Origin of the sequence: Streptomyces sp. L-9-10 (genome assembly GCF_004151105.1) — a bacterium.
Lineage (GTDB): Bacteria > Actinomycetota > Actinomycetes > Streptomycetales > Streptomycetaceae > Streptomyces.
The window spans coordinates 115,344-230,686 of the sequence record NZ_PHRF01000090.1; the positions used below are offsets into that span (position 1 = coordinate 115,344).

Consider the following 115,343-nt stretch of genomic DNA (forward strand, 5'->3'; position numbering starts at 1 on the left):
GCCGGGGCTCCGGCGGTCGTCTCCTGGTAGCCCTTGCGTTCCTTCTGCATGATCGTTTTGGCCAGGTACGCCTGGGCCGCCGTGGCGTCGGCGAACTCCTTCTCCTGCTCCTGCCCCCGTGTCCCCGTGCGCCCGTAGCGGACCGTCACCACGGTGCCCGAGGCCTCCGCTTCCCAGAACTTCGAAGAGGTCCCCTGGTCGAACTCCCAACGGCGCATGGCGCGGACCGTCCTTTCCTTCGTACGTGTGATGTCGTGCGGGCCGGTCACAGCCCCGGTGCCGTCGTTCCGGCGGAGGCGGCCCCGTGGAGCGAGGCCGCCGTGAGGAGAAAGAGATGGGCGTCCGTCCAGTACGCGACGGCCGCTTCGGGCTCGCCCCGGGTGAGCGCCTCGGCGACGGCGCCCACCCGGGCCGCGGCCTCGCCGAGACCGGTGCGCGCCAGGGCCGAGGCGACGTCCTCCAGCCGGTGCAGGTCCGGTCTGTCCAGGTGGCGCAGGCCCCGGTGGGCGGTCTCGTCAAGGGCGTCGACGGCGTCGTCCAACGCGGCGGTGACCGGGTCGGCGACGGCCGGGACGGCCGGCGGGGGACCGGCGTGGCCGTTCACCGGCGCCAGGTCGAGCACGGTCACACCGGTCAGGGTCAGGACGGCGATCGGGTCCAGCAGCAGATCGCCGGACGCGGTGCCCGTCACGAAGGCGCTCACGTGGCGGGGCCCGTCCTCCGCCGCGTCTCCGAGCGCGGCGGCCAGCGCGTCCAGCCCGCCGGGGCCGTACGGGTTGTACGGCGCCGCGAGCACGGCCCGGTGGTCGTACGCGTCACGGACCACCGCGGTCAGGCTCTGCTCGGCGGGATCGTAACCGAGGTCCTCCACGGCGTGCACCGCGAAGACGCGGACGTCGTCGGCGGCGACCCGGCGCCGGACCAGACGCGGTGGCAGGTCACGCAGTCGTCGGGCGTATGCGGCGAAATCGCGGACCAGCAGCGATTCCGGCAGCTTGGTCCAGGAGGTGCCGAGAGGGGAACACCCGGCGGCGACCTGGCGCGAGGCGCCGAGCACCAGGGTGTGTCCCGCGGTACGGACGGCGTTCTCGGTGACGACCTGGGAGAGGCAGAGCCGGCCGAGGGTGGTCCCGGCGACCCGGCGGGACGCGAGGACGGCCCCGGCCGGGCCGAGGGTCCGGCCGGTCCCCGGGGCGCTGGACTCGGACAGCTCCCAGCGGTGGCGCAGCACCAGGGCGAGGCCCGTGTCGCCGTGGCCGAAGTACACGTCGGCGGTGCGGGAGGTCCGGTCGCCGGAGATCCGGCAGCCGAGGGAGCTGAAGCGTGCCTGGCGCATCGGGGTACGTCCGGGGCCGCCGTCGCCGTGGCGGCCGGTGCGGTGCCGGGCGTGGAGTTCGGTGAGGAGCGCGGCGAGCCGTCCGCGGTGGTGGTGGGCGGCGCGCGAGGCGTAGGCGTCGAGCTGGCCGGACAGCTCGCCGAGGGCGTCGGCGGTCCAGTGCAGGCCGTGTTCCGCGAGTTCGTCCCGGAGGCTCCGCAGAGCGGTGCCGAGGGCCGGTCCGGCGTGGGCGGCGCCGTCCAGCACCAGCCGGCCGGCGAGTTCCGCGGCTGCCGCGGCGGCGTCCCCGGCGTCCCGCCGGCTCGGCGCGGCAGTACCGACGCGCACCTCGGCCGGAGGGTCTTCGGGGTCCACGGCCAGTGCTTCGCGGAACGCCCAGACGGCGAGTGACACGGCTTCGCCGCGCTGCTCGTCGCGGCTGTCGGTGAGCGCCCAGGCCAGGGCTCCCGGGACGGTGAACCGGACAGTGGTGGTGGGCAGTTCGGCGCGGGCCTCGTCGTCGGCCCCGGTGGGGTGGACGAGCCGGGCGCTGTAGCCGCGGGCCCGGGTACGGCGGGCCGCGGCGACGGCCCGCGCGCCGACGGCCGTGGTCAGCTCTTCGTCGGTGACGCTCCCGGGCGACCAGGGGGCGGCCGGAGTGTCGGGGCGGTCCCGTTCCGGGGGCGCGACGGACTCCTGGCAGGCCAGGACCAGTCCGATCAGATGGCGGCAGACCCCGGTGGCGGCGCAGGCGCAACTGCCCAGGTCCAGCCCGGCGCCCGGCGGCAGAGACGCCTCGGTGCCATCGGGGTAGCGGCCGGTGAGCGTACCGTCCGGAGCGAGGACGACAGTGGCGCCGTCGCCCGCCGCGTGTTCCTTGGCGGCCCGCTTCACCAGGCCGCGGTTGGTGAGCGCGGCCAGTGTCTCCGGGGTCAGGGCCATCAGGTCGGCGCGGATCACCGGCCGAGCCTCTCCGCGACGAACGCGGCGAGCTGACCGGGGGTCATGGCCCCCACATACGCTCCGACGTTCGCCAGGCGCTGGGCCGTCTCGCGGTCGTACGCCGGGTTCGCCTCCTCGTCCAGCGCGGCCAGGCCCAGCACGGTGGTGCCCTGTTCGACCAGGCGCCGCACGGTGCGCACCAGCCGGGCGGGGTCGCCGCCCTCGTAGAAGTCGGTGACGAGGACCACGATCGCGCGGCGCGGAGCGTCGATGAGCCCCTCGGCGTGGTCGACGGCGCGGGCGATGTCGGTTCCGCCGCCGAGCTGCACCCGCATGAGCAGTTCGACGGGGTCGGTGACATCGTCGGTGAGGTCCACCACCGAGGTGTCGAAGGCGACGAGATGCGTCCTCAGCCCGGGGAGTCCCCACAGGGCGGCCGCGGTGACGGCCGAGTGGATGACCGAGCCGGCCATGGATCCGGACTGGTCGACGAGCAGGATGAGCTGCCAGCGTTCCAGGTGGGGCCTGGTCCGGGAGGTGAACCGCGGCTTCTGGATGATGAGCCGCCGCTCCTCGGGCCGGTAGTGGGACAGGTTCGCCCGGACCGTGGCGCGCAGATCGAAGTCCCTGGCCCGCGGCAGGGCGCTGGGCCGCCGCGAACGGGTGCCGTGGAAGGACCGGCGGATCTCGGGGGTCAGCCTGGCCAGCAGGTCCCGGACGACGGTGTCGACGATGCGCCGGGCCGCCCGCAGGACGTCGGGGTTCATCAGATGCTTGGTGCGCAGCACGGCGCGCAGCAGGGTGGGGTTGGGGTCGACCCGTTCCAGGACGCGCGGGTCGGTGACGATCTCGTGGATCTCGTACCGTTCGACCGCGTCGCGTTCCAGCCGTTCGACGGTCTCCCGGGGGAAGAGGCGGTGCACGTCCTCCAGCCAGTCGACGGCCGTCACGGCGGACGGCCCGTCGCCGCCCTCCCGGGAGGAGGGGGCGTCCGCGTGGTGCGGCGCGAAGCCCCGGCGTACGCCGCGGTCCGTCTGCTCGGGGTCCCGTCCGTACAGCCAGTCCAGCGCGGCGTCCTGGGCCGCGGCAGCCTCGCCGAGTGAGCCGGTGCAGGCCTCCGCCGGGCTGCCGAGGATCAGCCGCCAGCGTTCCAGTCCGGGGTCGGGCGCGGTCATCGGACCGCCCCCAGTCCGTGCCGGTCGAGGGTGCGCAGCACGTTCTCCTCCAACTGGCGTGCGTGGGCGAGCAGCAGCGGGTCGCCGGTGGTCCGCAGCAGGGACCGGGCGGAGCCGCGCAGCCCGCGCCGTTCGAGGAGCCGCTCCGCGATCCGTCGGCGTTCCCGGGGTGGGAAATAGGCGAACGCCTGCCGCAGGGCGGGCAGTCCGACGAGGAACTCGGTCCCGCTCAGGCCGGTCACCAGCGTGTCGAGGGTGGCGAGCAGGCTCCGGGAGTCGTCGCCGGAGGCGGTCAGTTCCTCCCGGGCCAGCGCGAACAGACCGGCCAGCCAGTCGCCGAGAACGGCAGGCCCCGACAGGGACGCGACCGCCGCCGCCGGGTCGGCGCCGGTCCCCAGGGAGCGGCACAGGCCGAAGGCGGCGCCCCGCAGGTCGGCGGGGGCCTCCCGGTCGCCGCTGACGCGCGCGCAGACGGCGACGGCCGCGTCCCGGTCCAGGGTGAGCCCGTCGGCGGCGTACAGCAGGGCGTCACGGACGGCGGCCAGGGCGCGCAACCGTCCCGGATCGGCGTCGGCCGCGCCCCGCACCCCTTCGACCAGCCACAGCACCCGGTGCACGGCGGCGTCCACGAAGCCCGCGAGCAGCGGATCGCGGCCGACCCCGTACACCCGGTCGTGCCGCCACAGGCCGAGTGCGGTGTGCAGTGCCTCCCCGAGCGGTCCGGGGTCCGCCGACCGGTCGACCGCCGCGCGCAGTCCGGCGAGCAGCGGACCGAGCAGTCCGGTCACCCCGCAGACGACGGTGTCGAACAGAACGCCGGCGAGCGCGTCGGGCGCGGAGCCGCCGGCCCGTATCCGCTCGGCGAGGGCTGCGGCGGAGGCGTCCTCCAGGGTCCTGCCGTGGCTCCCCGCCTCGATGAGGGCGGCCTCCCGGCCGACGGCGGGGCCCGGCTCCCAGCGCTCGGTGTAGTCCGGGCCGGTGCCGGTGCCGGGGCCGGGGCCGTGAATACGGGTGTACCCGGGGACGGCGAGGATCCGCAGCCGGTGCAGCAGCCTGCTGCGCTCACGCCCGGAGGGTTCGGTCAGCCGCAGGGTGACCGGGCCCGAGAAGTCCAGGCCGAGCGCGGCGAGCCGGTCGGTGACGTCCCGTACCAGCGGGGGCAGCGGGGTGTCGGGGTGCAGGCGGCCTGTCCGGTCGCCGCGACCGGCGGCGACCAGTTCGGCGAGCACCGGATGGGTGCCGGAACGGAGCCGGCCATGCCGGGTCCACGGCAGTGGTTCGTCGACGGCCTCGTCGAGCAGGGCACCGGCGAGGCCGTCGAAGAGATCGAGCCGGGCGGGGCGGGTGTGGCCGCGCAGCGCGGCGAGTGCCCCGGCGGCGGCCCGCGCCCCGATCAGCGCGGCGGTGGAAACGGGCACACCGCGGGCGCGGAGTCGTCCGGTGACCGCCCGGACCAGGGCGTCACCCGCGGCGCGCGGACCTCTCTCCCACAGGTCCTGGTGGTAGCCGGGCGAGGGCATGCCGGACTGGTAGCCGGTGAACGCGTCGAGCCGGTGGAAGGAGTAGGGGACGAGATGGCTTCCGGCCTCGGCGTCAGCGGGTGGCCGGGGCACCTCCGGCAGACCCTTCCTGCCGGGTGTCCCGCCCGCGGGCCTCTCGACGAGGGCGCGCAGCGCCGGCCGGTGGAACCCGCCGGTCACCACCAGCACGGGACGCTCGCCCGCTTCGGCGAGGGAGGCGCCGACCCATGCGGCCATGTACTCCTCCCGCGCCCGGTCTCCCGTGTCGGCCTCGGCGTCGCCGCGCAGCACGTCGAAGTAGAGGGCGAGCCGTTCGGCGAGGGCGTCCTCGCCGTGCGGGTACGGCGAGTCGGCCGGGTCCGTTGAGCCGCCCGCGTCCGGCGGGTCGGCCGCTTCGAACAGCCGGTCCCAGAGGGCGTCCGCGCAGTCCACACCGAACCTGTCGCGGAGCCGGGCGGACGCCCGTACGTAACGGGCCTCCGCGTCCGCGTACCGGTTGGAGCGTCCCTCGAACGCCGGGTGCCAGGCCGGCAGGTCGATGAACCGGACCCGAGCGCCCGCCGCCCGGCCCTCGGTGAGCGCCACCCACTCCGGGGAGTACGCGCAGAACGGGGTCCACGACGTGGTGGTACGCACCGCGTCCCGGTAGTGGCTGAACACGGCGACGGGCAGCTCGTGGCCCAACAGCAGTTCGTCGAGCCGGTCGTTCATGTCGGCCGGGCCCTCGATCAGCACATGCGAGGGGCGCAGCGTGGTGATGGTCCGGGCGACGAGCCGCGCGCAGACGGGCGAGTGGTGGCGTACGCCGAGGAAGGTGGCCGGCATGTCAGCCCGCCAGCAGGTGCCGGGCCGCGTGCAGTTGCCGCCAGGCCCGGCCGGCGCGGTGGACGGCCCGCTGCTCCAGGTAGCGGCGCAGCCGGGCCAGGTCCTCCGGGCTGTCCTTGGCCGCCGTACCGGCCAGGCAGGTGACCAGGTCGGCGGCGTTGCCCGGTTCGCCGCGCAGGTACCAGCCGCGGACGCCGACCGCGTGGGCGACCGAGACGGCCTCGGCCGTGCTCATCACGGACGTCATCGCGTCGCCTCCGCCGTCCTCGCCGCCCGAGCGGAGGTCCCGGAACGTGGTGACGAGGACCTCCATGACCTCGGGGTCGGGCGTCACGGTCACACCGGAGCGGCGCAGCAGGGCGGCGGCCTCGGCCTCGACCAGCGCGCTTTCGGTGTCATGGTCGGCGATGGGCAGCACCGTCTCGAAGTTGAAGCGGCGCTTGAGAGCGGCGCTCATCTCGTTGACGCCGCGATCGCGGGTGTTGGCGGTGGCGATGACGTTGAACCCGTGACGGGCGAAGGCCATGCCTCCCGGGCCGGGCAGCTCGGGGATGGTCACGACCCGTTCGGACAGCAAGGACAGCAGGGTGTCCTGTACCTCCAGCGGGCAGCGGGTGATCTCCTCGAAGCGCACCAGCGCGCCGTCCCGCATGCCACGCAGCACCGGTGCCGGGACCAGCGAGCGGTCGGACGGCCCGTCGGAGACGAGGAGGGCGTAGTTCCAGGAGTACTTGATGTGTTCCTCGGTGGTGGCCGCGCCGCCCTGGACGACGAGGGTGGAGTCACCGCTGACGGCGGCGGCGATCAGCTCGGACAGCAGCGACTTCGCGGTGCCGGGTTCGCCGACGAGCATGAGGCCGCGGTTGGTGGCGAGCGCGACCAGGGCCCGTTCGACGAGCGCGATGTCGCCGACGAACTTGCGGCTGACACCCGCCTCGGCGTCCCCGCAGATGAACCGGCGGGCGGCGCGCAGGCTGAGCGCCCAGCCGGGCGGCCGGGGAGCGTCGTCGGCGGCCCGCAGGGCGGTGAGCTCGCCGGCGTGGCGGACCTCCGCGGGCGGACGCTGGAGGTTCTCCGGCTCCGTGTGCGCGGTGCCCGGGGAGACCGGGGACGTACCACCGCCGGGGGCGGACGCCTGCCCGCCCGGGGGTACGTGAGGGCGCGGCCCGCCGATGCCGTCGCCGCCCTCGCCGTCGTGCTCCCAACGCCGCACCGCTCCTCCGCTCCGTCGTGATCGATGTTGCGGAGGACCATAACCACGACGACTGACAACGGACCGGGACACCGGGACACGGGAAACGGGGTGTGATAAGCACCAATGATCCCGCCTTGTGGCGGTACTTGGACCCGTTGGGGGGCGAGGTGCGTCCCGATCCCCTCCTCACACGCTTCCCTATTGCTCACTTTCCTTGAGCGATTGGTGTCGGCACCTGGGGGAGTTCGTCGCGGGAACGGCCGGGAGGCAGTGCGCGTATCGCGGCGTGTGCGCGGCTGCCGCCCGGCCGGGTCGCTCAGCCGGCGGGCCGGACCGACACGTTGTCGATGTTGAGCCACGTGTCCTTCGCGCTGTCCGCCCAGATGCCGAGGTTCGCCTTCCCCGAGGTCACGGTGAAGTTCACCGTCTTCGTCGTCCATGCCTCCTGTTTCGTCGTGAGGTCGGTGCGCACCGCGGACGAACCGTGGTCCTTCACCTCGAAGTAGGCGTTGTTCTGACCGCCGCTGGTCCGGTAGTCGAAGGACAGCTTGTAGGAGCCCTTGGGCAGGGTGACCTGCTGGTCGACCCACGCGGAGTAGGCCGTGTCATCCCACAGGCTGAGCTGGCGACGGCTGTCGCCCACCGTGGACTCGTCCACACGAGCCGCCCCCGTGACCTTCCACTGGGGGATCTTGGCGCCGGTGACGTCCTGGTCGAAGCGGCCGTTGGCGACGGGGTTGCCGGTGACCGTACCCGCGGCCGCGTCGACGTCGACGTCGGTGTAGCCGTGCAGACGGGGGACTCCGCCCTCGAACGTCAGTGGGTACCAGGCGTTGCGGCCGATGCCGCCCGGTGCCGGAGCGCCGTTGCCGTGGTACTGCGAGTACCGGTCGCCGTTGTAGAGGTAGGAGGTCCCCTGTGCGCCGACCACCGGGATGATCTGCTCGAACTGCGTGCCGTACGAGTTGTCCGACGCGGGCTGCGTGGCGACGGACTTCCAGGAGTCCTGGCCCCAGGAGCTCATGTCCTTGCTCGTGCGGTACGAGGTCGGTGTGGCGTTCCACCAGTCCATGCCGGAGGCGAACAGGTAGTACGTCGCGCCGGCCTTCACGATGCCCGGGGCCTCCTTGTGGCCCGTGTTCCTCTCGGACCAGACGGCGGGCTTCACCGTGGTCCAGTCCGTGCCGAGCGGCGCCACGTTGACCGTGGAGTTGATGTCGCCGCCCTGGTCTCCCACGTAGACGAGGTAGGCGTCGGAGCCGTCGACGAAGACCGAATGGTCGCCCATCGTGGTGCCGTTGACCGGGGTGGCGCCGTCCTCCGTCGGCTTGTAGGTGCCGTCGACCGTGGGGCTCGTGGCGAAGAGCACATGGTTGCGCTTCGTCGCGGGGTCGGTGACCTCGACCACGAGGACGAACGTCCCGGTGGCCGGGTTGCGGATGAGCTGAGGGCGCCCGAGCCACAGGTTGCCGATGGCGGCCAGGGGGCCCTCGGTGCCGGACTGGCTCAGGATGGGGCCCTTGAACGTCCAGTTCTCCAGGTCGGTGGAGCTGTACAGGTTGACCTGCTTGGGCTGGCCGCTCACCAGTTTCGTGCCCACCCAGTAGTAGGTCGAGCCGACCTTGAGTACGTTGCCGCCCTGGGCCAGGATGGGGTTCCCGTCGGTGTCGGTCCAGACGGTGTCGTTGGCGATGACGGACGAGGGTCCCGCGGCGTGTGCGGGCAGTGTGAGGGCGCCACTCAGAGTCAGGGCGACGGCGGTGGCGGTCAGTGTGATGGTGAAGTGCGTGGCACGTGCTCCGACGTTCATGGGGATCCTCTGCCGGTAGGGGTTGGTGAAAAAAATTATCACGCAAGCTATCCAGATGACCCTTGCGTGAAATAAATTTGAGAAGCGGGTCGGCCGTCACCTCCCCGGGACGCCCATCGCATCAGCACATCCCAGCGGCTCTGGAGTACACATGAAGAAAAGGTCGGCCTCGACGCCGCCCAGGGCGCCGGTCGTCCGGCGGCCCCTGAAGCGGCGGTTGACCGGATGGGCCTTCGTCCTGCCCTTCGCGGTGCCGTTTCTCCTCGCTGTCGTCGCCCCGATCGTGTACACGGCGGGCCTCAGCGTCTTCCAGGAACGGCTCGTCGGCGGTGTCACGTTCGTCGGCCTCGACAACTACCGGGACCAGCTGAGCGACCCGCGGTTCTGGGACGCCGTCGCGAGGGTCGGGATCTTCCTCCTCATCCAGGTCCCGCTCATGATGGGGTTCGCGCTCGGCGCGGCCCTCGCGCTGGACAGTGCGCGGCTGTACGCTCCTTCGGTCTTCAGGCTCGGCATCTTCCTTCCCTACGCCGTGCCGGGCGTCGTGGCCTCCCTGCTCTGGGGCTACATCTACGGAGCGCAGTTCGGTCTGGTCGGAGACCTCAAGGAGATCTTCGACATCGCCCTGCCCGACCCACTGTCGAGCACACTCATCCTGCCGTCGATCGGCAACATCGGCCTGTGGCTCTACGTCGGCTACAACATGCTCGTCTTCTACGCGGCGTTGCAGGCCATCCCCTCGGAACTGTTCGAGGCCGCCAGGCTCGACGGAGCCGGCACCTGGCACATCATCACCGGCATCAAGCTGCCGGCCATCCGCCCGACCCTGGTCGTCGCCACGGTCTTCTCGGTGATCGGCGGATTCCAGCTCTTCAACGAGCCCAACATCCTGCGGTCCATGGTGCCCAACGTGATCAGCACCGACTTCACACCCAACATGTACGCCTACACACTGTCGTTCGCCGGACAGCAGTACAACAGCGCCGCCACCGTCGCCATGATCATGGGCGTCGTCACCGCGATCGTCGCCTTCGTGGTGCAGCGCCGCGGTATGGGGAGGGCCGTCTGATGCTCACCCACGAACAGCCGGCCGACGTGGACCGGCGTACCTCCCGGCGGCGCGGAGACACGGCGGAACGCGGCCCGGGGTACGGGGCCGGTACCCGTGCCAGGCCGCGACGGCAGCGCTCGGTCGTCCTGACCGTACTGATGACGCTGCCGCTGCTCTACAGCCTGATGCCGCTGGTCTGGCTCGTCATCAACGCGACCAAGTCGCGGGATCAGCTGTTCTCCACCTTCGGGCTGTGGTTCGGCGGCGACTTCTCCCTCTGGGACAACATCGTCGGGGTCCTCACCTACGACGACGGCATCTTCGGCCGCTGGTTCGCGAACACGCTGCTCTATGTCGTCGCCGGCGCGGCCGGATCGACCCTCCTGGCGGCCCTCGCCGGATACGGGCTGGCCAAATTCGATTTCCCCGGCCGCCGGGCCGTCCTCGCCGTCGTGCTGGGCGCCGTCGCCGTGCCCGGGGCCGCGCTCGCCGTGCCGACCTTCCTCCTCTTCGGTGAGCTGGGCCTGACGAACACTCCCTGGGGAGTGCTGATCCCGCTGCTCGTCACCCCCTTCGGCCTCTTCCTCCTGTTCAGCTACGCGAACGAGGCCGTACCGAACGAGATCCTCGACGCCGCGCGCGTCGACGGCGCGGGTGAGTTCCGTACGTTCTTCACCGTCGTGCTGCGGCTGCTGTCACCGGCGCTCGTCTCCGTCTTCCTCCTGGAAGTGGTGGGCGCCTGGAACAACTACTTCCTGCCACTCATCATGCTCAACGACCCCTCCTGGTTCCCCCTGACCGTGGGCCTGAACCAGTGGAACAGCCAGGGCGCCACCGCGGACGGCGAGGTCGTCACCCATCTCGTCCTCACCGGCTCGCTCCTGACGATCATCCCCCTCGTCATCGTCTTCCTCTGCCTCCAGCGCTTCTGGCGCGCGGGGCTGGCGGCGGGCAGCACCAAGGGCTGACATCCGCCCGTCAACCGCGTGGGGCCCACCACCCCACGCCGCTCAGAGAACCAACGAAAAGGAAACACAGTGAACAGATGGTCGCGTCAGCGCAGAACGACCGCACTGCTGCTCGGCACCGTACTCACCGCGGTGAGTCTGTCCGCCTGCGGCGGAGGTCCGGGCGACGGTTCCGGGACCGAGACGGTCAGTGAGGCGGAGATCCAGAAGGCACTCGACAAGCCGTCGGAACTGACCGTGTGGAGCTGGTCCGCGAGCCTGGCGGACGTCGCCAAGGCGTTCGAGAAGGAGCACCCCAAGGTCAAGATCAGTGTCAGGAACGTCGGCACAGGCCCGGCCCACTACACGAAGCTCCAGAACGCGATCAAGGCGGGCAAGGGCGGACCCGACCTCGCCACCGTGGAGTACAGCGCCATCCCGCAGTTCGCCCTGTCCAAGGCGCTCGTCGACCTCAACCGGTTCGGCTTCGACTCCCTGAAGGACGAGTTCACCTCCGCGACGTGGGAGGCCGTCAACGTCGACGGAGGGCTCTACGAGCTCCCCCTGAACTCCGGCCCGATGGCGCTGTTCTACAACAAGAAGACGTTCGACAAGTACGACATCGAGGTCCCGACCACATGGGACGAATACCTCGACGCGGCCCGCGCGCTCCAGAAGGCCGACCCCGACACGTACATCGCCGCCGACAACGGCAACCCCGGGCTCACCGAGAGCCTCATAGCCGCCGCCGGTGGCCGCCCCTTCAGCGCGGACGGTGACAAGCTCACCGTCAACCTCCAGGACGCCGGATCCAAGAGGTACGCGGCGAGCTACCAGAAGCTCCTGGACGAGAAGCTCCTGTCACCCATCGCGGGCTGGAGCAACGAGTGGTACCAGGGCCTGGCCAAGGGCAATATCGCCACCCTGCTGTCCGGGGCCTGGATGGCGGGCACCCTGAAGTCCGGCGTTCCCGACGCGGCCGGTGACTGGCGGGTCGCTCCGCTGCCCACCTACGGCGGCGAGTACGCCACCTCCGTCAACGGCGGCGGCAGCCTGGCGATGATGGAGCAGAGCGACAACCAGCTCGTCGCCGCCGCGTTCCAGCGCTACGTCAGCGCGGAGAAGGGAGCGGACCTCACCCAGGCGACCGGCTCCTTCCCGGCCCGCGCCAAGGTGCTCGCGTCGGAGAAGTTCCTCGGCGAGAAGGACCCGTACTTCGGGGGCCAGGAAGTCAACCGTGTCCTCGCGGACTCACTCGCCGCGGTGCGGGAGGGCTGGCAGTTCCTGCCCTACGACGTCTACGCCCTCAACATCTTCAACGACAAGGTGGGCAAGGCGTACACCGGCTCCACGACACTCCAGGAGGGGCTGAACCTCTGGCAGGAAGACCTGATCAAGTATGGGAAGGAGCAGGGATTCACCGTCAACTAACCCTGGACAACGGGTTGTTGGCCGCCGTCCGTACGGCGGCCGCTCCCCTGACCGTCAGTGACCGAGCGATGCGGAACCGCGACCGCGAGGAGGGTAGAGTGTCATGAAGTGTGAGACCGGCCGAGGCGATCCCTCTGGCAGACCGACCGAAGCAGCCATCCCGTCCGGCGAGCGTCGAGACCGCCGCGGCCGACCCACAGCGAGGGAGCAGTCCGTGAGCCGCGACTCGGAATCGACCCGGCGCCCCTCCGGGTCCCGGTCGTCCGATGACGGCGCACCGGTCTCCCGGGCGAACGGGAAGGGCGCTCACGGTCGCGGAGGCCGCGCCGAAGAGGCCGAGGGGAACGAGAGCCGGCGGGTCGGCGGTGTGGGTGAGGCCAGCCCACTGGAACTGCTGCGATCCGCCCTGTCCGACCTCTCCGGCGCCAGGCTCCGGGTCGCCGAGGTCATCCTGAGGATCCCCGCCGTGGTGGGCCGCAGCTCCATCACCTGGCTCGCCGAGGAGGCCCGCACCTCACCGGCGACCATCACGCGGCTGTCGACGGCCCTGGGCTTCGAGGGCTTCCCCGAACTGCGCGCGGCGCTCGCCCGGGAACACGGCCGGGGCGTCCAGGCCGGCTGGGAGAAGGACATCGGCTCCGCCATCACCCCGGACGACCCCGCCGACAAGGTCCTCAGCACTCTGGCGGCCAATCAGTTCAGCGCGGCGCGCAACGCCATGGCCTCGGTGGACCTGGACGCCATGGCCCGGGTGGCGGACCACATCGTGTCCGCCCAGCGCGTGCAGCTGTTCGGCGAGTGGGGCGACGCTCCTCCGGCGTACGAGCTCTACCTGCGGCTGTTCCGCATCGGCATCCCCGTCTGGTACAACGAGGGGGCCTACTTCGCGCAGGTGGGGGCAAGCCTGCTGACGCCGGGTGACGTGGCCCTGGTCATCTCCCGCTCGGGCGAGAGCCCCATCGCCACGAAGTTCGTCGAGGTCGCCCGTGAGCATGGTGCGATGACCGTCCTCATCACCGGCGACCCGCAGTCCTCCCTGGCCACCGAGGTCGACGTCCCCTTGCAGACCGGCACGGGGGTGGACGGCTCCTGGACGGACTACTTCGCCGGGCGTTCGAGTGACGCACTCGTCGGCGCGCTGCTGTGGGCACTCGTCGCACAGCGGGTGCCGGACCGTATCTACGACCGGATGAACCAGAGCGGCCCATCCGAGCCGCGCACCCGGAGCCAGGCCATCTTCGACAACCCCGCGCACTGACCCCGTCCGCCGCACGACGCGGCGGCATGACATCGCACCGCGGCCCGAACCATAGCCGGGCGACTTCCCTGAGGAGCGTGTCCGCACACGTCGGCCCGGCGCCGTACGCGCCATGCCGGCGTAGGCCATCCCTCCGTACGCCGTCCTCGCCGTACGCCGTTCCCTCCGCATGCCGTTCCCTCCGCATGCCGTTCCCTCCGCACGCCGGGACCGGGCCCTCGCCCGCCCGTCGCCGTGCCCTCAACAGAGATCGAGACACACCCATGCCCGAACTGAGCATCGTCGACGACGGCTTCCGCATCGGCGGCGAGCCGTTCCGGATCATCTCCGGGAGCCTGCACTACTTCAGGATCCATCCCGGCCACTGGGCCGACCGACTGCGCAAGGCCCGCCTCATGGGACTCAACACGGTCGACGTCTACGTCCCCTGGAACCTGCACCAGCCCCACGAGGGTGGCCCGCTCGTCCTGGACGGCGGGCTCGACCTGCCCCGCTTCCTCGACCTCGCCGCCGCCGAGGACCTGCGCGTACTGCTCCGCCCCGGTCCCTACATCTGCGCCGAATGGGAGGCGGGAGGGCTGCCGGCCTGGCTGCTCGGAGACCCGGACGTGCGGCTCCGGACCTCGGACCCCCGCTACCAGGAGCCGGTCGAGCGGTACTTCGGCCTGCTCCTGCCGCGTATCCGCCGCCATCTCGCGACCGCGGGCGGGCCCGTCATCGCCGTCCAGGTAGAGAACGAGTACGGCGCCTCCGGCCTGGGCGACAGCGCCCATCTCGCCCACCTCGTCACCCTGCTCCGCGAAGGAGGCGTCGACGTCCCCCTGTTCACCTCCGACCAGGCGGGCGACCTCGCCGACGGCGGCCTCCCCGGCATCCTGCGGACCGTCAACTTCCGCCGCGGCGCGGCCGAGCATCTGCGCACCCTCCGGGAGCACCAGCCCCGAGGCCCGCTGATGTGCGCCGAGTTCTGGGCGGGCTGGTTCGACCGGTGGGGGAGCGAACACAACGCGCGGCCCGCGTCCGAGGCCCGCGACACGCTGGACGAGATCCTCGCGGCGGGAGCGTCCGTCAACATCTACATGTTCCACGGCGGCACGAACTTCGGCTTCACCAACGGCGCCAACGACAAGGGCCATTACCGGCCCACGATCACCTCCTACGACTACGACGCCCCGCTCGACGAGGCCGGTGACCCCACCGACAAGTACCGCGTGTTCCGCGAGACGATCGCCACGTACGCGGCCGTACCCGGCGAACCGGTTCCGTCCCCCGGCGCCAAACTGTCCCTGCGGGACATCCGGCTCACGGAGAGCGCGTCCCTGCTCGCCCAGGCCGGCCGTCTCGGCACCGCCCGGCGGGCGGACCGTCCGCTCACCATGGAAGAGCTCGGGCAGGCGTTCGGATACGTCCTGTACGACACGACACTGCCCACGGCCGGCGACGGAGTGCTGCACATCCCTGAGACGCACGACCGTGCCCAGATCTTCGTCGACGGACAGCCGGTGGGCACCCTTGAGCGCGAGAACCGCGAGCAGGCCCTCAGCCTCAGGTCACCGGCCGAGGGCGCGCGGCTCACGATCCTCGTCGAGAACCAGGGACGCGTGAACTACGGCGCGGGGCTGCGGGACTGGAAGGGCATCGCGGGCCCCGTCACGTTCGACGGGCGCGAACTGTCCGACTGGGCCTGTACACCGCTGTCGCCGGAAAGCCTGGAGGCCCTGGAAACCCTGTCGTTCTCGTCGGCCGTGGCCGAGGCCGGCCCCGCGTTCTTCCGGGGGACGTTCGAGGTACCGGCTCCCGCGGACACCTTTCTCCACCTGCCGGGCTGGACCAAGGGCCAGGTCTGGATCAACGGGTTCGCGCTGGGCCGGTACTGGTCCCGGGGGCCGCAGCAGTCCCTGTACGTGCCCGGCCCGGTGCTGCGCCCGGGAGACAACGAGATCGTGGTCCTGGAACAGCACGGCCGCCACGACGGCGTTGTGCACCTGGCGGAGACCCCGGACCTGGGGCCGACCGAGTAGAGGATCCCCTGATCGCACACCTGTCATTGATGAAAATATTTTTCTGATGTTCGGTGTTCGATCATGAGCGATGATAATGTCTTTCGGGCGAGTGTCCCGGACATACGACACGCACAAGAAGGTGGGCTGGCATGCAGCGGCTATCGGTCGAGACCGACGTCACCGTCGTCGGGGGAGGTCTCGCGGGCGTCGCGGCGGCCATCGGTGCGGCCCGCACCGGTGCCCGGGTCGCCCTGATCAACAACCGGCCCGTGCTCGGCGGCAACGCGAGCAGTGAGGTCCGCGTCTGGGTCTGCGGAGCGACCGCGCACGGCGCGCAGAAGTACGCGCGGGAGACAGGCGTCATGGGCGAGCTGTTCCGGGAGAACCAGTACCGCAACCCGGAGGGCAACCCGTACCTCTGGGACCAGGTCGTCCTCGACGCGGTTCGCGCCGAGCCGGGGATCCGGCTCCACCTGAACACCGACGTACGCGAGGTGGAGGCCGACGGCGTCGAGGACGACCGGACGGTCCGGGCCGTGACGGGGTGGCAGATGGGGTCGGAGCGGATCATCCGCTTCACCTCCCCGGTGTTCATCGACGCCACCGGGGACGGACTGGTCGGGGCCCAGGCCGGCGCCTGGTACCGCTCCGGCCGTGAGGCCGCCCACGAGTTCGGCGAGGAATGGGCGCCCGGCCAGGCGGACTCCGAGATGCTCGGCAGCACGATGCTCTTCTACACGAAGGACACGGGGGAGCCCGTCCGCTTCGTACCGCCCTCGATCGCGAAAGACGTCGCGGCCACCTCCATCGTCCGTAACCGGCCCATCAGCACCACGGCCAACGGCTGCGACTACTGGTGGATCGAGTACGGCGGGCACCTCGACGCCGCCGCCGACAACGAGGCGATCCGCGACGAACTGTGGGCCGTGGTCTACGGCATCTGGGACCACATCAAGAACTCGGGGGAGTACGACGCGGACACCCTCACCCTGGAGTGGGTGGGCTCGGTGCCCGGCAAGAGGGAGTACCGGCGCTTTGTCGGCGACCACGTCCTCACACAGCGGGACATCATCGAGCAGACGCGGTTCCCGGACGCCGTGGGCTTCGGCGGCTGGTCCATAGACCTGCACCCCGCCGGCGGCATGTACGCCGAGGGCGACGGATCCAAGCACCTCTTCTCCGCCGGCCTTTACCACATCCCCTTCCGCAGCCTGTACTCCCGGAACGTGGGAAACCTCCTCCTGGCCGGCCGCGACATCTCGGCCAGCCATGTGGCGTTCGGCACCACACGCGTCATGGCGACCTGCGCGGTCACCGGCGAAGCGGCGGGCGTCGCGGCCGGGCTCTGCGTCCGCGACGGCCTGACCCCCCGGCAGCTGGGCAACGACCACATCGACCGGCTCCAGCAGGAACTCCTGCGGCACGACGCCTCGCTGCTCGGTGTCGAGTGGCACCACCCGGCCGACCTCGCCCCATCCGCGCACGTCACCGCGTCGAGCGAACTGCGCACCCTGCGGGCGGAGCCCCGGCCCGGTGAGCGGACGAGCCGGCAGCCCCTCGACGGCCACGACGTCGGGCTCGTCATCCCCGTCGAGCCCGCCATCGAGTCGGTGGATCTCCTCCTCGACGCGTCGGAGGCGACGCCTCTGGAGCTCGAACTGTGGTCGACCGGTGGCGGGGAGAACCACATACCGGTGGAGCTGCTCGACCGGGCCTCCGTCCGACTGGTCCCCGGCGAACAGTGGGTCCGGGCCCCGTTCGCCCACCAGGCTCCCCACGGCCGGAACGTGGTCCTGCTCCTGCGCCGCAACCCCTCCGCCGCGCTCGTGGTCCTCGACAGACCCGGCCCCTACGGCGTTCTGGGGCTGGTGAGCCGTACGCCCCGGACCTCCAGCGAGCGTCCGCAGTCCAATGCGTGGTCCGCCGAGGAACTGCGCCGCCGCTGCCCGGTGATGGTGGTGCGCGGCGACAGCGGTGCCCACAGCGCCGACCAGGTGACGGGCCCGTTGCAACGCCCCTACGACGGTCCGCGCATGTGGTCGTCGGAATCCCTCGGCAAGGACCCCGAGCCCTGGATCCGGCTCGACTGGACGGAGCCCCGCACCCTGGGATGCGTCGATGTCGTCTTCAACGACGACGTCGACCTGGATCTCATCAACCTGCACCATCACCGCACACCGTTCCCGGTTGTCCCGGAACTCGTACGGGACTACGGCATCGAGGCCCTCGTGGACGGTGAGTGGCACACCGTCGTGTCGGTGCGGGAAAACCGCGAGCGGCGCAGGTCGCACCCGCTGGAGGCGCCCGTCGCCGCCACGGCCGTGCGGCTGACCGTGGGCGCGACCAATGGATCCGAGTGGGCCACCGTCGTGGCGCTGCGGGTGTTCGAGGCGAAGGAGAACTGACGCGTGTCCAAGAACCCACTCACACCGGAACACGCCAGGCCCGTTCCGCCCGCCCTCGCCTTCGGCGGGGACTACAACCCCGAGCAGTGGCCCGAGCCCGTCTGGCGGGAAGACGTACGCCTGATGCGGGAGGCCGGCGTCAACCTGGTCACCGTGGGTGTCTTCTCCTGGGCCCTGCTGGAACCGGAGCCGGGCCGGTACGACTTCGGCTGGCTCGACCGCGTTCTCGGCCTGCTGCACGAGCACGGCGTCCGCGCCGACCTCGCCACCCCCACGGTGGTCCCGCCCGCCTGGTTCTACCGCGCCCACCCCGACGCCCTGCCCGTCACACGCGAGGGCGTCCGCTACGCCTTCGGCTCGCGCGGCGCCATCTGCCACAGCAGCCCCGCCTACCGGGAGGCCGCCGCCCGCATCACCACCGAAGTGGCCCGGCGCTACGCCGGGCACCCCGCGCTCGCGATGTGGCACGTCCACAACGAGTACGGCGCTCCGCTGAGCGCCTGCTACTGCGAGCACTGCGCCGTGCGCTTCCGCCGGTGGCTCGCCGCCCGCCACGGAACGGTCGACGGCGTCAACGAGGCCTGGGGCACTGCCTTCTGGGGCCAGCACTACACCTCGTTCGAGCAGATCGACCCGCCTCGGCTGACACCGGCGGTGTGCAATCCGGCCCAGCAACTGGACTACCGGCGGTTCGCCGACGCCACCATGCGCGAGAACTTCGTGGCGGAGCGGGACATCCTGCACCGCCTGTCGCCCGGTGTGCCGGTCACCACCAACTTCATGACCGCCCTCAGCCAGTGCGACTCCGTCGACTACTGGGCCTGGGGCCGCGAGGTCGACCTCGTCACCAACGACCACTACCTGATGACCGACGGCCGCCGTACCCATGTCAACCTCGCGATGGCGGCCGACCTCACCCGCTCGGTCGCCGGCGGCGCCCCCTGGCTGCTCCTGGAACACTCGACCTCGGGTGTCAACTGGCAGCGGCGCAACCCCGCCAAGGCTCCGGGCGAGATGGCCCGCAACTCGCTCGCCCACGTGGCCCGCGGCTCCGAGGGCGCGATGTTCTTCCAGTGGCGCCAGTCCCGGCGCGGCGCCGAGAAGTTCCACTCCGCGATGGTGCCGCACGGCGGCACCGACACCCGGGTCTGGCGCGAAGTGGTCCGGCTGGGCGCCGACATGAGAGCGCTGGCCTGCCTCCAGGGCACACGGACCGTACCGGACGTCGCCATGGTGTGGGACTGGCACTCCTGGTGGGCGCAGCGGTCGGAGGGGCAGCCGAGTGTCGACCACGATCCCCGCGAACGCGCCGACAGTTTCTACGAGGCGCTCTACGACCGGCATCTGACGGTTGACTTCGCCCACCCGGAAGCGGACCTGTCGTCCTATCCGCTCGTCGTCGTCCCCGCGCTGTACCTCGCGACGGCGGGCGCCGGAGACAACCTGCGCCGGTACGTCGAGAACGGCGGGACGCTCGTCGTGTCCTATTTCTCGGGCATCGTCGACGAGCACGACGCCGTTCACCCGGGCCCCTGCCCGGGAGCGCTGCGTGATGTGCTCGGGCTCACCGTCGAGGAGTGGTCACCGCTGCTCCCCGGCGCCACCGTCCGGGTCACGGGTCCTGACGGGACATCGGCCGACGCGGACGTGTGGTCCGAGTTCGTGGTCCCGGACGGGGCCGAGACGGTGTGGAGCTACGCCGACGGCCCGGCGGCGGGCGGCCCGGCCGTCACCCGCCACCGCCACGGCGCGGGCACCGCGTGGTACGTGTCCACGCGCCTGAGCCCCGCGGGGCTGGCCACGGTACTGCGGGCGGCGTGCGACGACGCCGGCCTCACGGACCGCGGCGCACTGCCCCGTGACATGGAGGTGGTACGGCGCTCCGGCGACAGTGGGGACTACCTGTTCCTCATCAACCACTCGGCACAGCCGGCCCGGGTCCCGGTGCCGGACTCCGGCACCGAGCTGTTGAGCGGCGAGCGCGTCGGCGGTCGGCTCACCGTTCCACCCGGCTCGGTCAGGGTCGTCCGTCAGGGCGGCTGACGGTCGCGTCGCTCATCCCGGGCGGGACTGCATCAGGTCGCGGAGCCGCCGCCTGCCCTTGATGCCGTTCCTCGTGTAGATGTTGCCCAGGTGGTACTCGACCGTCTTGACACTGAGGTACAGCCGCGCGGCGATCTCACGGTTCGTCCAGCCGCGGGCGACCAGGTCGGCGACGTCCCGTTCCCGGTCCGACAGTGTGTCGCAGAAGTACGTGCCGTCCGCCGCCCGCGCCGACGAGACATCGAGGCTGTCCAGCAGGGTGCGGCAGCGCTGCCGGGACGGCTCCGCGCCCAGCCGGGCGAACACCCGCTCGGCGGCGCTCAGGTGGTCGCGGGCCTGCTCGGGGTCACCGGCCGCCAGCAGCACGACGCCCAGGTCCTCCTCCGCGAAGGCCTTGTGCACCACGGGATCTCCGCCGTCCGGAGCCACGGCCAGTACCTCCCCGTAGGCACGGGCGGCGGCCTCCGGGTCCCCGTCGGCGGCGGCGATGGCGCCCCGGAGCCAGTGGACCACGACCGGGAGGAGCGCGCCGTGGGGCTCCGCCGCCTCCAGGCCGCGCAGGACCGAACGCGCCCGGTCGGTCGCGCCCGTGCGGGCGTACGCCACCCCGAGCAGGGGCATGTGCCGGACGGCGTAGAGACGTGAGCGGCTCTCGTTGACGGGCATGTCCACCACGGGGCCGATGAGCGCGACCACCTCCTCGTAGTCACCCGCGGCGAACTCCACCACCGCCCGGGTGGCGGCGAGATGGAAGTGCGGCCTCGCGAAGTCCGCCGAGGACTCCAGCGCCAGCGCTTCCCGCAGTGCGGCCCTGGCATCGTCGAACCGGCCGCTGAAGGCGTGCAGGACGGCGATGAAACAGTTGAGGGCGAAGAAGTCGGCCGGGCGTCCCGAGGTGTGCGCGATGTCCAGGGCGACGGAGAGGTTGCGCCGCGCCTCGTGCCACTCGCCGAGCATGAAGTGACACCAGATGCTGTGGGTCAACGCGGACACACTGCTGATTCTCGACACTCCCAGGCTGCGTCGCCGGGCCGCCGCCGTGAGATCGCCGACCGCACCGGTCAGGTCGCCCGACAGACCGCGGAACGTCCCGCGGTGGATGAGGGCGTCGGTGCGGGTGGCCGGTACGCGGGAGGGCACCAACGGCAGATGACCGACGTGCCGCAGACCCCGGGCGGGGCCGCCGATGAGCGCGTGTCCGTACGCGAGGTTGGCCTGGGCCAAGCCCCGTACCGCCTCGTCCGGGGTGTGCCACAGCGCGTACTCCGCGGTCCGCAGCGACTGCTGTCCCAGCCCCAGGAAACCTTCCGCGACACCCAGTTCGGACGCGGCACAGGCCGCGTCGGCCAGGTCTCCGCGCGCCGCGAAGGCGTCGAGGGCGCGGCGCAGGTACGAGCAGGCGCGGGAATCCTTGCCCTTCGCGAGGCTGAGCAGGCCCAGGGCCTCGTCCCGCTGCGGCCCCGCGGCGGACCGGAGCAGCGCCTCCTCATGGCGCAGCGCCGTCCGGTACTGGCCGCCGGTGACCTGGAGCCGCACGGCCGCGACCAGATCGTCCTGCCGGCGCTCGCCGTCCGGGTCGATCTCGGACGAGGCGAGCAGGTATTCGGCGGCGAGCGCCGCATGCCCGGTCTGTGCCTCGCACAGCGCCGCGTCGCGCAACTCCGCTGCCAGGGCGGCGTCGTAGGTCTCCGCCGCCGCCACCTGATGGCGCCAGCGGACCGGCGGCTCCAGCAGCGCGGCGACCCGCAGATGCATACGGTTGCGCTCCGGCCGGGCGAGGGCCACGTACAGCGCGTCCCGCTGTCCGGCGTGGACGAGCCGGAGCGTCGGTACGCCGTCCGGCACCCACACCGCGGCGTGCTGTTCCACCAGGGCCTCGGCGTCGGCACCGACGCGGTCCGAGCCGAGCAGCTGGCTGAGCAGCGGGACGCTGGCCGGAGCGTCGAGGACGGCGAGCATGTTGAGGATCGCCAGACCCGCGGGAGGGAAGGTACGGGACCACGCGCCGACCGCTTCGCTCAGCGACGCGGGCACGCGGATCGTGGCCGGGTCCTCGGGCAGGTTCCCGCCGAAGGCTCCGAGAGCGGCCTCCAGGAACAGCGGATTGCCGTGGCTCCACACGGCGAGGCTCCGCAGTCTCGCCCCGGCGTGCGGCCGTGAGGTCCGGTCCTCGACGAAGTCCCGCGTCTCGGACGGACCGAATCCCGTGAGTTCGATGTGGTCCGATTCCGACAGCAGGTCCGCCATGCCCATGTCCCGCACCGTCCTGGCGGCGTGCTGGGTGCAGATGACGGTCAGCACGCGCTCCGCGCCTTGGCGCAGCAGGGCGAAACCGATCGCCTGCAAGGATTCCGGATCGATCCTGTGGGCGTCGTCCAGTACGAAGAGCACCGGGCCGGTCTCCTGCGACGAGCCGAGCAGATCGATGACCGCTCCGCCCATGCTGAGAACCGAAGGCTGGGTACGGGAAGGGTCGTACCGACGCCGTGCCGAGGGCTCCGCGCCGCCGTCGGCGAGGAGCCCGGTGACCGTGAAGAAGGGGAGACCCGTCTTCGGTGGAGCGTCCGACGCCCGGACGACCGTGAGTTCCTCGCCGGCTTCTTCCGCGAAGCGGTCGACGAGCGCCGTCTTTCCCATGCCTGCCATCCCCGAGACGACGACGATCCGGGGACTTTCCCGTACGGCGTCCCGGGCCGCCTGCCGCAGGATCCTCAATTCATCGGCGCGTCCGATGAACCGATGACCGGGAGACTCTTTCATGCGCACCTCTCGATGCCGTCGTGGCTCACACGGCTCGGCAGTGTGCGTTCCAGTCTACTGATTCCGGTGTGTCACCCGCGGAGGCGGAACGGGTGTCCTACGCGATGACGCCCTCCACCTCCAGCGTCTGCAGACACTTCCCCGAGATCGGAATGGTCAGCGTCTTGCCGCTCAGGGTCGCCGAACGGGCGGTGTAGGCGTCACCGGCACCCGTGTTCCACCGGGGCACCAGGCCGTCCGCGCCCCCCGTCACCGTCGTGAAGCGGGAGAGGTCGAAGGTGAGGTTCTGGCGCGCGTCGGAGGTGTTGGCGACGACGATGACCAGCTTGTTCGCCTTCTCGTCCAGGGCGGCGGCCGCGTAGTTCACGCCGGTGTGGAGGATCCTCATACCCGGGCGGATGTGCCGGCTGAACTGCGCCATCAGGTAGTACTTGTTCTTGACGGCTCCCGGTGTCTTCGTGTCCGGGTCGTACGCGATCATCCCCCAGTTCGGGTTCGGATCCATTACCTGCCAGTAAATCCAGGCGGTGGGGTGGAGCGCGTGGAGGTCGCTCAGCAGGGAGAGGGCCATCGAGAAGCCCTGGCCGTCGCCGTTGCCCGTCTCGGAGTTCCACAGGCTCTTGCCGGACGTGGTGACGACGTCTTCGTGGAGCAGGTCCCGGGGGCCGCCTCCCTGCTCGTAACCGTGCACGTTCACGCGGTCCACCAGGGCCTTCGTGGACGGGGTGAAGGCGGCCCAGGTCGCACGGGCGTGGCTGACGCTCGTCTCGTCCGATGCCGCGATCTTCGTCGCCGTCAGACCGCGCCGGTCCAGTTCGCTTCTGAGGAGGGGCAGCACGTCCGCCTGCACCGCCCGGTCCATGTGGCAGCCTTCCTGAATCCCCTTGTCCCACCAGTAGCTGGTGCTCGGCTCGTTGAAGGGCTCCACGGACACGAAGTCAACGCCCCAGTTCTGCTTGGCGTACAGCGCCACGGAGGCCAGATGGGAGGCGTGCTGGCGGTAGTTCCAGGGCGTGAGGTTATTGCCCCGGTCGGCCGCTCCCGACGGGTTGTGGTTCTTGCACATCCACCACATGGGGGAGTTGGCGAACAGTTCGCTCATCGCCCCGCGTTGTGTCGCCTTGATCAGCATGGCCCGCTGGCTGGGGTCGGCCGACCAGTTCCAGGCCGAGGAGGCCGGGTCCTCGTTCCTCCAGTCCTGCCAGTAGCCCTCGATCTGCTTGAAGTCCGGGATGTTGGGGGAGGCGGCCATCCTGGTGCCGTCCACGTCGTTCCAGCCGCACGCGCCGAGGTTGTAGCGGGCGATGTTCAGGCCCAGGCCGGGGCGGGACGTGCCGTCGTAGGTGACCCACTTGGTGGTGAAGAAGAGGTCGGCCAAGTCGTCGCGGTCGCCGAAGAGCTTCGCCCACCAGGCCAGAGACGTTCCCCAGCCCTCCCAGATGCCGTAGTCCGTCGACGGGTCGACGGGGATCGTCACGTCGGCGTGTGCCGTGCCCGTCGCCAGGGCACTGCCGAGGAGGCCGGCCCCCGTGGCGGCCAGGAGAGTTCGTCGTCGCATCATGAGGTGTCTCCGCTCGATCGATCGCGGGTGGTTGAAAGGGCGTCGCTGCCGTCCGTTCCGGCGCGACCTGCCGAACCAACAACACACACTGCAACACCGAGGGCCTCGCCGTCGAGGCCCTCGGTGCGATCCGTCGGCGTGAGAGGGGCGGGGAGGCCCTCCGAACGCCTCCGGACGTTCAGCCCCTGTCCGGCCGATCCGCGAAGACCGGCCGTTCAGGATCCAGGTGTGTTGACCCGCGTCAACAACCCCGTGGGTCAATACACCTAGCGGGTGGTGAGGATGAGCTGGCTGGAGCCGTCGGGCAGGCCGGCGATGCCCACCTGGTCGCCCGCGAACGCCCCGGCCCCCTTGATGCCGCTCACGCGCTGGAACGGGGTCCAGTCGCCACTGGAGGAGCGCACGCCGTGGTGGACATTGCCGTCACGTCCGACGGCCGCCACCTGGACGGATCCGTCGGGCATCCCGGCGAGGGAGACCGCGGAGGCCTCCATCGTGCCGCCCGACACTCCGGCCGGGAGGCCCCAGTCCGACCAACTGCCGTCGGCACGGTGGGTGGTGTGCCAGACGTTGCCGTCGTTCCCGATCGCCGCGATCTGGCTGTCGCCGTTGGGCAGGGCCGCGATCGAGAGCGCCGATCCGGCGAAGTCCGGCGCGTTGACGCCCGCGACGGTCTTCCAGGAGCTCCAGGCGCCGTCGGCGGCCCGGGTGCCCAGGCGCATCCTGCCGTCGCCGCCGAAGACCAGCACCTGGGTGGAGCCGTCGGGCATGCGGGCCGCGGCGGCCCTGGTCGCCTTCAGCAGGCCCGCGTCATGGCCGGGCATGGAGGACCAGCCCTGCCAGCTGCCGTCGGCGAAGCGGATGTTGTGGTACGCGTAGCCGTCCTTGCCCACGGCCACGACCTGGGCGTCGCCGTTGGGCGCGGTTGCGATGGCGATGTCCTTGGCGGCGAAGCCCACCTTCTTGTTGTCCGCGGCCAGAAGGGCGTTCCAGCCCTGCCAGCTGCCGTCGGGGCGCCGGAGGTTGTGCCAGATGTTGCCGTCCACCCCGACGCCGAGCACCTGAACGCCACCGTCGCGCATCGCGCTCACGGCCTGCCGGTCCCCGACGTAGCGGAACGCCGTACCCGCTCCGCTCAGCGCGCTCGGCCCGGTCCACGTGCCGTCGGCCTTGCGCGTCGAGTTGTAGAACGTGTGCGAGGTGATCCGCTGCGGGAGGTTCTTGGAGATGATCTCCCGCTGGAGTTCCCCGGCGGCCACCCCGTTGCGGTTCTGGTTCACGTCGTCCGTCATGACGATGTTCATGTTGTCGGTGACGTTGGTGTTGTTCCAGGACGTGCGCAGTTTCGCCAGCAGTTGTCTGTTCAGCTCGTTCTCCATGCTGATCAGGAAGTTGTCGGCCTTCCACTCCGACACGAGCTTGAGCTTCTCCAGGATCTGGATGACCGCGGCGCTGGGTATGGAGTTGGAGGGATCGATCATGGCCTGCTGGACGAAGAACTTCTTCTCGCTCCCCGGCTCCGGCGTCCTGCCCAGCACCTCGTCGCCGCGCCTGAGTATCGCGTCGTACGTCTTCTGCTCCAGCGCCGGGTCCAGCGCCGCCTTGAGGATGTCGTCCCACTTGGCACTGACCCCGACGTAACTGCCCCGGTAGTCCTGTACGTTCGGCTGCTGCCAGGCCCACGGGTACGACGTGCTGTCCGTGTCGTCGACGACGACCACGTGCTTGCCCGCGGCCATGAACTCGTTGTACGTCGACGTGGGCTTCAGCGATCCGTCCGCGATCGCCGGGTTGTCCAGCGCGCCGCCGCCCACCAGGCCGCCCAGACTCGCGATGGCCGCGCGGCTGTCCTCCTTGAGGGTCGCCGCGGGGCCGGTGGTCTTCACCCGGAGGATGACGATCTCCTTCGGGTGCCGGTTGATCCAGTCGGCGAGCTCGCGCGCCTCGCCCGGGACGATCCCCTGGTTCCCGCCGAGCGAGTCGAAGAACTGCCGCCCCAGCGGGCCGCCGTGGTAGCTGTACCACCTGTCGCCCTGCTTGCACAGGCGCAGGTCCAGGTAACGGGATCCGGCTTCGAGCTGCTCCACGAGCGAGCCGCTCTGTGTGCGCGACATGCTGGAGGCCAGCTCGGGCCACATCCGCGCGGTGTCGACCGTGTCACCGGCATCGCACATGCCGCTGTTCTTCGTGATGCCCGCGCTGCCGGCGTCATGGCTGCCCGGTATCACGATCTGGTTCAGGGGACGGTCGCCGATGGTGCCGCCCAGCTGGGACATCCACGAGCCCAGCTGGATGTTCTCCGCCGCCGGCGCGACCCGCGCCGACCGGGCGCCGGAGTCCTGCCCGGCCGTGACGGTTCCAGCCGTGACAGTCCCCGCGGTCGCGGTACCGGTCGTCAGAACCCCGAGCACGACCGATAACGCTCCCAGCGTCGTCCCGCGCCGCACCACTCTGCCCACTGAGTCCATGGCTGTTCCCTCTTCTTCTGCGGTTTTCCCGCGGTGTAGGAAGTGGACCTCGGTCACCTCGCTCACTCCGGCACACCGACCGTCGTGGGAGCGCTCCCAAGCCCACCCGGATCATGAAGTGGATGTGTGGACCGCGTCAACTCATGTGACCGAGGAGTGAAGTTACTCGGTAGTCGTGAACGGCTGGGCTCTCCCGTGCCGGCTCCGGCGTCCGCCGTCACGACGCCGCACCCGGCGGACCGGGGGCCACCTGCCGGTACACGGCAGAGCGCGGCCGTCGGCCGCGCCGAACTGCTCACATCGCTTGAGCGTTGTGTGTTCCGCTCTCAGTGTCCGCCGCGCAGCGGAAGCCGCAGTTGCCGCTGCTGGAGTCAGGGGTGTTGGCGGTGCGGGTCGCGACCCGGTAGCGGTCGCAGTACGAGTCGTGGCACAGATAGGAGCCGCCGCGCATGACCCGGCTCCCGCCCGCGTCGGGACCGCGCGGATCGGTGCGGGGCGTTGCCGTGTGCGAGGCCGTGAAGCGGTCGGCGACCCACTCCCACACGTTGCCCGCCGTGTTGTACAGGCCGTACGCGTTGGGCCGGTACGCGCCGACCGGGGCGGTGCCCGGGTAGCCGTCGTCGACGGTGTTGACCACGGGGAACTCGCCCTGCCAGGTATTGCAGCGCCAGCGGCCGCGCGGGGTCAGTTCGTCGCCCCACGGATAGCGGGCCTGGTCGAGGCCGCCACGTGCCGCGTACTCCCACTCGGCTTCGGTCGGCAGCCGCTTGCCCGCCCACGCCGCGTACGTGTGGGCGTCGTCCCAGGTCACATGGACGACGGGGTGCTGGGACCGGTCACCGATGCCGGAACCGTGGCCCTCGGGAGTCCGCCACGCGGCTCCCTCGACGCCCCGCCACCACGGGGTGCCGGCCGCGGCCCGGCTCTCGCGCACCCGCTCCGGTGTGAGGAACCCCGCGAAGACGTAGGACCAGCCGAGCCGTTCGGCGGCCGTGACGTATCCGGTGTCCTTCACGAACGCCGCGAACCGGGCGTTGGTGACCGCGGTCTCGTCCATGAGGAACGGCGAGACGGTGACGTCGCGCACCGGCCCCTCCCCGTCTCCGGGGTTGGCGTGCGCGTCCTCGTTGCCCATCCGGAACGTACCGCCGGGCAGTGTCACCATCCCGCTGCCCGAAGCGCGCCGCGTGTGCGGCACGGCGGGCGCCACGGGCAGCGGTCCGCCCCGTCCGGCGGGCGCGCAGCACGCGGAACCGGTGCCCGTACCGTCGCCGGCCGGCGTAAAAAAGTTTTGCACGGTCAATGGACTCCTCCTAGTCGAACATGGATTATCAGAACCGAACAGATTGATCCGCAAAAACCCTCGTAATCAAAACTGCTACGGAGAAGCTATGCCCAACCGTCGTCAGTTCCTCGCGGGTTCGGCCGCGGCACTGGCCCTCGCGGGCCTGCCCGGCACGCCGGCCTCGGCCGCCGCGCCCCGCGCTTCCGGCCGGGCCCCGAACATCGTGCTCGTCCTCGCCGACGACCTCGGCTACGGCGAGCTGGGTTCCTACGGACAGAAACTCATCGCCACACCGAGACTCGACGAACTGTCCGCGCAGGGGCTGCGCTTCACCCAGGCGTACTCGGCGGCGGCGGTCTGCGCGCCGTCCCGCTGTTCACTCCTGACGGGTCTGCACACCGGACACGCGACCGTGCGGCAGAACCCGTTCAGCGGCCCGCAGGGTGCGCTCGGCGACGGCGACACGACGTTCGCCGAGGTGCTGCGCGCCCGCGGCTACCGCACGGGGTGCATCGGCAAGTGGGGCTTCGGACCGGACGAGGCCGACCAGCCCAGCCATCCCAACGCGCGGGGCTTCGAGGAGTTCTACGGCTACATCGGGCACGGCCACGCCCACCAGTACTACCCCGATTACCTGTGGCACAACGGCGAGCGGACCGGCATCCCCGAGAACGCGAACGGCGCGAAGGGCGCGTACGCGATCGATCTGATCGAACGGCGCGCGCTGGACTTCCTCGACACCCACGCCGACGAGCCGTTCCTGCTGTTCCTCACCCCCACCACTCCGCACGCGCCCTCGGACATCCCCGGCGACGGCGCGTACGCGAGCCGGCCCTGGCCCGCCGCCGACAAGGGGCACGCCGCCCAGGTCACCCGGCTGGACACGCTCGTCGGCAAGGTCGTGGACCGGCTCAAGGGGCTCGGCATCGACCGGGACACGCTGGTCCTCGCCATCAGTGACAACGGCCCGCACGAGGAAGGGGGCGTCGACCCGGACCGCTTCGACGCGAACGGCCCGCTGCGCGGCTACAAGCGCAACCTGTACGAAGGCGGAGTGCGTGTTCCGCTCATCGCCTGGCAGCCGGGAACGGTCCTCGCGGGCACCACCGGCCGGCCGACCCCGCTGATCGATCTGCTGCCCACCTTCGCCCAGTTGGGCGGCGCGTCCGCGCCGCGCGACATGGACGGGATATCCGTGGCCCCCCTGCTGACCGGTTCCACGGCACCGCGGCACCCGCGGCTGTACTGGATGCGCAACGACCCGTACGCGACCGGTCGCGCGGACGCCGTCGACAACGGCCGCAACCTCAGGCTGGCGGAGTCCGTCCGCAAGGGGGACCTGAAAGCGGTCCGTTTCGCCCCCGCGCGCGACCGGACGGTGCCGGACGACCAGTGGCAGCTGGAGCTGTACGACCTCGCGGCGGACCCGGGGGAGAAGAACGACATCGCGTCCGCGCGCCCGTCCGACGTCGCGGAGCTGACGGCCCTGCTGCGCGCGTCGTGGGTGGACACGTACGTGCGCGAACCCTACGGCGTGTCCCTGGCGGTTCCCGGGGTCGTGGCTCGGGGGAAGCCGTTCACGGCCCGCGCCACCTTCAGCAACGCCTCGGCTTCGGCCTGGGCCGGCCCCCGGCTGACACTGGACGTGCCGGACGGCTGGCAGGCCCGCGCGACCACACCGGTCACCGCGGACCAACTCGCCGCGGGCGGCGCGCTCGTCGTGGCCTGGGAGGTGACACCGCCCTCGGACGCGGCCGTGGACGCCTCGTTCCCGCTGCGCGCCGAGGCCACCGCGTCGTACGGCGGGAACACCTTGCGGTTCGGCGACGACCGCACCACCGGGACCGTCGCGTCGCTGCCCGCGCCCCCCACCTCCGACACGTATCTGAGCGACCTCGACTGGGTGTCGGCGGCCAACGGCTGGGGGCCGGTCGAGCGGGACGCCTGCAACGGAAAGCAGGCCGCGGGAGACGGCCCGCCGATCAGTCTCGGCGGCACCACGTACGCCAAGGGGCTGGGCGTGCACGCCCCGTCCGAGATCGTCTAACACCTGGGCGGACGGGCGAAGCGGCTGACCGCACGCGTCGGCATCGACGACTTCTCTGCCGGGCAGTCCGCCGCCGGCGGGGTCCGGGCCCGTGTGTCCGGGGACGGCGTGCAGCTCTTCGACAGCGGAACGCTCACGGCCGCCGGCGGACCGAAGTCCGTCGACGTGGACGTGACGGGCGTACAGATACTACGGCTGGTCGTGCAGGACGCCAATGGCAACGGCTCGTACGACCACACCTCGTGGGCGGAGGCCGTCGTGCGGGTCTGAGACCGCGAGCGGTCGCTCTGTCGTCACACGGACGGTCCGCCGTGCGGTGACCGTCGGACGGACGGCCGCCGTGCGGTGAGCACGGTGCGGTGAGTGCCGTGCATGTCATGGGGCGGGCGGCGAGACCCCCGCTCCCTCAGTGAAGGAGCCTTCCCTGGTCGAACGTGCCATCCTGCGTGTGCTGGCCGCCTGCGCGAGAGTGGTCGCACTGCTCTTCGCGGGGGTGCCCGCGCAGGCGGCTCCGGCCACCGTGACCAACGGGACCCAGTTCGAGGACACCGGCAAGTGCCCCGACGTGGCCAGTGCCTCCACCGCCGACGGTGCCCGCGTTCTCCAGTACACCTGCGGCAGCGGCACCAACCAGCAGTTCGGGCGCCCGGTGGCATGAGCACCGCCGCCGCAAGAGCGGCAGCGAGCGCTCCAGGCCAGGTCAGAGGCGTATTCGCGGTGTTCACAAGCAAGCCGCCCGTAATAAAAGGTAAGAACAGGGCATAGGGCGACGTCGCCCCTGGCATTCACAACAACTCCCGAGCGCGTCCCGGTTGTTGTTGAACCTCGTCCCACGGTCACTGCAAGATGACGAGTGTCCGGTGGGAGAGCGTGTCACCACGGGCCTGAGCATCCACGTCGCGAGCCGGGACAACCCGGTCGGGCGGTCATTTACATCTGAGGAGTCGCGGCGAATGGGCAGCAGAAAACGGCGTAACAAGCTGGCGGCGATCTCGGGCGCCGGCATTCTGGGAGTCGTCTGCGCGGTGTCCGTCACCGTGGGCTCGGCGGGCGCCGCGCCCGAAGAGAACGGGAATCACTGCACCACCAACGTCGGCAACGGGGAGGAGAAGTGCTTCAGCACCCTTGAAGAAGCCCAGCAGTACGCCAACGTGAGGATCAAGGGCAACCCCGGCGGGGCGCAGACCCGTGTCGAGAAGCCCACCGACGTGGTGATAGGCACCCTCTTCGCGGACTACCGCTACGGCGGTGACTCGATCACCCTGTGGGGCAGTCGTCCCTGCACCTCCGAGCGCGAGACCGCCTTCTACTTCAACCTCCCGGACGAGTGGAAGGGCAGGGTCTCCTCCGTCCAGGGCTGGGCCGAGTGTGAGGTCACCCTGTACACGCGGTCCTACCTGGAGGGCGTGTCCTCGCCCCGCTTCAAGGACCTGACACCGGAGCTCGACGCGCAGTGGAACGACCTCGCCGAGTCCATCGAGTTCAGGTGACGGGGAAGTCCATGTCCGAGATATCGCGTTCGAAGACCAACCGTCGCTCCGGGGGCTCACCGAGAATGTCACGCAACCGTGCCCGCTGGGCGGGCGTCCTCGCGGTGCTGGTCGCCGGGGGCAGTCTGGTGACCGTTCCCTCGGCGCAGGCCGATGACACCCGGCCGTCCGATGCCGAGCTGCTGGCGAAGTGCGACAACGGCACCAAGAAGTGTGTCTTCCACCCCAGTGGTCCACCGGTCAAGTTCGCCGGCGTGGCGCGCAAGGTGGGCGACGAGGACTACAACTGCACCTCCCTGACGCAGCGTTCGGGCATCTCATGGTCGGACACCGTGGAGGAGTCCAACAGTGTCGGCCTGTCCATGACCGTCGGTCTCGGCTGGGAAGGGGTCTTCAGCACCAGCATCACCACATCGTTCGAGACGTCCTGGAGGAAGGCGAAGACCGAGAGCGCCACCACATTCATCGATGTGCGTCCCGGTCAGGTCGGCTGGGTGACGCGTGCCCCCGACACGCAGAAGGTGAAGGGGACCTACGAGCTGATCTTCAAGGACCGGTTCCGGGGAAAGCGTTACTGGTACGTCCCCTTCGAGGCGAGCGCACCGCTGGACACCGGCAGTATGGCTCAGAGGACCAGGCCCATGACGGAAGACGAGAAAGCGAACCACTGCTGAGGGCACGTGCCATGACGGCCCGTAGAAGGAGATCCTGAACATGTCGCATACGCGAAACCGTGCCCGCTGGGCCGGTGTCCTGGCACTGCTGGTCGCCGGGGGCAGTCTGCTGACTGTCCCGTCGGCGCAGGCCGCCGACACCCGCCCGTCCGATGCCGAGCTGCTGGCGAAGTGCGACAACGGCACCAAGAAGTGTGTCTTCCACCCGTCCGGCGACGTGTCCATCGTGCCGGGGGAGGGCCACCAGGTCGGTGACCTCGCCTACAACTGCACGGAGGACCCCCAGACCTCCGCGCGGGCGTGGGAGGACACCACGGGGGAGTCCAACACCGCCGGCGTGTCCTTCCGCCAGGAGCTGGAGAACAAATTCCCCTTCGGTCCGGTCTTCAAGCTGGCCTTCGAGCAGTCCTACAAGCGCACCTGGGCCTCGTCACAGACGGAGAGCCAGTCGACGTTCATGAATGTTCCGCCGGGGTACGTCGGCTGGGTGACCCGGGCGCCGAAGCTTCAGAAGGTCAAGGGCACCTACGAGTTGATCTTCAAGGACCGGTTCGAGGGAAAGCGCTACTGGTACGTCCCCTTCGAGGCCACGGGACCGGCCACGGACGAACCCAGCGTCAAGACCCAGCGGGAGAGGCCGATGACGGCGGAGGAGCGGACCATGTACTGCTCGTAGAGCCCGCGGGCCGCGGAGTCGCGGTCCGGATCCCGCGACGGTGGACCCCCCCCGTGTGACACCGGTGGCCGGTGCCTTCACCACAGTGCCGGCACCGGTTCCTGCGGTCTCCGCCCCGGCGCACGGGACGCCCGTGGGTACTCGGCCGCCTTGGTGAGGGCCGAAAGCAGCTGGTTCAGGCAGGGCGGTGTGGCCAGCATGCTCCAGACCGCCGAGAACCGGCCCTCCGGCGCGTCCTCCAGTTCGAGCGGTACCAGGCCCCGCGGTGGGTGCGCCGTATAGGACAGGGGCTGGAGCATCACCGCTTCGGTGGTGGTGAGGCGGGCGTGCGCGATACTGAGCCAGGTCTCGGTCACGGCCGGGGACGGTCCCGTCATGGAGGCGAGCCGGTGGACCGCGCGCCAGTGCCCGGGATGGCTGGAGCGCGGCCAGCTGAGCCACTCGTAGCCGGCCAGCTCCACCGTGGCCACCCGCCCGCGAGCGGCCAGCGGATGCTCCGGCCCGACCACGGCACACCACGCTTCGCGCCCCACCTCCTGGCTGGCGATCCGGCTTCCGCCGAAGGCGAGTTCCAGCCCCACGCCCAGATGCACACGCCCCTCGGCGACGGCTGACCGGAGACCGAGTTCCGTGTGCTGTTCGCTGCGCAGTTGGAGCTCCGGGGAGATACGGTTCAGCAGGCCCGCGGCACGGGGAAGCAGCCGGTGCCCGGCCGACGCGGTGTGACCGACGACGAGGATCACCCCGTCATGGCCGGCCGCCTCGCGTGCGTCGATGACCGCTTCCTCCATGGCCTGGAGAACCGGCCGCATGCGCTCCTGGAGCAGCTTTCCGGCCCGGGTGAGGTGGACGTTTCGCGTGGTCCGCCGGAACAGCTGCACGTTCAGGCTGGTTTCGAGCGCCCGTACCTGGGACGACACCGCCTGTTGTGTGAGGTAGAGCCGCTCACCGGCCCGGGTGAAACTCAGTTCGTGTGCGACGGTCATGAAGGTCTTGAGGAGCCGAATATCGATCAGGTCGTCGTCCGGACCCGCGCCGGCCATGTGTTCCCCTTTCACCGGCTCCCGTTCAGCCGGTCCACGCCCTGCATCCCTGGTGAATCCCAGGCCGGCGGCTGTCCGACGCGGACGGGGCGAACCGAGGGCGGGAGCCCGGTTGAACAAGTCCGTCATCAGGACCAGTATGAGGTCAGCGGTTGTCCCGCAGTGTCGTCCGGCCGGAAACGCTCACTCACCATGGGTGGTTGTCCCGCCTCGGACGCGTCGCCCACCGGAGCGTCACGACGATGTGACTCCGGTGCCGTACAGCCCATCTCCGCACCTCGTCCCGAACAGGAGCCCCATGCCGCAGCCACACCAGGCCGACGGACCCGCACAGCACGCGGCAGGCAGGCAGCTGCCCGCACCACGGACCCCCTCTCCCCGCGACGCGCCCCCTCTGAACTGGGGTGTCATCGCTCCCGGCGGCATAGCCGGCTCCTTCGTCGACGCGCTGCACACGCACACCGAGCAGCGAGTGGTGGCGGTCGGGTCCCGCGACCCGGAGCGGGCGCGCGCGTTCGCCGACCGGTTCGGGATACCGGCTGCCTACGGCAGCTACGCCGAAGTACTCGACGACCAGCGGGTGGACATCGTCTACATCGCGTCACCGCACTCCGCCCACTTCGCCCACGCCCTCCAGGCGATCGAGGCCGGCCGGCACGTGCTCGTGGAGAAGGCGTTCACCCGCAACGCCCGCGAGGCGGAGCGGTTGATCGAGGCCGCCGGGGAACGCGGGGTGTTCCTGATGGAGGCGATGTGGACGCGCTTCCTGCCGCACATCGACGTCGTCCGCCAGGTGCTCGACTCCGGACTGCTCGGCGAGGTGCGCACGGTCGCCGCCGACCACGGCCAGTTCATGAACCCGGACGCGGCCCACCGGCTCTTCGCCCCCGAACTGGCGGGCGGAGCGCTGCTGGACCTCGGCGTCTACCCGGTCTCTTTCGCGTCGATGGTGCTGGGGCCGTTCGCGTCGCTCACCGCCGTGGGGGAGAAGGCCTTCACCGGCGTCGACGGACAGGCGTCGATCGTCGTCACCAACGAATCCGGCGCGCACGGCGTCCTGAACACCACCCTCTTCGCCCGCACCCCGACCACGGCGTCGATCTCGGGCACGCACGCCCGCCTGGAGATCGAGGGCGACTTCTACGCACCCGCCACGGTCCGCCTGATCAGCCGCGAGCGCGAAGTGCTCGACTCCTACGTCCCCGCACAGCGCGAGGGCGGGCTGTGCTACGAGGCCGCCGAAGCGGCCCGGTGTGTCGCCGCCGGGCGGCTGGAGTCCGACCTGATGCCGCTCGACGAGACCCTGCGGGTCATGCGCGCCCTCGACGAGATCCGCCGAGACCTGGGCGTCGCCTACCCCGGCGAATGACACGCTTTCGCCCTCCCCGGTGCCGCACGGCGCCGGACGTTCCCCCCAGCCAGACCCCGAGGAGTACGAACCTCTCATGACCCAGAGCCGTCTTGAGCGCCTGAAAGTCCTTTTCATCGGTGGCACCGGAGTGATCAGCTCGGCCTGTTCCCGGCGTGCCGCCGAGCTCGGCGCCGATCTCCACCTGCTCAACCGGAGTGTCTCCTCGGCGCGGCCGGTTCCCGACGGCGCCACCGTCATCACGGCCGACATCCGCGACACCGACCGGACGCGCACCGCGCTGAAGGGCATGGAGTTCGATGTCGTCGTCGACTTCCTGAGCTTCACGACCGATCATGTCGCCAGTGCCGTCGAGCTGTTCGGCGGACGGACCGGCCAGTACGTCTTCATCGGCTCGGCAGCCGCCTACCAGAGGCCCCCGGGGCTGCTGCCCCTGCCCGAGACCGCGCCGCTGCACAACCCCCACTCCGCTTACGCCCGCGACAAGATCGCCTGCGAGGAACTGCTCGGCAGGGTCCACGACGAGCGGCGGCTGCCGGTCACCGTCGTGCGGCCCTCGCACACCTACGACCGCACCGCCGTGCCGTTCGACGGGGGCTGGACGGCGGTGGAGCGCATGCGCCGGGGACAGGAGGTGCTGGTGCACGGCGACGGGACCTCGCTGTGGACCCTCACCCATCACACGGACTTCGCCCGTGGTTTCGTCGGGCTCCTGGGCCATCCCGAGGCCCTCGGCGAGACCTTCCACATCACCGGTGACGAAGTGCTGAGCTGGGACATGATCTACCGGACCGTCGCCGAGGCGGCCGGCGTCGAACCGCGGCTCGTGCACGTGCCCTCGGACGCCATCGCCGCGGCCGACCCGCAGTGGGGTGAGGCACTGCTCGGTGACAAGGCGCATTCCATGGTGTTCGACAACGGCAAGATCCGCCGGGTGGTGCCGGAGTTCACGGCGTCCATACCGTTCGCCGAGGGCGCGCGGGAGATCGTCGAGTGGCATGACGAGGACCCGTCCCGCCGTGTCGTCGACGCGCGGCTCGACGCCCTCATGGACCGGCTGATCGACGCCCACCGGCCGCACACGTCATAAGCCGCGGCCACCGGCCACACCACGGTACGTCGTACCCTCGGGACGCCCGTGTGACGGAGTGTCAGAACATCTCCCGTCCACGGGCGTTCCACGCCGCGGGCGTCGTCGTCGCGCCTGAACCGCCGCTCACAACCAGCCGAGGGTGCCGAACACGGCCAGGGCGAGAGCGTCGATGCCGAGGATCGTCCCCACCGTGACGGCCTTCGTGCGCACCCTGGGCATGTCGTGGACGACGAAGCAGGCCAGGAAGAACGGGACGTACCCCACGAGGAAGAGCACGAACGGGAAACCGGCCCGCCACCAGTCCCACTCCCAGGTGAGCACGCCGGCCCTGTTCAGCACCATCTCGACGCCCACCGCCGCGGCGGAGTTCACCGCGATCAGCACGGGGCGGTTCGGCAGCCCGAGGACGCGGGTGCCGCGCGGCGGAAGGAACTTCGCCGCGACGATGCCCATGACGGCGAACATGAAGCAGATCTCGATGTTCAGCCCGATGAGGATCTGGTACGCCGTGTCTCCCCGGGCGCCCCAGACCGGTGCGCGCCCGCTGAAGTGAAAGACCAGCGCGTTCCAGATCTCGTTGAACCAGTCCATGCCCCACAGGGCGAGCCCGGCGAACAGCACGTTCCAGTTCCGGCGCTCCACCTCGGCGGCGTACGCGTAGAGCACCAGCAGCAGGAGCGGGATCACGTACCACTCGAACTGACTCGCGTCACGGAGCTGTTCCAGTGCCGCTCGGGCGTCGTCGGTCATCGTCTCCCTCTCGCCGGCGACGGATCGGTTACCGGTCGGTAAGGATGGCGCCGGGGCATGTCCCCGTCAAGAGGGCGCCGTACGCCTCGGTGCCGTACGTCCCGGTGCCGTACGCCGGGGCGTACGGCACCGGAAGGACGAGAAGCCGACGTGACCGCCGGGGACGGCCGGGGCCGCCCGGCCCGCCCGGCTACGGCAGCGCGGCGCCGCGCGCGGTGATCCAGAGTGAGTACCACTCCTCGTGGGTGAGCTCGGGCTCCCGCAGGGCCGCGTCGCCGCACGCGCGGATGCGCTCGGGCCGGGCGCTGCCGACGACCGGTGCGATACGGGCCGGGTGCCTCTGCAGCCACCACAGCAGAATCGTTTCCGGTGTCGTGCCCTTCGCCTCGGCGAGCGCGGCGACGTGCTGCGCCGTCGCCTGCTCGACGGGTGTCTCCTGCCGGCCGGTGAAGCGGCCCCGCGCGAGAGCGCCCCAGGCCTGAACGCGGATCCCGTTCGCCCGGCAGTGCTCCAGCGTTCCCTGCGGGAAACCGACGGACGCCTCTTCCGCCGTGTTCACCAGCACACCGCCCTCCAGCCAGTCCCTGCGGTGCAGGCTCATCTCCAGCTGGTTGGCCACCAGGGGGAATTCGAGGTGCGACTGGAGCAGCGCGATCTGCGCGGCGCTCATGTTGGACACCCCGAACGCGCGCACCAGCTTCTGCCGGTGCAGCGAGGTCAGCGCGCGGGCCACGTCCTCGGGATCGGCCAGCGGGTCCGGCCGGTGCAGCAGCAGTACGTCGATGACGTCCGTGCGCAGGCGGCCGAGACTCTCCTCGACCCGGCTGACGATGGTCTCGCCCCGCAGGTCGTACATGCCCGGCCGGTCGCCGTCGGCCAGCCGGATTCCGCACTTGGTCTGCACCACGATGCGCTCGCGCAGCCCGGGCGTCCGGGCGAGCACCTCGCCGAACACCGCCTCCGACTTCCCGTGACGGTAGATGTCGGCGAGGTCGAACACCGTGATCCCGCTGTCGAGTGCCGCCTCGACCGCGGCCTCGGCCTCCGCGATGTCCGCCGCGCCGTACGGGGTGGTGTCCCAGCCCCCGCCGAGCCCCATGCACCCGTACAACAGCCGTTCTTCGCCCAGGTCCTGGGCCGTATTCGCATTCGTTGTCACGGGCGGTCAGCCTTCCACAGGCGTGCACCCCGGCCAAATGACTTCGCGGCCCGGCCGGGAATCGCTCGGCGGACCTGATCGGTTCACCGGAAACGGCGTGTGCCCCACGGTGGTGGGGCGGGTACGGGGCGTGTGCGACGCCGTGGTCCTCGCCGGTGTCGCCCCCGCACCGCGCGGCGTGGGCAAGGCCGGCGGCAGGCCCGGCTCGGGCCTCCTCGATCCACCCCGGTAGGCTACGGCGGAAGACAAGCCGGCAAGGCGCCGCCCGCAGCCCCCGCACCGCATGACACGCGTTTTCCGCCGGGCCCGCTCTCCCCCACACACCCCTGGAAGCTGCGACACCATGTCACCGACGGCACCCGCCACTGAACCGGGCGCGCGGCGCACGTCCGGCGCGGTGTGGGCGGCCGGGTTCGCGGCGCTGTGTGTGCTGCTCCCGCTGCTGGGGCAATCGGTCTTCGACGGACACGCACCGACGGGTTTCGCTGTGTGCGCGGCTGTCGCGTCCATGGGTATGGCAGTTGGCTTCCTCGGCCGCCGCGCCCTCTCCCCTCAGCAGTCACTGGCGGCGCTGGCCGGAGCCCAACTCGCCTTCCACGCCGCCTACACCCTGCCCGGGGCCTGCGCCGCCGCCGGATCGCGAACCGCGGCTCTCTGGCTGGAGCACACCACGGGCAGCGCGCATCCCGTGTGGGAAGTGCTGGTCGCCCACGTGGTCGTCGTCGTGCTCGCGGGACGGCTGCTCGGCGTCGCCGAAGCCTTGCGTCAGCCCCTGCGTTTCCTGATCGACGCCGCACGCGAGCGGGCGGCTCTGCTCCATGTGCGGACGGGGCCCTGGTGTCCGCTGCTGCCCCTCGTCCGGGCGGACGGGCCACGTACCACTCCGACCGGATTCCGTGCCCCGCCGAGGCGCGGGGTCAGGGCACCGCCCCACCGCCGGCAGCACCCACACGCTCCGCTTCCCACCCGGCTCGCACCGGGCGGCGGTGCCCTGCCGGCCTGATGGCCGAAGGCGGCCCGCCCCCTTGGCGCGGCCGCCAACCGCCCGACCGTACCGACTGGTCGGAGTGAAGGCACCGTCATGACCTCATCGCCGTTCACACGTGTGATCACGGCGGGGGTGCTGGCCTGCGCCGTATCCGGCGCGGCCGTCGTCCTCGCACCCCCCGCCCAGGCGCACACCGCGCTTGCCTCCAGCAATCCCTCCGACAAGTCGACGCTGTCCGCGTCTCCCGGTGAGGTCGCACTGACCTTCAACGAGACGATGGACGGTGCGTACGCCCGTATCGCCGTGACCGGCCCCGACGACCGCTCCGTCGTGAGCGGAAGCGCGACCGCCGAGGGCCGGACCGTGACGCAGCGGCTGAAGGCGGCTGCCCCGGCCGGCCGCTACACCGTCGCCTTCCGGGTGGTTTCCACCGACGGCCACCCCGTCACCGGCAGCCTCACGTACACCGTGACCACTCCACCCGCGCCCGCTGCCTCTTCCGGTGACGCCGCGGCGAGCCCGGAACACACAGCCACTCCCACCGCCGCCGCGAGCACACATGAAGGAGAAGGCGAACGAGAAGGAGAAGGGGAAGGCGTCGGCGTCTCGACAGCAGCCGCGGTGGGCGCCGTGGTGTTGATCACCGCCGCGGGCGCCACCGTGTACGGGCTGAGGCAACGGCGAGGCCGCTATGGTGCGTGAACCCGCCGTACGACGCGCGGCCCCGCGCACGCCACTACTGATCACGGCCGCCCTGGCCGCCGCCGGCGCCGCGACGGCCGGAGCCGTCCGGTTCGGCGGCGGCATCCCCGAGGCGCTGCCCGGACTGCCCCAGGCCGGACCCGTCACCTCCTGGGGCCTGCCGCTGGCCGAGACCGCCGCGAATCTGGCCGCCGTACTCACCGTCGCCATGCTGCTCCTGGTGACCGTCCTGCTCCCCTCCGGACAGCAGCGTCTGACCGTGCGTCGGCAGCACGCCCTGACCTGCGCCTGGGGAGCGGCCGGACTCTGGCTCGCGGCCACCGTGGCGACGCTGCTGCTGACCGCCTCCGACCTGCTGGCCCAGCCGGTCGGACAGATCCTCGAACCTCGCCTGCTCACGGATTTCGCCGTCTCGCTGCCCCAGGGGCGCGCCCTGGCACTCACCGCCGGTGCGGTGCTGCTGCTGGTCACGTTCGGCCCCGGAGTCACCACCGTACGGAGCGCGCGCGTGGCGCTGGTGATCGCTCTCGCCGCCCTGGTGCCTCCCGCGTTCACCGGCCACTCGGCCTCGGCCGAGAACCACGACGCGGCCGTCATCAGCCTGGCGGTTCATATCGTGGCCGCCACCCTGTGGATCGCCGGCCTCGTCGCAGTCGCGGCCACCACCGTCCGGGCCCGCGGCCACGCGGCGAAGGCCGCCGGCAGGTTCAGCGCGCTCGCCGGCTGGTGCCTGCTCGCCGTCGCGGTCTCCGGCATCGTCAACGCCCTCGTCCGCCTCGACTCGCCGGTCCGGCTCCTCACCACCCCGTACGGGCAGTTGCTTCTCGCCAAGACCGCCGCGCTGGCCGTGCTCGCGGCCTGCGGCGCCTGGCACCGGCGCCGTACGCTGGCGGAACTCAAGGCTGGGCGCGGAGCGGTGTTCGTGCGTCTGATGGTGGCCGAACTGCTGCTGATGGCGCTCACGGCGGGGCTCGCCGTCGGGCTGTCCCGCAGTCCGGCGCCCGCCGGAGAACCACCGCCCTACTCGGCGGCACGTGAACTCATCGGATACCCGATGCCGGACCCCGTCAACGCCCTCCGCCTGCTGACGGAATGGCGCTTCGATCCGCTCTTCGCCCTCGTCGTCTCTGTCGCCGCCCTCGCCTACTGGCGTGGCGTACGGCGCCTCACGGCCCGTGGCGACGCCTGGCCCCGAGGGCGGACGGTGGCCTGGATGCTGGGTCTGCTCGCCCTGGTCCTGTGCACCATGAGCGGCCTGGCCACCTATGGACGCGTCATGTTCAGCGTCCACATGGGCCAGCACATGGCGATGGCCATGGTCGTCCCGATCCTTCTCGTCCTCGGTGCGCCGATCACTCTGGCCCTGCGGGCGCTGCGGCCCGCCCCGAGAGGCGGAGTGGCCGGGACACGCGAACTGCTGCTGAAGTTCCTGCACAGCCGGGTCAACTCGGTACTCACTCATCCGGTGACCGCCATGGCACTCTTCATCGGCAGTTCGTTCATGGTCTACTTCACGCCGCTCTTCGAGATCGCCATGCGCAACCACCTCGGTCACCTGGCCATGCAGCTGCACTTCCTTGCCATGGGCCTGCTGTTCTTCTGGGTGATCATCGGTGTCGACCCCGCGCCGCGACGTATCCCGCACTTCGCGAAACTGATCGTTCTCGTGCTCGCCATGCCCTTCCATTCGTTCTTCTCCATCGCGCTGATGAGTTCCACCGACCTGATCGGCGGGGACTACTTCCAGGCGGTGGAACGCGTATGGGGCGCCACGCTGGCGGCCGACCAATACCGGGCGGGCGCCATCGCCTGGGCCACCGGTGACATTCCCATGCTGATCACCACCATCACCCTGGCCGCCCAGTGGGTCCGCTCGGACGCCCGGGAGGCCAAACGCATCGACCGGGCCATCGACCGCGGTGACGGCAAGGACCCGCTCACGGCGTACAACGCCTACCTCGCCTCGCTCCATCGACGCGACCGGCCGGCCAACCCGCCCGCCGCCCTTACCCCTGACCCGGCCCCTTCCCCGGCCCCTGACCCTGCCCTTTCCTCTTCCCGTTCACCTTCCCCGGATGATGGATCATGACGAAGAACCTGAAGATCTCCCTCGCGCTGGCCGCGACCGTACTGACCGTTGTCGCCGTGTTGCTGGCGGCCAACCGTTCCTCCGCCCCGGACACGCGTGCCGACAACGCGTCGAAGGCGCCTGAAACGGCGGCTTCGGCATCGCTGCTGGTACGGCCGGACAGCCACCGGTTGTCGACCGCCAAGGACGGCAAGGTCACCGTGGTGGAATTCCTGGACTTCGAGTGCGAGTCGTGTCGCGCCGCGTTCCCGGTGGTGGAGCGGCTGCGCAAGGAGTACGCCGGACGCGTCACCTTCGTGATGCGTTACTTCCCGATCCCCAGCCATCGGAACGCCGAGTCGGCGGCGCGTGCCGTGGAAGCCGCCGCCGCACAGGGGAAGCTGGAGGCGATGTACACGAAGATGTACGAGACCCAGGAGGAGTGGGGGGATCAGCAGGTCTCGCACGAGAAGACCTTCCGAGGTTTCGCCCGTGAACTGGGCCTGGACATGGCGGTGTTCGAGAAGGCGTGGAAGGACCCGGCCACCGCCGAGCGGGTGAGGAAGGACCGCGAGGACGGCCTGAGGCTCGGCGTGCAGGGCACCCCGACGTTCTTCGTCAACGGCAAGCGTCCGCAGATCACCTCGTACGACGACTTCACGGCGGCCATCGACGCGGAGCTGGCGAAGTGACCGTGGCCGCACGGTGGACGACCGGGCACGCTGTCGCGGGTACGGCGGATGACACAGCGGCGGATGACACAGCGGCCGAAGGCACCGCGGTCGATGGCACCGCGGTCGATGGCACCGCGGTCGCCGTGCCGCCCCGATGGCTCGCGTGGCTGCTGGTGACGGGCGGGCTGACCGGCCTGCTGGCCGCGTTCACGCTCACCATCGAGCGGTTCGCTCTGCTGGAGGATCCCTCCTACACCCCGTCGTGCAGCATCAATCCGGTGCTGTCCTGCGGCTCGGTGATGACCACTCCACAGGCGGAGGTCTTCGGTTTTCCCAACCCGCTCCTGGGGATCGCCGGGTTCGCGGCGGTGACGGTCCTCGGGACGGTGCTGCTGGCGGGTGCGGTCCTGCCGCGCTGGTTCTGGCTGGTGATACAGGCCGGGGTCACCCTGGGGGCGGTCTTCGTTCACTGGCTGATCTTCCAGAGCCTGTACCGGATCGACGCGCTGTGTCCCTATTGCATGGTCGTCTGGGCGGTGATGATCCCCGTCTTCTGGTACACCACCCTGCACACTCTCACCCACCACATCCGCACCGCGCCCACGTGGTGGCGTGGGGCGGTGCGAACGGCGGCCGGGTATCACGGCGTGGTGCTGACTGCCTGGTACCTGCTGATCGTCGTACTGATCGTGCAGCGGTTCTGGCTCTACTGGACCAGCCTGTAACGCTGCCGGCCCGGCCTGAAGCGGAGGCTACGCGCGGGTCAGTGTCCGTGCGCTGTTGTATGCCTCGGTCCGAAGGGCGGGCCGTCCGGAGTGAAGGGCGTCCGCGGGCCAGGACAGCGTCACCGTCCGGGACTCACCGGGCAGCAGCCACAGGTAGTTGTCGCTGTACAGCGTCGGCAGCACGCGCCGTCCGTTCTGCGCGTCGAGCAGCGACAGCCGCACCATCGACGCGACAGCGGCGCGCCGGTTGCGCACGGTCGCGGTCATGGTGCGTCGCGCCCCGGACCGGGAGACATGGCCCAGGTCCGCCGTGATCCTGACCGCCCTGGTCTTGTTGAGCGCCCGCATGTCGGCTGTCTCGCGGTAGCGCCAGTACGTGTTCTGGGACAGCGGCCTGCCCTTGCTGTCCTCCAGGCTCAGCCGCAGCAGATGCAGGTCAGGGAGGTCCGCTCCGAACGCGGCGGTGAACGCGATGGCCGTGGTCGACGGAGCGACGTCGAGCTTCGCACGCCGGGTGGACCCGAGCAGGCGCCCGGACAGGTCGTGGAGCCCGGCTGTGACCGTCACACCTTTCAGGTCGCGGGCGGTGTGGTTGACGGCGGTGACCTCCCACTTCTGCGGGTCGGCCCGCACATGGAACGGTTCGCAGGCCTTGCGCGCCCCGTAGTAGGTGCCGTTGACGTCGAAGTCGTAGTCGTACGTCTGCCAGACGGTGCTGGGCCAGGCCGGGTGGGACATCCAGAGCATCAGGCCGCTGGCGTCCTTCCACAGGTTGGCGTTCCACGCCTCGAACATGGCCCGGGTGCTCTCGTAGTTGACGAACTGCGCCTTGCGGGCGAAGTCGTCCAGATCCTTCGCCGTGTCGAGACGGGCCTCGATGGCGGCGCGGTAGTTCTGCGGAGCCTGATTCCCCCGGGGTGCTCCAGTCGTGGTAGTACCACGCGTCGCCGATCGGCCATTCCGGCTCGTCGCCGACGAGGTTGCGCATGCTCTCGGCCGTGGAGACCACGGGCATGCCGATCTCGGTGTGGAAGCCGAAGTGGCCGCCGCCGTAGGTGGACCGGGAGAAGTAGCGTTCCGGCTCGACCCAGCCGTACGGGCCGCCGCCGGAGATGATGCCGCCCGCGGAGTTGTTCTGGTACAGGATGCCCGGTGCCTGCGACTGGACGGCCTCGCGCATGCCGGTGTCGATGGCCGCGGGCGGGTTGCCCTCGTTGGCACCGCACCAGACGACGACACTGGGGTGGATGCGGTAGCGGAGCACGGTGTCGCGCGCCACGCTGTTGAACGCCTCCTGATCCGGCGGGTCCATGGCCCATGCGTTCGGGAAGTCGTTCCACACGAGCAGGCCGTACTCGTCGCAACTGGCGAAGAACTCCTCCCGGTTGCTGCTGCCGAGCCAGTTGCGGATCATGGTGAAGTTCATGTCCCTGTGCATCCGCACCGCCGTGTCCATCGGCTCGGCGGACATCCGGCGCAGCAGTTCGTCCCGGCCCCAGTTGCCGCCCCGGCAGAAGACCCGGACGCGGTTGACACTGATCTTCAGCGGCTCGGGGGTGTTGTCGACGGCCTTCACGCCCGTCCAGGTGTCACCGTCGTCTGACACCTGGATGACGTACGTCTTGGGGTGGGCCGGCTCCCACACGACCACGACGCGGTCGAAGGATACGGCCGCGCCGAGGTCCACCTGGATCCACTGGTCGTCCTCGTACGCGGAGGACCAGTGGGTGTCGGACCTGCCGTCGGTGGCGTTGGCCGCCTTGTTGTCGCCGTCCTCCGTGGAGGCGGTGGCGGTCTTGCGCAGTGCCGGGTCGGTGCCGGGCGCCGCGCTGTCGATCACCGACAGGCTCCACAGCGAGGAGCCCCAACTGGTCGCCCGCTCACCGCCGCTCAGCCGTACGTACCGGGCCTCGCGGGCGCCGATGTCGACGCGCTGGAGACTCGCGTCGGCGTTCTCGAAGGGCAGGGGAACCGCCGAGTTGTCGACCGACTCCGCGTCTGTCCAGGTGCCGCCGTCGTCCGAGACCTGCACCACGTACGTCTTGGCGTACGCCCGCTACGTCGCCTCCTCCGAGCAACTTGTCTCCTGAATAGGCGAGTTGGGGATACCGGCGCCTCCGGTGCGCGCCCTGCCGATCAACGACGTCGTGCCCGGGGTGACTGTCGAGGGCCCGGTGCCGGAACTGGCCGCACACGTACGCGAGCTGCACCGCAGATTCCACCGTTCCGCCGGCCCGGCGAACACGGAGGGATGAGAACGGCGGGGGCGAGCGGCTCCCGGAACATCTCCCGTGGCCGAGTCACCGGGCACTGTCGGGAGCCGGTCGGGACCGACGGACCCCGCGTCGAGGTCCGGCACATACCTCCAGGTCAATGGTGTGCGAGGCCGTCGATCATCAGGGCGAGGGTGAAGTCGAACCGGTCGTGGCCCTCGCCCGCTGTGAGCTCGGCGGCGTGGCGGGTGGTGTGGGGGAAGGTCTCGGCGGGCAGGGCGGTGAACCGGCGTCGCAGTTCGTCGCGGTCGAGGACCCAGGCGACGTCGTCATGCGCTGATCGCCGACGCGCGATCGACACTTCGAGGCAGTAGGCGGCCACGTACAGCAACAGGGCGTCGATGGCCCAGGCGGCGGCCTGCGGGGCGACGCCGCCGGCGAGCAGGATCGCCAGCATTCCTTCGGTGAGGCGCACGGTCTCGAGGTCACTGGGGGCCATGGCGAGCGCGGCACGGGAGATTCCGGGGTACTTCAGGTACTGGTCGCGTATCTGGGTGCACACACCGCGGATCTGGTCCCGCCAGGCCGCGGGGTCGGGCTCGGGCAGTACGAGCTCGGCGCACAGCCGCCCGATGAGCAGCTCGTCGAGGTCGGCCTTGTTCACCACGTGGGCGTAGAGCGAGGCGGGTCCGGTGTCGAGCGCGCCGGCGAGCCGGCGCATGGTCAGCGCCTCGTAGCCCTCTGTGACGATGACGCCCAGCGCGGTGTCGACGACCTGCTCCACGGTGATCGGGGCCTTGCGGCGCCGCGGCCTGGGGCCTGCTTCGGCCTCGGGGTTCGGTGGCTGGTGGCGCGCCGCGCGTCGTTCTCTCGGGTTCACCCCGCCATCATAACTTGACACGAACACCGTTCGTATATAGAACGCTGTTCGTGACGATATATGCGAGCCATGACGTGAACGTGAACGTGAATGTGGACGTGGACGTGACCGTGGTCGGAGCCGGGCCGGTGGGCCTCGTGCTCGCGGCGGAGCTGGCGCTCTCCGGCGCGACGGTGCGGGTACTCGAGCGGCGGGCCGAGCCGGACGAGGCGATGAAGGCGCAGTCGATCAACGTGCCGACAGCCGAGGCACTCGACCGCCGCGGTCTGCTGCCCGCGGCCGAACAGGTGCAGCGCGAGACGCTGGAGCGCGTGGGGCCGTACTCCGGGACGGCCGACGCCCGGCCGGCCGGAACCGGCGGGCGAGCGCCCCGGTCGCGATTCACCGGGCACTTCGCGGGAATGAGCCTCGACCCCGACCTCGTGGACTGGTCCGATCCCGACCTCGCGGCGCACGCCGCCGCCGACGGGGCGCGGATGGTGCCGCAGCCTCAGCTGGAGGCGCTGCTGGCCGGCCACGTCGCGCGACTCGGCGTACCGGTACGCCGCGGAGTGGAGGTCACCGCGCTCGACGACACCGGCGACGGCGTGCTCGTCGGCACCACCGCCGGCACGATGCGCACCAGTTGGCTGGTCGGGTGCGACGGCGGGCACAGCGCCGTGCGCCGTCTCGCGGGCATCGGCTTCCCCGGCACCGACCCCGAACTCACCGGCTACCAGGCGGTCGTCGACATCGCCGACCCCGGGAAGCTCGCCGACGGATGGGTGTGGTCGACCCGAGGGGCGTACCGCTACGGGCCGCAGCCCGGGCGGGTGGCCACCCTGGAGTTCGATGCCCCGCCCGCCGACCGCTCGACGCCGGTCACCCTCGAACAGGTGCAGGCCAGTCTGCGCCGGATCTCGGGCACCGATGTCACACTGACCGCGCTGCGCGCCGCCCCGACCCGCTGGACCGACAACACCCGCCAGGCCGCGACCTACCGTTCGGGGCGCGTGCTCCTGGCCGGCGACGCCGCGCACGTGCACCCGCCGTTCGGTGGTCAGGGGCTCAATCTCGGGGTCGGCGACGCGATGAACCTCGGGTGGAAGCTCGGTGCCGTGGTCGCGGGATGGGCCCCCGACGGGCTGCTCGACACCTACGACGCCGAGCGTCGTCCCCTCGGCGCCTGGGTACTGGACTGGACGCGGGCCCAGATCGGAGTGTTGCGCGGGGACCCCAAGTCGGCCGCGCTCCGGGACGTCGTCGCCGGTCTGCTGAGCACCCGGGACGGCGCGACCTACGCGGTCAAGAAGATCTCCGGCGTCACGCAGCACGTCGACCTGCCCGGCGACCATCCGCTGGTCGGCCGGTTCGTCCCCGACCTGTGGTGCCGGGACGGCTCCCGTCTGGCCGACCACGGTCACGGCGGCGGGTTCCTGCTGCTCGACCGCACTCCGGACGGCGCGTTCGCCCGCCTCGCAGCGGCCCGGTCCGGGCGAGTGACCACCGTGACCGACGACCGCGGGACGCCGGCCGGGGTGCTGGTACGCCCGGACGGCGTGGTCGCCTGGGCCTCCGACACCACCGGCGCCGCCGCCGCCACCGGCCTCGAAGCCGCCCTGCGCCGATGGACCGGCGCTCCCTCGTCCGCCCCCGAGGAAGAGCCGGTGGGCTGAACCGGCATCACGGCGAGGGGTGACACGAAGACGGCCGGGACGGGGGACGGTCCGACGGGGACGGCTTCGACGGTCTCGACGGGGACGGCTGAGACGGGCCGCCGGCGAAGTCTCCACTGACGGTGCGTCACACACTCCGTCGCCCGGCGGGAGCAGCCCGGGGGAGCGGAGTCCTTCGCGTTACAGCACCACCACCGAGCGGAGCACGTCGCCCTTGTGCATGCGTGTGAACGCCTCCTCCACGCCGTCCAGTCCGATGGTCTCGGTGACGAAGGCGTCCAGGTCCAGTCGTCCCCGCCGGTACAGGTCGATCAGCATCGGGAAGTCCCGGGACGGCAGGCAGTCGCCGTACCAGGAGGACTTCAGGGCGCCGCCGCGTCCGAACACGTCCAGGAGCGGCAGATCCACGCGCATGTCGGGCGTGGGGACTCCGACGAGGACGACGGTACCGGCCAGGTCGCGGGCGTAGAAGGCCTGTTCGTACGTCTCCGGGCGGCCGACGGCCTCGATGACGACATCGGCGCCATGGCCTCCGGTGAGCGCGCGGATCGCCTCCACGGCGTCCTGCGAGCGGGAGTTGACGGTATGAGTGGCACCGAGCCCGCGAGCCGTCTCCAGCTTGCGGTCATCGATGTCGACGGCGATGACGCACGCCGCACCGGCCAACGCGGAGCCCGCGATCGCCGCCGCCCCGACGCCGCCGCAGCCGATCACCGCCACCGAGTCGCCCCGGCCGACGCCTCCGGTATTGATCGCGGCTCCGATACCGGCCATCACCCCGCAGCCGAGGAGACCCGCCGCGGCCGGTGAGGCGGCCGGGTCGACCTTGGTGCACTGACCCGCGGCGACCAGGGTCTTCTCGGCGAAGGCACCGATACCGAGGGCGGTGGACAGCTCGGTGCCGTCCGTCAGGCTCATGCGTTGCCGCGCGTTGTGGGTGTCGAAGCAGTACCAGGGCCTGCCCCGGCGACAGGCGCGGCACCGGCCGCACACCGCACGCCAGTTGAGGACGACGAAGTCCCCCGGGGCGACCTCCGTCACCCCCTCGCCCACGGACTCCACCGTTCCGGCCGCCTCGTGGCCCAGCAGGAACGGGAAGTCGCCGCTGATCCCGCCCTCGCGGTAGTGCAGGTCGGTGTGGCACACCCCGCACGCCTGGATCTTCACCACGGCCTCACCGGGACCTGGATCCGGCACCACGATCGTCTCCAGCCGGACCGGTTCTCCTTGCGCCCGGGCCACCACGCCTCGTACCCGCTGTGCCATCTTCTCGGCCTTTCTCGTGTCTGGTCCGATATCCGCCGCCGCTCCCACGGCGGCGGCTCCCGTCCGGCGATGCCCCGGCGGCGTCAGGGCAGGTGACGTGCGATCACGATGCGCATGATGTCCGACGTGCCTTCTTCGATCTCTTCGAGCTTGGCGTCACGCATCCACTGCTCCACCGGATATTCGCGTGAGTAACCCCAGCCGCCGAGGGTCTGTACGGCGGCCCAGGTGCAGAACATGGCGGTCTCCGAGGCGGTCAGCTTGGCCATGGCCGCCAACCCGGTCACGTCCGCTCCGGCGTCCACCGCGCGCGCGGCGCGCAGGACCAGCAGCCGTGCCCCCTCGATCCGGTTGGCCATGTCTGCCAGCCGGAACGCGACGGCCTGGTGCTCGATGATGGGCCGGTCGAACTGGATGCGCGTGCGCGCGTAGTCCCGGGCGTATTCGTACGCCGCCCTGGCGGCGCCGACAGAAGCAGCGCCGAGGATGACACGGGAGATGTCGAAGGTCCGCATCAGACCGTGGAAGCCCTGGCCCTCGGCACCGAGCCGGTTCTCCTTGGGAACGAAGGCGTCCGAGAAGAACAACTCCCGGCAGACGATGGCCCGCTGGCCCATCTTCCGCATCGGCTCGCCGACGGTGAGCCCGTCGGTGTCCGCGTCCACGAGAAAGGCCGTGATCCCCCTGGACCGCTGGGTGGGGTCCGTCTTGGCGAAGACGACGTAGGACCGCGCGGCTCCGGCGTTGGAGATCCACGCCTTCTGGCCGCTCAGGACGTACCCGCCGTCGACACGCCGGGCCACGGTCTTGATCGACGCGGCGTCGGACCCCGAGCCGGGCTCGGTGGTCGCCAGCGCGGTCATCGGCGCGTCCGGGCCGACGAGCGGGCCGAGCCAGCGCTTCTTCTGGTCGTCGGTGCCCAGTTCGAGCAGGGGGTCGGCGAAGAAGCCGTTGGAACAGACGAGGTTGCCGATGCCGGGGTCGCCGAAGCAGAGTTCCTCCTGGACGAGACACTGGGTGAACACATCGGTGAATCCACCGCCGCCGACCTCGGTCGGCAGCATGAAGTCGGTGATGCCGACCTGCGCGGCCTTGCGCCAGATGTCGACCGGGGTGACGACATCGGCCTCGTCGACCTCCCGGGCACGCGGCCGGATCTCGTTCCGTGCGAAGTCGCGGCAGAGCTGGACGACCGCCCGCTGCTCGTCGGTGAGCGGCCAGGGTTCAGTGGGTGCGTTCATGGTTTCCTCCGGTGAGACGGTTTCCTCCGGTGAGGTGGTGCGGCCGTACGTCGGCGGTCCGGAAGTACGGGCGTACCTCCCCGTCCGCCGCGCGTGTCATCGGGCGGCGTCCTCGGGCAGGTGGATCAGCGTGGGGCGATCGGCGGTGAGCGCGGTCTCCAGTTCCCGGGCGAGCCGCGCGGTGCCGTCGATCCGTACGCCGTGGCAGCCCATGGCGCGGGCGATCCCGGCGAAATCGGGCCGTGGCAGGTCGACGGCGTGGACGGTGTCCCCGCGGTCGGCCATCTCGTCGCGGATCTCGCCGTAGCCGCCGTTGTCCGAGACGATGACGGGGAGCGGGAGCCCCAACTGGGCCGCCGAGGCGAGCTCCTGGATGGTGAACATGATCCCGCCGTCGCCGTGCAGCGCCACCACCGGAGCGTCGGGGCGGGCGAGTTTCGCGCCGATCGCGGCCGGCAGCCCGTAGCCGAGGGTGCCCAGGCCGGTCGGGTACAGGAAGGACCGGGGGTGGTGGGCGGGCAGATTCGACAACGCGCCGTAGTAGCAGGCCATGGCGGAGTCTCCGACGAGGAACCCCTCGCGACCGAGCGCCTGGGCCAGGGCTTCCGTGAGTCCGAGGTAGCGTGCGCCCTCGGCCCGTGCCTGGGCGGTGAACGCCGTACGGGCCTCCGCGGCACGGGCGTTGCCCAGGGCGGACGGGCCGGCGGGCGGCAGCCGGTCACGGATGGCACGGAGGGCGAGGGCCGCGTCGGCGACGACGGCGATGTCGGCGCGGGCGTTGGTCACGACGGCCTGCGCGTCGATGTCGACACGCACCAGCGGTCCGGTGATATCGAGCGGACCGTTCCACAGGTCGGCGGGCGCGAGTTCCGTGCCCACGGCGAGCACCACATCGCTGTCCGCCACGAGAGCGCGCACCGCGGCGTGGTGCGGTCCGGCACCGATGGCGAGCGGGTGCCCCTCGTCGAAGGTCCCCTTGCCGTTCGCGGTGGTGACGACCGGCGCGCCGAGCCGCTCGGCCAGCTCCCGCAGTTCGGGGGCGGCGCCGCTGCTCCCGCCTCCCGCGATGATCACGGGCCGCTCGGCGGCGGCCAAGACCCGTGCGGCGGCGGCGGCCTGTTCGGCGGACGGGACGGCCGGAGGCACCGGCACCGGCGCGGGCACATGCACCCGGTCCCGCTCGTCCAGGAGATCGAGCGGGATCTCCAGGTGCACCGGACGCGGCCGTCCGGTGGCCATCGCGGCGTACGCCTGGGCCACCGCGAGAGGGATCTCCGCCACGCTGGTGACCCGGTGGCTGTACGCCACGACGGCGTCCATCGCGGCGCGCTGGTCCTTCACCTCGTGCAGGTAGCCGTTACCGCGGCCGGGGTGGCGCAGGGGCAGGCCCGGTGACACGAGCAGCATCGGCACCGAGTCGGAGTAGGCCTGGGCCGCCGCCGTCGCGGCGTTGAGCAGGGCCGGTCCGGTCGTGGTCACACAGACGCCGGGCTGTCCGCCCGCGCGGGCCCAGCCGTCCGCGGCGAAGGCGGCGCCCTGTTCGTGCCGGGGTGAGACATGCCGGATGCCATAGCGCGCGAGCGCCATGTAGACCGGCAGGTTGTGCGTGCCGGGAATCCCGAAGACGGTGCGGACGTCGTGCTTGTGCAGCGCGGCGACGAGCGCCTCGCCGCCGGTCAGGGTGCCGTTCATGGGGTGTCCTGCTGGGTGGTGTAGATGGACTTGCCGAGCCACTGGCCGCCGTCGGCGACGAGCACGTCGCCCGTGATGTACGAGGCGCGGTCGCTGACCAGGAACGCCGCGGATTCCGCCACCTCCTCCGGGGTGGCGAACCGTGCGGCCGGGACGCTGCTGAGCACCTGCGCGCGGGCGGCCCGGGTCGGCCAGAGAGCGGCCGACGCCCCCTCGGTCTCGGTCGGACCGGGGGCGATGCAGTTGAGCCGGACACCGCGAGCCGCCCACTCCACGGCCAGCGTCCGCGTCATGGCGAGCACGCCCGCCTTGGCGGCGGCGCTGTGCACCGTGCCGGGGTGTCCATGCCACGCGTAGCCGGCGATCACGTTGAGGACCGCGCCGCGGCCCTTCGGCAGCATGTGCCGCGCGGCGGCCCGGGTGCAGTGGAACGTTCCGTTGAGGACGATGTCGATGACGGCCTTCCAGCCGTTCGGCGACAACTGTTCGCCGGGCATCACGAAGTTGCCCGCGGCGTTGTTGACCAGCACGTCGAGCCGGCCGCGCGCCGCGGCCACCCGGTCCACGGCCGTGTCCACGGCGTCGGCGTCGCGTACGTCGCACGACACGGCGTCGGCGCTGCCGCCCGCGGCCTCGATGAGCGCGACGGTTTCGCGCAGGGCCTCTTCGCGCCGGCCGAGGACCGCCACGTGACCGCCGCCCGCCGCCCAGCGTCGCGCGACGGCCCGGCCGATACCCGATCCTCCGCCGGTGACCAGTGCCACCCGTCCGTTGAATTCGTCGGGCTGTATCCGGTGGTTCATGTCGTTTCCTTGGTATCGAGGGCGGTGTCGTCCCGGTCCGTGAGCAGCAGCGCGTCGACGGCGATCACACCGTCGGGGCCCGCGCGCAGGGGGTTGATCTCAAGTTCGACGCGGTCGCCTGCGAGCCGCGCGACCAGCTCGGACACCGCGACAACAGCCCTGGCCAGTGATTCGACGTCCGCCGCGGGCCGGCCGCGCCATCCGTCGAGGAGCGGCGCGCAGCGCAGTCCGCGGACCATCGCTCTCGCCAGGTCCAGGTCGACCGGAGCGCATTCGGTGACGGTGTCCCGGTGCACCTCGGCTTCGGTACCGCCGGCGCCGACCGTGACCATCGGCCCGAGGCAGGCGTCCCGTCGTCCGCCGACGATCACTTCGGCCACGTCCGGTCGTACGTCCTGCTCCTCCAGGACGTAGGGTCCGTCACCCAGCCGCGCGCGCATGGCGGTGAACGCGCGGACCGCGCTCGGGGTGTCGTCGAGACCGATCCGCACCCCGCCGGCTTCGCTCTTGTGCTCCAGCCAGCCGGCCTTGAGCACATAGGGCGCGCGGAGTTCTTCCGTGGCCCGCGCCACTTCCCGGGCGTCGTGCACCTGGCGCGCCGCCGGGAACGCGAGGCCGGCCTCGCTCAGCAGGGCGCGTGCCGCCCAGTATCCGGTCCCTTCCGGCGCTTCGACGGCGCCGGCCGGTGCGAGGTGACGGCCGGGACGCGCCTGGAGCGCGACCGCACCGGCCAGCGCGTCGGTGGCGGTTTCGATGGTGGCGAAGACGGGCACCCCCGCCTCACGCAGGACGCGGGCCGCGTCGCTGTCGGTGCCCATGGAGTGCAGGAGGAGTGGCCGCCCGCCGGCCCGCGCCGTCTCCGCCAGTTCAGCCGCGACGCGCCGCTCCGCCGCGGCGAGCGCCGGGCTGTCGAGACCGTATCTGCCGAAGTACCCGGACAGGATGACGCTGTCGACCTCTCCGGAACGCAGCAGGGCGGCCGTGACCTCGCGATAGGTACCGAGGTCTCGTTCACCGGCGCCCGCGAGGTCGACCGGGTTGGCGCTCGCCGCGCCGTCGGGCAGCGAGCGGGCGAGCGCCGAGGCGACCGGCTCGCTCAGTTCCGGCACCGACAGTCCCCGCCGGCTCGCACGGTCGGCGGCCAGCGCGCCCTGTCCGCCGCTGTCGCTGACGATCCCGACCCTGGGCCCGGCGGGCATGCTGTCCGCGAGCAGGCATGCGGACACGTCGACCAGCGCGGACGGCGTCGGCACCCGCACCGCGCCCGCCGCCCGGCAGGCGGCGTCGACGAGTTCCATCGGTGAGGTGAGCGCGCTGGTGTGGGAGCGCGCGGCGCGGGCCCCGGCCTCACTGCCGCCGGCGGCGAGCAGCACGACGGGCTTGCCGGCGGCTCGCAGGGCTCGTATCGCGTCGAAGATCCGCCGGCCGTCCTGGAAGCCTTCGAGGTAGACGCCGACGGCACGGGTGAGGCCGTGGTCGACGAGGTCCTCCAGCAGATCCGCCGTCGTGACGTCGGCCTGGCTGCCCACGGAGACGAACCGGGATATCCCGAGGCCGGCCCGCCGCGCGAACAACGCGATCTCGCTGCCCACCTGTCCGCTCTGCGACACCACGGCCAGCGCGCCGGACGGGAAATCCCCCCACGCGATCCGCAGGGAGGAAGCGGCGTCGAACAGTCCGAGGCTGCTGGGGCCGATCATCCTGGCACCCGACGCGACGACCCTGGCGGCGAGTGCGGACTCGTCCGGCACCCCGGCGGTGATGCCCAGCAGCCCCCGGACACCCAGGGCGAGGGCCTCGTCGACCACCGCCGGCACTTCCGGGGCGGGTACGCAGAAGGCGACCAGTTCGGGCACTTCGGGGAGGTCGCTCAGCGAGGCGGCGGTGGGGGCGCCGAGGATGTCGCCACCGCCGCGTGTGACCAGGTGGACCGCGCGCCGGGCCGAGCCCGTCAGGGCGCCGCGGGCCAGCCAGTACCCCCACTTCGCCGGGTTGGCCGACGCACCGACGACGGCGACGGAGGACGGGTCACGGAAGACGGCGAGGCCGCTGTCTCGGGTTCCGCGGGCGGACGGGATCGCAGGCATCGTGCCGGCAACTCCTCTCTGCGAAGAGGCGGTTGGGGTGGGGGGCGGGGGCGATCACCCGGAGGGGCACGGTCCGTACCGGTCCGGCCTCCGGTCTTCCGGTGGTCACTACTGACTGACGGGACAGTCAAGTAGGGGAAGCATGTGGCGGCCCTCAAGCCTTGTCAATGCCTCTCGCGCGATATTTCTGACGGGAGAATCGGTCACCGGGCAGGCGTCCGGTCGTCACGGTGGGTCAGGCGCGGAATCGCGGTGACCTATCCTCGGGGCGTGACACGAAGCCGCAAGGACGCTGGTCTGCGCCGCGGTGAGATTCTCGGCGCCGCCGTCACCCAGATAGAGAAGCAGGGCATCCACCCGCTGCGGATCTCCGATGTGGCCCGCGAACTCGGGGTCAGCCCCGCCCTCGTGATCTACCACTTCGGGACCAAGGAGGCGCTGATCGGCGAAGCCTTCACCTGGGCCGTACAGCGCGATCTGGACCGTCTCGGCGGCCTGACCGCCGACTGCTCCACCGTGCCGGCACGGCTCACCACCGCGCTCGACTGGTACGCCCCGACCGGGGGAGCCAAGGGCTGGACGCTGTGGATCGAGGGCTGGGCCGCCGCGCTGCGCGAGCCGGCTCTGCGGGAGGTCGGCAGAGAACTCGACCTGCGCTGGAAGGAAGCGCTCACCGCGATCATCCAGGACGGCGTTGCCGCCGGGGAGTTCACCACGGACGACCCGCGCGGCGCCGCGTGGCGGATCACGGCCCTGCTGGACGGGGTGGCGGTGCAGACAGTGGTCCACCGCGGGGCGCACGACCGTGAACAGACCGAGGCATGGTCGCGCCAGATCGTCGCCCGCGAACTGGGCCTGCGCGCGACCGATCTGGAGCGCGGCTGATCCGGCGGCAGCGATCGCGGACCGCCGGTCGCGGGCTGTCCGCCGTCCGTAATCCGCGTATCGTCCGCGGGCCGTCCGCCGTCGGCGATGCGCGCACCGTCCGCGGGCCGCGGTCCCCGCGGCTGCGGCCCGCCCGCGCGAGAACACCGACGATCCGCTCTTGACAGGCGCGAATCCGTTACTGCATCGTCGTTCAGTATTCGCTCCCTCGCGGGGGCCGCCCTCACGCGTCGGCCCCGCCCCGGGGCGCCGTTCCGATCACCGTGAGCGGTTCCCAAGCCCTTTCCGTCGTCGCCGTTCCTCCCAGCCCGGTCCGGGGGACGCGCGACACGGGCTCCACGTCGAGAGGCCACCTATGAACGTGCACACAGGGACCGAGTCGTTCGATGTCATCGTCGTGGGTCTGGGAGGACTCGGCTCCGCCGCGGCGTGGCATCTCGCGGCTTCGGGGCGGCGTGTGCTCGGACTGGAACAGTTCGCGCTCGGCCACGAACGGGGCGCGTCGCACGACACGTCACGCATCCTCCGGCACAGCTACCACCGACCCGACTACGTGCGCCTGACCCGCCACGCGTACGACGACTGGGCCCGCCTGGAGCAGGCCGCCGGTGAGCGGTTCGTCACGCGCACGGGCGGAGTCGATCTGTGCCCGGAGAACTCCGGCCTCCCGCTCGACGACTACTGGCAGAGTCTCGCCGCCGAGCGGATCCCCTACGAACTCCTGGACGCGGACGAGGTGCGCGTCCGCTGGCCCCAGATCGCCGTCCCCGACGGCACGACGGCGATGTACCAGGAACGTACGTCCATCGTGCCCGCGGCGCGGTCCACGGCCGCGATGCAGCGGCTGGCCGTCGAGGCGGGCGCCCGGCTGCGGGACAACACACCGGTCACCGCGATACGGCACGGCGCACACGGGGTGGAGGTCATCACACCGCACGCGCGCTACTCCGCCGACAAGGTCGTGCTGTGCACGGACGCGTGGGCCAACACCCTTCTGGGGCCGCTGGGATGGGACATCCCGCTGGTGGTGCTGGAGGAACAGGTCACCTACTTCGAGCCGGCGGACCCGGCCCGGTTCGCGCCCGGGGTCTTCCCCGTCTGGATCTGGCTCGACGACCCGTGCTTCTACGGCTTCCCCGCCTACGGCGAGGCGACGGTGAAGGCCGGTCAGGACTGCGGCGGTCCGGAAGTCCGGCCCGACGACCGGTCCGGTACGACCGACCCGGACATGCTGGGCCTGCTGTCCCGCTTCATGGAGGAACGGTTCCCCGGGAGCGGCCGGCCGGTCCGGTCCAAGCGCTGTCTGTACACCCTCACACCGGACCGCGATTTCGTGCTCGGTCCGCTACCGGGCGCGGAGCGGGTGCTGGTCGGCCTCGGTGCCGCGCACGCCTTCAAGTTCGCGCCCACGCTCGGCCGGATGCTGTCCGAGCTCGCGGGGGACCCGGCGCTCGCGGCGGCCGAGCCCTACACGACGTTCCGGCTCGACCGGCCCGCGCTGACCGACCGCGACCCCCCGGTCAACTGGATGACCTGACCGCTCCGGGCGTCCCGCCTCTCCGTACGGCCGCCCCGCTTCCCGGAACGGCGCCCCGCGTCACCGGAGCGGGCGGCCGTCCCCTACGCCCCCTTGAGAACGCACCCGTCTGCGACGAGTGCCCGCACCGGACGGAAGCCATGACAGCCAGCCCACTCAGCACTCCCCGCACGACCACCACCGTCGCGGCACCGCCGCACCTTCAGATGATCTGGACCGACCCGGTCACCGGACGGCAGGGATTCGTCGTCATCGACCGGCTGGTCAGAGGCGTCGCCAGCGGAGGACTCCGCATGCGCGAGGGGTGCACACTCGACGAGGTGCGCGGCCTGGCGGCCGGAATGACCCGCAAGGAAGCGCTCCACTACGACCCGGTCAGCCGGTACATCCCCCTCGGCGGCGCGAAGGGCGGCATCGACTGCAGCCCGCATGATCCGGAGGCCCGTGCCGTCCTCGCCCGCTTCCTCGACGCCGTACGGTCCGTCCTGAAACACCACTGGACCACCGGCGAAGACCTGGGGCTGCGCCAGGACACCATCGACGACGTCCTCACCGAACTGGGCCTGGACAGTTCCATCGAGGCCATCTACCCACTGCTGGACGATGCCGCGGAGGCGCGCCGACGACTGGCGGACGCGTTCGCCGTCGACGTCGACGGCATCCCGCTCCCCGAACTCGTCGGCGGCCTCGGTGTCGCCGAATCGGCCCTCACCGCCCTCGACCACATCGGTATCGCCCGCACGTCGGCGCGGGCCGTCGTCCAGGGATTCGGGTCCATGGGGGGCGCGACCGCCCGCTACCTCGCGCGCGCGGGCGTCACGGTGGTGGGTCTGGCCGACGCCCGGGGCGTGATCGTCAACCCCGGCGGGCTCGACGTCGAGCGGCTGCTCCTCACCCGCGACGCCCTGGGCGGCATCGACCGCGCGCAGCTGAGCCCCGGGGACAGCCTGACCACCGGCGATGCGTGGCTCGACATCGACTGCGAGATTCTCGTCCCGGCGGCGGTCTCCTACTGCATCGACGCGTCCGGCCAGGCGCGGATCAAGGCCCGCGTCATCGCCGAGGCCGCCAACATGCCCACGCTCCCCGAGGCGGAAGCCGCGCTGCACGCGCGCGGCACCCTGGTCCTGCCGGACTTCGTGGCCAACTCGGCGACGAACGCGTGGTGGTGGTGGACGCTCTTCGGTGACATCGGCGCCGACCCGGCCCAGGCCCACGCCAAGGTCAGGGAAGCCATGAGCCGCCTCACCACCGACATGCTCGCGGACGCCGAGAAGCACGGTGTCACGCCGCGTGAAGCGGCGCTCGGGGTGGTCGACCGCAAGATCGCTCACATCGAGGCCAGGTTCGGCCGGCACGCCGGGCCCGCCGGTACACACCCCACCGGAGGCGGCCATGACGACCCGTGCTGAACTCATCGTGATCGGTGGCGGGTTGATGGGCGCCGCCACCGCGTGGGCGGCCTCGCGCCGCGGCCTGTCGGTGCTCCTGCTGGAGCAGTTCGATCCCGGTCACCACCAGGGCAGTTCGCACGGCAGCGCGCGTATCGTCCGGCGCGGTTACGAGGACACGCTGTACACCGAGCTGACCGGAAGGTCGTTCGAGCTCTGGCGGGAGCTGGAGTCCGACGCGGGTGTGCCGTTGCTGCGGATGCTCGGCAGTCTGGACTTCGGAACGGACCAGTACGCCGGCGCGGTCGCCGCTCGGCTCGCCGCCGCGGGTGTGGACCACGAGGTGCTGGACGCGCGGGAGGCGGAACACCGCTGGCCGGGCATGCGCTTCGAGGGCCCGGTCGTCCATCACACGCAGGGCGGGACCGTCGACGCCGCTTCGGCGGTGACCGCTTTCGTGGACTGCGCCGTCCGGAGGGGCGCGACCGTCCGGTACGGCGCCGCGGTCCGGTCGCTCGACGCGACGGCGGACGGGGTCCGCGTCCTGCTGGCCGACGGCGACGCGCTACGGGCCGAGCGGGTCGTCGTCGCCGCCGGAGCGTGGACGGCGGGGCTGCTCGGCGAGCACCTCGCCCTGCCCCCGCTGACGGTCACCCAACAGGACACCTTCCATTTCCCGCGGCTGGATCCGGCGGCCCCCGCGTGGCCCAGCGTCCTCCACGAGCGGGGGGACGGGATCTACCACCTGGCGGGCGGCCGCGACGGCGGGCCGGGCGACGACCGCAAGATCGGCGAGCACTACAGCGGCCGGAAGACGACCGCCACCGGCCGGGACGGCGTGATCACCCCGCGGTCACGGGCCCGGGTCACCGAGTACGTGAAGCGGTGGCTGCCCGGTCTCGATCCGACACCCCGCTCCGAGACCAGCTGCCTGTTCACCTTCACGCCGAGCGAGGACTTCCTGCTCGACCGGGTCGGACCGTTCGTCGTCTGCTCGCCCTGCTCGGGGCACGGGGCGAAGTTCGCGCCGCTCATCGGCGAACTCACGACGGACCTGGCGACCGGGGCCGGAGGACCGCCCGAGCGGTTCCGGCTCGCCGCCCATGTCCTCGGCGCCGCGGGTTCCCGCTGACCGGCGCCCGCCGATCATCCCCCGGGGGCCGGCCGGGCGTCCTGACACGTGAGTCAGGACGCCCGGGTAAGGTGTCCCCCGTGGCACGCAAAAAGGTTGTCCTGAGGCGTGAGGAAATCCTCGAAGCGACAGTGGAGCAGATCAAGCAGCGGGGCATCGCGACCACGCGGGTCGCCGATGTCGCCGGGGCGCTGAAGGTGAGCAGTGGGCTGGTCCACTACCACTTCGCGACCAAGGAACTGCTCGTGGAGGAGGCCTTCGCCTACGCGGCGCGGCGCGAGATGGAGGCCCTGCGGACGACGGTCGGCCGGGCCGGGTCGGTGGTGGCCCGGATGAAAGCGCTGATCCGGCTGTACGCGCCGACGGGACAGGCGCCCGGCTGGCGGCTGTGGATCGACGGCTGGTCGGCGGGCATGCGGGACAAGGGTCTCCACGACGTGATGCGCGAGATGGACGAGGAGTGGAAGTCCCGCATCACCGCGCTGGTCCAAGAGGGAATGGACAACGGTGAGTTCCACTGCTCCGACGCGCGGGTCGTGGCGTGGCGCATCACGCTCTTCCTCGACGGTCTCGCCGTGCAGCTCGTCGCCCGGCGCGGAGCCCTGGAGAAGGCGGAAGCCTCGCAGTGGGTGCGGGAGCATGTGGCCGGGCAGCTCGGGATCGATCCCGCGGTCCTCGGTCCGCGCCGTACCGCCGCGCAGCGGGCCGCCGACATCTCCTGAGACACGGCCTCAGCCGTGCGCTGCGGCCGGTGCGCACCGTCACGAGCACAGCTATTGACTGACGAATCAGTCAGTAAATACGCTGTGGTGGGCGAACGCCCGTCGTGGCTCAACCGACCGCCGCGTACCGCGAGGGGGACTCAGTGGTGTCCACGCGTCAGAAGAGAAACGTCTCCGACCGTACGGACCCGGGCCGTCGTCTCGCCTTCGTGGCGCTGACGTGTGCCACCGCGGTCTGGGGCTGGAGCTATCTGGCGACAGTCTGGCTCCTCCCGGAAATGGGCACCGCGAGCCTGGTCGCCGTCCGCTTCCTCCTCGCCGGACTGATCATGGTGGCGGTACGGCCCCGCGCCATCCTGGCGCTCGGCCGCCGGCACACGCTCGCCGGACTGGGCCTCGCCTGCTTCCTCGGATCCGGAACGCTCCTCCAGGTGCAGGGGCAGCACTACCTCCCCGCCTCCCAATCCGGCTTCCTCACCTCGCTGTTCGTGATCCTGACGCCACTGGTGGCGCGGATCCTCTTCGGGACGAAGGTGACGCGGGGCGTCTGGGGCGGTGTGATCGCGGCGATGGCGGGCCTGGGTGTCATCGCCTTCAACGGGGTCTCCTTCAGCTTCGGCACCTGGCTGACCCTGGCCGGCGCGCTGTCGTACTCGGTGCAGATGGCACTCCTGTCGGCGTACTCGTCGGCCGACAAGGTCTACGGGCTGGCGACTCTGCAGATCCTGGGCACCGGTGTGATCGCCTCGGTCTGGGCGGTACCGAGCGGGATCGACCTGCCGGACACCCCGGCCGGCTGGGGCTGGCTCGCCTACTCGACCCTGCTGGCGACACTCGGCATGTACGTGGTGCAGACCTGGGCACAGTCCCGGCTCACCGCCGCGAGCGCCGCGGTCGTCATGGCCTGCGAACCCCTGTTCGTGGCCCTCTTCAGTCTGCTCGTGGGGGCTTCGCTGTCGGACCGGACGATCGTCGGCGGACTGCTGATCCTGCTGGCGATGTACCTCGTCATCGCCGTCGACCGCCCGGTCGCGCCACCACTCGCGGATCCGCTCGCCGTCAACCCCGCGCCGTCAGATCGTTCTTGACGACCTGTCCGCCCTTCATGACGAAACGCACGTCCGTGAACGCCGAAAGATCGCCGGACGTGCCGGGGACGGCGATGAGGTCGGCGTACTTGCCCGGTGTGATCGAACCGACCCTGTCCTCCCAGCCCATGCACTCGGCGCTGGTGAGCGTGGCCGTACGCAGCGCCTGCGCCGGGGTCATGCCGTACGTGCACAGGGTCGTGAGCTGGCGGGCCTGCATGCCGTGCGGGAACCCGCCGGCGTCCGTACCGAAGCCGATCCTCACACCGGCCCGCACGGCCTTCGTGAACGCCTGGCGCTGTGCTTCGGTGGCGTGGTCGTTCTTGGCCTGTGACTCGGCGTCGAACCCCGCGGCGTCCGCGTGCTCGGCCAGCCAGTCGCTCCACCAGAGATCGGCGGAGAGATAGGTGCCATGCTCCAGCATGAGCTCGATGCCCTCGTCGTCGAGATAGCAGCCGTGCTCGATGGAACGGACGCCGGCGCGGGCCGCCATCCTGATGCCCTCGCTGCCGTGGGCGTGCACCGCGACGTACGCCCCGTAGAGAGCCGCCTCCTCCACCGCGGCGCGGATCTGCGCCTCGGTGAGTTCCGGTGCGCCGGGGACGGTGCCCGCCGCCATGACCGCGCCGGTGCCGATCAGCTTGATCAGATCCGCGCCGCCGTGCAGGATCTGCCGGACACGCTCGCGTACGTCGTCCACGCCCCGGACGGAACCGAAGCGGAACTCCCTGGGCAGTTCGATGTCGTGGGCCAGACCGGTGATCATTCCGCCCCCGGTGGAGACCGTCACATAGGCTCCGGCGACGGCCATGCGGGGCCCGATGACGATGCCGCTGTTGATCGCGTCCCGCAGGGCCGTGTCGACGAACGCGCGGAAGGCGCCCACGTCCCGGACCGTGGTGAAGCCCGCGAGCAAGGTGTCGCGCGCGTGGTTGATCGATTCGAAGGCCTGCCGCGCGGCACTCTGCTTGATCTCCTGTACCGGGTCCCCACAGGCGGCGATGCCCACCAGATGGGTGTGCAGGTCGATCAGGCCGGGGCTGAGCGTGGCCTCGCCCAGATCGATGACCTCGACACCTTCGGGCACCGGCGCCGCGCCGGGCAGCACCGCCCGGATCCGTTCCCCTTCCACCAGTACGGTCCGGTCGGTCAGTACCTCACCGGCCTCGACATCCATCAGGCGCGCGCAACGCAACGCGAGGGCCATCAGTCCTCCTCGACGAGTTGAACGCGGAGGCCGGGAGCGTCCCGGCCTCCGCGCGACGGCGGTACGAACTCAGCTCTCCAGCACGGCCATGGCCGCGTTGTGGCCGGGGATACCGCTCACACCGCCGCCGCGCACGGCGCCGGCGCCGCAGAGCAGCACGTTCTTGTGCGCGGTCTCGACTCCCCAGCGGCCGGTTCCCTTCTCCTCATCGGCGAACGGGAACGCCAGCGACCGGTGGAAGATGTTTCCCCGTGGCAACCGCAGCTCCTCCTCCAGGTCGAGGGGGGTCTTCGCCTCGACACACGGCCTGCCGTCCCCGTCCAGCGCCAGACAGTCGGCGATCGGCTCGTCCAGCACCGCGTCGAGTTCGGCGAGAGCCGTCTTGAGCAGGGCCTCCCGCTTCGTGGCGTTGTCCTGGTCGAACAGCCGCGCCGGTGCGTGGACTCCGAACATCGTCAGTGTCTGATAGCCGCGGGCGACCAGCTCGGGGGCGAGGATGGTGGGGTCGGTGAGCGAGTGGCAGTAGATCTCCGAGGGAGGCGACGACGGCAGCGAGCCTCCGGCGGCCTCCCGGTATGCCGTGGCCAGTTGTCCGTAGCCCTCCGCGATGTGGAACGTACCGGAGAACGCCTCGCGCGGGTCGACGGAGGTGTCGCGCAGCCGCGGCAGCCGGCGCAGCAGCATGTTGACCTTGAGCTGGGCGCCCTCGGCCCGCTCGGCCGGGGCCTCGTCGCCGACGAGCTGGGCGAGGGCCTCGGGGGAGGCGTTCACCAGGACCTTGCGGGCCGCGACGGTGCCCTCTCCCTCCCGGGTGCGGTAGGTGACGACGGAGTGGGGATCGTCCGGGTCGATGCGGAGCACTTCGTGGCCGGTGACGATCTCGGTCCCGGCCGCGCGGGCCGCACGGGCCAGCGCGTCGGTGAAGGCGCCCATGCCGCCGACCGGAACGTCCCAGTCTCCCGTGCCCCCGCCGATCACGTGGTACAGGAAGCAGATGTTCTGGGCCAGAGAGGCGTCGTGCGCGTCACTGAAGGTGCCGATGATGCCGTCGGTGAGAACGACGCCGCGCACCAGGTCGTCCTTGAACCGCTCCTCGATCGCGACGCCCAGCGGCTGCTCGAAGAGCATCTGCCAGGCGGTGTCGTCGCCGATCCGTGCGCGAAGCGCCTCGCGGGTGGGCAACGGCTCGGTGAGCGTGGGGAAGACGTTCCGGGCGACGCGCTCGGTCGTGGCGTAGAAGTCCTGCCACGCCTCGTACTCGGCGTCGGATCCCGTGAGAGCGCGGAAGGACGCGCGGGTGCGCTCCTCACCGCCGCCGATGAACAGCCCGGTGGCACGGCCGTCGCGCACCGTGGGCGTGTAGGAGGCCACCGTGCGCTTCCGTACGGCGAAACTCAGGCCGAGGTCGTCGACGACCTTCGACGGCAGCAGGGAGACGAGGTACGAATAGCGGGACAGGCGCGCGTCCACGCCCGCGAAGGCCCGGGTCGAGACGGCGGCGCCGCCCGTGACATCGAGACGTTCGAGGACGAGTACGGAGCGCCCTGCCCGGGCGAGATAGGCGGCGGCGACCAGCCCGTTGTGCCCGCCACCGACAATGACGACGTCGTAGACGTCCCTGGAGAATTCCGCGTGTGCAGCCATGACGGTAATATTCCGTTCCTTTCGTATCTCCTGGACTTCCAGGGTCATGCGGGCGTCTGCTCCGCGCTCTTCGGAGCGGTCGGGGAGCCGGGCGCCAGCGGCGCGCCGATGCGCCGTTCCCGGGGCGAGACGGCGGGGACCGCGCCGAGCAGCCGCCGCGTGTACTCGTGCCGGGGACGGTGGGTGACCTGGTCCGCGCCACCGCGCTCCACGACCGTGCCACGCAGCAGCACATCGACCTCGTCGCTGATCCGGCGGACCACGTCCAGATCGTGTGTGATGAACAAGTAGGCCAGTCCGCGCCGCCGTTGGAGGTCCAGAAGCAGATTGAGGATCTGTGCCTGGACGGAGACGTCGAGCGCCGACGTGGGCTCGTCACAGATGACCAGGTCGGGGTCGGTGGCCAAGGCCCGTGCGATACAGACGCGCTGTCGCTGGCCCCCGGAGAACCGGTGCGGGTAGGCATCGGGTTCGACGCCCTCCATACCGACGGCGTCGAGCAGTTCGCGGACGCGGCCCGGTTCGTCGTGCCGGTGCAGCCGGTGGGCGCGCAGCGGCTCCGCGACGGCCTCGCCGATCGTCAGCCGTGGATCGATCGACTCGTAGGGGTCCTGGAAGACCATGCCGACACTGCGGTGGAACGCCCGCCTGGCGCGACGGCCGCGGACGGTCTCGCCGCGGAAGCGCACGGTGCCGCTGTCGGCGCGCTCCAGACCCACGAGGACACGCGCGAGGGTGGACTTGCCCGAGCCGGACTCGCCCACGATGCTCACCGTGCGGCCCGCCTCGATACGCAGGTCCACCGCGTCGAGCGCGGTGTAACGGCCGTAGCGCTTGGTGATGCCGGTCGCCTCCAGCAGCGGCGCCGCTTCGCCGGTGGCGTGCCCGGCGTGCCCGGCCTCGTTCACCGGACGTTCTGCCCTGTTCATCGGACGTCCTCCAGACGGTGGCAGGCCGCGATGTGGTCCGCCGACAGCCGCAGGGGCTCGGGGAGATCGGTGCCGCAGCGGACATCGGCGTGCGGGCACCTGGTGTGGAAGGGGCAGCCCGAGGGGGGACCACCGATGGGCGGGCTCCCGGAGATCGTGGTGAAGGGCTCCTTGGGCCCGGCGCCGCGACCGCTCCGGAAGCACTTGAGGAGGGCCTGGGTGTACGGGTGCTCGGCGCCCTCGAAGAGGGTGAGCACATCGGTGTGCTCGACCAGCCGGCCGCCGTAGAGCACCGCGACATGGTCGGCGATCTCCGCGACGACCGACATGTCATGGGTGATCCAGACGACGGTGAGTCCGTACTCCTGCTGGAGCCGGCTGATCAGTCCGAGGATCTCGGCCTGCACGGTCACGTCCAGCGCGGTGGTCGGCTCGTCGGCGATGAGCAGCTGGGGATGGAAGGCGAGCGCCATCGCGATGATCACGCGCTGGCGCATGCCGCCGGACAGCGCGTGGGGGTAGAGCCGGGCGACGCGGTCGGGGTCCGGGATACCGACATCGGAGAGGGCCTCACGAGCCAGCCGGTCGGACTCCGACCTGCCCGCCCCGTTGCGGACCCGGTGGACCTCCGCGATCTGTTTCCCCACGCGGATCACGGGGTTGAGGGCCGCGGAGGCGTCCTGCGCGAGGTAGGCCGCGGTGCGGCCCCGCGCCTCGCGCAGGGCCCTGCCGTCGAGCGCGGTGAGTTCCACGTCCCCGACCCGGACCGACCCGGCGGTGATCCGCGCGCCCGCCGGGAGAATCCGGCCCGCGGCCAGGGCGAGCGTGGACTTGCCGGAACCGGACTCGCCGACGAGGGCCGTGGTGGTGCCGGCCGGTACGTGGAGCGTGACGTCCCGCAGAGCGGGAAAGTCGCCGTAGGCGACGCCGAGACCGTCGATCGCGACATCACTGCCGAGGCGGCGCACGGTGGGTGTCTCCGGAGTGGGGGTCATGGTGTCTCCGATGCCGTACGGGGGTCGATGGCGGTCCTGACCAGGTCCACCAGCAGGTTCGCCGTCACGACGAGGGACGCGGCGACGATCACCGTGCCGGTGAGCAGCGGACGGTCGAGGGCGGCGAACGCCGACGTCTGCATCTGGCCGATGCCGGGCCAGCCGAAGATCGTCTCGACGAAGACGACGCCGGAGAGGAACACCGCCACGTCCATGCCGAGCAGGGTCGTCACCGGGGACGCCGTATTGCGCAGCACATGCCGGGTCACGATCCGGCGGCGGCTCAGGCCCTTGGCGACCGCCGTCCGCACATAGGCCGAGGACAGCGCCTCGCGCACGCTGTCCCGGACGACGTTCGCGTAATAGGGGGCGCCGAGGATCCCGAGCGTCAGCGCCGGCAGCACGATCTGTGCCGGGCCGGTTCCGCCGTCGATCGGGAAGACCGGCAGCTTGTATCCGAAGAAGAGCAGCAGCAGGAAGCCGAGTGAGAACACGGGCATCGACAGCAGGCCCACGTTGATGGTCGCCAGCAGCCAGCTGCGCTTGGGCCGCAGCGCCTCCCACAGTCCCCACAGACCGCCGAGGACCAGCTCCACCGTGAGGGCGGCTGCCGCGAGGACGGCGGTGGCGGGAAGCCGTTCGAGGATCAGCGAGAGCACGGGACGGTCGTGGGAGTAGGAGGTGCCCAGGTCTCCGGTGGCCACGGAGCCCAGATAGTGGCCGAGCTGCGACCAGAGCGGGTCGTCCAGGCGGAGCCTCCCGCGGATCTCGGCGAGGACCTCGGGACTGGCCTTGGGACCGGCGATGCTGCGGGCCGGGTCGCCGGGGACCACGTACTGAAGGACGAAGGTGAGCAGGACCACCGCGGTGACGGTGAACAGGCCCAGCAGGATGCGTATGCCTATGCGTCGAGCCATGAGCGTCGCTCCGAGAGTGGGTTGCGGCGGTTCAGCCCTTCGGCGATCAGAACGAAGGCCAGGACGGTCGCGATGACGAGGGCGAGGGGGACGAACAGGGTGTGCGGGGCGTAGGTCATGCTGTCGGACCCGTCCGCGAGCATGTTGCCGATCTCCGGGGTGGGCGGCTGGATGCCCGCCCCGAGATACGACAGACCGGCGCCGACCACCACGACGGCCGCGCCGTTGAGCGCCGCGACGTTGAGCAGGACGGTGGACAGATGGGGCAGCACATGGCGGCGCAGCGCGGTGTGGCGGCGCACACCGTGCGCGAGGGCCGCCTCGACGTATCCGCGGTTGCGCAGCCGCAGCGTCTCACCGTGCACCAGCCGCGCGGTCCAGGCCCAGTACAGGGCGGTGACGACGATGATGATGCCGGTGGTGCCACGGCCCACGATGCTCGCGAGCGCGAGACCCGACAGCACGGTGGGGATGGACAGGAACACATCGACCAGACGCATCAGGCACTGCTCGATCCAGCCCTGGTAGAAACCGGCGACGAGTCCCACCACGGCGCCCAGCCCGACGGAGGTGATGTTGGCGACGAGCGCGATGATCAGCGTGGCCCGCAGTCCGTGCAGCGAACGGGCGAGCAGGTCACGGCCGATGGCGTCGGTCCCGAGCGGGTGGCCGTCCGCGCCGATCCCGGCGGGCAGGCCGTCGGCGGTGAGGCTGTCGGTGTGAATCGTGTACGGCGATCCGGCCAGGGGGGCCAGCAGAGCCAGCAGACCCAGCACACCGAGCAGGCAGAGCCCGGCGAGCCACAGACGGCTCCCCTTGTCCCGCGCGGACCGGGACCCCGCGGTGGCCGGTCCGGGGAGACCGTTCCCCGGGGCGGATGTCGCCGCGGTGGAGGCGGACGTCCGTGTGGTGACGGGAAGGGCGCTCATCGTTTCACCCACAACCGGTCGTAGTACGTGCCGGTTTCTCCGCGCATCTGATAGTTGCGGACCTCCGGTGCGCGTGCGGCGAGGAAGTTCATGCTCCCGATGAAGATCCCGGCGGCGTCCCGGACGAGTTCCTCCTCGGCCTCCGCGAGGAGCGAGTTGGCCGCCTCCGCGGTGGGCGCCTTCCGGGCCCTGACCGTCAGGGCGTCCACGCGAGGGTTCGCGTACCCGGAGTAGTTCTGGGCGGCGGACGAGGTGAAGCAGGACGAGGCGGTTTCGAGGGCGCTGTCCAGCGTGACGTACAGGTGGGAGCCGTAGAGGTCGCCCTCGCCCTTCGACGTGGCCAGCTCGAACGCGGACTGGCTCATGGCGTTCAGACTGATCTCCACCCCCACCGCTTCGAGCTGCTGCTGGAGGACCTGGCCCAGCAGCGGCCAGGGATCCTGGGTGCCGTGCAGGAAGTCCAGGCGGAGGCGGCGCACCCCCGCCTGTTCGAGGAGGCCGCGGGCCCGCTCCGGATCGTGGGTGTACGGCTTCGCCGTGCGCCGGTACCGGCTGAGCCGCTTGGGGAAGGGGCACCCCCACGGATCCGACAGGCCGAAGGACAGACGCATGAGCTGCTCCCGGTCGACCGCCCAGTTCAGGGCCTGCCGCACACGCGGATCACGGAGTTCCGCGCGCTTGTTGTTCGCCGAGATCCACTGGCTGCCGCGCACCGGGACGGTCTGTACGTACCGCTCGCGCATGGACGGGTCGGCGGTGAACCTGGCGGCCTGGCTGGCCACCAGCCCTTCACCGAGCACATCGACCCTGCCCCCGCTGAGCTGGAGCGTCTGAAGGGGATAGTCGATGCCCCAGCGGTACTCCAGAGTGTCGATGAGCGGGGTGCCGCGCCAGAAGTACCGGTCGAACGCGCTGAAGACCGCTCGCCGGCCCTTGCTGTCGTACCGGGCGATGCGGAACGGGCCGTTGCCGACCGGAGTACGGCCGAAGTCCGGGCCGAGGCGGCGGATCTCCTCCTGGGGCAGGGCGGCGGTGTAGGGCATGCACAGCACCGCGAGCAGCAGGACGTCCGGCTCGGTGAGCTGGATCCGCAGCGTGTGCGCGTCCAGCGCCCGCAGCCCGCTGACCTTCGCCGCCTTCTGCTGGTTGACCGCCTCGGCCCCCTCGATCCCGAAGAGATAGCCGGACGCCCAGGACGCCAGCTCGGGATCCAGCAGACGCGTCCACGTGTAGATGTAGTCCTGGGCGGTGACCGGCCGGCCGTTGTGGAATCGCACGTCCCGCCGCAGGGGGACGGTGTACACCTTCCGGTCCGCGGATATCCGGGGCATGGCAGCCGCGGCGTGCGGGGCGGGTCCGTCGTTCTGCCGCGCGTACTGGTACAGCGGGGCGTACAGGACCGTCGAGATGGCTTCCCAGCTGTGCAGATCCCAGCCGATCGCCGGGTCGTAGGACTGTGCCTCGTTCGACCAGGCCGTGATCACCCTGCCCTCGCGCCGCGCGCCGGCCGGGTCACCCGGCCCCGGCGCCCATTCCACGACATCGGCCGCGGGGCCGGGCCGGGAGCGCGGCGGACCGGCGTCGCAGCCGCTCAGCAGTACGCCGGCGGCTCCCGCGGCCCCTGTGGTCAGCACCTGTCGTCGGGACGGTTTGTGGTGTGGTCCGGCCATGAGAGTCCTCTCCTGAAGCTGCCGCTGCGCGGAATGACCGGACGGCGGGGCAAGTCCTGGCCTCGGATGTGAGGTATGGCGTTTCACCTGGAGGCACGCCATCGGGAGCATGGGGATGCGCGGCTGGGGACGGTCCTCCCCGGACGGTGGTGTGATCCGGGTGGTACCGCGCCAGGCGTCGTCCGGACCCATCCCACCCCACCCGGGGCCGCTCTGTCACCATTGGATTGTTTTCGTTTCTATATATTCGAGGAGGCCGTGTACGCCCAGTTCCCGCCCGATTCCGGATTGTTTGTATCCCCCGGTGGGGGCGAGGACGTTGAACTCGCCGCTGTTCACGGTGACGAGCCCGGCACGGATCCGCCGGGCGATCCGCTCCGCGCGGAGCGGATCGGCACACCACACCGCTCCCGCGAGTCCGTAGACCGAGTCGTTGGCCATCCGGACGGCCTCCTGTTCGTCCCGGTAGCGCATGAGACACACCACCGGGCCGAAGATCTCTTCCCTGGCTATCGCCATGTCGCCGGTGACATCGGCGAAGACGGTGGGGAGTACCCAGTGGCCCGCGTCCAGACCGTCGGGAATCCGGTCCTCCGGAGCGCTGCCACCGGCGACCAGACGCGCGCCTTCCGCCACCCCCCGCTCGATATGGGACAGCACACCGGCGTATTGCCCGGCCGTGGCCACGGGACCGATGTGGTCACCGGCCACGGCCGGATCGCCGAGCCGCCAGCGGCCGGCCTCCGCCGCGGCGAGCGCGACCGCCTCGTCGTACACCGCGTCGGGCAGCAGCACGCGGGTGCACGCGGTGCACGTCTGCCCGGAGTTGAAGAAGGCGTCGGCGAGCGCCACCCGTACGGCCCGGTCCAGATCCGTGACCGTCCGGCCGTCCCGTTCATCGGCGAGGATCACCCGGGCGGACTTCCCGCCGAGCTCCAGGCCCACCCGCTTGACGGTTCCGGCGGCGGCCGCCGCGACGGAGCGGCCCGCCGCGGTGGACCCGGTGAACGAGACCGCGTCGACATCGGGATGGGAGGCGAGAGCAGCGCCGACCACCGCGCCCGATCCTGTGATCAGGTTGAACACCCCGCCGGGCGCGCCGACGGCGCGGCACGCGTCGGCGAGGACCTCGGCCAGCAGGAAGGCGTTCAACGGGGCGTCGCAGCTCGGTTTGAGGACGACCGTGCAGCCTGCGGCGAGTGCGGCGGCGACCTTGGCCGCGGCGAGGTAGAGGGGGTAGTTCCACGGTGTGATGGCGGCGACGACGCCCACCGGTTCCTGTACGACCTGGGAGGATCCGATGCGTTCCTCCCACGCGTGGCCGGCCAGGATGTCGGCGTAGGACCGGAACACCTCGGCCGCGAGACGCGTCTGCGCGTGGAGGGCGTTGTCGAGCGGGGCGCCCATCTCCGCGCTGATCACCTCGGCGAAGTCCGCCTCGCGCTCCCCGATTCCCGCCGCGACCGCGGAGAGCAGCGCCCGGCGGGTGGCGACGTCCGTCGCGGCCCAGGCCGGGAACGCGGCGCGGGCCGCGGCCACCGCGAGGGACACATCGTCCCGCGTCCCCTCCGGCACCTGGCCCACCGCGCCGCGGCCGGTGGGATCGGTCACGACGGTGTACGGGCCGCCGGGCCCGCCGGAGGGGGCCTGCCACGCGCCGCCTATCCGGAAGTGCGCGCGTTCCGTGTCGAGGCGGCCTCTGGTGGTGTGGGTGACCGGATGACCCATGGTCGTGCTCCTCAAGGGCGACTGGGGATTCGGTGGACGACGGCGCGGCGGGCCGGCGGGGCAGCCGTGCTTGGCTGGTTCCGAACGGTAGGTCGCTACTGATTCGAGAGTCAATAGAGGTCGCGCAATTGCTGATTCTTGAATCAATATCCGGCCGCTCGTTTCGCCGCCTGGGCAAGCGCGGTCCGGCAGGCGCGGCCTGGGCGTGCTTCGAGGAGTGCGGCGACGGCGGGCGTGACGGAAAGCGGAACCGGGAAGTGGAAACAGGAAGCGAAACGGAAACGCGAACGGAGGTGCAGGGGTGGGGTATTGGTCTAGGCCAAGCCGCCCTGTCCCTGTATCCTCATCCGTAGCCAGTAGCACACAATCCCCCCACCCAGGTTGCGTGCTGGCACGGGCGACGCCCATACACCTGCCCAAAGCAGCCGGGTTCCCCCCATTCGCCGCACCAGGAGGGTCACGGTGAAAGTTCGCACCAGAAGCTCGGCGATCATCGGCTCCATCTGCCTCGTCGCTTCCCTCGCCTTAACCACGGCGTCCGCCGACGAGCCCGCCGTCCCGCGTCAGGCGGCGGCCGAAGTGGCGCTCACGAAAGTGGCCACAGCCCAGAATCCCATCGCCGGCGCCGCCGGGCCCGGTGACACGGTCTGGATAGCCGAACGCGCGGGCACCGTAAGGGTCCTGGGCGATCAGGGGCTCGGCGCGCCCGTCCTCGACATATCGGGCGAGACCACCACCGACGGCGAACGCGGCCTGCTGGGCATCGCGTTCGACAAGGAGTTCGCGCACTTCTACATCTCGTTCACCAACCTTGAAGGCACCAGCACCGTGGACGAGTTCGCCGTACAGGACGGCAAGCTCCAGCCGGACACCCGGCGCACGGTCCTCACCCAGACGCAGCCGTACTCCAACCACAACGGCGGCGACATCAGGTTCGGCCCCGACGGCTATCTCTACATCGCCTTCGGCGACGGCGGTTCGGGCGGCGATCCGCACGGCAACGGGCAGAAGCTCGACACGCTGCTCGGCAAGCTGCTGCGGATCGACCCGAGCGGCGGCGAGCCGTACGCGATCCCGTCGGACAACCCGTTCGTGGACGACCCGAACGCCAAGGGCGAGATCTGGGCGTACGGGCTGCGCAACCCGTGGCGGTTCTCCTTCGACGCGGGCACGGGCGACCTGTTGATCGCCGACGTCGGCCAGAGCGCCTGGGAGGAGATCGACTGGGCCCCGGCGGACAGCGAGGGCGGCGAGAACTACGGCTGGTCCTCGATGGAGGGCAACCACCCCTTCCGGGGCGGGACGGAGCCCGCGAACCACGTGCCGCCGGTCCACGAGTACGACCGTAACGGGCTGGGCTGCTCGGTGACCGGCGGATACGTCTACCGGGGCGACGCGATCCCGGAGCTCAAGGGGCAGTACCTGTTCAGCGACTACTGCGACGGCACCGTCCGCGCGCTGCAGATAGAGAACGGCAAGGTGACCGGCGAGAGCGACCTCGGGGTCAACGGCGGCGAGACCATCTCGTTCGTGCAGGACGGCGACGGCGAGCTGTACGTGCTCGGCATCGGCGGCAGCATCTCCCGTATCGACCCGGCGTAACCACGAGTCCGGTCCGGTTCGAAGGGGCCGTGGGTTGACGGCCCACCGCTCCGGTGGATGAAACACACCAGGTCAGGCCCGGTGCTGAGAAGTCAGCACCGGGCCTGATGTGCTGCGCGGCCTCCGATGGCACGCTACTGAACGTGACCACACGGCCCCGACCGGTACGGTGCGTCGCCGACCGTCTCGGGAGACCATGGAAGCACCGGAAAGGCACGGGAGACATCCCGGCGCCGCGGCTCCAGGGCGGCGCACCGGGAACGCCCCGCACCGGCAGGTGGAAGGAGCGTCCGGGATGGGTGAATCGGGATCCTTCGATGCCGGGGGTGCCGGCGACTCCTCCGGCCCCTTCCCGGAGCGGCCGAGCGGGGTGCTGGACGCCCTCGGCGTTGCGGTCGTGGCGCTGGACACGGCCGGGCGGATCGTCCTGTGGGACCCGCGGGCCGAAGAGCTCTTCGGTTACTCCGCGCGGGAAGCGCTGGGACGGCACGCGGCGCGGCTGCTGGTCGACGACCGATGCGCGGACCTGGTGGCCGGCACGTACGAACGGATGCTGGAGACCGGCGTGGGCTGGTCCGGTACCGTTCCCGTCCGGACCGAGCACGGCGGTACGCGGCTGGTGGAATTCCGCTGGACGCGACTACCGGGCGACCAGGGGGACTTCTTCGCGCTGGGTACCGCCACGGACGCGTCGACGCTGCGTGAAGTGGAGCGGGACATCGCGTTGTCCACGCAGTTGATCGCCCAGTCGCCGATCGGGCTGGCGGTACTGGACACCGAGCTGCGCTTTGTGGCCGTCAATCCGGCGATGGAACGGATCCACGGTCTGCCGGCCAAGGACCAGCTGGGCCGGAGTCTCGGCGAGATCCTGCCCTCGATCAGCGTCGAGGCGTCCGAAGCGCTGGCCAGGGACGTGCTCGAGTCCGGCCGCCCTCAGATCGACACGTACACCATCGGCCGCACCGCGGCCGACCCTGGCAACGATCACGCCTGGTCCGTCTCCGTCTACCGGCTGGAGGATTCCCACGGACAGGTTCTGGGTGTGGCCACGTCGGTAGTGGATGTCACCGATCGGTACGGCGCGATCACAGCGGCGGCCGAGGCACGCCGGCGTCTGGGCCTGATCGCCGAGGGCTCCGCCCGTATCGGAACCACCCTGGACATCACACAGACGGCCCGTGAACTGGCCGACGTCGTGGTGCCAGGACTCAGCGACATCGCGGTGGTGGACGTACTCGACTCCACCCTGGGCCAGCGCCGCCCCGCGGCACTCGACAGCGGCCCGGTGCTCCTGCGCACCCTCGCGATGAAGGCCGCCTGCCCCGCGGAGGTGGCCCCCGCCTTCGGCACCGCCGACCAGCTGGTCCGCCACGACGCCGACCGGCTGGTCACCCAGTGCCTGCGGACCGGTCGCCCGGTCATGGTGGCTCACGTGGACGAAGGCGATCTGGCGCGCATCGCCCGCGACGCCGGAGCCGCCGCCGCCCTGGCCAGGAACGGCATCCACTCGTATCTCGCGATACCGCTGGCCGCCCAGGGCGAGGCACGGGGAGTGCTGAGCCTGATGCGCGGCCCCAACGCGCTCCCGTTCACGGCGGACGACTCCATCCTGGCCGGTGAACTGGCGGGCCGGACCGCGGTGTCCCTCGACAACGCGCGCCTGTACGAGAGCGTCCGCAACACGGCGGTGACCCTCCAGCGCAGCCTGTTGCCGCGACCGGCGCCGCCCGAGAGCCTGGAGGTCGCCACGCGCTACCAACCCGCGGTCGCCACCAACGAGGTGGGCGGCGACTGGTTCGATGTCATCCCCCTCGCGGGGGACAGGACCGCGCTCGTGGTGGGCGATGTGATGGGCAGCGGCATCGACGCGGCCGCCGCGATGGGCCGCCTGCGCACCGCCACCGCCACGCTGGCCGACCTCGACCTCCCGCCCTCCGAGGTGCTGCGGCACCTCGACAAGATCACCGCCGGTCTGGAGCCCTACTTCGCCACCTGCATCTACGTCGAATACGACCCGCACAGCGACCGATGCCGCATCGCCGGGGCCGGACACCTGCCTCCGGCACTCATCCCCACCGGCCGGCCTCCCGAGCTGCTCGACCTGCCGTCCGGCGCACCTCTCGGGGTCGGCGGGGTCCCCTTCGAGACAACCACCGCGCCCCTGTACCCCGGAGACCAACTGGTCCTCTACACCGACGGCTTGGTCGAAACCCGCCGCGACGCCATCGACGAACGCCTCGACGTCTTCCTCCGTGTGCTCGACGCTCCCGGCCGTTCTCTGGAGGAAACCTGCGACCGTCTTCTGGACACGCTGCGTGATCCATACGATCAGGACGACGTGGCGATACTGATCGCCCGGCCTCGACCGCACCCCTGACCGACCGCACCCCTGATCCACCGAGGCGCCGGTCAGGGCCGAGAGGGGGACACGACGGCCCCCTCCCGGCCCTCGGCTCACATCAGGATCCGGGAAGTTCCGCCCGTACCGTGCGGGCGGCGGAGACCAGGTTCTCCAGGGACGCGCGGGTCTCGGGCCAGCCCCGGGTCTTCAGACCGCAGTCGGGATTGACCCACAGCCGGTCGGCCGGGATGGCTTCCAGCCCCTTGCGGAGCAGCGCGGCGGCTTCGTCCACGCCGGGCACGCGCGGGGAGTGGATGTCGTACACGCCGGGGCCCGCCTCGCGGGGGTAGCCGTGTGCGGCGAGTTCGCTCGCGACCTGCATGTGGGAGCGGGCGGCCTCCAGGCTGATGACGTCGGCGTCGAGGTCGTCGATGGCCTGGACGATGTCGCCGAACTCGGCGTAGCACATGTGGGTGTGGATCTGGGTGTCCGGACGCACACCGCTGGTGGTGAGGCGGAAGGACTCGGTGGCCCAGTCCAGATACGCGGCGTGGCCGGCGGTGCGCAGCGGCAGTGTCTCGCGCAGGGCGGGTTCGTCGACCTGGATGACCGAGGTGCCGGCCGCCTCCAGGTCGGCGACCTCGTCGCGCAGGGCGAGGGCCACCTGGCGGGCCGTGTCGCCGAGCGGCTGGTCGTCGCGGACGAAGGACCAGGCGAGCATGGTGACCGGGCCCGTGAGCATGCCCTTGACGGGGCGCTCGCTGAGTGACTGGGCGTAGGAGGTCCAGCGCACCGTCATCGGCTCGGGGCGGGAGATGTCGCCGGCGAGGATCGGCGGGCGGACGTAGCGGGTGCCGTACGACTGGACCCAGCCGTGCTGTGTGGCGAGGTAGCCGGTGAGCTGCTCGGCGAAGTACTGGACCATGTCGTTGCGTTCGGGCTCGCCGTGCACCAGGACATCGATGCCCGTCTTCTCCTGGAAGGAGATGACCTCGCCGATCTCGGCCTTGATGCGCTCCTCGTAGCCGGCGGTGCCGATCCGCCCCGTGCGCAGATCGGCGCGGGCCGTGCGCAGTTCACCGGTCTGCGGGAACGAGCCGATGGTGGTCGTCGGCAGCAAGGGCAGCCTGAGGTGGGCGCGCTGGGCGGCGGCGCGCTCGGTGTACGGCTGCGAGCGGCGGCCGTCGGCGTCGGTGATGGCGGCGGCCCTGGCGCGTACGGCCGGGTCGTGGGTGATCGCCGAGTTGGTGCGGGAGGCGAGGTCGGCGCGGTTGGCGGCGATCGCGGCGGCGATGGTGTCGGTTCCCTGGGCGAGTCCCTTGGCCAGGGTGACGATCTCGTCGGTCTTCTGACGGGCGAAGGCGAGCCAGCGCAGGATCTGCGGGTCGATGTCCCGTTCGGCCGCGGTGTCGAGCGGTACGTGCAGGAGGGAGCAGGAGGCGGCCACATCGACCCGGCCGGCGAGGCCGAGCAGGGTGGCGAGGGTGGACAGCGACTTCTCGAAGTTGTTGATCCAGATGTTGCGGCCGTTGACGACGCCCGCGACGAGACGCTTGCCGGGCAGTCCGCCGACGGCCGCGAGGTCGTCGAGGTTGGCGGCGGCCGCGTCGGTGAAGTCCAGTGCCAGACCGTCGACCGGGGCCTTCGCCAGGATGGGCAGGGCCTCGCCGAGCCGGTCGAAGTAGGAGGCGACGAGCAGCTTCGGCCGGTCGGACGCACCGCCGAGTTCACGGTACGCGCGGGCGGCGGCGTTCAGCTCGGCGGGCGTGCGGTCCTGGGCCAGGGCGGGCTCGTCGAGCTGGACCCACTCGGCGCCGGCGGCGCGCAGTTCGGCGAGCACCTCGGCGTAGACGGGCAGCAGCCGGTCCAGCAGGGTCAGCGGTTCGAAGTCGGCGGCCACCCCCGGGGCGGGCTTGGCCAGCAGGAGGTAGGTGATCGGGCCGACCAGCACCGGGCGGGCGGCGAGGCCGAGCGCGAGGGCTTCCGTCAGCTCGGCGACCTGCTTGGCGGAGTCGGCCGCGAAGACCGTGTCCGGGCCCAACTCGGGTACCAGGTAGTGGTAGTTGGTGTCGAACCACTTGGTCATCTCAAGGGGAGCCACGTCCTGGTTGCCACGCGCCATGGCGAAGTAGCCGTCGAGCGCGTCGGCTTCGACGGCCGCACGGTGCCGCTGGGGGACAGCGCCGACCATGACACTGGTGTCCAGGACGTGGTCGTAGTACGAGAAGTCACCTGTCGGCACCTCGTGGATGCCGGCGTCGGCCAACTGCCGCCAGTTCGAACGGCGCAGGCCCTCGGCGGTCTCCTTCAGGGCGTCGGCGGTGACGCGGCCCTTCCAGTAGCCCTCGATGGCCTTCTTCAGTTCACGGTTCCGACCCTGGCGGGGGTAGCCGTACACGGTGGCCCGTGCTGCCGCGGCCGCGGACTTCGCTGTCACGGAAATCTCCTTCGCGAGATGACTCCTGAACTCCCGGAGACGGGACGCGGACGCGAAGGGGTGACGAACCGTACGGACCCGGCTCGCGCATCCGCGCGGCCTTCCGTCTGGTATGTACGCCGACCCGCCCACGAGGTCACCGGGATATCCGCACGCGATCGGTCACGTACGGGCAACGGGCAGGTCTTCGGACTCGCGGGCACGTCTGCCGGGGCAGATTCCTACTGGCCGTCGCTTCCCAGATCCGCGGTCGGATCCAGTGCGTATGACGGCGGTCGTTCCCGCTCACCGCTGCGGGGCAGTCCCGGATTCCCACCGGGTTCCCTCTTACGACGCGCCTGCCTGGCGGACAGGGCGAACCAGCTGCACGGTCCAGCCTAGAGGGCGGACCATTCCTCGCGCACCACCGCTCACATTCCGGAACGTGACATGAGACACGGGATCCGCCCCCGGGGGCAGGTCGTCAGGGACGGCTGGTGAGGTAGCCGCCCATGGAGGTGAAGTACTCGGTCGCGGGCAGCTCGCGGCCGTCCTCCGTCCGTACGCGGGTGATGGCCAGGCCGTGGTTACGGCCGGTGCGGGCGTCCGCGCCGGCGACGATCACCACGCCCTCGCCCTCGCGGTAGAAGACGCGGCCGGGAGTGCCTCCGTAGCGGCCCTCCGAAACGACCGCGGTCAGGACCTCCAGGCGCTTGCCCCTGTGGAAGGTGAAGGCGCTCGGGTACGGCGCGGACTGGGCGCGGACCAGGCGCTCCAGGACGTCGGCCGGCCAGTCCCAGTTGATCCGGATGTCCTCCTCGGCCCGCTTGTGGAAGAAGGTGGCCTCGGAGCGGTCCTGCTTGGTGAACTCGGTCTGCCCGGAGGCGATCCGGTCCAGGGCGCCGACCGTCACGGGGGCGATGAGGCCGACGGTCTTGTGGAACAGATCGGTGGCGGTGTCGGTGGGCTCCACGGTCACCGCGCGCTGGTCCACGATGTCGCCCGCGTCGAGCACCTCGTCCATCATGTGGGCCGTGACGCCGACTTCCGGTTCCCCGTTGATGAGGGCCCAGATCAGCGGCGAGAAACCGGCGTACTTCGGCAGAAGCGAGTCGTGGATGTTCAGCGTGCCGAAGCGGGGAAGGCCGTAGATCCGCGGCGGGATCCACGTGCGCCAGTTGTTGGCCACGATGATGTCCGGACCGGCTTCCTTGAGCCGCTGGAACAGCTCCTCGTCGTCCGGCCTGTTGCGGATGATGACGGGGACGCCGTGCTCTTCGGCCAGGTCGGCGACCGAGTCGCTCCAGATCTTCTCGTAGGCGTGCTCGCTCTTGGGGTGTGTCACGACCATCACCACGTCGTGCTCGGAGTCCAGGAGCGCTCGCAGGGTGCGATGTCCCCAGGTCTGGTAACCGAACATGACGACCCGCATGGGGTTCCTCCTCAGAAGAGCGAATGATCGCAGTAAGTAAAGCAAGCCTTACCTAAGGATGCAACGGGCGCCGTTCTGAGGGCCGTTCGGCACCGGGGTGGGTCACTTGTCCGATTCATCCGGTCGACAGGTCGACCTAGGTCAGGTTAGCTTTACCTAAGTTCGACTGGCCGGTGTTCTCGGCGGGCTCGGCGTCTTCGTTTCTTCTCACCCACGCCTGACAGGCGGCTGTCCCGCACGATGGGAGTGACATGTCACAGGTTCTTCCTGGCGACGCACCTCTGATCCACGACCTCATAGGAATCGGCTTCGGGCCGTCCAATGTGGCCATGGCGATCGCGCTCAGCGAGCACAACGCGAGCGTCGGCAGGCAGGAGGCGGTCACTGCTCACTTCTTCGAGAGCCAGCCGAACTTCGGCTGGCACCGCGGCATGCTCATCGACGACGCGACGATGCAGGTGTCCTTCCTCAAGGACCTGGTGACGCTGCGCAACCCGTCCAGCGAGTACACGTTCCTGCGGTACCTGCAGAGCAAGGGCCGGCTGATCGACTTCGTCAACCACAAGAACCTCTTCCCGCTCCGCGTCGAGTTCCACGACTACTTCGAGTGGGCCGCGGCGAAGGTCGACGACATGGTCTCCTACGGCCACGAGGTCATCGCCGTCGCCCCCGTCATACGCGACGGAGTCGTGGAGTACGTCGATGTGACGGCCCGTTCGGGCACGGAGACGGTCGTCCACCGCGCCCGCAACCTCGTCATCGGCACCGGTCTGCGCCCCCTCCTGCCGGAGGGGATCGAGCGGACCGAGCGGGTCTGGCACAACTCCGACCTCCTGGCGAAGGTGGACAGCCTGGAAGGCGCGGACCCCACTCGCTTCATCGTCGTCGGCGCCGGCCAGAGCGCCGCCGAGAACGTGGCGTACCTGCACCGCCGCTTCCCGGGCGCCGAGATCTGCGCCGTCTTCTCCCGTTACGGCTACAGCCCCGCCGACGACAGCAGCTTCGCCAACCGCATCTTCGACCCCGAGGCGGTCGACGAGTACTTCACGGCCCCCGACGACATCAAGCGGCGGCTGATGGACTACCACGGCAACACCAACTACTCCGTCGTGGACATCGATCTGATCGACGACCTGTACCGGCAGGCGTACCAGGAGAAGGTCCTGGGCACCGAGCGGCTGCGCTTCCTCAACATCTCGCGGCTGACCGCCGTCGAGGAGGCCGAGGGCCAGGTCCGCGCCACCATCACCTCCCTGGTCAACGGTGAGGAAGAGGTACTGGACGCCGACGTCGTGGTCCTCGCCACCGGCTACAGCCAGGCGGACCCCCTCGGCCTCCTCGGCGAGGTCGCGGACAGCTGCCACCGCGACGGCCAGGGCCGTGTGCGCGTCGAGCGGGACTACCGCATCACGACGGACCCCGAACTGCGCTGCGGCATCTACCTCCAGGGCGGCACCGAGCACACGCACGGCATCACGTCGTCCCTGCTCTCCAACACCGCGATCAGGGTCGGCGAGATCCTGGACTCGATCCTCGACCGTGGCCAGGAGCCCGCGCGGGGCGAGTCCCGGCCGGTCGCCGACGGCATCGGCTCCGTGCGCTGAGGACTCCTCCGTCCCCGAGCCCCCTCCCTGACAGACCTCCCCGATCCCACCGCCACGCTCGCCTCCTGGCGCCGTCGTACGCGACGGGCGTGGCACGCACCGTGCAATCCCCGTGAAAGGAACAACCGTGTCCACTGGTACGCGCCCCCGTCTGACGCGTTTCGTCAGATACGTCCCCCGTGTGGCGGTCGCCACCGCCGCCGCACTCGCTCTGTCCGCCTGTGGGGGCGGTACCGACACGGCCGAGTCGAAGCCCTCGGGCGCGGCGGGCGACTCGTCGGCCGCCTTCCCGGTGACGGTGGAGCACAAGTACGGCAGCACGACGGTCGAGGCGGAGCCGAAGAGGGTGGTCACCCTGGGCCTGTCGGACCAGGACGCGGTGCTGGCGCTCGGCGTCAAGCCGGTCGGGGCGGTCGACTGGTTCAAGGAGCAGCCGTACGGCAAGTGGCCCTGGACGAAGGACAAGTGGGGCTCCACCAAGCCGGAGATCGTCGGCGAGCGTGACGAGTACAACATCGAGAAGATCGCGGCGCTGAAGCCGGACCTGGTCATCGCGCAGTACTCGGGGATGAAGAAGGAGCAGTACGACACGCTGTCGAAGTTCACCAAGGTCGTCGCCCAGCCCAAGGGCCTGCCCGACTACGGGGCGTCCTGGCAGGTGATGACCCGGCAGATCGGCAAGTCCCTCGGCAAGGAGGCGGAGAGCGAGAAGCTGATCTCGGGCATCGACGCGCGCTTCAAGGCCGTGCGCGAGAAGAACCCCGGGTTCGCCCGGAAGACCCTCGCCGTCGCCGACAGCTTCGAGGCGGGCAAGTACTCGGGCTTCACGAAGACCGACCCGAAGTCGATCTTCTTCTCCGAGCTGGGATTCAAGCTGAAGCCCGAGCTGGACACTCTGGCGAAGCCGGGCTGGAACGTGGCCGAACTGAGCGCCGAGAAGCTGAACGTGCTCGACGTCGACCGTCTCGTCTGGGTCACCTCCAGCACGGAGGCCAACGACCGCATCAAGGCCGAGCCGCTCTACCGGAAGCTGAAGGTCCACCAGGAGAAGCGTGACCTGTTCGTCCCGTACCAGGACCCGGACATCGGCGCGGCCTTCTCCTTCAACACCGTCCTCTCGATTCCCTACGCCATCGACGAGGTCGAGCCGCTGATCGCGGCCATCAAGTAAGCGCCGGTCCAACGGGGTCCCGCCCCTCCGCGCCCGGCAGGAGCGCGGAGGGACGGGACCCGCGACACACCTCACTGACGTACCACCAGGGAAAGGCCCTTTCGAACGATGTTTGACGTCGAGTCGGACCGGACATCCGCTTCCGGCATACCCGTCACGGGTGGGCAGTCCGGTATCTGGCTTGCCCAGCAGATCGACCCGGATAGCTCCGCCTACAACATCGTCTTCGCTCTGGACCTGCGAGGCCGCATCGACCTCGACCGCCTGGCCGCCTCCGTCCGGCAGGCCGTCGGGGAGGCCGAGAGCCTGCACGTGCGGGTGGACGCCGGGGACGGCGGACCCCGGCAGACGCCCGCACCCGTCCCCTTCGACGTCCCGGTCGTCGACCTGCGCGGTGCCCCGGACCCCGAGCGGGCCGCCGCCGACTGGATGGACGCCGAGCGCGATCGCCCGGCCGATCCGGCCGGGGGCGCCCTCTTCGCCCAGGCCCTGCTGCGCCTGACGGACGACCACGTCACCTGGTACCAGCGCTACCACCACATCGTCAACGACGGCATGGGCGTCGCGCTCATCACGCGCCGGGCGGGGGAGATCTACACCGACGGCGACCGGTCTCCCGCCCCCGGCGACTGGCGGATCTCCCGTCTGGTCGAGGCGGACCTGGCCTACCGCGCCTCGGACCGCCATCAGGAGGACCGCGCCTACTGGCTGGCCCGCATGGCCGAACGCCCCGAGCCCGTACGCCTCGTGGAACGCGCCCCGGCGCTCATGACACGGCGGCTGCGACGCACATCGGACCTGTCCGCCGCACGCGTCCAGTCGCTGTACGCCGCCGCCGAGCGGGCCGGCACCCGCGTCTCCCGCCTGCTCATCGCGGCCGTGGCCGCCTACCTGCACCGTGTCAGCGGCGAGCGCGACCTCGTCCTCGGCCTGCCGATCGCCGCCCGCCAGGACGCCGTGTCGGCCGGCATCCCCGGCATGGTGTCCAACATCGTCCCGCTGCGGCTCTCCGTCCGTCCGGACACGACCGGCACCGAGCTTCTGGCCGGCGTACGCGACGCGGTCACCGAGGCGGTCGACCACGGGCGCTACCGCGCCGAGGACCTCGCCAGGGAACTGGGCCTGGCCGACGGCGTGCCCGAGCTCGTCGGCCCGACGGTCAACGTCCTGCCCCGCGGCGACGACCTGCGGTTCTCCGACCACGAGAGCGCACTCGAACCGGTCTGGGTCGGCCCCGTCAGCGACCTGGCCCTCAGCTTCGCCGAGACCCGTGGGGGACTGGGTTTCCGGGTCCACATCGACGCCGACGCGGACATGTGCGACGAGAACACCCTGCGCGCCCACGAGCGCCGCTTCCTGGCGCTGCTGGCCGACCTGTCCGAGGACCTGGACCGCCCCGTCGGCCGCATCGAGCTGACCTCGGGCGCGGAACGCGCCCGGCTCCTCGACGAGTTCGGCGTGTCACCGCGCGAGACGGCCGACCTCTCCTGGCCCGCCGCGTTCGAGCGCCAGGTCCGCCGCGCCCCGGACTCCGTCGCCCTCGTCTGCGAGGACAGGGAGCTGACCTACGCCGAACTGAACGCGGCGGCCAACCGGCTGGCCCGCCTCCTCGCCGCCCGTGGCGTGGGCGCCGAGGACGTCGTCGCCGTGGCCATGCCGCGTTCCCCCGAACTCGTGGTGTCGCTGCTCGCGGTCATGAAGGCGGGGGCCGCCTATCTGCCCCTGGACGTCGACCACCCGCAGGACCGCGTCCGCTACATGCTGGACGACGCCGGGGCACGCACCGTCATCACCACCCGTGAGCTGTCCGACGTCCTCCCGAAGACCGCCGGCGTCGGCCACCTGCTGCTCGACGACCCGTCCGTGGCCTCCGCGTGCGCCGCCCTCGACGCCACGGACCCGGATGTGCCCCTCACCCTGGACCGGGCCGCGTACGTCATCTACACCTCGGGCTCCACCGGCCGGCCCAAGGGCGTCGTCGTCTCGCACGACGGCGTCGGCAGTCTCGTCGCCACCGCCACCGACCGCATCGGCATCACATCCGACAGCCGCGTCGTCCAGTTCGCCTCCGCCGGTTTCGACGTGACGGTCTGGGACCTGATCATGTCCCTGTGCGTGGGCGGTCGCGTCATCGTCGTCCCCACCGAGCGGCGCGTCGCCGGACCCGCCCTCACGGACTACATCGCCCACCATCGCGCCACCCACATGATCCTGCCGCCGTCCCTCGTCTCGGCCCTGCCGCAGGAGTGCGACCTGCCCGACGGCGCCGTGCTGATCGTCGGCACCGAAGCGGTGCCCAGTGAGCTGATCGGCCGCTGGTCGGGCCGGCTCCGGGTGGTCGTCGCGTACGGCCTCACCGAAGCCACCGTCAACTCCACCCTGTGGACCGCCACCCCGGACAGGCCGGGACCCGCCCCCATCGGCGAGCCCGACCCCAACACCCGTGCCTACGTGCTCGACTCCGCGCTCCGCTGCGTACCGGTCGGCGCCGTCGGTGAGCTGTACGTCGCCGGACGCGGCCTCGCCCGCGGCTACCTCGGCAGGCCGGGGCTCACCTCCGAGCGCTTCGTCGCCGACCCGTACGCGGCCGAGCCGGGCGCGCGCATGTACCGGACGGGCGACCGCGTCCGCTGGGCCGCCGACGGCAACCTGGAGTTCCTGGGCCGCGCCGACGGACAGATCAAGATACGCGGACACCGCATCGAGCCCGGCGAGATCGAGAGCGCCTTCATGGCCTGCCCCGGCATCGCCCAGGCCGCCGTCCTCGTCCGCGAGGACCACCGGAGCGCCAAGCGGCTCGTCGCCTACCTCGTGGCCGAGGCGGGTACGGACGCGGACGCCTCCGTGGCGGGCGCGCGTGCCCGGATCGCCGAGGCGCTGCCCGATCACATGGTCCCTTCCGCCGTCGTACGGCTCGACGGGCCGCTGCCGCTGACGCCCAACGGCAAGCTCGACAGCCGCGCCCTGCCCGAGCCCCGGTGGACCGCGACGGCAGGCGGCGACGCGCCCACCACCCCGGCCGAGACCACGCTCGCCGCGCTGTTCGCCGAGGTGCTCGGACTGCCGTCGGCCGGCGTCCACGACAGCTTCTTCGAGCTGGGCGGCGACAGCATCGTCGCGATCCAGCTGGTCAACCGCGCCCGCGACGCCGGACTCGTGATCACCCCACGCGATGTGTTCCGGCAGCGGACCGTGGCGGCGCTCGCCAGGACAGCGGGCCCGGCGGGCGCGGACGGGGCACCGGCGCCCGGGACGGCCGTACGGGTGGTCCCGCTCGACGAGGACGCCCTGCCCGTCTCCCCGCTCCAGGAAGGCTTCTTCTTCCACGCGGAGTTCGACCCGGAGGCCGGCGACCTGTATGTCGTCCAGGAACTCCTCGACCTCGCGGGCACCGTCGACCCGGACCGACTGCGTCAGTCCCTCCAACTGCTGCTCGACCGGCACCCGCTGCTGCGCGCCTCGTTCCGCCAGCTCCCGGGCGGCGACGTCGTCCAGCGCATCCCCGACCACGCGGCCCTTCCGTGGCGCGAGGCGGACACCGCCGACACCGCGCTGGAAGACCTGTTGCGCCAGGACCGTGCCGAGCGGTTCGACCTCGCCCGGCCGCCCTTGCTGCGGGCCGCCCTGATCCGGGACGGGCAGCGTCGGCGGCTCCTGCTCACCCTGCACCACATCATCGCCGACGGCTGGTCCGTCTCCGTCCTGCTGCGCGAACTCACCGCAGCCCACCGGGGCGAGGCCCTGCCCGAGCCGTCCGCCCCCGGGCCGTACCTCTCCTGGCTGGCCGGCCGGGACCGCGACGCCGCCCGCGACGCCTGGCGGCGGGCTCTGGCAGGTCTGGACGGCGCCACCCGGCTGACCGCCTCCGCCTCTGCCTCCTCCTCTGCGTCTCCCTCCGCCTCCTCCGTCGCGACGGGCGACGAGCAGACGGCACCGGCCGCCGGGTCCGAGCACGTCGACGTCCGGCTGCCCGAGTCGCTCACCGCCGACCTGACCGCCTTCGCCCGCGGCCACGGCCTCACCCTCAGCACCGTCGTGCACGGCGCCTGGGCCCTGCTGCTCGGCGGCCTGACCGGCAGCCAGGACATCGTGTTCGGCACCACCGTCTCCGGGCGCACCACCGAGGTCGAGGGCCTGGACTCGGCCGTGGGCCTGTTCATCAACACGGTGCCGGCCCGCGTCACCCTGCGCCCGGGGGAGTCGCCCGTCGACCTGCTGCGGCGCGTCCAGGACGAGCACGCGGCCCTCCTCGACCACCAGCACCTCGGGCTCGCCGAGATCCAGCGGATCGCGGGCGGCGGGGAACTCTTCGACACCCTCGTGGTGTTCGAGAACTTCCCGTCCGGTGACCTGTCCACCGGACAGGACGCGCTGCGCGTCACCGGCGCCGAGGTGTTCGACGCCGTGCACTACCCGCTCGCGCTGATCGTCGAGCCCGGCGCCCATCTGTCCCTGCGGTTCACGTACGACGCGGTCCGGCTCGACCAGCTGTCCGTGGCGGTGATCGCCCGCCGGTTCGAGGCGCTGCTGCGGGCACTCCTGTCCGACCCCGCCCGCCCCGTCGCCCGGGTCGGGCTGCTGTCCGGCCGGGAGCGGGAGCGCCTGACCGCGCTGAACGCCACGGCGCACCCGCTGCCCGACGCGGACGCCACCCTCGCCTCGCTCTTCGCCGCACAGGTGGCACGGACCCCGCACGCCCCGGCCGTCGTCTTCGAGGACACCACCCTGACCTACGCCGAGCTGGACCGGCGCGCGGAGGCACTCGCCCGGCGGCTGCGGGCACGCGGCGCCGGCCCGGAGCGGTTCGTCGCGGTCGCGGTGCCCCGTTCCGCGGAGCTGATGGTCGCGCTGCTCGGCGTGCACAAGGCGGGCGCCGCCTACCTGCCCGTGGACCTCGACTACCCCGCCGACCGGGTGGCGTTCATGCTCGCCGACTCCGGGGCGCGGACCGTCGTGACCACCAGCGACTCGGCCGGGCGACTGCCCGGCGTGCCGGGTCTCGGACACCTCGTCGTGGACCACGACGAGGAGGTCCCCGACACCCGGGGCGCGCACGCGGGACCCGACCACCCCGCGTACCTGATCTACACCTCCGGATCCACCGGGCGCCCCAAGGGCGTCACCGTCACCCACCGGGCGATCGTCAACCGCCTCGGCTGGATGCAGGGCGCGTACGGACTCACCGCCGACGACCGGGTGCTCCAGAAGACCCCGTCCAGCTTCGACGTGTCCGTCTGGGAGTTCTTCTGGGCCCTGACCGAGGGCGCGACGGTCGTCCTCGCCCGGCCCGACGGCCATCGCGACCCGGCGTACCTGGCCGAGCTGATCCACGCCCGGCGGATCACGACGGCGCACTTCGTACCGTCGATGCTGGCCGCGTTCGTCCAGGCGATGGACGCCGCCGCCGACGCCCCGGACTGGACGGCGAGCCTGCGCCGGGTGTTCTGCAGCGGCGAGGCCCTCACCGGACCGGACGCCCGCCGCTGGCGGGAGCTGACGGCCCGGCACAGCCAGGGCCCCGTACCGCTGCACAACCTGTACGGCCCCACCGAGGCGGCCGTCGACGTCACGTACTTCCCGTACGAGGGCGGTACCGAGCCCGCCGTGCCCATCGGCCGGCCCGTGTGGAACACCCGGCTGTACGTGCTCGACGCCTTCCTGCGCCCCGTCCCGGACGGCGTGCCCGGCGAGCTGTACCTGGCCGGCGTCCAGCTGGCCCGCGGCTACCACCACCGGCACGGCCTGACCGCCGAGCGGTTCGTCGCCGACCCGTTCGGCGGGCCGGGCGAGCGGATGTACCGGACCGGCGACCTGGTCCGGCGCCGCGCCGACGGCGCCGTCGAGTACCTGGGGCGCACCGACCGGCAGGTGAAGATCCGCGGCAATCGCGTCGAGCTGGGCGAGATCGAAGCCGCCCTGGCCGCCCTGCCGGGTGTCGCCCGCCCCGCCGTCATCGTCCGTGACGGGGTGCTTCTGGGCTACGCCGTACCCGCCCCCGGCGCCGCCCTGGACGCCGAAGCCCTCCACCGGGCGCTCGCCGGGGCACTGCCCGCGGCGATGGTGCCGACGGCCGTCGTGGCCGTCGGCGAACTGCCGCTGACACCCAGCGGCAAGCTCGACCAGAACGCCCTGCCCTCGCCGTCCGTCGTTCCCGGGGCCGGTGGCCGGGCGCCCCGGGACGAGCGCGAACGCGCCCTGTGCGAGATCTTCACCGACGTCCTCGGCCTGGCCGGGATCGGTGCCGACGACGACTTCTTCATGCTCGGCGGCGACAGCCTCACCTCGATCGCCGTCGCCACCGGGGCCCGTGAAAGGGGACTGACCATCAGCCCGCGCGATGTGTTCGAGCACCGCACGCCCGCCGCGCTCGCCGCGGCGGCCGCGAGCGCGCCCGCGGAGCCCGCTCCCGCCGACCGGCCCGGTACCGACGCGCCCACCGGCGCCGTGACCGTGTCCGCCGCCGAGGCCGGGCAGGCCGCCGCCGCCCTCCAGGCCGTGCTCGCCCAGCAGCAGCGGTCCGGGGCAGGCGCCGACCCGGCCCTGAAGGCGCTCCTGGACCAGCTGACCGCCGGCCTGCCGACGGAGTCCCCGGCCCCCGCGCCGCTGGGCGGACTGGAGTTGTCGCCGGAGGAGAACGCCCGCGTCGAGGCCGTCGCCGGGCTGCCGGTCGCCGACATCTGGCCGCTCTCCCCGCTCCAGGAGGGCATGTACTTCCACGCCACCTACGACGCGGGAGACGCGCTCGACGTCTATCTGTCGCAGGAGACCCTGGACTTCGACCACCGCCTGGACATCGCCCGGCTGCGCGCCGCCTGCCGGGCCCTCCTGGAGCGCAACGCCAGCCTGCGCGCCGGGTTCACCAGCGACGGCCCGCCCCGGCCCGTGCAGTTCATCGTGGACGGTGCCGAGATCCCGCTGGTGGAGACCGACCTCTCCGGACTGCCCGCGGAGGAGCGGCGCGCCCGCGTGGACGAGCTGCTCGCCGCCGACCGCCGCAGGCGCTTCGACCTGTCGGCGCCGCCGCTCTGCCGCCTCCAGCTGATCCGGCTCGACGACGGCCGCGACCGGCTCGTCGTCACCCACCACCTCATCCTGTGGGACGGCTGGTCCGCGTGGCTGTTCCTGGAAGAACTGTTCACGCTCTACGAGCGGGCCGGCGACACCACGGGCCTGCCCGCCCCCGGCTCCTACCGCGACTACCTGGCGTGGCTCGACGAGCAGGACACGAGCCGGGCCCTCGACGCGTGGCGCGGCGCGCTCGGCGGTCTCGACGAGCCGACCCTCGTCGCCCCGACGGGCCGCGACGCGGATCCGGTCATCCCGGCCGACTTCGACGCGGTGCTGACACGGGAGACCAGCGACCGGCTGCGCGCCGTGGCCCGGCGGCACGGCCTCACCCTGAACACGGTGCTCAACGCCGCCTGGGGCCTGGTCCTCTCCGCGATGACCGGCCGCGACGACGTCGTCTTCGGCACGGCGGTCGCCGGACGGCCCGCGGACGTGCCGAACGTCGCCGGCATCATCGGCATGTTCCTCAACACCATCCCGGCACGGGTCGGGTTCACGCCGGACGAGCCGCTGCTCGACCTGCTGCGCGGCATGCAGTCCGAGCGGGCCGCCGTCATGCCGTACGAGTACGTCGGACTCGGCACGATCCAGCAGGAGACCGGCCACCGACGCCTGTTCGACACACTGTTCGTGCTCCGTTCCGCCGACGGCGAGGACCGGGCGGCGGAGCTCCGGCAGCGGCACGGCATCACCGACGTGTCGAACGTGGACGGCACCCACTTCCCGCTCACGCTCATCGTCACGCCCGAGACCCGGCTGCGGGTGACCCTGGCGGCCCGGCCCGACCTGTTCGGCGCGGAGGCCGCGACCACGATCCTCGGACGGTTCACCACCGTCCTCGAACGGCTCGGGGAGAGCCTCGCCGCCCCGGACGCCGCCTCCGCCCGTACCGTCGGCGTGGACCTGCTGCTGCCGCCGGAGCGCGCCGCCCTGACGGCCGGGTGGGCAGGCAGCCGGGAGCCCGTGCCGAACGAGACCATCGCCGACATGCTGACGGCCCAGGTCGGCCGTACCCCCGACGCCGTGGCGCTGGTCTTCGGCGAGCGCGCCCTCACGTACGCCGAACTGGACGCGCGCGTCAACCGGTTCGCCCGCCTGCTTCTCGCCCGGGGCGCGGGACCGGAGAAGGTCGTGGCGCTGGCGCTGCCCCGGTCCATCGACATGGTGGCCGCGCTGTTCGCCGTCCTGCGCACCGGCGCCGCGTACCTGCCGCTGGACCTGGACCACCCGGCCGACCGGCTGCGGCTGATGGTCGAGGACACCGGACCCCTGTGCCTCGTCTCCACCACGGCGGTCGCCCCGGCCCTCCGCGGTGACACCGGCGCGGCGGCTCCCGAACTCCTCCTGGACGACGAGGCCGTGGCCGCCGAACTGGCGGCCCTGCCCGGCGGGGAGATCGCGGACGACGAGCGGCGCGCGTTCGCCCACGACGTGCGGGACCGGCTGGAACACCCGGCGTACGTCATCTACACCTCCGGCTCCACCGGCCGCCCCAAGGGCGTCGTCACCCCCTACCGGGGACTGACCAACATGCAGCTCAACCACCAGAAGGAGATCTTCGACCCGGCCATCGCCTCGGCCGGCGGACGGCGGCTGCGCATCGCGCACACGGTGTCCTTCGCCTTCGACATGTCCTGGGAGGAACTGCTCTGGCTCGTCGAGGGCCACGAGGTGCACGTCTGCGACGAGGATCTGCGCCGCGACGCCGAGGCGCTGGTCGCCTACTGCGACCGGCACCAGGTCGACGTGGTCAACGTGACCCCCACCTACGCCCAGCTCCTCATCGAGGAGGGCCTCCTCGACCGGGACGACACGGCCGGCAAGCACCGCCCGGCTCTCGTCCTCCTCGGCGGCGAGGCCGTCTCCGACACCGTATGGACGAAGCTGCGCCGCACCGACGGCACCTACGGCTACAACCTGTACGGGCCGACCGAATACACCATCAACACCCTCGGCGGCTCGACGACGGACAGCGCGACCCCCACGGTCGGCATGCCCATCCGCAACACCCGCGCCTACGTCCTGGACGCCATGCTGCGCCCGGTTCCGCCGGGCAGCCCCGGTGAGCTGTACATCGCCGGCACCGGTCTGGCCCGCGGCTACCACGACCGTCCCGCTCTGAGTGCCGAGCGGTTCGTCGCGGACCCGTTCGGGGAGCCGGGCGAGCGGATGTACCGCACGGGCGACCTCGTACGGCAGCGCCCCGACGGCCTGCTCGACTTCCTGGGCCGTACCGACGACCAGGTGAAGATCCGCGGCTACCGGATCGAACTGGGCGAGATCTCCACGGCCCTGTCCTCGCACCCCGAGGTCGCCCACGCGGCGGTCGTCGTGAACGAGAGCACCGGCACGAAGCGCCTGGTCGGCTACTTCGCGCCGGAGGACGGCACGGAGCCGGGCGAGCACCTGCTCCAGCGGCTGCGCGACCACCTGAAGACGGGGCTGCCCGACTACATGGTCCCGTCCGCGCTCGTCCCCGTGGACACGCTGCCGCTCACCGTCAACGGCAAGCTGGACGTACGGGCCCTGCCCGCCCCGGACTTCGCCGCGACGGGCACGAGCCGCGATCCCCGCACGCCGCGCGAGGAGACGCTGTGCGCCCTCTTCGCGGAGGTGCTCGGCCTGCCCGAGGGCAGCGTCGGCATCGACAGCGACTTCTTCGAGCTGGGCGGCCACTCACTGCTGGCCACCCGTCTCGTGAGCCGCGCCCGGACCGCGCTCGACGCCGAACTCGCGATCCGCGACCTGTTCGAGGCGCCCACCGTCGCCGAACTGGTCGAGCGCGCGGCCCGCTCCGGAGGCGCGGCCCGCCCGGCGCTGACCGCCGGTGAGCGGCCCGACGTGCTGCCCCTCTCGTACGCCCAGCAGCGGCTGTGGGTCATCCAGCAGATCGAGTGTGCCTCCGCCGCGTACAACTTCCCGCTGGTCATGCGGGTGCGCGGCGACCTCGACATCGAGGCGTGGGGCGCGGCGCTCGCCGATGTGACGGCCCGCCACGAGGCCCTGCGGACGGTGTTCGTGGAGCCCGACGGCCAGGTGATCCAGCACGTGCTGCCCGCCGACGAGGCACGGCCCGTCGTGGAGCGGCTGCGCGCCACCGAGGACGAGGTGCCCGCCCTCGTCGACGCGGCCGTCAACCGGCCGTTCGACCTCGCCGCGGAACCGCCGTTGCGCACCACGATCGTGGAGCTGACACCGCGGGACCACGTCGTCGTCCTGCTGCTGCACCACATCACCACCGACGAGTGGTCGGACCGCCCGTTCCTCCGCGACCTCGCCACCGCCTACGCGGCCCGCGTCTCCGGCGCGGCACCGCGGTGGGAGCCGCTGCCGGTCCAGTACGCCGACTACGCGCTGTGGCAGCAGCGCCTGCTCGGCGACCCGGCGGACGCGGCCGGTCTGGCGGCCCGGCAGCTGGAGTACTGGCGCACGACGCTGGAGGGCGCGCCCGAGGAGCTGGAACTGCCCACGGACCGGCCGCGCCCGGCGCGGCCGGCGTTCTCCGGCGCCGAGCTGGACCTCACGTTCGACACCGGCGTCCACGAGGGGCTCAAGCGGCTCGCCCGCGAGACCGGCGCCAGCATGTTCATGGTGGCGCACGCCGCCGTGGCCGCCCTGCTGTACCGCATGGGCGCCGGCACGGACATCCCCCTCGGCTCGCCCATCGCGGGACGCGGCGACGAAGCGCTGGACGACCTGGTCGGCTTCTTCGTCAACACGCTCGTGCTGCGCACGGACCTGAGCGGCGACCCGAGCTTCACCGAACTGCTGGCCCGGGTGCGGGAGACCGACCTGGCCGCGTTCTCGCACGCGGACGTGCCGTTCGAGTCGGTCGTGGAGAAGCTCAACCCGACGCGCTCGCTGTCCCGGAACCCACTGTTCCAGGTGATGGTCGGCTACCACGCCCGCACGGGCGACGGACTGGAACTGCCCGGCCTCCGGGCGGACTACGTGCCGTTCCGCGTCCGCTCGGCCAAGTTCGACCTCGTGTTCAGCTTCACCGAGCACACCCCGGCCGACGGGGGAGCGGGCTCACTGGGCTGCCGCCTCGAATACGCCACCGAGCTGTTCGACCACGAGACCGCCGCACGCTTCGGCGATCGCCTCCTGGCGCTCGTCGCGGCCCTCGTCGCCGCACCCGGGCAGCCCGTCTCGCGGGCGGAGATCCTCGCCGACGACGAGCGGCGGATGGTCCTGGAAGGCTTCAACACCACGGCCCGCGAGGTCGAGGAGGAGTCGTTCCCCGCGCTGTTCGCACGGCGCCTCGCCGAGCGCCCCGACGCGGTCGCCGTCGTCGACCGCGCCCGCTCCGTGACGTACGCGCGGCTCGACGCCCGCGCCAACCGCGTGGCCCGGCTGCTGGCCGCACGCGGCGTGGGCGCCGGGAGCGTGGTCGGTGTGGCCGTGCCCCGCTCGGTCGACATGGTCGCCACGGTGCTCGCCGCGATGAAGCTGGGCGCCGCGTTCCTGCCGCTCGACCTGATCCACCCGGCCGACCGCCTGACGTACATGATCGAGGACTCGCGGGCGGCGCTCGTGGTCGGCACCGAGCCGGTCGCGGGGAAGATCCCGGACGTGGCGGGCGTGCCGGTGGTGCTGCTCGACGAGCCGTCGGTGGCCGCGGAACTGGACGCTCTGCCCGAGACCGCCGTCGAGGGCGGGCGGGTCGGCCTGGACCAGGCCGCGTACGTCATCTACACGTCCGGTTCGACCGGCCGTCCCAAGGGCGTGGTCGTCCCGCACGAGGGCATCGCCAGTCTCGTCGCCACCGCGGTCGACCGGATGGGTCTCGAACGCGACAGCCATGTCCTTCAGTTCGCGTCGACCGGCTTCGACGTCTTCGCCTTCGAGCTGTCCATGGCGCTGTGCCAGGGAGGCCGGCTCGTTCTCATCACCGACGAGGCACGGGTCGCCGGCCCCGCGCTCACCGACTTCCTCGCCGACCAGCGGATCACCCATATGATCCTTCCGCCGTCCCTCGTGTCGGCCCTGCCGCCGGGATGCGAGCTGCCCGAGGGGTCGACCGTCCTGGTCGGTACGGAGACGGTGCCGCCGGACCTGTTCGAGCGGTTCGGCGACACGGCCCACCTGATCTGCGCGTACGGGCTCACCGAGGCGACCGTCAACTCCACGCTGTGGCCCGCGCGCGAGCACGGCGGGCGCCCGTCCGGCCGCGTGCCCATCGGCCGGCCCGACCCCAACACCCGCTGCTACGTCCTGGACGAGAACCTGCGGCCCGTCCCGCCGGGCGTCGCGGGCGAGCTGTACGTCTCCGGACGCGGCCTCGCGCGCGGCTACCTCGGCAAGGCCGCCCTGACGTCGGAGAGGTTCGTCGCCGACCCGTACGGCCCGCCCGGCGGCCGGATGTACCGCACCGGTGACCGCGCCCGCTGGCGCCCGGACGGCAACCTCGACTTCCTCGGGCGGGTCGACACCCAGGTCAAGGTCCGCGGCTTCCGTATCGAACTGGGTGAGATCGAGGCGGCCCTCGCCGGACACCCCTCGGTCGCGCAGGCCGCCGTGGTGCCCGACCGCGACGGCGACATCGTCCGGCTCGTCGGCTACGCCGTACCGGACGCCGGCGCGCTGGACCCGCGCGAGCTGCGCGCCCATATGGCCGGTGTGCTGCCCGAGTACATGGTCCCGGCGCTCGTCGTGCCCCTGGACGGCCCGCTGCCGCTGACCCCCAACGGCAAGCTGGACCGCAAGGCGCTGCCCGCGCCGGACTGGGCCGCGATGACCGGCGGCGCGCTCCCGGCCACCGAGGCGCAGGCCAGGCTCGCCGGTCTGTTCTGCGAGATCCTCAAGCTGGAGCAGGTCGGCATCCACGACAACTTCTTCGCGCTGGGCGGCCACTCCATGGCGTCGATGCGGCTCCTGGCCCGTATCCGCGCCGAGTTCGGGGCCGAGCTGAGCATCCGGGACGTCTTCGACGCGCTGACCGTCGCCGGTCTCGAAGGCAAGCTGAAGGACGCGTCGACGGCCCGCCCGGCACTGCGCCCGGCGCGGGAACACCGGCAGCCGCAGGCGGCCGCTCCGGTCCAGCGCTGGCAGTGGGACGCCCACCGCCGTGCCGCGCGCTTCGACCACGCGCTCGTCCTGCGCTCGTCCGGCGGTCTGGACACGGCGGCGCTGTCCGCCGCGCTGGCCGATGTGACCGCTCGTCACGAACCGCTCCGCACGGCGTTCACGGAACGGGACGGCGCGCTGTACCACCGGGCCGCCGAGCCTCCGGTCCTGGAGCCGGAGGAGTGCGACGACCTGGAGGCCCGCCTGACGGAACTGGCGGCCGGAACTCCGGACCCGGTCCGCGGGGCACCCCTCGGGGCCCACCTGCTGACGGCGGCCACGGGGGAGCAGGCGCTGCTGCTGACCATGCACTACCTGGCGGTGGACGAGTGGTCCGTCGTCCCGCTCTTCCGCGACCTGACGGCGGCGTACGCGGCCCGTGCCGAAGGCCGGGCGCCCGAGTGGCACCCACTGCCGGTCTCGTACGCGGACTACGCCCAGTGGGCCGGTGAGATCCTGGGCGACCTGGACGATCCGGACAGCAGGGGCGGCCGCCAGCTCGCCTACTGGCGGGAGACGCTGAAGGACGTACCCGCCGAGCCGGTTCTCCCGGCGGACGGCCCCCGCTCCTCCTCGCCCGGCGCCGGCCAGGTGGGCTTCGTCCTCGACGAGCGGACGCACGCGGCCGTGGACGATCTGGCCCGCGCCACCGGCACCAGCATGTTCATGGTTCTGCACTCCGCCCTGGCGGCGCTGCTCACCGCCCACGGCGCGGGCACGGACCTGCCCATCGGCACGATGGTCGCCGGCCGCACGGACGATCAACTGGCCGACCTGGTGGGCTGCTTCTTCAACACGGTCGTGCTGCGCACCGACGTGGCGGGCGACCCGACGTTCGTGGAACTGCTGTCCCGCGTCCGGGAGACCACGCTCAGCGCCCTCGACCGGCAGGAAGTCCCGTTCGAGGAGGTCGTACGGGCGACCGGACTGCCTCCGGAGGGCCCGCGGGTGATGGTGATCCATCACGAGCAGGCGGACCTGGAGCGGCTGGAAGGCGGCGTCGGCTCCCTCGACGCCGTACCGACCGGTTCGGCCCGGGCCCGGCTGACCCTCAGCTTCTACGAGCCTCAGGGTGACGGCCCCGTTCACTGCGGCCTGATCCACGCCACCGACCTGCTCTCCACCGCCGAGGCACGACGACTCGCCGACGAACTCCAGAGGCTGCTGCGTACCGTGGCAGCCGACCCGCAGCAGCCGCTCTCGGAGCTGTTCACCGCCCTGTCCACAAGGAGTGACACCGCATGACCACCAACCCGTTCGAGGACCCGCAGGGCCGCTTCCTGGTCCTGGTCAACGAAGAGAACCAGCACTCGCTGTGGCCGTCCTTCGCGGAGGTTCCCGCCGGGTGGCGGACCGCCTTCGGCGAGGACACGCGCGAGGCCTGCCTCGCGTACGTCGAGGAGCACTGGACGGACCTGCGTCCGGCGAGCCTCGTCGCTCAGCAGGGCTGACCCGCACCGCACCGCCCCGCGCGGCCGGACGCCGCCGCCCATGGAGAACCCCCTCCATGGACGGCGGCGTTCCGCGTGTGGCCGGTCCGCGGTCCGCACAGCCCTCCGACGGCGCGAGGCTCCCGCCCGGATGTGCCGGACGGGAGCCTCGCGCGAGGTGGAGAGGGGCGGACGGGCCCCGCAGGCTATGCCGGCACGGCCGGTTCCTGTTCGGGTTCCTGGCGGCTGTCGGACCACGCCGACCAGAGTTCGGCGTACCGGCCGCCCGCCGCGACGAGTTCGTCGTGGGTGCCCGTCTCGACGACGCGGCCCTCGTTCAGGACGACGACGCGGTCCGCGGTCGCCGCCTGGGGGAGGCGGTGGGCGACCATCACGCCCGTACGGCCCTCCAGCGCGCGCAGGGCGGCGGTTTCCAGCACACGGGCGCCCGCGCTGCCGGCGTCGGCGGTGGCCTCGTCCAGGATCGCGACGGGCGGATCGGCGAGAACGAGCCGGGCGAGGGCGAGTTGCTGGGCCTGGGTCACCGTGAGGCGATGGCCTCCCTCGCCCACGACCGTGGCCAGGCCCTCGGGCAGCGCGTCCGCCCAGTCCAGCGCGTCGACGCGGGCCAGCGCGGCGCGCAGCTCCTCGTCCGTCGCCTCGGGTCGGGCCAGTCGCAGGTCCTCCGAGAGCGGGCCGGCGAAGACATGGACCTCCTGGCTGATCAGGGTGACGGACTGCCGGATCCCGGCGGGGCCCAGCTCCCGGGAGTCCACGCCGCCCAGGGAGATCGCGCCCGTCTCCGGGGTGTGGACGCCCGCGATCAGCTTCGCGAGCGTGGTCTTTCCCGCGCCGCTGGCACCGACCAGGGCCACGCGTTCGCCGTCCCGCACCTCCAGGTCCACGGCGCGGAGCACCGGGTGGCCGTCCACGTACGCGTGGCCGAGGTCCACCACCTTGACCGAGCCGTCCACCGGCGCGGCGGTCCGGCCGTCGGGCTCCCGTTCGGCCGGGAGGCTCGACACGCCGACGAGACGGGCGAGGCTCGCCCCGGCGGACTGGGCGTCGTCGATGAGGAAGAGCGCCGCGTTGATCGGGTTGAACAGGCCGTGGAAGTAGAGCGCCGCCGCGGTCGCCGTACCGATGCTCACCGAGCCGCTGTCGACGAGGAGGAATCCGGTGACGAGGATCGACGTCATGCCCATGAACTCGGCGATGTTCAGGCGGGAGAAGAAGCCCGAGACGAGGCGCATGCCCCGCGCCGCCAGGTCGACGGCCGCCTGCGACCGCTGCTCCAGCAGCTCCGCGTGACGCCCGTTCAGACGGAACGCCCGTACCGTACGCACCCCGCCGACGCTGTCGAGCAGCTGGTGCTGGAGGGCGCCGGTCGCCACCCGGTGCGCGGCGTAGACGCGTGCGGCGCGCGGGATGTACCAGCGCACCGTGAGGACATGGACCGGGACGGACACCAGCACGGCGAGCAGGAAGCGCCAGTCGAGGACGGCGAGACCCCCCAGCGTCAGCACGATGGTGAGGAAGGCGCTGATGAACTCCGGCAGCGCCTGCCGAACCGCCCTCGCGATCAGGGTGACATCACCTGTGACCCGTGACGTGAGGTCGCCGGAACCGGCCCGTTCCACCCGTTCCAGCGGCAGTCGCAGCGCCCGCGCGATGAACCGTTCCCGCAGGTCCGCGAGGACCGTCTCGCCGAGCCTGGCGACGAGGGACTTGCCGATGGCGGTCGCGACGGCCCTGGCGACGGCGACCGCCAGGAGGAGCACCATCGGTACGGTCAGCGCGCCCGCGCCGCGCTCGTCCACGACCAGGTCCACGATGTGTCCGAGCAGCGGCGCGGTCAGCAGCCCGGTGCCCGTGCCGATGACCAGTACGGTCACCGCGCCCACCGTCAGCGGCCGGTGCCGGCGCAGCAGTCCGCGGACGACGGCGAGGGTCCGGGCGCCGGTGGCGGTGGGCAGGAGCTCGCGTTCCGGCGTGCCGGGTCCGCTCATCGTCCGTTCCTCGTCCTTCTCGTCCGGGTCCCGCGGGTCGCTGTTCTGAACGGTCGTCATGCCAGCACCGCCGAGCGGTACGTCTCGTGGGCGCCGGCCAGCTCGGGGTGGCTGCCCCGGGCGGCCACCCTGCCGTCGTCGAGCATGAACACGACGTCGGTTCCGGCGAGCAGGGCGGGGCTGGTGGTGACCAGGACCGTGGTGCGGCCCCCGCGCAGCTCCCGCAGCCGGGCCGCGATGCGGGCCTCGGTGACCGTGTCGACGGCGGTGGTCGGGTCGTGGACGACGAGGACCGGCGGGTCGGCGGCCAGGGCCCGCGCCAGGGCCACCCGCTGGCGCTGGCCGCCGGACAGCGAACGGCCCCGTTCGGTGAGGACGGTGTCCACCCCGTCGGGCAGGGCCCGGGCGACGTCGTCCGCCGCCGAGGCGGCCAGCGCCGCGGTCATGTCCGCCCCCTCGGTGTCCGATCCGGCCCGTACGTTGGCGAGGAGACTGTCCTCGAACAGGTCGGCGTCGTGGTGGGCGACCAGGATCGTGCGCCGTACGTCGCCGGGGTCGAGGTCGGTCAGGGGTACGCCGTCGAGTTCGACGGTGCCTTCGGCGGGGTCGAGTTCGCGGCCCAGGCAGAGCAGCAGATCGTTCGCGGCGGCCGGGTCACGGGTGACCACACCGACGAGGCTGCCGGGGGCGATGTCGAGGTCGACGCCGCGCAGCGCGCCCTGGGTGACGCCGCGCAGGCGCAGTCGCCCGGCGACCGGCTCGGGGAGTGCGGACTTCCCGGCCACGACCGCGGGAGGCGACGCGAGGATCTCGGCGATCCGGTCGGCCGAGGCGCGGCCCTGGGCGAACTCCCCGTTGACGAAGGTGAGGAGCTGGAAAGGACCGAGGAGGTACTGGGCGAGACCGACGGCCGCCACCAGGTCACCCACGCTGATGGTGCCCCGCATCGCCAGATGGGCGCCGACGAGCCCGATGACCGCGATGAAGATGCCCGTCAGGGCGAGGATCGCGCCGTCGTGCCAGGCACGGCTGCCGGCCGCCCGCAGCGCGGCGGACAGCGAGCCGCGGCTCGTCTTCCGGTACCGGGAGACCGCCGCCGATTCGGCGCCGATCCCCTTCAGCACGCGCAGGCCGGTGACCAGGTCGGCGGCGACCCCGGACGCGTGGGCCGCGTGCTCCTGTTCGGCCTCGCTGCGCCGTTCGAGCGGGCGGCTGATGAGATGGCCGATCCACAGCAGCGGCGGGACGCCGAGGAGGACGAGCAGGCCGAGCGGCACGGAGATACGGAGCAGCGCCACCGCGCTGATGGCCAGCCCGGCGAGCGCGGACAGCGCGTACGGCAGCGCGGAGGCGACGGAGCCGACGCGCCGGGCGTCGCCGGTCGCGACGGCGGTGAGCGCGCCGGGCAGCCGGCCGGAGTCGGCCCCGCCCCGCGGATCGAGTACCCGGGCGGCGAGGTCCTGCCGGATCCGGTGCGCGGCGCCCTCGCCCGCGCCTTCGGTGAGCCGTGCGGAGTTCCGGTAACACGTGGACAGCACGAGGAAGAGACCGGCGAGCACCAGCAGCCAGCGCAGGAGGGCGCCGGAGGAACCGGTCGCCACCGCCTCGTCGATGACCAGGCCGATGACCACGGGGACGAGGGCCTCGCACGCCTGGTGCGTCATGCCGAGGACGGATGCTCCGGCGACACGGCGGCGCTGGTCGGCGAGCGCTCTCCGGAGGACCAGGCCCCCCGTTGGTCCTCCAGCGGGTGGTCCTCCAGCGGGCATGCGCGGCCTCCACAAGAACAGAGCAGGATGGTTAGGTAAGCCTACCTTAATCGTAGACAGGGCCAAGGGTGCGCGTCCGGGACCGGCGGTGGCCCACGGGGCGGGTGTCGGCGCAGGCGGCGGCGCCGCGTTGACCCCGTCACGGCCGTACGGTTAGGCTCACCTAAGTTTCATCGTTCGTACGTCATATCGCTTGCGGCACCCCCATGTTCAACGCCTCGCGCGCCGCATGGGGCTCGAAGGCGCCGCCAGGGGAGTGGTCCTTGTCTGTCGAAGTCCGGGCGGCGTCCGGAAGCGAGACCGGTGGTCCCGTCGTGCCCGCGGCACGTCCGGCCACGGTGGCCCTGCGCGGGCTCGGGCTCCTCGTGACGCTCGGCGCGCTCGTCCTGGTCTCGCTGATCAGCGTCTGGGTGGGCACCAGAGGGATTCCGTTCGCGTCGACATGGGACCTGCTGTGGAGCCCTGACGGGTCGGAAGCCTCCGTCATCGTCCACGACTACCGCATCCCCCGCACCCTCCTCGGCGCCGTCGTCGGAGTGGCCCTCGGACTGTCCGGCGCCCTGATGCAGGCCCTGACACGCAACCCGCTCGCCGACCCGGGACTCCTCGGAGTGAACCTGGGCGCCTCCGCGGGCGTCGTCGTGGCCATCGCGTTCATGGGCGTGGCCGCGCCGCTCGGCTATGTGTGGTTCGCCCTCGCCGGGGCGGCCGTGGCGTCGGTGGGCGTGCATCTCCTCGGCTCCTCCGGGCGGAAACTGGCCACCCCCGACCGGCTCGTCGTCGCGGGAGCGGCGGTGACCGCCGTGCTGTACGCCTTCAACTGGGGCGTGCTGCTCTTCGACCCGGAGGCGTTCGACCAGTTCCGCTTCTGGACGGTGGGCTCTCTCGCGGGCCGGTACTACGACATCGTGTTCCTCGTCCTGCCGTTCGTCGCCACCGGTGCGATCGTCGCCTTCCTCCTGGCCCCGTCCCTCAACGCCCTCGCGATGGGCGACCAGTTGGGGCGCGCCCTGGGCGTGAACGTCGGCCGCACCCGGGTGCTGGCGGCGGTCGCCGTGATGCTGCTGTGCGGCGCCGCCACCGCCGCCGTGGGGCCGATCAGCTTCGTGGGCCTGGCCGTTCCGCATGTCGCCCGGTTCCTCTCCGGAACCGACCAGCGCTGGGTGCTCGCGTACTCGATGCTGCTCGCACCGGTCCTGCTCATCGGCTCGGACGTGCTGGGCCGTGTGCTCGGCGCTCCGGGCGAGGTGCAGGTCGGCATCGTCACCGCGTTCATCGGCGCGCCGCTGTTCATCGCGCTGTGCCGCCGTCGAAAGCTGGTCATGCTGTGAGTGCCGTGGAGGAGGCGGAAACCTCCGTGCCCGGATCCGCCGACGCCCCCGCCCCCCGCGTCATCAGCGGCCGGGTCCTGCGCACCGGAGCGGGCGGTGTCTCGCTGCGCGTCCAGAGCCGTGTGTTCGCCGTGACCGCCCTGCTGCTCCTCGCGCTGATCGTCGTCATGGGTGTCACCCTGACCACCGGCGACTTCCCGCTCTCCGTCAAAGAGGTCCTCCAGGCCCTGACCGGAAGCGGATCCGACGCCGCCGGCTTCGTCGTCAACACCCTGCGCATGCCGCGCATCCTGACCGCGGTGTTCGTCGGCGCGGCCCTCGCGGTGAGCGGGGCGATCCTGCAGAGTCTCACCCGCAACTCCCTCGGCAGCCCCGACATCATCGGCTTCACCAACGGCTCCGCCGTGGGCGCGCTCGTCGTCATCATCGTGCTGCACGGCAGCATGACCCAGATCGCGTTCGGCGCGCTGATCGGTGGTCTCGCCACGGCGCTCGCCGTCAACCTCCTCATGGTCGGCCGGGGGCTTCAGGGGTTCCGGCTGGTCGTCATCGGCATCGGCGTCAGCGCCCTGCTGCTCGCCGTCAACTCGTACCTGGTCACCCGGGCGACCTTCCAGGAGGCGCTGGAGGCCCAGGCATGGCTGATCGGCAGTCTGGGGAACCGGCTGTGGACGCACGCGAACGCCATCGGTCTCGCCCTCGCCGTGCTGCTGCCGCCGGCCTTCCTGCTCTCCCGCCGTCTCACCATGGTGGAGATGGGCGACACCACCGCCATGGCGCTCGGCGTCGACGTGCGGCGCACCCGCACGGTCCTGCTCGTCATCAGCGTCGCCCTCGCCGCGTTCGCCACCGCCGTCACCGGCCCCATCTGGTTCATCGCCCTGGCCGCGCCCCAGGTGGTCCGCAGGCTCACCGGGTCGTCCGGGCCCGCGCTGCTGCCGTCCGCCCTCATGGGCGCCTTCCTGCTCGCCCTGAGCGACCTCGTCGTGCAGCGGGTCTTCGCACCCGCGCTCCTTCCGGTGGGCACGGCGACCGGCGCCATCGGCGGGCTCTACCTCATCTGGCTGCTGATCACCGAGTCGCGAAAGAGCCGCGCATGACTGCAACGAACTCCCCGCGGCCCCGGCTGCGCGCCGAGGACCTCACGCTGTCCTACGACCAGCGGACGGTCGCCACGTCCCTGAGCGTCGACATCCCCGACCACTCCTTCACAGTGATCATCGGGCCCAACGCCTGCGGCAAGTCGACGCTGCTCACGGCGCTGGCCCGGATGCTCAAGCCCAAGGCCGGGCAGGTCTATCTCGACGGCGCCGCCATCGCCTCGTACCGCTCCCGCGAGGTCGCCCGCCGCCTCGGGCTGCTCCCGCAGTCCTCCAGCGCGCCGGGCGGGATCACGGCCGGCGATCTCGTGGCCCGCGGCCGGTACCCGCACCAGCGGCTGCTGAAGCAGTGGTCCGTCGAGGACGAGGAGGCCGTCACCGAGGCGATGCGGCAGACCGGCGTACTCGAACTGGCCGACCGTCCCGTGGACGACCTGTCCGGCGGACAGCGGCAGCGCGTCTGGCTCTCCATGGTGCTGGCTCAGCAGACCTCCATCCTTCTGCTGGACGAACCCACCACCTTCCTCGACATCGCCCACCAGGTCGAGGTGCTCGACCTGTGCGCCGAGCTCCACGCCCGCAAGGGCCACACCGTCGTCGCGGTCCTGCACGACCTCAACCAGGCATGCCGCTACGCCACTCACCTCATCGTGATGCGGCCGGGCGGGGTCATCGCCGCCGAGGGGGACCCCGCCACCGTCATGACCGCCGAGCTGGTCGAGGACGTGTTCGGCCTGCCCTGCCGCATCATCGCCGACCCCGAGACCGGCACCCCGCTGATGGTTCCGGCCGCCCCCAGGCGGTACGCGCCGGAGACCGGCGGCACGGCCGGCGTCCCGGACCCGGCCACCGACTCCGTGCTCGCCGAAACCTCCTGAGGACGGACGACCGCCCATGATGCTCTGTACGAGGCTGACGAACGCACACATCCTCACCATGGATCCGGAGCATCCGGTCGCTCACGACCTGGGCATCTGGCGGGGGCGGATCGCGGGCCTGGACGAGGCCGTCACCTCACTGCCCGCCCGTGAGGTGATCGACCTCCAGGGCGCCACCGTCCTGCCGGGGTTCATCGACAGCCACGTCCACCTGGCGTGGACGGGGCTCAAGGCGGGCTCCCCGAGCATCGCCGGCCTCGAACGCGTCGAGGACGTCCTCGCCGTCGTGGCGGAGGCCGTCTCCCGCGAGCACATCCCCGGCGAGTGGGTGCACATCGGCGGGTACGACCAGCGGGCCCTCGGGCGGCACCTGACCGCCGCGGATCTCGACCGGGTCAGCCACGGCCGGCGGGTGTTCGTGATGCACGACTCCGGCCACGCCTGCGTGGTCAACAGCGCCGTGCTCGATCTGCTGCCGGCCGAAGTCCCGCATGACCACGGCGTTCTGGTGGAAGGCGCGATGAGCGCCGTACGGCGCCTGCGGCTGCCGTACTCTCAGCGGGAGCTCGCCGACGCCATCGAGTACGCCGCGCGCGCCTGCCTCGCCGAAGGCGTCACGGGCTGCGCCGAGGCCGGCATCGGCGGCGGCCTGCTGGGTCACAGCCCCGTCGAGCTCGGCGCCTACCAACTCCTGCGCGACCAGGGCCGCCTGCCTCTGCGGATCCAGCTCATGCCGGGCGCCGACACGCTGCGGCCGCTCGACGCGCACGAGCACGACGGCATCCCGCGCGCGCTCGACCTCGGCCTGCGCACGGGGTTCGGCGACGACTGGCTGTCCATCGGCGCTCTCAAGATCTACACCGACGGCGGCATGATGGCCCGTACGGCAGCCCTCACGGCGCCGTACGAGGGGATGACACACACGGGCCAGCTCCAGGACGACCCGGAGCGCCTCACCTCCCTCATCGTCGACGGCCACCTGGCGGGCTGGCAGCTCGCCGTCCACGCCATCGGCGACCGGGCCGCGGACCTCGTCCTGGACGCCCTGGAGCGGGCCCGGACGCTGCGGCCCCGCACCGACGCGCGCCACCGGGTCGAGCACGCCGGGCTCATTCGGCCCGACCAACTGCCCCGCTTCGCCCGGCTCGGACTCAGCGCCGTGATCCAGCCCCACTTCCTGCGCCACTTCGGCGACGACTACGCGACGATCATGGGCGCGGAGCGTGCGCCCTGGATGTATCGCGGCCGGGCCTTCCTCGACCACGGCATCACGCTCGTCGGCAGCTCCGACCGCCCCGTCACCGACGGATCGCCGCTGAAAGCCATTCAGTTCATGGTCGAGCGTGCCTCGCTCTCGGGGCAGCTCATCGGGCCCGACGAGGCGATCACCGTCGACGAGGCGCTGCACGCCTACACGGTCGCCGGGGCGTACGCCTCACGGTGGGACGACAGCGCAGGCAGCCTCACGCCCGGCAAGCGCGCCGACTTCGTCGTCCTGGGCGACGATCCGCGTCGTGTCGATCCCTCCAGGATCGGCGGCATCGAGGTCGTCGCGACCTTCGTGGACGGACGCGAGGCGACGGAAACACGGACGCTGTGACCGCACCGGCCGCGACTTGGTCACAAGCTTAGGTAAGGCTAACCTTATTTTGACTGAGCTTCATTGGCGTGAGCCGACGCACCACAAGGGTGTCTCACGCGGTGGAGCCGAGGAAGGAACGCCTTGATCACGGCCAGGCCGCGCCCCGCACCGCAGCAGCTGTCCGACACGCCCCACCCGATATCCCCGCCCTCTCCACCCGTCTGTTCGGTGCGTCCCGCCCGCCCCCGGGACGCCACGGCGCTCGCCGCTCTCTCCGAGCCGTTCGTCCGCTCGGGCGCACTGCGCGCCCGGCCGTTCCAGATCTACGCCTGGCACGCCACTGATTTCCTGGTGGCCGAGGCGCCTGACGGGTCGTTGGCGGGCTGCCTGGCACTTCGTGTCCACCCGGAACCGACGCGGGACGGGCGGGTGAGCGGCGTTCTGTACAACTTCTGCGTCGCGCACGGCAGCCAGGGCAGTGGCCTGGGCGCACAGCTCCTGACCGACGCCCTCGCCGAGGGGAGTTCGCGGGAGCTCGACGCGGTGTTCACCGCGACGACCGGAAGCGGCCGCCTCTTCCTCCACCACGGCTTCGCCCCGGTCTCCTCTCGTCGTGCCCCGGAGACCTGGGCGCGTTCGCTGGATCCGCGGCGCGGCGCCAAGGTCCTCGCCCGCGTTCTGTGACCACACCCCGGCGCGGGGGCGGCACGACGGCGGGGAGGGCCCGAGCCGGATGGCCCGGACCCTCCCCGCCGGTCCCGCGGACCTATACCTGGACCTCCGCGTCCGGGACGACCGTCGTGCCCGTGCCCTCCTCGGAGAAGACACCGCGCAGCAGCGCGTGCGGCACCCGGCCGTCCAGTACATGGGCTCTGCGGACCCCCGCGCGTACCGCCCGCAGACATCCCTCCATCTTCGGGAGCATGCCGCTCGCGAGCCCAGGGAGCAGCGCGTCCAGTTCGCCGGTGGTGATCCGGCCGATCACCTCGGTGCTGTGCGGCCAGTCCGCGTACAGCCCCTCGACATCGGTCAGCATCACCAGTCGCTCCGCGCCGAGCGCGGCGGCGAGCGCCGACGCCGCGAGATCGGCGTTGATGTTGTAGACCTCCCCGTCCGTACCACGGGCGATGGGGGAGACGACGGGGATACGGCCCGCGTCGAGCAGTGTGCGCAGGGTGCCGGGGTCCACGGACACCACCTCTCCGACGAGGCCGATGTCGACCGTGCGTCCGTCCACCCGTGCCGGGCGTCGTACGGCCGTCATGGTGTGCGCGTCCTCGCCCGACATGCCCACGGCGTAGGGGCCATGGGCGTTGAGGGCGCCGACCAGATCCCGCTGGACCCGGCCGGTCAGGACCATGCGGGCCACGTCCATGGTCTCGGGCGTGGTCACGCGCAGCCCGGCTTCGAAACGGACCTCCAGACCGAGGCGGTCGAGCATCGCGCTGATCTGGGGCCCGCCGCCGTGCACGACGACCGGACGCAGCCCCGCGCGCCGCAGCTCCACGACGTCCTGCGCGAACGTCCGGTGAAGCGCGGTGTCCACCATGGCGTTGCCGCCGAATTTGATGACCACGGTGCGGCCCCGGAGGTTTTTGAGCCGCAGTGGATCCGCTGTGACCAGGCCGGCGGCGGTCTCGGGCCGGCTGAAAGGGAGTGATCTCATCCGCGTCTTCGTTCCGTCTTTCCGCGTGGGGAGGAGCTGGTGAATGGGGGCGGGAGGGGAGGGGGTTCTCATGTGATCCGTGTCGACTTGTGGAGAAGCAGGTCGCGCAGCAGCGCGTCCGTCGTGCGCACCACGCCGCACCTGGCCGCCCACCGCAGCGCCATGGTGTGGTCCTCCGCGGAGAAGTCGGCCACGGCGTCCGCGACGACGAAGGGCTGAATGTCGTTCATGAAGGCGTCGGCGGCTGTCAGGAGAACCCCGAGGTGCGCGTGCACACCGCAGATGATCAGCTGATCGCGGTTCTCCAGACGCAGCAGTCTGCCCAGATGGCTCCGGAGAAAGGCGTTGTGGCGCACGTTCGTCACCAGATGTTCGCCAGGTCGTGGGGCCAGCGGGGCGATGATCGCCGCGGCATCGGGCTCGTCGCCGATCCCGGGACCCCAGACGTCCCCCATGAGCCCGCGCCGGCCGGGCGGTTGGGCGGCCGGCTCGGCGGTGAACACCACCGGCATGCCGAGTGTCCGGGCGAGCTCGCGCAGAGCGGCGATGTTGCGGACCATGTCGATGACGGGGGGCGCGAAGGCCGGAAAGGTCCCTACGAAGTGGTTCTGCATGTCGTGCACGAGCAGTGCCGCCCGGCCGGGATCGATGTCCCACGTGGCACACGACGCGGGGAGCGCGGAGCGGTCGGGCATCGGATACGACGCGATGGCCGGCAGGCCCATGACTGTCCCTCCCCGGGTGACGTGTATGCCCCACCGAATGAACTTAGCTAAGCCTAGCCTAACTTGCATCCTGGTCGGTCAACTCGCCCTCCGGTGAAGGGTGGTGCGCGGCCCTCGTCCCCTCGGTCCGTACTCCATGACCCCGGCCGGGGAACGTGCCGGGACGACAAGTAAGGTAACCCTAATAGTGCCTGGTCAGCGTCCCGCTGCGGCAGCCCCTCACGGTACGGAGCCCCCCTTGTCGAACGCCTCGCCAGGCGCCCGCCCCACCGCCCGGGATCTCCTCGCCGGAGCCGTACCCGTGGGGTCGGCCGACGAGTTGCGCGACATCCTCGGCGTGCCCCACCCCATCGTCATCGACAAGGTGCACGACCGGCTCACCGAGGAGGACCTGGACCTGCTGGCCCGTTCCCCCTTCTGCGCCCTGTCCACCGCGGACGCGGCGGGGAACTGCGATGTCTCCCCGCGCGGTGACGGCCCGGGATTCACCCACGTCCTCGACGCGTCCACCCTCGCCCTGCCCGATCGGCCGGGCAACCGGCGCGGCGACAGCTTCCACAACGTGCTGTCCAACCCGCATGTGGGGCTGCTCTATCTGATACCCGGCGTGATGGACGTGCTGCGCGTCAACGGCCGCGCCCGCGTCCTCAGGGACGCCCTGTTCTTCGACGCGATGACGGTCAGGGGCCGGCGTCCGGACCTCGCCCTGGTCGTCGAGATCGACGAGATCTTCCGCCACTGTCCGGCGGCGCTCCGCCGCTCGGGTGTGTGGTCGCCGGAGACATGGGAGCGGGCCACGGAGCCGGCCCCGGCGTGACGCGGTACCCCGCACCCCCTGCTATCCGGCGGCCTTCGACCGCCACAGCAGCCAGCCGAAGTAGGGGGCGCCGATCACCGCGGTGACGACTCCGACGGGGATCTGAGCGGGCGCGATGACCGTCCGGCCGAGCAGGTCGGCGACCACCACCAGCAGGGCGCCCGTCAGCGCGGCCACCGGGAGCACCCGGCCATGACGCCGGCCCACCAGGGCGCGCGCCGCATGCGGTGCCACGAGCCCGACGAAGCCGATGACCCCGACCGCCGCCACCGACGCGGCGGTGAGCACCACCGCGACGCCGAGCAGCGCCAGACGCGTGCCGCCGAGGCGGATCCCGAGCAGTCGCGGTGTGTCGCCGTCCAGACCGATGAGATCGAGGTCGCGGCGCATCGCGGCGAGTACCGGCAGGGACACGGCGAGAGCGCCGAACACCGGGAGGACCTCGGGGAACGTACGCCCGTAGGTCGAGCCGGAGAGCCACACGAGCGCCTTCGTCCCGTTGTGCGGATCGGTCAGCACGATCAGCAGACTGACCAGCGCCGCCGCGCCCGCGGAGACACCGATACCGATCAACACCAGCCGGTTCTGCTCCAGTCCGTGCCGTACCGCGAGTCCGAAGACCAGCGCGGTGGCCGCCGCGGCCCCGGCGAGCGCGGATCCGCCGATCAGCCAGAAGCTCGCGAGCGGGACGGCCGTCAGGGTGATGACGGCGCCGACCCCCGCTCCTCCGACGACCCCGAGGATGCCCGGTTCCGCGAGCGGATTGCGCGAGACCGCCTGCACGACCGTGCCCGCCGTCGCGAGCGCGGCACCCGAGAGCAGCGCCGCGGTGATGCGCGGCATCCGGGTGTCGAGGACGTAGGTGACGAACTGCCCGGACCTGCCCGTGAGCCAGTTCGCCACATCGCCGAGCAACAGCGGGGCGTCGCCGAGGAGAGTCGCCGCGACGACCGCGGCGACGAGAGCGGTGCTCACCACCGAGACGGTGAGGACGAAGGCCCGGCGGCTCCGCAGCCGTGCGAAGGCGGCCTCGGGGCGGGTGGAGCCCCCGTCCCGGGACCGGTGGGCGAGGACGACGAGTACCACGGCGCCGAAGAAGCTGGTCACGATGCCGGTCGGTACGGCCGCGCCCGCCTGGGCCCCGAAGAGGGCGCGCAGCAGGACATCGGCGCCGAGCACGACGAGTACGCCCGCCAGCGCCGAGGCGGGGATGAACGCGCGGTGGCGCAGGAGCGCCGGCATACGGGCACCGGCCAGCCGGACGATCGCGGGCGCGCACAGCCCGACGAAGCCGATGGGCCCGGCGACGGTGACGGAGACGGCGGCGAGGATCACGGACAGGACGACGGCGACGGCCCGGGTGAGGCGGGGGCTGACCCCGACCACCTGGGCTTCGTCGTCACCGAGTCCGAGGATGTCGAGCCGCCTGCCGAGCACGACCAGCCCGGCCAGTGCCACGAGCGCGACCGGGGCGAGCCGGTCGATCGTCTGCATGCCGGTCTGAGCGAGGGAGCCGTTGCCCCACGCGTAGAGGCCGGTGGTCTGCTGGGCGCGCAGAAGCAGGAGCATCTGGCTCAGCCCGCCGAGCCCGAGGGTGAGTGCGGAGCCCGCCAGGACGAGCCGGGTGGGGCCCGCCCCGGCACGGGCGAGGCCCAGCACGAGGACGGCGGCGAGCAGCCCGCCGGCCAGGGCCGTGCCACCGGCCGGGAAGGCGGGCAGGGTGATGCCGAACGCGGCGACGGCGACGACCGCGAGATAGGCGCCGGCGTTCACGGCGAGCGTGTCGGGCGAGGCCAGGACGTTGCGCGACACCGACTGAAGTACGGCTCCGGCCGCGCCCAGCGTGCAGCCGACCACCAGCCCGGCGGCGAGCCGCGGCAGCCGCGAGGCCACGAGCACGGCGTCCGCCTGGGCCGAACCGCCGCCGTCGCCCCCGGCCCACAGGGTGCCGAAGGCGCGCCAGAGGGCGTGCGGTCCGACGGCCGCCGTGCCCTGGCCGATGTGCACGACCGCGAGTGCGACCAGCGCGAGCAGCGCCCCGAGCGCGAGAAGCGCGAGAGAGCCGCGGTGTGCCGGCCCGCCGGCCCCGGCGGAGGGTGTCCCGTCCGTCGGGGCGGCCGGTGTCTCCTCCGCCGGGGCCGCTGACGACGCGCCCGCGGTCTTCGTCGTGCGGGTGCTCACGTTCACGGGGCGAGTGCGTCCACGAGCGCGTCGACGTACTGCGTCATCGACGCCGTACCACCGAACATCCAGATGCCGTCCGGGAGCCGGTGGACGTTGTCCTTCTTGACGAAGGGCAGCGACTTCCACACCGCGTTGTCCTTGAGCCCTTCGGCGAACGGGTCCCCGTTGTCGGCGGTGTTGGCGATGTACACGAACTGGGCGTCGCCGATCTTCGTCAGGCCCTCCACGTCCGTCGCCGCCAGGCCGTAGCCCTTGTCGCCCTTCATGGTCCAGGGGCTGACCAGGCCGAGTTCGGTGTTGATGTCGGTGATGAGCGAGCCCTTCACGTAGGGGCGCACCGAGACCTGGCTGCCTTCCTTCCAGCCGTCGGCGAAGGCGACCTTCTCGCCGTCGAGGCCGGCGGCCGCGAGTTCCTTCTTACCCTGGGCGATCTTCTCGCGGAAGGCGGCGATCTCGGTCCTGGCCCTGTCCTCGGTTCCGGTGGCCTTGGCGATGAGGTTCACGTTGTCGGTCATCTGCTCGATCTGCCGGCCGGCGTCCGCCGCCCGTACCACGATGAGCGGGGCCACCTTGGAGAGTTGGGTGACGGCGGAGGCCGGCAGGTCGTCCGTCGCGACGATGAGGTCGGGTTCGAGAGCGGCGACCGTGTCCACGCTGGGCTCGCCGCGGGTACCGATGTCCTTGACGTCGCCGGTCAGCGGAGCGGCGGTGTCGTAGGCCCGGTAGCCCTTCACGTCGGCGACGCCGACCGGCTCGACGCCCAGCGTGACGAGCGATTCGACGACGTTCCATTCGGTGCCGACGACACGCTCGGCCGGCCCGTCGAGCGTCACCTTCTTGCCGCGTGCGTCGGTGATGGTCAGTGCGGAACCCGAGGCGGAGTCCTCCTTGGGCGCCTCGGAGGTGCCGCAGCCGACGAGGGTGATCGCGGCGGTCCCGGCGATCACGGGCCATGCCCAGTGCTTGGTCGTCATGAGGTGTTTCAGGGCCTTTCGAGCCGAAGGTGGTGTCTTCCCACCGCACGGGTGCGGGGGGTGCCCGTAGCAGGGTCGGGTTCGACATCGATACGGATGCCGTAGGTGTCGGTGAGCAGTTGGGGGTCGTACACCTCGGCGGGTGTCCCGGCGGCGGCGACGCGGCCCGAGGACAGCAGGACGACCTGGTCCGCCACCGCGGCGGCCTGATCCAGGTCGTGCAGCACGACGCCGATGGTCACGCTGTGGGTGTCGGCGAGCTCCCGCACGAGGTCCAGGATCTCCACCTGGTAGCGCAGGTCGAGATAGGTCGTCGGTTCGTCGAGGAGCAGCACCTCGGTGTCCTGCGCCAGGCAGCAGGCGAACCAGACGCGTTGGAGCTGGCCTCCGGAGAGGCTCTCGACGCCGCGGTCGGCGAGTCCTGCGATGTTCGTGACGGCCAGGGCGTGTTCGACGAGCCGCGCGCCGTCCGGGTCGTTCCCTCTCAGCCGGCCGCGGTACGGGTGCCGGCCGAAGCCGACCACCTCGCGGACGCTGAGACCGGCCGGGGTGGTGCGGCTCTGCGCGAGCAGTGTGACGCGCCGGGCGAAGTCCGTACGGGAGAGGGCGAGGGCGTCGACCGGCTCGTTGTCCCCGGCGTCCCCGGAGCCCTCGGCGGGTACGGTCACGCTGCCGGTACGCGCCCGGTGCAGGCGGGCGACAGCCCGCAACAGGGTTGATTTTCCACTGCCGTTCGGACCGATGAGCGCGGTGACCCGCCCTCGCGGAAGACGGAGGTCCGCCTCGTGTACGACGTCCACGCCGTCGTAGGCGACCGTGATCCCCGTGGCGGCGAGGCCGGACGGAGGTCCGGCGCTCCTCGCGGACGCGCCTGGGGAGTCGGCCAGGGTGCGGTGAGGCCGTCGGGTGTCTGGTCGGCCGGATGGAGTCACGATCACCCGACAGAGGTTAGCCTAACCTAAGTGACAGTTGAAAACCGGCCTTGACTCAGGGGTGGTGGCTGGAAATGAACCTGGAGGGCGTTGACCGCCCCGGCTCCCCGTGGCGGTGCCGGCCTTCTGTCGAGGTGTTGGTGCGCTGGCGCGCGGCGCTCGCCCCTCCCGCCTCCCGTCTCACCTCCGGGGGCTGACTCCCTCCATGGTCAGGGCGAGCAGCCGGTGTGCCTCGGCGGCGGGGTCCGGATGGTGTTCCGTGGCCAGGGCGATGCCCGTGACCAGCGTGACCAGGTCGGCGGCGGTCACGCCCGGTGCCACCGCGCCGGCCTGGGCGGCGCGGTGCAGCAGCGGGTCGGCCGCCCAGGTGAGCTTGGCCGAGCAGGCGTTCACATGGCCCGGACCGTCCGTCTCGTCCAGGGCCAGCGCGTCGCCCATGCCCCGCGCGGAGGCGGCGTAGGCGGTGAGCGCGCCCAGCCACTCCAGCAGAGCGGTCCGCGCGTCGGCCGCCGTGGCCAGCTCCGCGGCGCGGGCGCACAGGGCCTCGATCCGTTCGCCGAACACCGTTTCCAGCAGTGCGCGCCGACCGGGGAAGTGGCGGCGCACGGTGGCCGATCCGACCCCCGCGACGCGGGCGATCTGCTCCAGGGAGGCGTCGGCGCCGTGCGCGGCGACCTCCTCCTCGGCCACGGCGAGGATCCGCGCGTAGTTGCGCCGGGCGTCCGCGCGCTGGACGGTCATGGCGTCATCTCCGGGGTTGCTAAGCGGCGGGGTCCTCCGTATCGTACCGGAGCGTAAGTGGCGGGCCTCGCCACTTAGCCCTGTCCGGCCGGTCCTCGCAGGTCCGCGACGCGACCGGACGGCACCTGGCCGCCTCTCACCACCCGATCACCACCCGATCACCATCCGAGGAACCACCATGACGTCACACACCGCACCCGCCCTGGTCGTCGGCGCCACCGGCCGGCAGGGCGGCGCCACCGCCCGCGCCCTGCTCGCGAGGGGCATCCCCGTCCGGGCGCTGGTCCGTGACCCGGCCACCGACCGGGCGAAGGCCGTCGAGGCGCTCGGCGCCGAACTGGTCACCGGCGACCTCGACGACCTCGGCTCCGTGACCAGGGCCGCCGAAGGAGCCCGCGCCGTCTTCTCGGTCCAGATGCCCGACATGAACGGACGCGCCTTCGACGGCGAGGTCGCCCAGGCCGTCACCCTGATCGAGGGCGCGAAGGCCGCGGGAGTACCGCAGTTCGTGCACACGTCCGTCTCCGGCGCCGGGCAGCACACCGCCTGGGTCAAGGGCCGCTGGGCCTGGATGGATCCCTACTACGCCGCGAAGGCCGGGATCCAGGACCGGGTCCGTGAGGCGGGCTTCACGCACTGGACGCTCATCAAGCCGGGCTTCTTCATGGAGAACTTCCTCCCCTCCGAGGAAATCCTGTTCCCCCGTGGAGTCCGGGGCGGTCTGGTGAGCCTCCTGAAGCCCACGACCCGGCTGTCGCTCGTCGCCGTCGAGGACATCGGCACGGCGGCCGCCGCGGCCATCGCCGCGCCCGAGCGGTTCGACCGTGTCGAACTGGAGCTGGCCAGTGACCATCTGGCGATGACGGACATCGCCGAGGTCCTCTCCCGTGCCCTGGGCGCCGAGCTGACCGCGCCCGACATGACCGCGGAGGAGGCGACCGCCGCCGGGATGCCCGACATGGGCTTCGGGCAGGCGCATGTCAATGAGTTCCCGCAGCCCGCGCTCCCGGAGTTCGCGCGGGACCTCGGTCTCCCTCTCACGACCTTCGAGGTGTGGGCGCGAGACCACCTGCGGCCAACTTTCAGTTAATTAGTAATAATTATTGACACGGTGTGGGCGGGGCAGCACAGTCATCGACGTGGCGCCGCCCCCCCCGTGAGTAGGGGAGCGCGGCGCTCGTCATCCCCAACTCTCGGGAGTATCAAGTGACTTCGCATCGTGCAGGGATGGTGCGTGCCCGTCGGGCCGTCGCCGTGCTCGGGGCCGCCGCGCTGGTCCCGGTGGCGGCGCCCGTGGCGCGGGCCGCCGAACCTGCGGCCGTGGAAGCCCCGCGGTTCCACGACAGTGGGCCCGCCCCGACGCCGTACATGGGCTGGAACACCTACTACGCCCTCGGCGCTCCGACGGAGGGCCAGGTCAAGGGAGTCGCCGACTATCT

77 protein-coding genes, 3 pseudogenes and 1 riboswitch (2 of these 81 cut by a window edge) are annotated in these 115,343 nt (G+C 71.5%); of the genes and pseudogenes, 42 read left to right on the plus strand and 38 right to left on the minus strand.

The features are described from left to right. The 6 genes from CU044_RS20790 to CU044_RS20815 all read right to left on the minus strand — a co-directional run. A protein-coding gene (locus CU044_RS20790) for a DUF4132 domain-containing protein (protein WP_129770224.1) crosses the window boundary here: on the minus strand, positions 1-218 show its beginning. It extends 3,493 nt beyond the left edge of the window; only the first 218 of its 3,711 coding nucleotides appear in the window; its start codon is at positions 216-218; its stop codon lies off the left edge, out of view. Positions 219-265: 47 nt separating this feature from the next. Then, entirely contained in the window at positions 266-2,275 is a 2,010-nt protein-coding gene (locus CU044_RS20795) for a hypothetical protein (protein ID WP_240045737.1), read from the minus strand. Continuing rightward, a complete protein-coding gene (locus CU044_RS20800) occupies positions 2,272-3,432 on the minus strand; it encodes a VWA domain-containing protein (protein ID WP_129770225.1) in 1,161 nt (386 codons plus the stop codon). The genes CU044_RS20795 and CU044_RS20800 overlap by 4 nt, the downstream gene beginning before the upstream one ends. Beyond that, a complete protein-coding gene (locus CU044_RS20805) occupies positions 3,429-5,777 on the minus strand; it encodes a DUF5682 family protein (protein WP_129770226.1) in 2,349 nt (782 codons plus the stop codon). Before CU044_RS20805 ends, CU044_RS20800 begins: the two co-directional genes overlap by 4 nt. A gap of 1 nt (position 5,778) precedes the next feature. Further along, positions 5,779-6,990: an AAA family ATPase gene (locus CU044_RS20810; protein ID WP_240045738.1), complete on the minus strand. Its 1,212-nt coding sequence runs from the start codon at positions 6,988-6,990 to the stop codon at positions 5,779-5,781. 298 nt (positions 6,991-7,288) lie between these two features. Further along, positions 7,289-8,782, minus strand: a complete 1,494-nt coding sequence (locus CU044_RS20815; protein WP_129770227.1) for a family 43 glycosylhydrolase — start codon at positions 8,780-8,782, stop codon at positions 7,289-7,291. Positions 8,783-8,933: 151 nt separating this feature from the next. Here CU044_RS20815 and CU044_RS20820 point away from each other — a divergent pair, with 151 nt between their 5' ends. From CU044_RS20820 to CU044_RS20850, 7 genes are all read left to right on the plus strand, one after another. Continuing rightward, positions 8,934-9,851 (plus strand): sugar ABC transporter permease, encoded by a 918-nt coding sequence (locus tag CU044_RS20820; protein WP_129770228.1) that lies wholly within the window; start codon positions 8,934-8,936, stop codon positions 9,849-9,851. Continuing rightward, on the plus strand, positions 9,851-10,801 hold the full coding sequence (locus CU044_RS20825) for a carbohydrate ABC transporter permease (RefSeq protein WP_129770229.1): 951 nt from the start codon (positions 9,851-9,853) through the stop codon (positions 10,799-10,801). The genes CU044_RS20820 and CU044_RS20825 overlap by 1 nt, the downstream gene beginning before the upstream one ends. A 69-nt stretch (positions 10,802-10,870) precedes the next feature. Next, positions 10,871-12,211 (plus strand): sugar ABC transporter substrate-binding protein, encoded by a 1,341-nt coding sequence (locus CU044_RS20830; RefSeq protein ID WP_129770230.1) that lies wholly within the window; start codon positions 10,871-10,873, stop codon positions 12,209-12,211. Between the two features lie 214 nt (positions 12,212-12,425). Then, the gene (locus CU044_RS20835) at positions 12,426-13,469 is read left to right on the plus strand and encodes a MurR/RpiR family transcriptional regulator (RefSeq protein ID WP_205124097.1); all 1,044 of its coding nucleotides are present in this window, start codon (positions 12,426-12,428) and stop codon (positions 13,467-13,469) included. Positions 13,470-13,732: 263 nt separating this feature from the next. Next, the gene (locus tag CU044_RS20840) at positions 13,733-15,490 is read left to right on the plus strand and encodes a glycoside hydrolase family 35 protein (protein ID WP_129770232.1); all 1,758 of its coding nucleotides are present in this window, start codon (positions 13,733-13,735) and stop codon (positions 15,488-15,490) included. 131 nt (positions 15,491-15,621) lie between these two features. Then, positions 15,622-17,877 (plus strand): FAD-dependent oxidoreductase, encoded by a 2,256-nt coding sequence (locus CU044_RS20845; RefSeq protein WP_129770233.1) that lies wholly within the window; start codon positions 15,622-15,624, stop codon positions 17,875-17,877. Positions 17,878-17,880: 3 nt separating this feature from the next. Beyond that, positions 17,881-19,920 carry a beta-galactosidase gene (locus CU044_RS20850; protein WP_129770234.1) on the plus strand — a complete coding sequence of 680 codons (2,040 nt, stop codon included), beginning with the start codon at positions 17,881-17,883 and terminating at the stop codon, positions 19,918-19,920. Positions 19,921-19,932: 12 nt separating this feature from the next. On the opposite strand, the gene CU044_RS20855 is transcribed toward CU044_RS20850, so the two are convergent. From CU044_RS20855 to CU044_RS20870, 4 genes are all read right to left on the minus strand, one after another. Beyond that, positions 19,933-22,680, minus strand: a complete 2,748-nt coding sequence (locus CU044_RS20855) for a LuxR family transcriptional regulator (RefSeq protein WP_129770235.1) — start codon at positions 22,678-22,680, stop codon at positions 19,933-19,935. A gap of 97 nt (positions 22,681-22,777) precedes the next feature. Beyond that, complete coding sequence (locus CU044_RS20860; protein ID WP_129770236.1) at positions 22,778-24,241, minus strand: glycoside hydrolase; 1,464 nt, start codon at positions 24,239-24,241, stop codon at positions 22,778-22,780. Between the two features lie 266 nt (positions 24,242-24,507). Beyond that, positions 24,508-26,709 carry a hypothetical protein gene (locus CU044_RS20865; protein WP_129770237.1) on the minus strand — a complete coding sequence of 734 codons (2,202 nt, stop codon included), beginning with the start codon at positions 26,707-26,709 and terminating at the stop codon, positions 24,508-24,510. Between the two features lie 295 nt (positions 26,710-27,004). Then, positions 27,005-27,874 carry a formylglycine-generating enzyme family protein gene (locus CU044_RS20870; protein WP_129770318.1) on the minus strand — a complete coding sequence of 290 codons (870 nt, stop codon included), beginning with the start codon at positions 27,872-27,874 and terminating at the stop codon, positions 27,005-27,007. A gap of 226 nt (positions 27,875-28,100) precedes the next feature. Between CU044_RS20870 and CU044_RS20875 the strand changes: the two are divergent. From CU044_RS20875 to CU044_RS20895, 5 genes and pseudogenes are all read left to right on the plus strand, one after another. Continuing rightward, positions 28,101-30,311, plus strand: a pseudogene (locus CU044_RS20875) (sulfatase-like hydrolase/transferase). A gap of 139 nt (positions 30,312-30,450) precedes the next feature. Beyond that, positions 30,451-30,699: an RICIN domain-containing protein gene (locus tag CU044_RS39670; RefSeq protein ID WP_129770238.1), complete on the plus strand. Its 249-nt coding sequence runs from the start codon at positions 30,451-30,453 to the stop codon at positions 30,697-30,699. Between the two features lie 295 nt (positions 30,700-30,994). Continuing rightward, complete coding sequence (locus tag CU044_RS20885; protein ID WP_129770239.1) at positions 30,995-31,531, plus strand: hypothetical protein; 537 nt, start codon at positions 30,995-30,997, stop codon at positions 31,529-31,531. 65 nt (positions 31,532-31,596) lie between these two features. Further along, positions 31,597-32,205, plus strand: a complete 609-nt coding sequence (locus tag CU044_RS20890; protein ID WP_129770240.1) for a hypothetical protein — start codon at positions 31,597-31,599, stop codon at positions 32,203-32,205. Positions 32,206-32,245: 40 nt separating this feature from the next. Further along, on the plus strand, positions 32,246-32,881 hold the full coding sequence (locus CU044_RS20895) for a hypothetical protein (RefSeq protein ID WP_129770241.1): 636 nt from the start codon (positions 32,246-32,248) through the stop codon (positions 32,879-32,881). Between the two features lie 77 nt (positions 32,882-32,958). Here the strand turns inward: CU044_RS20895 and CU044_RS20900 are convergent, their stop codons facing one another. Then, positions 32,959-33,924 (minus strand): LysR family transcriptional regulator, encoded by a 966-nt coding sequence (locus CU044_RS20900; RefSeq protein WP_165371947.1) that lies wholly within the window; start codon positions 33,922-33,924, stop codon positions 32,959-32,961. A 298-nt stretch (positions 33,925-34,222) separates the two neighbouring features. Here CU044_RS20900 and CU044_RS20905 point away from each other — a divergent pair, with 298 nt between their 5' ends. After that, positions 34,223-35,293, plus strand: coding sequence for a Gfo/Idh/MocA family oxidoreductase (locus CU044_RS20905; protein ID WP_129770243.1), 1,071 nt, complete (start codon positions 34,223-34,225; stop codon positions 35,291-35,293). 76 nt (positions 35,294-35,369) lie between these two features. Continuing rightward, the gene (locus CU044_RS20910; RefSeq protein ID WP_129770244.1) at positions 35,370-36,383 is read left to right on the plus strand and encodes an NAD-dependent epimerase/dehydratase family protein; all 1,014 of its coding nucleotides are present in this window, start codon (positions 35,370-35,372) and stop codon (positions 36,381-36,383) included. Positions 36,384-36,509: 126 nt separating this feature from the next. Here the strand turns inward: CU044_RS20910 and CU044_RS20915 are convergent, their stop codons facing one another. Continuing rightward, on the minus strand, positions 36,510-37,136 hold the full coding sequence (locus CU044_RS20915) for a hypothetical protein (protein WP_129770245.1): 627 nt from the start codon (positions 37,134-37,136) through the stop codon (positions 36,510-36,512). A gap of 190 nt (positions 37,137-37,326) precedes the next feature. Further along, positions 37,327-38,295 (minus strand): aldo/keto reductase, encoded by a 969-nt coding sequence (locus CU044_RS20920; protein ID WP_240045739.1) that lies wholly within the window; start codon positions 38,293-38,295, stop codon positions 37,327-37,329. Positions 38,296-38,332: 37 nt separating this feature from the next. Between CU044_RS20920 and CU044_RS20925 the strand changes: the two genes are divergently transcribed. The 6 genes from CU044_RS20925 (at position 38,333) to CU044_RS20950 (ending at position 43,452) form a co-directional block, all read left to right on the plus strand. After that, positions 38,333-38,527 (plus strand): hypothetical protein, encoded by a 195-nt coding sequence (locus CU044_RS20925; RefSeq protein ID WP_129770246.1) that lies wholly within the window; start codon positions 38,333-38,335, stop codon positions 38,525-38,527. 111 nt (positions 38,528-38,638) lie between these two features. Next, on the plus strand, positions 38,639-39,298 hold the full coding sequence (locus CU044_RS20930) for a hypothetical protein (protein WP_129770247.1): 660 nt from the start codon (positions 38,639-38,641) through the stop codon (positions 39,296-39,298). Positions 39,299-39,376: 78 nt separating this feature from the next. Next, a complete protein-coding gene (locus tag CU044_RS20935) occupies positions 39,377-39,985 on the plus strand; it encodes a copper resistance CopC family protein (RefSeq protein ID WP_129770248.1) in 609 nt (202 codons plus the stop codon). Continuing rightward, entirely contained in the window at positions 39,975-42,074 is a 2,100-nt protein-coding gene (locus CU044_RS20940) for a cytochrome c oxidase assembly protein (protein WP_129770249.1), read from the plus strand. The genes CU044_RS20935 and CU044_RS20940 overlap by 11 nt, the downstream gene beginning before the upstream one ends. After that, complete coding sequence (locus CU044_RS20945; protein WP_129770250.1) at positions 42,071-42,745, plus strand: thioredoxin domain-containing protein; 675 nt, start codon at positions 42,071-42,073, stop codon at positions 42,743-42,745. Before CU044_RS20940 ends, CU044_RS20945 begins: the two co-directional genes overlap by 4 nt. Beyond that, the gene (locus tag CU044_RS20950; RefSeq protein WP_240045740.1) at positions 42,742-43,452 is read left to right on the plus strand and encodes a vitamin K epoxide reductase family protein; all 711 of its coding nucleotides are present in this window, start codon (positions 42,742-42,744) and stop codon (positions 43,450-43,452) included. The genes CU044_RS20945 and CU044_RS20950 overlap by 4 nt, the downstream gene beginning before the upstream one ends. Positions 43,453-43,479: 27 nt before the next feature. Here the strand turns inward: CU044_RS20950 and CU044_RS20955 are convergent. Then, positions 43,480-45,508: pseudogene (locus tag CU044_RS20955) on the minus strand (discoidin domain-containing protein); the annotation flags it as partial. 1 nt (position 45,509) lies between these two features. Between CU044_RS20955 and CU044_RS20960 the strand changes: the two are divergent. After that, positions 45,510-45,707: pseudogene (locus CU044_RS20960) on the plus strand (nucleoside deaminase); the annotation flags it as partial. 115 nt (positions 45,708-45,822) lie between these two features. On the opposite strand, the gene CU044_RS20965 reads toward CU044_RS20960, so the two are convergent. Then, on the minus strand, positions 45,823-46,545 hold the full coding sequence (locus tag CU044_RS20965) for a TetR/AcrR family transcriptional regulator (protein ID WP_129770251.1): 723 nt from the start codon (positions 46,543-46,545) through the stop codon (positions 45,823-45,825). Positions 46,546-46,595: 50 nt separating this feature from the next. Here CU044_RS20965 and CU044_RS20970 point away from each other — a divergent pair, with 50 nt between their 5' ends. After that, positions 46,596-48,200: an FAD-dependent monooxygenase gene (locus CU044_RS20970; protein WP_275670208.1), complete on the plus strand. Its 1,605-nt coding sequence runs from the start codon at positions 46,596-46,598 to the stop codon at positions 48,198-48,200. A 180-nt stretch (positions 48,201-48,380) separates the two neighbouring features. Here CU044_RS20970 and CU044_RS20975 read toward each other — a convergent pair whose 3' ends face one another. The 5 genes from CU044_RS20975 to CU044_RS20995 form a co-directional block, all read right to left on the minus strand. Next, positions 48,381-49,466 (minus strand): S-(hydroxymethyl)mycothiol dehydrogenase, encoded by a 1,086-nt coding sequence (locus CU044_RS20975; protein WP_129770252.1) that lies wholly within the window; start codon positions 49,464-49,466, stop codon positions 48,381-48,383. Positions 49,467-49,549: 83 nt separating this feature from the next. Further along, positions 49,550-50,707, minus strand: a complete 1,158-nt coding sequence (locus tag CU044_RS20980) for an acyl-CoA dehydrogenase family protein (RefSeq protein ID WP_129770253.1) — start codon at positions 50,705-50,707, stop codon at positions 49,550-49,552. A gap of 96 nt (positions 50,708-50,803) precedes the next feature. Then, the gene (locus tag CU044_RS20985) at positions 50,804-52,399 is read right to left on the minus strand and encodes a 5-guanidino-2-oxopentanoate decarboxylase (RefSeq protein ID WP_129770254.1); all 1,596 of its coding nucleotides are present in this window, start codon (positions 52,397-52,399) and stop codon (positions 50,804-50,806) included. Next, positions 52,396-53,202 carry an SDR family oxidoreductase gene (locus CU044_RS20990; RefSeq protein WP_129770255.1) on the minus strand — a complete coding sequence of 269 codons (807 nt, stop codon included), beginning with the start codon at positions 53,200-53,202 and terminating at the stop codon, positions 52,396-52,398. Before CU044_RS20990 ends, CU044_RS20985 begins: the two co-directional genes overlap by 4 nt. Beyond that, the gene (locus tag CU044_RS20995) at positions 53,199-55,289 is read right to left on the minus strand and encodes an acetate--CoA ligase family protein (protein ID WP_129770256.1); all 2,091 of its coding nucleotides are present in this window, start codon (positions 55,287-55,289) and stop codon (positions 53,199-53,201) included. Before CU044_RS20995 ends, CU044_RS20990 begins: the two co-directional genes overlap by 4 nt. A gap of 270 nt (positions 55,290-55,559) precedes the next feature. Between CU044_RS20995 and CU044_RS21000 the strand changes: the two genes are divergently transcribed. The 6 genes from CU044_RS21000 to CU044_RS21025 all read left to right on the plus strand — a co-directional run bounded on the left by CU044_RS21000 (position 55,560) and on the right by CU044_RS21025 (position 62,044). After that, positions 55,560-56,174, plus strand: coding sequence for a TetR/AcrR family transcriptional regulator (locus tag CU044_RS21000; RefSeq protein WP_129770257.1), 615 nt, complete (start codon positions 55,560-55,562; stop codon positions 56,172-56,174). A 355-nt stretch (positions 56,175-56,529) separates the two neighbouring features. Beyond that, positions 56,530-57,711, plus strand: coding sequence for an N-methyl-L-tryptophan oxidase (gene solA, locus CU044_RS21005; RefSeq protein WP_129770258.1), 1,182 nt, complete (start codon positions 56,530-56,532; stop codon positions 57,709-57,711). A 206-nt stretch (positions 57,712-57,917) separates the two neighbouring features. Beyond that, positions 57,918-59,123 carry a Glu/Leu/Phe/Val dehydrogenase dimerization domain-containing protein gene (locus tag CU044_RS21010; protein ID WP_129770322.1) on the plus strand — a complete coding sequence of 402 codons (1,206 nt, stop codon included), beginning with the start codon at positions 57,918-57,920 and terminating at the stop codon, positions 59,121-59,123. After that, positions 59,107-60,234 carry an FAD-dependent oxidoreductase gene (locus tag CU044_RS21015; RefSeq protein WP_129770259.1) on the plus strand — a complete coding sequence of 376 codons (1,128 nt, stop codon included), beginning with the start codon at positions 59,107-59,109 and terminating at the stop codon, positions 60,232-60,234. Before CU044_RS21010 ends, CU044_RS21015 begins: the two co-directional genes overlap by 17 nt. Before the next feature lie 80 nt (positions 60,235-60,314). Then, positions 60,315-60,956, plus strand: a complete 642-nt coding sequence (locus CU044_RS21020) for a TetR/AcrR family transcriptional regulator (protein WP_193564023.1) — start codon at positions 60,315-60,317, stop codon at positions 60,954-60,956. Positions 60,957-61,099: 143 nt separating this feature from the next. Then, entirely contained in the window at positions 61,100-62,044 is a 945-nt protein-coding gene (locus CU044_RS21025; protein WP_129770260.1) for a DMT family transporter, read from the plus strand. Here CU044_RS21025 and CU044_RS21030 read toward each other — a convergent pair. The 8 genes from CU044_RS21030 to CU044_RS21065 all read right to left on the minus strand — a co-directional run bounded on the left by CU044_RS21030 (position 62,016) and on the right by CU044_RS21065 (position 72,063). Then, positions 62,016-63,251, minus strand: coding sequence for an amidohydrolase family protein (locus CU044_RS21030; RefSeq protein WP_129770261.1), 1,236 nt, complete (start codon positions 63,249-63,251; stop codon positions 62,016-62,018). The two genes, CU044_RS21025 and CU044_RS21030, sit on opposite strands and share 29 nt — an antisense overlap. 69 nt (positions 63,252-63,320) lie before the next feature. Then, positions 63,321-64,895 carry an NAD(P)/FAD-dependent oxidoreductase gene (locus CU044_RS21035; RefSeq protein ID WP_129770262.1) on the minus strand — a complete coding sequence of 525 codons (1,575 nt, stop codon included), beginning with the start codon at positions 64,893-64,895 and terminating at the stop codon, positions 63,321-63,323. Between the two features lie 44 nt (positions 64,896-64,939). Next, positions 64,940-65,824, minus strand: coding sequence for an ABC transporter ATP-binding protein (locus CU044_RS21040; RefSeq protein WP_129770263.1), 885 nt, complete (start codon positions 65,822-65,824; stop codon positions 64,940-64,942). Then, positions 65,821-66,819, minus strand: coding sequence for an ABC transporter ATP-binding protein (locus tag CU044_RS21045; RefSeq protein WP_129770264.1), 999 nt, complete (start codon positions 66,817-66,819; stop codon positions 65,821-65,823). Before CU044_RS21045 ends, CU044_RS21040 begins: the two co-directional genes overlap by 4 nt. After that, positions 66,816-67,736 (minus strand): ABC transporter permease, encoded by a 921-nt coding sequence (locus CU044_RS21050; protein ID WP_193564024.1) that lies wholly within the window; start codon positions 67,734-67,736, stop codon positions 66,816-66,818. Before CU044_RS21050 ends, CU044_RS21045 begins: the two co-directional genes overlap by 4 nt. Continuing rightward, positions 67,721-68,665: an ABC transporter permease gene (locus tag CU044_RS21055; RefSeq protein WP_129770265.1), complete on the minus strand. Its 945-nt coding sequence runs from the start codon at positions 68,663-68,665 to the stop codon at positions 67,721-67,723. Before CU044_RS21055 ends, CU044_RS21050 begins: the two co-directional genes overlap by 16 nt. Continuing rightward, entirely contained in the window at positions 68,662-70,335 is a 1,674-nt protein-coding gene (locus CU044_RS21060) for an ABC transporter substrate-binding protein (protein ID WP_165371948.1), read from the minus strand. The genes CU044_RS21055 and CU044_RS21060 overlap by 4 nt, the downstream gene beginning before the upstream one ends. A gap of 216 nt (positions 70,336-70,551) precedes the next feature. After that, a complete protein-coding gene (locus CU044_RS21065; protein WP_129770267.1) occupies positions 70,552-72,063 on the minus strand; it encodes an aldehyde dehydrogenase family protein in 1,512 nt (503 codons plus the stop codon). A 462-nt stretch (positions 72,064-72,525) separates the two neighbouring features. Between CU044_RS21065 and CU044_RS21070 the strand changes: the two genes are divergently transcribed. Next, positions 72,526-73,665, plus strand: coding sequence for a PQQ-dependent sugar dehydrogenase (locus tag CU044_RS21070; protein WP_129770268.1), 1,140 nt, complete (start codon positions 72,526-72,528; stop codon positions 73,663-73,665). A 295-nt stretch (positions 73,666-73,960) separates the two neighbouring features. Beyond that, complete coding sequence (locus tag CU044_RS21075; RefSeq protein ID WP_129770269.1) at positions 73,961-76,042, plus strand: SpoIIE family protein phosphatase; 2,082 nt, start codon at positions 73,961-73,963, stop codon at positions 76,040-76,042. An 82-nt stretch (positions 76,043-76,124) separates the two neighbouring features. On the opposite strand, the gene metE is transcribed toward CU044_RS21075, so the two are convergent. Further along, positions 76,125-78,443 (minus strand): 5-methyltetrahydropteroyltriglutamate--homocysteine S-methyltransferase, encoded by a 2,319-nt coding sequence (gene metE, locus CU044_RS21080; RefSeq protein ID WP_129770270.1) that lies wholly within the window; start codon positions 78,441-78,443, stop codon positions 76,125-76,127. Between the two features lie 160 nt (positions 78,444-78,603). Beyond that, a riboswitch (cobalamin riboswitch) is annotated at positions 78,604-78,822 on the minus strand. A gap of 84 nt (positions 78,823-78,906) precedes the next feature. Beyond that, entirely contained in the window at positions 78,907-79,854 is a 948-nt protein-coding gene (locus CU044_RS21085) for a methionyl-tRNA formyltransferase (protein ID WP_129770271.1), read from the minus strand. 251 nt (positions 79,855-80,105) lie between these two features. Between CU044_RS21085 and CU044_RS21090 the strand changes: the two genes are divergently transcribed. From CU044_RS21090 to CU044_RS21105, 4 genes are all read left to right on the plus strand, one after another. Then, positions 80,106-81,458 (plus strand): lysine N(6)-hydroxylase/L-ornithine N(5)-oxygenase family protein, encoded by a 1,353-nt coding sequence (locus CU044_RS21090; protein WP_129770272.1) that lies wholly within the window; start codon positions 80,106-80,108, stop codon positions 81,456-81,458. Between the two features lie 127 nt (positions 81,459-81,585). Then, complete coding sequence (locus CU044_RS21095) at positions 81,586-82,629, plus strand: iron-siderophore ABC transporter substrate-binding protein (RefSeq protein ID WP_205124098.1); 1,044 nt, start codon at positions 81,586-81,588, stop codon at positions 82,627-82,629. A gap of 108 nt (positions 82,630-82,737) precedes the next feature. Then, entirely contained in the window at positions 82,738-97,011 is a 14,274-nt protein-coding gene (locus CU044_RS21100) for a non-ribosomal peptide synthetase (RefSeq protein WP_129770273.1), read from the plus strand. Further along, positions 97,008-97,217, plus strand: coding sequence for an MbtH family protein (locus CU044_RS21105; protein ID WP_129770274.1), 210 nt, complete (start codon positions 97,008-97,010; stop codon positions 97,215-97,217). Before CU044_RS21100 ends, CU044_RS21105 begins: the two co-directional genes overlap by 4 nt. Before the next feature lie 185 nt (positions 97,218-97,402). Here CU044_RS21105 and CU044_RS21110 read toward each other — a convergent pair whose 3' ends face one another. After that, positions 97,403-99,205, minus strand: a complete 1,803-nt coding sequence (locus CU044_RS21110) for an ABC transporter ATP-binding protein (RefSeq protein WP_129770326.1) — start codon at positions 99,203-99,205, stop codon at positions 97,403-97,405. Positions 99,206-99,261: 56 nt separating this feature from the next. Beyond that, a complete protein-coding gene (locus CU044_RS21115) occupies positions 99,262-100,974 on the minus strand; it encodes an ABC transporter ATP-binding protein (RefSeq protein WP_129770275.1) in 1,713 nt (570 codons plus the stop codon). A 263-nt stretch (positions 100,975-101,237) separates the two neighbouring features. Between CU044_RS21115 and CU044_RS21120 the strand changes: the two genes are divergently transcribed. From CU044_RS21120 to CU044_RS21140, 5 genes are all read left to right on the plus strand, one after another. After that, entirely contained in the window at positions 101,238-102,305 is a 1,068-nt protein-coding gene (locus tag CU044_RS21120; RefSeq protein WP_240045741.1) for an iron chelate uptake ABC transporter family permease subunit, read from the plus strand. A gap of 26 nt (positions 102,306-102,331) precedes the next feature. Further along, positions 102,332-103,405: an iron chelate uptake ABC transporter family permease subunit gene (locus tag CU044_RS21125; RefSeq protein ID WP_240045742.1), complete on the plus strand. Its 1,074-nt coding sequence runs from the start codon at positions 102,332-102,334 to the stop codon at positions 103,403-103,405. Next, positions 103,402-104,283: an ABC transporter ATP-binding protein gene (locus tag CU044_RS21130; RefSeq protein ID WP_129770278.1), complete on the plus strand. Its 882-nt coding sequence runs from the start codon at positions 103,402-103,404 to the stop codon at positions 104,281-104,283. The genes CU044_RS21125 and CU044_RS21130 overlap by 4 nt, the downstream gene beginning before the upstream one ends. Before the next feature lie 19 nt (positions 104,284-104,302). Next, positions 104,303-105,883 carry an amidohydrolase gene (locus tag CU044_RS21135; protein WP_129770327.1) on the plus strand — a complete coding sequence of 527 codons (1,581 nt, stop codon included), beginning with the start codon at positions 104,303-104,305 and terminating at the stop codon, positions 105,881-105,883. Positions 105,884-106,006: 123 nt separating this feature from the next. Further along, entirely contained in the window at positions 106,007-106,549 is a 543-nt protein-coding gene (locus CU044_RS21140) for a GNAT family N-acetyltransferase (RefSeq protein WP_345790143.1), read from the plus strand. A gap of 82 nt (positions 106,550-106,631) precedes the next feature. Here CU044_RS21140 and argB read toward each other — a convergent pair whose 3' ends face one another. Together argB and CU044_RS21150 are read right to left on the minus strand one after the other, a co-directional pair. Next, positions 106,632-107,531: an acetylglutamate kinase gene (gene argB, locus CU044_RS21145; protein WP_129770279.1), complete on the minus strand. Its 900-nt coding sequence runs from the start codon at positions 107,529-107,531 to the stop codon at positions 106,632-106,634. Between the two features lie 68 nt (positions 107,532-107,599). Continuing rightward, positions 107,600-108,256, minus strand: a complete 657-nt coding sequence (locus CU044_RS21150; protein ID WP_129770280.1) for an isochorismatase family protein — start codon at positions 108,254-108,256, stop codon at positions 107,600-107,602. A 238-nt stretch (positions 108,257-108,494) separates the two neighbouring features. Between CU044_RS21150 and CU044_RS21155 the strand changes: the two genes are divergently transcribed. Then, entirely contained in the window at positions 108,495-109,073 is a 579-nt protein-coding gene (locus CU044_RS21155; RefSeq protein WP_240045743.1) for an MSMEG_1061 family FMN-dependent PPOX-type flavoprotein, read from the plus strand. Between the two features lie 21 nt (positions 109,074-109,094). On the opposite strand, the gene CU044_RS21160 is transcribed toward CU044_RS21155, so the two are convergent. The 4 genes from CU044_RS21160 to CU044_RS21175 all read right to left on the minus strand — a co-directional run bounded on the left by CU044_RS21160 (position 109,095) and on the right by CU044_RS21175 (position 113,904). Beyond that, positions 109,095-111,260, minus strand: a complete 2,166-nt coding sequence (locus tag CU044_RS21160) for an iron ABC transporter permease (RefSeq protein ID WP_240045744.1) — start codon at positions 111,258-111,260, stop codon at positions 109,095-109,097. Continuing rightward, the gene (locus CU044_RS21165) at positions 111,257-112,231 is read right to left on the minus strand and encodes an iron-siderophore ABC transporter substrate-binding protein (RefSeq protein ID WP_129770282.1); all 975 of its coding nucleotides are present in this window, start codon (positions 112,229-112,231) and stop codon (positions 111,257-111,259) included. The genes CU044_RS21160 and CU044_RS21165 overlap by 4 nt, the downstream gene beginning before the upstream one ends. Positions 112,232-112,239: 8 nt before the next feature. Continuing rightward, positions 112,240-113,118: an ABC transporter ATP-binding protein gene (locus CU044_RS21170; protein WP_193564028.1), complete on the minus strand. Its 879-nt coding sequence runs from the start codon at positions 113,116-113,118 to the stop codon at positions 112,240-112,242. A 225-nt stretch (positions 113,119-113,343) separates the two neighbouring features. Next, entirely contained in the window at positions 113,344-113,904 is a 561-nt protein-coding gene (locus CU044_RS21175) for a TetR/AcrR family transcriptional regulator (RefSeq protein WP_129770283.1), read from the minus strand. A 178-nt stretch (positions 113,905-114,082) separates the two neighbouring features. Between CU044_RS21175 and CU044_RS21180 the strand changes: the two genes are divergently transcribed. Together CU044_RS21180 and CU044_RS21185 are read left to right on the plus strand one after the other, a co-directional pair. Further along, positions 114,083-114,994, plus strand: a complete 912-nt coding sequence (locus tag CU044_RS21180) for an NmrA family NAD(P)-binding protein (RefSeq protein WP_129770284.1) — start codon at positions 114,083-114,085, stop codon at positions 114,992-114,994. A gap of 137 nt (positions 114,995-115,131) precedes the next feature. Next, positions 115,132-115,343 carry the start of a glycoside hydrolase family 27 protein gene (locus CU044_RS21185; RefSeq protein ID WP_129770285.1) on the plus strand. 1,906 nt of this gene lie beyond the right edge of the window, so the window shows 212 of its 2,118 coding nt (coding positions 1-212); the start codon lies at positions 115,132-115,134; its stop codon lies beyond the right edge, outside the window.

What these genes read in the sequence shown, in the direction of transcription:
- CU044_RS21110 (WP_129770326.1), bottom strand. Translation starts at nt 99,205, where the DNA reads ATGAGCGGACCCGGCACGCCGGAACGCGAGCTCCTGCCCACCGCCACC.
- CU044_RS20900 (WP_165371947.1), bottom strand. Translation starts at nt 33,924, where the DNA reads ATGGCCGGCGCGGGTCCGGACGACGACCTGATCGATATTCGGCTCCTC.
- CU044_RS20945 (WP_129770250.1), top strand. Translation starts at nt 42,071, where the DNA reads ATGACGAAGAACCTGAAGATCTCCCTCGCGCTGGCCGCGACCGTACTG.
- CU044_RS20825 (WP_129770229.1), top strand. Translation starts at nt 9,851, where the DNA reads ATGCTCACCCACGAACAGCCGGCCGACGTGGACCGGCGTACCTCCCGG.
- CU044_RS20855 (WP_129770235.1), bottom strand. Translation starts at nt 22,680, where the DNA reads ATGAAAGAGTCTCCCGGTCATCGGTTCATCGGACGCGCCGATGAATTG.
- CU044_RS20995 (WP_129770256.1), bottom strand. Translation starts at nt 55,289, where the DNA reads ATGCCTGCGATCCCGTCCGCCCGCGGAACCCGAGACAGCGGCCTCGCC.
- CU044_RS21150 (WP_129770280.1), bottom strand. Translation starts at nt 108,256, where the DNA reads ATGGGCCTGCCGGCCATCGCGTCGTATCCGATGCCCGACCGCTCCGCG.
- CU044_RS20800 (WP_129770225.1), bottom strand. Translation starts at nt 3,432, where the DNA reads ATGACCGCGCCCGACCCCGGACTGGAACGCTGGCGGCTGATCCTCGGC.
- CU044_RS21035 (WP_129770262.1), bottom strand. Translation starts at nt 64,895, where the DNA reads ATGGCTGCACACGCGGAATTCTCCAGGGACGTCTACGACGTCGTCATT.
- CU044_RS21105 (WP_129770274.1), top strand. Translation starts at nt 97,008, where the DNA reads ATGACCACCAACCCGTTCGAGGACCCGCAGGGCCGCTTCCTGGTCCTG.
- CU044_RS20985 (WP_129770254.1), bottom strand. Translation starts at nt 52,399, where the DNA reads ATGAACGGCACCCTGACCGGCGGCGAGGCGCTCGTCGCCGCGCTGCAC.
- CU044_RS21030 (WP_129770261.1), bottom strand. Translation starts at nt 63,251, where the DNA reads ATGGCCCTCGCGTTGCGTTGCGCGCGCCTGATGGATGTCGAGGCCGGT.
- CU044_RS21115 (WP_129770275.1), bottom strand. Translation starts at nt 100,974, where the DNA reads ATGCCCGCTGGAGGACCACCCGCTGGAGGACCAACGGGGGGCCTGGTC.
- solA (WP_129770258.1), top strand. Translation starts at nt 56,530, where the DNA reads ATGAACGTGCACACAGGGACCGAGTCGTTCGATGTCATCGTCGTGGGT.
- CU044_RS21060 (WP_165371948.1), bottom strand. Translation starts at nt 70,335, where the DNA reads ATGGCCGGACCACACCACAAACCGTCCCGACGACAGGTGCTGACCACA.
- CU044_RS20870 (WP_129770318.1), bottom strand. Translation starts at nt 27,874, where the DNA reads ATGGTGACACTGCCCGGCGGTACGTTCCGGATGGGCAACGAGGACGCG.
- CU044_RS21130 (WP_129770278.1), top strand. Translation starts at nt 103,402, where the DNA reads ATGACTGCAACGAACTCCCCGCGGCCCCGGCTGCGCGCCGAGGACCTC.
- CU044_RS21065 (WP_129770267.1), bottom strand. Translation starts at nt 72,063, where the DNA reads ATGGGTCATCCGGTCACCCACACCACCAGAGGCCGCCTCGACACGGAA.
- CU044_RS20915 (WP_129770245.1), bottom strand. Translation starts at nt 37,136, where the DNA reads ATGACCGACGACGCCCGAGCGGCACTGGAACAGCTCCGTGACGCGAGT.
- CU044_RS20990 (WP_129770255.1), bottom strand. Translation starts at nt 53,202, where the DNA reads ATGAACCACCGGATACAGCCCGACGAATTCAACGGACGGGTGGCACTG.
- CU044_RS20905 (WP_129770243.1), top strand. Translation starts at nt 34,223, where the DNA reads ATGCCGCAGCCACACCAGGCCGACGGACCCGCACAGCACGCGGCAGGC.
- CU044_RS21135 (WP_129770327.1), top strand. Translation starts at nt 104,303, where the DNA reads ATGCTCTGTACGAGGCTGACGAACGCACACATCCTCACCATGGATCCG.
- CU044_RS20845 (WP_129770233.1), top strand. Translation starts at nt 15,622, where the DNA reads ATGCAGCGGCTATCGGTCGAGACCGACGTCACCGTCGTCGGGGGAGGT.
- argB (WP_129770279.1), bottom strand. Translation starts at nt 107,531, where the DNA reads ATGAGATCACTCCCTTTCAGCCGGCCCGAGACCGCCGCCGGCCTGGTC.
- CU044_RS21040 (WP_129770263.1), bottom strand. Translation starts at nt 65,824, where the DNA reads ATGAACAGGGCAGAACGTCCGGTGAACGAGGCCGGGCACGCCGGGCAC.
- CU044_RS21180 (WP_129770284.1), top strand. Translation starts at nt 114,083, where the DNA reads ATGACGTCACACACCGCACCCGCCCTGGTCGTCGGCGCCACCGGCCGG.
- CU044_RS20930 (WP_129770247.1), top strand. Translation starts at nt 38,639, where the DNA reads ATGTCACCGACGGCACCCGCCACTGAACCGGGCGCGCGGCGCACGTCC.
- CU044_RS21045 (WP_129770264.1), bottom strand. Translation starts at nt 66,819, where the DNA reads ATGACCCCCACTCCGGAGACACCCACCGTGCGCCGCCTCGGCAGTGAT.
- CU044_RS20815 (WP_129770227.1), bottom strand. Translation starts at nt 8,782, where the DNA reads ATGAACGTCGGAGCACGTGCCACGCACTTCACCATCACACTGACCGCC.
- CU044_RS20860 (WP_129770236.1), bottom strand. Translation starts at nt 24,241, where the DNA reads ATGATGCGACGACGAACTCTCCTGGCCGCCACGGGGGCCGGCCTCCTC.
- CU044_RS20940 (WP_129770249.1), top strand. Translation starts at nt 39,975, where the DNA reads ATGGTGCGTGAACCCGCCGTACGACGCGCGGCCCCGCGCACGCCACTA.
- CU044_RS21050 (WP_193564024.1), bottom strand. Translation starts at nt 67,736, where the DNA reads ATGGCTCGACGCATAGGCATACGCATCCTGCTGGGCCTGTTCACCGTC.
- CU044_RS20885 (WP_129770239.1), top strand. Translation starts at nt 30,995, where the DNA reads ATGGGCAGCAGAAAACGGCGTAACAAGCTGGCGGCGATCTCGGGCGCC.
- CU044_RS20895 (WP_129770241.1), top strand. Translation starts at nt 32,246, where the DNA reads ATGTCGCATACGCGAAACCGTGCCCGCTGGGCCGGTGTCCTGGCACTG.
- CU044_RS20865 (WP_129770237.1), bottom strand. Translation starts at nt 26,709, where the DNA reads ATGGACTCAGTGGGCAGAGTGGTGCGGCGCGGGACGACGCTGGGAGCG.
- CU044_RS20840 (WP_129770232.1), top strand. Translation starts at nt 13,733, where the DNA reads ATGCCCGAACTGAGCATCGTCGACGACGGCTTCCGCATCGGCGGCGAG.
- CU044_RS21015 (WP_129770259.1), top strand. Translation starts at nt 59,107, where the DNA reads ATGACGACCCGTGCTGAACTCATCGTGATCGGTGGCGGGTTGATGGGC.
- CU044_RS21055 (WP_129770265.1), bottom strand. Translation starts at nt 68,665, where the DNA reads ATGAGCGCCCTTCCCGTCACCACACGGACGTCCGCCTCCACCGCGGCG.
- CU044_RS21075 (WP_129770269.1), top strand. Translation starts at nt 73,961, where the DNA reads ATGGGTGAATCGGGATCCTTCGATGCCGGGGGTGCCGGCGACTCCTCC.
- CU044_RS20890 (WP_129770240.1), top strand. Translation starts at nt 31,597, where the DNA reads ATGTCACGCAACCGTGCCCGCTGGGCGGGCGTCCTCGCGGTGCTGGTC.
- CU044_RS20980 (WP_129770253.1), bottom strand. Translation starts at nt 50,707, where the DNA reads ATGAACGCACCCACTGAACCCTGGCCGCTCACCGACGAGCAGCGGGCG.
- CU044_RS20805 (WP_129770226.1), bottom strand. Translation starts at nt 5,777, where the DNA reads ATGCCGGCCACCTTCCTCGGCGTACGCCACCACTCGCCCGTCTGCGCG.
- CU044_RS20820 (WP_129770228.1), top strand. Translation starts at nt 8,934, where the DNA reads ATGAAGAAAAGGTCGGCCTCGACGCCGCCCAGGGCGCCGGTCGTCCGG.
- CU044_RS21090 (WP_129770272.1), top strand. Translation starts at nt 80,106, where the DNA reads ATGTCACAGGTTCTTCCTGGCGACGCACCTCTGATCCACGACCTCATA.
- CU044_RS21085 (WP_129770271.1), bottom strand. Translation starts at nt 79,854, where the DNA reads ATGCGGGTCGTCATGTTCGGTTACCAGACCTGGGGACATCGCACCCTG.
- CU044_RS21100 (WP_129770273.1), top strand. Translation starts at nt 82,738, where the DNA reads ATGTTTGACGTCGAGTCGGACCGGACATCCGCTTCCGGCATACCCGTC.
- CU044_RS21175 (WP_129770283.1), bottom strand. Translation starts at nt 113,904, where the DNA reads ATGACCGTCCAGCGCGCGGACGCCCGGCGCAACTACGCGCGGATCCTC.
- CU044_RS20975 (WP_129770252.1), bottom strand. Translation starts at nt 49,466, where the DNA reads ATGGCACAGCGGGTACGAGGCGTGGTGGCCCGGGCGCAAGGAGAACCG.
- CU044_RS20935 (WP_129770248.1), top strand. Translation starts at nt 39,377, where the DNA reads ATGACCTCATCGCCGTTCACACGTGTGATCACGGCGGGGGTGCTGGCC.
- CU044_RS20925 (WP_129770246.1), top strand. Translation starts at nt 38,333, where the DNA reads ATGACTTCGCGGCCCGGCCGGGAATCGCTCGGCGGACCTGATCGGTTC.
- CU044_RS21010 (WP_129770322.1), top strand. Translation starts at nt 57,918, where the DNA reads ATGATCTGGACCGACCCGGTCACCGGACGGCAGGGATTCGTCGTCATC.
- CU044_RS20910 (WP_129770244.1), top strand. Translation starts at nt 35,370, where the DNA reads ATGACCCAGAGCCGTCTTGAGCGCCTGAAAGTCCTTTTCATCGGTGGC.
- CU044_RS21165 (WP_129770282.1), bottom strand. Translation starts at nt 112,231, where the DNA reads ATGACGACCAAGCACTGGGCATGGCCCGTGATCGCCGGGACCGCCGCG.